General features: G+C 61.6%; 94 protein-coding genes and 1 pseudogene (2 of these 95 cut by a window edge). 55 read left to right on the top strand and 40 right to left on the bottom strand.

What is annotated here, in order from left to right; translation table 11 throughout:
- The 3 genes from ACI2KA_RS05840 to ACI2KA_RS05830 form a co-directional block, all read left to right on the top strand.
- A protein-coding gene (locus ACI2KA_RS05840; RefSeq protein WP_404500085.1) for a hypothetical protein crosses the window boundary here: on the top strand, window positions 1-298 show its final stretch. 1,211 nt of this gene lie to the left of the window's left edge; only the last 298 of its 1,509 coding nucleotides appear in the window; its start codon lies beyond the left edge, outside the window; the stop codon is at window positions 296-298.
- The gene (locus ACI2KA_RS05835) at window positions 295-2,652 is read left to right on the top strand and encodes a hypothetical protein (protein ID WP_404500083.1); all 2,358 of its coding nucleotides are present in this window, start codon (window positions 295-297) and stop codon (window positions 2,650-2,652) included. The genes ACI2KA_RS05840 and ACI2KA_RS05835 overlap by 4 nt, the downstream gene beginning before the upstream one ends.
- A 130-nt stretch (window positions 2,653-2,782) precedes the next feature.
- The gene (locus ACI2KA_RS05830) at window positions 2,783-3,556 is read left to right on the top strand and encodes an RES family NAD+ phosphorylase (RefSeq protein ID WP_404500081.1); all 774 of its coding nucleotides are present in this window, start codon (window positions 2,783-2,785) and stop codon (window positions 3,554-3,556) included.
- 503 nt (window positions 3,557-4,059) lie between these two features.
- Here ACI2KA_RS05830 and ACI2KA_RS05825 read toward each other — a convergent pair.
- Genes ACI2KA_RS05825 through bioB form a run of 5 tightly spaced genes read right to left on the bottom strand, consistent with a single transcriptional unit; the run spans window position 4,060 to window position 9,191 of the window.
- Window positions 4,060-5,046 carry a beta-ketoacyl-ACP synthase III gene (locus ACI2KA_RS05825; protein ID WP_404500079.1) on the bottom strand — a complete coding sequence of 329 codons (987 nt, stop codon included), beginning with the start codon at window positions 5,044-5,046 and terminating at the stop codon, window positions 4,060-4,062.
- Window positions 5,047-5,102: 56 nt separating this feature from the next.
- The gene (locus ACI2KA_RS05820) at window positions 5,103-6,398 is read right to left on the bottom strand and encodes an adenosylmethionine--8-amino-7-oxononanoate transaminase (RefSeq protein WP_404500077.1); all 1,296 of its coding nucleotides are present in this window, start codon (window positions 6,396-6,398) and stop codon (window positions 5,103-5,105) included.
- Window positions 6,395-7,033, bottom strand: a complete 639-nt coding sequence (gene bioD, locus ACI2KA_RS05815) for a dethiobiotin synthase (RefSeq protein WP_404500075.1) — start codon at window positions 7,031-7,033, stop codon at window positions 6,395-6,397. Before bioD ends, ACI2KA_RS05820 begins: the two co-directional genes overlap by 4 nt.
- Window positions 7,030-8,175, bottom strand: coding sequence for an 8-amino-7-oxononanoate synthase (locus ACI2KA_RS05810; protein WP_404500073.1), 1,146 nt, complete (start codon window positions 8,173-8,175; stop codon window positions 7,030-7,032). Before ACI2KA_RS05810 ends, bioD begins: the two co-directional genes overlap by 4 nt.
- Window positions 8,172-9,191, bottom strand: a complete 1,020-nt coding sequence (gene bioB, locus ACI2KA_RS05805; protein WP_404500071.1) for a biotin synthase BioB — start codon at window positions 9,189-9,191, stop codon at window positions 8,172-8,174. Before bioB ends, ACI2KA_RS05810 begins: the two co-directional genes overlap by 4 nt.
- A 235-nt stretch (window positions 9,192-9,426) precedes the next feature.
- Between bioB and ACI2KA_RS05800 the strand changes: the two genes are divergently transcribed.
- The 26 genes from ACI2KA_RS05800 (at window position 9,427) to ACI2KA_RS05675 (ending at window position 36,569) form a co-directional block, all read left to right on the top strand.
- Window positions 9,427-9,873 carry an acetyltransferase gene (locus tag ACI2KA_RS05800; RefSeq protein WP_404500069.1) on the top strand — a complete coding sequence of 149 codons (447 nt, stop codon included), beginning with the start codon at window positions 9,427-9,429 and terminating at the stop codon, window positions 9,871-9,873.
- A gap of 99 nt (window positions 9,874-9,972) precedes the next feature.
- Window positions 9,973-10,872, top strand: coding sequence for an AraC family transcriptional regulator (locus tag ACI2KA_RS05795; protein WP_404500067.1), 900 nt, complete (start codon window positions 9,973-9,975; stop codon window positions 10,870-10,872).
- Between the two features lie 85 nt (window positions 10,873-10,957).
- Window positions 10,958-11,881: a hypothetical protein gene (locus ACI2KA_RS05790; RefSeq protein WP_404500065.1), complete on the top strand. Its 924-nt coding sequence runs from the start codon at window positions 10,958-10,960 to the stop codon at window positions 11,879-11,881.
- A 133-nt stretch (window positions 11,882-12,014) separates the two neighbouring features.
- Window positions 12,015-12,425, top strand: coding sequence for a hypothetical protein (locus ACI2KA_RS05785; RefSeq protein ID WP_404500063.1), 411 nt, complete (start codon window positions 12,015-12,017; stop codon window positions 12,423-12,425).
- A gap of 86 nt (window positions 12,426-12,511) precedes the next feature.
- Window positions 12,512-12,742 carry a hypothetical protein gene (locus tag ACI2KA_RS05780; protein WP_404500062.1) on the top strand — a complete coding sequence of 77 codons (231 nt, stop codon included), beginning with the start codon at window positions 12,512-12,514 and terminating at the stop codon, window positions 12,740-12,742.
- Window positions 12,739-14,202, top strand: coding sequence for a TolC family protein (locus tag ACI2KA_RS05775; protein ID WP_404500060.1), 1,464 nt, complete (start codon window positions 12,739-12,741; stop codon window positions 14,200-14,202). Before ACI2KA_RS05780 ends, ACI2KA_RS05775 begins: the two co-directional genes overlap by 4 nt.
- A 14-nt stretch (window positions 14,203-14,216) precedes the next feature.
- Window positions 14,217-15,566: a multicopper oxidase family protein gene (locus tag ACI2KA_RS05770; RefSeq protein ID WP_404500058.1), complete on the top strand. Its 1,350-nt coding sequence runs from the start codon at window positions 14,217-14,219 to the stop codon at window positions 15,564-15,566.
- 39 nt (window positions 15,567-15,605) lie between these two features.
- Window positions 15,606-16,082 (top strand): plastocyanin/azurin family copper-binding protein, encoded by a 477-nt coding sequence (locus tag ACI2KA_RS05765; RefSeq protein ID WP_404500057.1) that lies wholly within the window; start codon window positions 15,606-15,608, stop codon window positions 16,080-16,082.
- Window positions 16,083-16,110: 28 nt separating this feature from the next.
- Window positions 16,111-16,395, top strand: a complete 285-nt coding sequence (locus ACI2KA_RS05760; protein WP_404500055.1) for a copper-binding protein — start codon at window positions 16,111-16,113, stop codon at window positions 16,393-16,395.
- Window positions 16,396-16,624: 229 nt separating this feature from the next.
- Window positions 16,625-17,143: an RNA polymerase sigma factor gene (locus ACI2KA_RS05755; RefSeq protein WP_404500054.1), complete on the top strand. Its 519-nt coding sequence runs from the start codon at window positions 16,625-16,627 to the stop codon at window positions 17,141-17,143.
- Window positions 17,144-17,145: 2 nt separating this feature from the next.
- The gene (locus ACI2KA_RS05750; protein ID WP_404500053.1) at window positions 17,146-18,111 is read left to right on the top strand and encodes a FecR family protein; all 966 of its coding nucleotides are present in this window, start codon (window positions 17,146-17,148) and stop codon (window positions 18,109-18,111) included.
- 139 nt (window positions 18,112-18,250) lie between these two features.
- Window positions 18,251-20,653: a TonB-dependent siderophore receptor gene (locus tag ACI2KA_RS05745; protein WP_404500051.1), complete on the top strand. Its 2,403-nt coding sequence runs from the start codon at window positions 18,251-18,253 to the stop codon at window positions 20,651-20,653.
- A 50-nt stretch (window positions 20,654-20,703) separates the two neighbouring features.
- A complete protein-coding gene (fhuF, locus tag ACI2KA_RS05740; protein WP_404500049.1) occupies window positions 20,704-21,444 on the top strand; it encodes a siderophore-iron reductase FhuF in 741 nt (246 codons plus the stop codon).
- Window positions 21,437-22,321 (top strand): iron-siderophore ABC transporter substrate-binding protein, encoded by an 885-nt coding sequence (locus ACI2KA_RS05735; protein WP_404500048.1) that lies wholly within the window; start codon window positions 21,437-21,439, stop codon window positions 22,319-22,321. The genes fhuF and ACI2KA_RS05735 overlap by 8 nt, the downstream gene beginning before the upstream one ends.
- A complete protein-coding gene (fhuB, locus tag ACI2KA_RS05730; protein WP_404500046.1) occupies window positions 22,321-24,300 on the top strand; it encodes a Fe(3+)-hydroxamate ABC transporter permease FhuB in 1,980 nt (659 codons plus the stop codon). The genes ACI2KA_RS05735 and fhuB overlap by 1 nt, the downstream gene beginning before the upstream one ends.
- Before the next feature lie 298 nt (window positions 24,301-24,598).
- Window positions 24,599-25,627: a ketopantoate reductase family protein gene (locus ACI2KA_RS05725; protein ID WP_404500431.1), complete on the top strand. Its 1,029-nt coding sequence runs from the start codon at window positions 24,599-24,601 to the stop codon at window positions 25,625-25,627.
- Between the two features lie 49 nt (window positions 25,628-25,676).
- Window positions 25,677-26,255 (top strand): TetR/AcrR family transcriptional regulator, encoded by a 579-nt coding sequence (locus tag ACI2KA_RS05720; protein ID WP_404500044.1) that lies wholly within the window; start codon window positions 25,677-25,679, stop codon window positions 26,253-26,255.
- A complete protein-coding gene (locus tag ACI2KA_RS05715) occupies window positions 26,252-26,854 on the top strand; it encodes a 2-hydroxychromene-2-carboxylate isomerase (protein WP_404500042.1) in 603 nt (200 codons plus the stop codon). Before ACI2KA_RS05720 ends, ACI2KA_RS05715 begins: the two co-directional genes overlap by 4 nt.
- 96 nt (window positions 26,855-26,950) lie before the next feature.
- Window positions 26,951-27,274 (top strand): hypothetical protein, encoded by a 324-nt coding sequence (locus ACI2KA_RS05710; RefSeq protein ID WP_404500041.1) that lies wholly within the window; start codon window positions 26,951-26,953, stop codon window positions 27,272-27,274.
- Window positions 27,275-27,664: 390 nt separating this feature from the next.
- Window positions 27,665-29,314 carry an ABC transporter substrate-binding protein gene (locus ACI2KA_RS05705; RefSeq protein ID WP_404500039.1) on the top strand — a complete coding sequence of 550 codons (1,650 nt, stop codon included), beginning with the start codon at window positions 27,665-27,667 and terminating at the stop codon, window positions 29,312-29,314.
- Window positions 29,315-29,349: 35 nt separating this feature from the next.
- Window positions 29,350-30,354: an ABC transporter permease gene (locus tag ACI2KA_RS05700; protein WP_404500038.1), complete on the top strand. Its 1,005-nt coding sequence runs from the start codon at window positions 29,350-29,352 to the stop codon at window positions 30,352-30,354.
- Window positions 30,351-31,199: an ABC transporter permease gene (locus ACI2KA_RS05695; protein ID WP_404500036.1), complete on the top strand. Its 849-nt coding sequence runs from the start codon at window positions 30,351-30,353 to the stop codon at window positions 31,197-31,199. Before ACI2KA_RS05700 ends, ACI2KA_RS05695 begins: the two co-directional genes overlap by 4 nt.
- A complete protein-coding gene (locus tag ACI2KA_RS05690) occupies window positions 31,178-32,911 on the top strand; it encodes a dipeptide ABC transporter ATP-binding protein (RefSeq protein ID WP_404500034.1) in 1,734 nt (577 codons plus the stop codon). Before ACI2KA_RS05695 ends, ACI2KA_RS05690 begins: the two co-directional genes overlap by 22 nt.
- Complete coding sequence (locus ACI2KA_RS05685; RefSeq protein WP_404500032.1) at window positions 32,908-33,987, top strand: LLM class flavin-dependent oxidoreductase; 1,080 nt, start codon at window positions 32,908-32,910, stop codon at window positions 33,985-33,987. The genes ACI2KA_RS05690 and ACI2KA_RS05685 overlap by 4 nt, the downstream gene beginning before the upstream one ends.
- A 187-nt stretch (window positions 33,988-34,174) precedes the next feature.
- Window positions 34,175-35,278 (top strand): LLM class flavin-dependent oxidoreductase, encoded by a 1,104-nt coding sequence (locus ACI2KA_RS05680; RefSeq protein ID WP_404500030.1) that lies wholly within the window; start codon window positions 34,175-34,177, stop codon window positions 35,276-35,278.
- Window positions 35,279-35,390: 112 nt separating this feature from the next.
- Window positions 35,391-36,569 carry an acyl-CoA dehydrogenase family protein gene (locus tag ACI2KA_RS05675; RefSeq protein ID WP_404500028.1) on the top strand — a complete coding sequence of 393 codons (1,179 nt, stop codon included), beginning with the start codon at window positions 35,391-35,393 and terminating at the stop codon, window positions 36,567-36,569.
- 20 nt (window positions 36,570-36,589) lie between these two features.
- Here ACI2KA_RS05675 and ACI2KA_RS05670 read toward each other — a convergent pair whose 3' ends face one another.
- A complete protein-coding gene (locus tag ACI2KA_RS05670; protein WP_404500026.1) occupies window positions 36,590-38,110 on the bottom strand; it encodes an MFS transporter in 1,521 nt (506 codons plus the stop codon).
- Window positions 38,111-38,241: 131 nt separating this feature from the next.
- On the opposite strand from ACI2KA_RS05670, the gene ACI2KA_RS05665 reads away from it, so the two are divergent.
- Window positions 38,242-39,090, top strand: a complete 849-nt coding sequence (locus ACI2KA_RS05665; RefSeq protein ID WP_404500024.1) for a LysR family transcriptional regulator — start codon at window positions 38,242-38,244, stop codon at window positions 39,088-39,090.
- Window positions 39,091-39,117: 27 nt separating this feature from the next.
- Here the strand turns inward: ACI2KA_RS05665 and ACI2KA_RS05660 are convergent, their stop codons facing one another.
- Window positions 39,118-39,735: a 3'-5' exonuclease gene (locus ACI2KA_RS05660; protein ID WP_404500022.1), complete on the bottom strand. Its 618-nt coding sequence runs from the start codon at window positions 39,733-39,735 to the stop codon at window positions 39,118-39,120.
- A gap of 119 nt (window positions 39,736-39,854) precedes the next feature.
- Window positions 39,855-40,406 carry a TetR/AcrR family transcriptional regulator gene (locus ACI2KA_RS05655; RefSeq protein WP_404500020.1) on the bottom strand — a complete coding sequence of 184 codons (552 nt, stop codon included), beginning with the start codon at window positions 40,404-40,406 and terminating at the stop codon, window positions 39,855-39,857.
- Between the two features lie 77 nt (window positions 40,407-40,483).
- Between ACI2KA_RS05655 and ACI2KA_RS05650 the strand changes: the two genes are divergently transcribed.
- Window positions 40,484-41,353, top strand: coding sequence for an alpha/beta fold hydrolase (locus tag ACI2KA_RS05650; RefSeq protein WP_404500018.1), 870 nt, complete (start codon window positions 40,484-40,486; stop codon window positions 41,351-41,353).
- 214 nt (window positions 41,354-41,567) lie between these two features.
- Here the strand turns inward: ACI2KA_RS05650 and acnA are convergent, their stop codons facing one another.
- On the bottom strand, window positions 41,568-44,219 hold the full coding sequence (gene acnA, locus ACI2KA_RS05645) for an aconitate hydratase AcnA (protein ID WP_404500016.1): 2,652 nt from the start codon (window positions 44,217-44,219) through the stop codon (window positions 41,568-41,570).
- Between the two features lie 14 nt (window positions 44,220-44,233).
- Window positions 44,234-45,580: an MFS transporter gene (locus ACI2KA_RS05640; RefSeq protein ID WP_404500014.1), complete on the bottom strand. Its 1,347-nt coding sequence runs from the start codon at window positions 45,578-45,580 to the stop codon at window positions 44,234-44,236.
- A 139-nt stretch (window positions 45,581-45,719) separates the two neighbouring features.
- On the opposite strand from ACI2KA_RS05640, the gene ACI2KA_RS05635 reads away from it, so the two are divergent.
- On the top strand, window positions 45,720-46,784 hold the full coding sequence (locus tag ACI2KA_RS05635) for a lactonase family protein (RefSeq protein WP_404500012.1): 1,065 nt from the start codon (window positions 45,720-45,722) through the stop codon (window positions 46,782-46,784).
- On the opposite strand, the gene ACI2KA_RS05630 is transcribed toward ACI2KA_RS05635, so the two are convergent.
- The 4 genes from ACI2KA_RS05630 to ACI2KA_RS05615 all read right to left on the bottom strand — a co-directional run bounded on the left by ACI2KA_RS05630 (window position 46,781) and on the right by ACI2KA_RS05615 (window position 50,692).
- The gene (locus ACI2KA_RS05630) at window positions 46,781-47,665 is read right to left on the bottom strand and encodes a GntR family transcriptional regulator (RefSeq protein ID WP_404500010.1); all 885 of its coding nucleotides are present in this window, start codon (window positions 47,663-47,665) and stop codon (window positions 46,781-46,783) included. The genes ACI2KA_RS05635 and ACI2KA_RS05630 overlap by 4 nt on opposite strands.
- 89 nt (window positions 47,666-47,754) lie before the next feature.
- Window positions 47,755-49,254 carry a tripartite tricarboxylate transporter permease gene (locus tag ACI2KA_RS05625; protein WP_404500008.1) on the bottom strand — a complete coding sequence of 500 codons (1,500 nt, stop codon included), beginning with the start codon at window positions 49,252-49,254 and terminating at the stop codon, window positions 47,755-47,757.
- A gap of 7 nt (window positions 49,255-49,261) precedes the next feature.
- Window positions 49,262-49,735, bottom strand: coding sequence for a tripartite tricarboxylate transporter TctB family protein (locus ACI2KA_RS05620; protein WP_404500006.1), 474 nt, complete (start codon window positions 49,733-49,735; stop codon window positions 49,262-49,264).
- A 51-nt stretch (window positions 49,736-49,786) separates the two neighbouring features.
- A complete protein-coding gene (locus ACI2KA_RS05615; protein ID WP_404500429.1) occupies window positions 49,787-50,692 on the bottom strand; it encodes a Bug family tripartite tricarboxylate transporter substrate binding protein in 906 nt (301 codons plus the stop codon).
- 136 nt (window positions 50,693-50,828) lie between these two features.
- On the opposite strand from ACI2KA_RS05615, the gene ACI2KA_RS05610 reads away from it, so the two are divergent.
- Window positions 50,829-51,041, top strand: a complete 213-nt coding sequence (locus ACI2KA_RS05610) for a hypothetical protein (protein WP_404500004.1) — start codon at window positions 50,829-50,831, stop codon at window positions 51,039-51,041.
- Between the two features lie 23 nt (window positions 51,042-51,064).
- Window positions 51,065-51,964: a LysR family transcriptional regulator gene (locus ACI2KA_RS05605; protein ID WP_404500002.1), complete on the top strand. Its 900-nt coding sequence runs from the start codon at window positions 51,065-51,067 to the stop codon at window positions 51,962-51,964.
- Window positions 51,965-52,126: 162 nt separating this feature from the next.
- Here ACI2KA_RS05605 and ACI2KA_RS05600 read toward each other — a convergent pair whose 3' ends face one another.
- The 11 genes from ACI2KA_RS05600 to tssH form a co-directional block, all read right to left on the bottom strand.
- The gene (locus ACI2KA_RS05600) at window positions 52,127-52,579 is read right to left on the bottom strand and encodes a hypothetical protein (RefSeq protein ID WP_404500000.1); all 453 of its coding nucleotides are present in this window, start codon (window positions 52,577-52,579) and stop codon (window positions 52,127-52,129) included.
- Window positions 52,580-53,128, bottom strand: coding sequence for a hypothetical protein (locus ACI2KA_RS05595; protein WP_404499998.1), 549 nt, complete (start codon window positions 53,126-53,128; stop codon window positions 52,580-52,582).
- Window positions 53,125-54,342, bottom strand: coding sequence for a hypothetical protein (locus ACI2KA_RS05590; protein ID WP_404499996.1), 1,218 nt, complete (start codon window positions 54,340-54,342; stop codon window positions 53,125-53,127). The genes ACI2KA_RS05595 and ACI2KA_RS05590 overlap by 4 nt, the downstream gene beginning before the upstream one ends.
- Before the next feature lie 2 nt (window positions 54,343-54,344).
- Window positions 54,345-54,722 (bottom strand): PAAR domain-containing protein, encoded by a 378-nt coding sequence (locus ACI2KA_RS05585; protein WP_404499994.1) that lies wholly within the window; start codon window positions 54,720-54,722, stop codon window positions 54,345-54,347.
- Between the two features lie 3 nt (window positions 54,723-54,725).
- Window positions 54,726-55,844 (bottom strand): hypothetical protein, encoded by a 1,119-nt coding sequence (locus tag ACI2KA_RS05580; protein ID WP_404499992.1) that lies wholly within the window; start codon window positions 55,842-55,844, stop codon window positions 54,726-54,728.
- An 8-nt stretch (window positions 55,845-55,852) separates the two neighbouring features.
- Window positions 55,853-56,494 (bottom strand): hypothetical protein, encoded by a 642-nt coding sequence (locus tag ACI2KA_RS05575; RefSeq protein ID WP_404499990.1) that lies wholly within the window; start codon window positions 56,492-56,494, stop codon window positions 55,853-55,855.
- A gap of 2 nt (window positions 56,495-56,496) precedes the next feature.
- Window positions 56,497-58,632, bottom strand: a complete 2,136-nt coding sequence (tssI, locus tag ACI2KA_RS05570; RefSeq protein WP_404499988.1) for a type VI secretion system tip protein TssI/VgrG — start codon at window positions 58,630-58,632, stop codon at window positions 56,497-56,499.
- A gap of 14 nt (window positions 58,633-58,646) precedes the next feature.
- Window positions 58,647-59,147 (bottom strand): type VI secretion system amidase effector protein Tae4, encoded by a 501-nt coding sequence (locus ACI2KA_RS05565; RefSeq protein ID WP_404499986.1) that lies wholly within the window; start codon window positions 59,145-59,147, stop codon window positions 58,647-58,649.
- Between the two features lie 11 nt (window positions 59,148-59,158).
- Window positions 59,159-59,548, bottom strand: a complete 390-nt coding sequence (locus tag ACI2KA_RS05560) for a Rap1a/Tai family immunity protein (RefSeq protein WP_404499984.1) — start codon at window positions 59,546-59,548, stop codon at window positions 59,159-59,161.
- A gap of 109 nt (window positions 59,549-59,657) precedes the next feature.
- Entirely contained in the window at window positions 59,658-60,134 is a 477-nt protein-coding gene (locus ACI2KA_RS05555; RefSeq protein ID WP_065117846.1) for an Hcp family type VI secretion system effector, read from the bottom strand.
- 57 nt (window positions 60,135-60,191) lie between these two features.
- Window positions 60,192-62,852, bottom strand: coding sequence for a type VI secretion system ATPase TssH (gene tssH / locus ACI2KA_RS05550; RefSeq protein WP_404499982.1), 2,661 nt, complete (start codon window positions 62,850-62,852; stop codon window positions 60,192-60,194).
- A gap of 221 nt (window positions 62,853-63,073) precedes the next feature.
- Here tssH and tssA point away from each other — a divergent pair, with 221 nt between their 5' ends.
- The 14 genes from tssA to ACI2KA_RS05480 all read left to right on the top strand — a co-directional run bounded on the left by tssA (window position 63,074) and on the right by ACI2KA_RS05480 (window position 81,756).
- Entirely contained in the window at window positions 63,074-64,126 is a 1,053-nt protein-coding gene (tssA, locus tag ACI2KA_RS05545) for a type VI secretion system protein TssA (RefSeq protein WP_404499980.1), read from the top strand.
- Window positions 64,127-64,191: 65 nt separating this feature from the next.
- The gene (gene tssB, locus ACI2KA_RS05540) at window positions 64,192-64,701 is read left to right on the top strand and encodes a type VI secretion system contractile sheath small subunit (RefSeq protein WP_404499978.1); all 510 of its coding nucleotides are present in this window, start codon (window positions 64,192-64,194) and stop codon (window positions 64,699-64,701) included.
- A gap of 97 nt (window positions 64,702-64,798) precedes the next feature.
- Window positions 64,799-66,280, top strand: coding sequence for a type VI secretion system contractile sheath large subunit (gene tssC, locus ACI2KA_RS05535; protein WP_110758770.1), 1,482 nt, complete (start codon window positions 64,799-64,801; stop codon window positions 66,278-66,280).
- A gap of 55 nt (window positions 66,281-66,335) precedes the next feature.
- On the top strand, window positions 66,336-67,730 hold the full coding sequence (gene tssC, locus ACI2KA_RS05530) for a type VI secretion system contractile sheath large subunit (protein ID WP_404499976.1): 1,395 nt from the start codon (window positions 66,336-66,338) through the stop codon (window positions 67,728-67,730).
- Window positions 67,727-68,551, top strand: coding sequence for a type VI secretion system accessory protein TagJ (locus tag ACI2KA_RS05525; protein ID WP_404499974.1), 825 nt, complete (start codon window positions 67,727-67,729; stop codon window positions 68,549-68,551). The genes tssC (ACI2KA_RS05530) and ACI2KA_RS05525 overlap by 4 nt, the downstream gene beginning before the upstream one ends.
- The gene (gene tssE / locus ACI2KA_RS05520) at window positions 68,544-69,053 is read left to right on the top strand and encodes a type VI secretion system baseplate subunit TssE (RefSeq protein WP_404499972.1); all 510 of its coding nucleotides are present in this window, start codon (window positions 68,544-68,546) and stop codon (window positions 69,051-69,053) included. The genes ACI2KA_RS05525 and tssE overlap by 8 nt, the downstream gene beginning before the upstream one ends.
- Window positions 69,046-70,827: a type VI secretion system baseplate subunit TssF gene (tssF, locus tag ACI2KA_RS05515; protein WP_404499970.1), complete on the top strand. Its 1,782-nt coding sequence runs from the start codon at window positions 69,046-69,048 to the stop codon at window positions 70,825-70,827. Before tssE ends, tssF begins: the two co-directional genes overlap by 8 nt.
- 9 nt (window positions 70,828-70,836) lie before the next feature.
- The gene (gene tssG, locus ACI2KA_RS05510) at window positions 70,837-71,838 is read left to right on the top strand and encodes a type VI secretion system baseplate subunit TssG (RefSeq protein WP_404499968.1); all 1,002 of its coding nucleotides are present in this window, start codon (window positions 70,837-70,839) and stop codon (window positions 71,836-71,838) included.
- Window positions 71,839-71,847: 9 nt separating this feature from the next.
- Window positions 71,848-73,050: a type VI secretion system-associated FHA domain protein gene (locus ACI2KA_RS05505; protein WP_404499966.1), complete on the top strand. Its 1,203-nt coding sequence runs from the start codon at window positions 71,848-71,850 to the stop codon at window positions 73,048-73,050.
- Window positions 73,040-74,380 carry a type VI secretion system baseplate subunit TssK gene (gene tssK, locus ACI2KA_RS05500; RefSeq protein ID WP_404499964.1) on the top strand — a complete coding sequence of 447 codons (1,341 nt, stop codon included), beginning with the start codon at window positions 73,040-73,042 and terminating at the stop codon, window positions 74,378-74,380. The genes ACI2KA_RS05505 and tssK overlap by 11 nt, the downstream gene beginning before the upstream one ends.
- Window positions 74,377-75,885 (top strand): type VI secretion system protein TssL, long form, encoded by a 1,509-nt coding sequence (tssL, locus tag ACI2KA_RS05495; protein ID WP_404499962.1) that lies wholly within the window; start codon window positions 74,377-74,379, stop codon window positions 75,883-75,885. Before tssK ends, tssL begins: the two co-directional genes overlap by 4 nt.
- A complete protein-coding gene (tssM, locus tag ACI2KA_RS05490; RefSeq protein ID WP_404499960.1) occupies window positions 75,882-79,370 on the top strand; it encodes a type VI secretion system membrane subunit TssM in 3,489 nt (1,162 codons plus the stop codon). Before tssL ends, tssM begins: the two co-directional genes overlap by 4 nt.
- A gap of 81 nt (window positions 79,371-79,451) precedes the next feature.
- Window positions 79,452-80,864: a type VI secretion system-associated protein TagF gene (gene tagF / locus ACI2KA_RS05485; RefSeq protein ID WP_404499958.1), complete on the top strand. Its 1,413-nt coding sequence runs from the start codon at window positions 79,452-79,454 to the stop codon at window positions 80,862-80,864.
- On the top strand, window positions 80,851-81,756 hold the full coding sequence (locus tag ACI2KA_RS05480) for a protein kinase (RefSeq protein ID WP_404499956.1): 906 nt from the start codon (window positions 80,851-80,853) through the stop codon (window positions 81,754-81,756). Before tagF ends, ACI2KA_RS05480 begins: the two co-directional genes overlap by 14 nt.
- An 8-nt stretch (window positions 81,757-81,764) precedes the next feature.
- Here ACI2KA_RS05480 and ACI2KA_RS05475 read toward each other — a convergent pair whose 3' ends face one another.
- On the bottom strand, window positions 81,765-82,901 hold the full coding sequence (locus ACI2KA_RS05475; protein WP_404499955.1) for a polysaccharide biosynthesis/export family protein: 1,137 nt from the start codon (window positions 82,899-82,901) through the stop codon (window positions 81,765-81,767).
- 328 nt (window positions 82,902-83,229) lie between these two features.
- On the opposite strand from ACI2KA_RS05475, the gene ACI2KA_RS05470 reads away from it, so the two are divergent.
- Window positions 83,230-84,276: an alpha/beta hydrolase family protein gene (locus ACI2KA_RS05470; protein WP_404499953.1), complete on the top strand. Its 1,047-nt coding sequence runs from the start codon at window positions 83,230-83,232 to the stop codon at window positions 84,274-84,276.
- Between the two features lie 28 nt (window positions 84,277-84,304).
- Here ACI2KA_RS05470 and ACI2KA_RS05465 read toward each other — a convergent pair whose 3' ends face one another.
- From ACI2KA_RS05465 to ACI2KA_RS05415, 11 genes and pseudogenes are all read right to left on the bottom strand, one after another.
- Window positions 84,305-87,451: a Mur ligase family protein gene (locus tag ACI2KA_RS05465; RefSeq protein ID WP_404499951.1), complete on the bottom strand. Its 3,147-nt coding sequence runs from the start codon at window positions 87,449-87,451 to the stop codon at window positions 84,305-84,307.
- A gap of 16 nt (window positions 87,452-87,467) precedes the next feature.
- On the bottom strand, window positions 87,468-88,670 hold the full coding sequence (locus tag ACI2KA_RS05460) for an HlyD family efflux transporter periplasmic adaptor subunit (protein ID WP_404499949.1): 1,203 nt from the start codon (window positions 88,668-88,670) through the stop codon (window positions 87,468-87,470).
- Window positions 88,670-90,922, bottom strand: a complete 2,253-nt coding sequence (locus ACI2KA_RS05455; RefSeq protein WP_404499947.1) for a type I secretion system permease/ATPase — start codon at window positions 90,920-90,922, stop codon at window positions 88,670-88,672. The genes ACI2KA_RS05460 and ACI2KA_RS05455 overlap by 1 nt, the downstream gene beginning before the upstream one ends.
- A gap of 58 nt (window positions 90,923-90,980) precedes the next feature.
- Complete coding sequence (locus tag ACI2KA_RS05450) at window positions 90,981-92,828, bottom strand: BapA/Bap/LapF family large adhesin (RefSeq protein WP_404500427.1); 1,848 nt, start codon at window positions 92,826-92,828, stop codon at window positions 90,981-90,983.
- Window positions 92,792-95,602, bottom strand: coding sequence for a hypothetical protein (locus tag ACI2KA_RS05445; protein WP_404500447.1), 2,811 nt, complete (start codon window positions 95,600-95,602; stop codon window positions 92,792-92,794). Before ACI2KA_RS05445 ends, ACI2KA_RS05450 begins: the two co-directional genes overlap by 37 nt.
- Before the next feature lie 64 nt (window positions 95,603-95,666).
- A pseudogene (locus ACI2KA_RS05440) lies at window positions 95,667-95,936 on the bottom strand (BapA prefix-like domain-containing protein); the annotation flags it as partial.
- A gap of 579 nt (window positions 95,937-96,515) precedes the next feature.
- A complete protein-coding gene (locus ACI2KA_RS05435) occupies window positions 96,516-97,790 on the bottom strand; it encodes a TolC family outer membrane protein (protein WP_404499945.1) in 1,275 nt (424 codons plus the stop codon).
- A 489-nt stretch (window positions 97,791-98,279) separates the two neighbouring features.
- A complete protein-coding gene (hutH, locus tag ACI2KA_RS05430) occupies window positions 98,280-99,785 on the bottom strand; it encodes a histidine ammonia-lyase (RefSeq protein ID WP_404499944.1) in 1,506 nt (501 codons plus the stop codon).
- Complete coding sequence (locus ACI2KA_RS05425) at window positions 99,778-100,608, bottom strand: glycine betaine/L-proline ABC transporter ATP-binding protein (protein WP_404499942.1); 831 nt, start codon at window positions 100,606-100,608, stop codon at window positions 99,778-99,780. The genes hutH and ACI2KA_RS05425 overlap by 8 nt, the downstream gene beginning before the upstream one ends.
- On the bottom strand, window positions 100,601-101,458 hold the full coding sequence (locus ACI2KA_RS05420; protein ID WP_404499940.1) for an ABC transporter permease: 858 nt from the start codon (window positions 101,456-101,458) through the stop codon (window positions 100,601-100,603). The genes ACI2KA_RS05425 and ACI2KA_RS05420 overlap by 8 nt, the downstream gene beginning before the upstream one ends.
- Before the next feature lie 98 nt (window positions 101,459-101,556).
- Window positions 101,557-102,594 carry an ABC transporter substrate-binding protein gene (locus ACI2KA_RS05415; RefSeq protein WP_404499938.1) on the bottom strand — a complete coding sequence of 346 codons (1,038 nt, stop codon included), beginning with the start codon at window positions 102,592-102,594 and terminating at the stop codon, window positions 101,557-101,559.
- A gap of 554 nt (window positions 102,595-103,148) precedes the next feature.
- Between ACI2KA_RS05415 and hutC the strand changes: the two genes are divergently transcribed.
- Window positions 103,149-103,889 carry a histidine utilization repressor gene (gene hutC, locus ACI2KA_RS05410; protein WP_404499936.1) on the top strand — a complete coding sequence of 247 codons (741 nt, stop codon included), beginning with the start codon at window positions 103,149-103,151 and terminating at the stop codon, window positions 103,887-103,889.
- Between the two features lie 63 nt (window positions 103,890-103,952).
- Here hutC and ACI2KA_RS05405 read toward each other — a convergent pair whose 3' ends face one another.
- From ACI2KA_RS05405 to ACI2KA_RS05395, 3 genes are all read right to left on the bottom strand, one after another.
- Complete coding sequence (locus ACI2KA_RS05405; RefSeq protein WP_404499934.1) at window positions 103,953-104,696, bottom strand: IclR family transcriptional regulator; 744 nt, start codon at window positions 104,694-104,696, stop codon at window positions 103,953-103,955.
- Between the two features lie 94 nt (window positions 104,697-104,790).
- On the bottom strand, window positions 104,791-106,473 hold the full coding sequence (locus ACI2KA_RS05400) for a hydantoinase B/oxoprolinase family protein (protein WP_404499932.1): 1,683 nt from the start codon (window positions 106,471-106,473) through the stop codon (window positions 104,791-104,793).
- On the bottom strand, window positions 106,473-108,524 hold the full coding sequence (locus ACI2KA_RS05395; protein ID WP_404499930.1) for a hydantoinase/oxoprolinase family protein: 2,052 nt from the start codon (window positions 108,522-108,524) through the stop codon (window positions 106,473-106,475). Before ACI2KA_RS05395 ends, ACI2KA_RS05400 begins: the two co-directional genes overlap by 1 nt.
- A gap of 447 nt (window positions 108,525-108,971) precedes the next feature.
- Here ACI2KA_RS05395 and ACI2KA_RS05390 point away from each other — a divergent pair, with 447 nt between their 5' ends.
- From ACI2KA_RS05390 to ACI2KA_RS05370, 5 genes are all read left to right on the top strand, one after another.
- Window positions 108,972-110,501 carry an ABC transporter substrate-binding protein gene (locus tag ACI2KA_RS05390; RefSeq protein WP_404499928.1) on the top strand — a complete coding sequence of 510 codons (1,530 nt, stop codon included), beginning with the start codon at window positions 108,972-108,974 and terminating at the stop codon, window positions 110,499-110,501.
- A gap of 120 nt (window positions 110,502-110,621) precedes the next feature.
- Window positions 110,622-111,569: an ABC transporter permease gene (locus ACI2KA_RS05385; protein WP_404499926.1), complete on the top strand. Its 948-nt coding sequence runs from the start codon at window positions 110,622-110,624 to the stop codon at window positions 111,567-111,569.
- Window positions 111,566-112,399 carry an ABC transporter permease gene (locus ACI2KA_RS05380; RefSeq protein WP_404499924.1) on the top strand — a complete coding sequence of 278 codons (834 nt, stop codon included), beginning with the start codon at window positions 111,566-111,568 and terminating at the stop codon, window positions 112,397-112,399. The genes ACI2KA_RS05385 and ACI2KA_RS05380 overlap by 4 nt, the downstream gene beginning before the upstream one ends.
- On the top strand, window positions 112,399-114,237 hold the full coding sequence (locus ACI2KA_RS05375) for a dipeptide ABC transporter ATP-binding protein (protein WP_404499922.1): 1,839 nt from the start codon (window positions 112,399-112,401) through the stop codon (window positions 114,235-114,237). The genes ACI2KA_RS05380 and ACI2KA_RS05375 overlap by 1 nt, the downstream gene beginning before the upstream one ends.
- A 33-nt stretch (window positions 114,238-114,270) precedes the next feature.
- Window positions 114,271-115,343, top strand: the 5' portion of a protein-coding gene (locus ACI2KA_RS05370) for an NAD(P)/FAD-dependent oxidoreductase (protein ID WP_404499920.1). It continues 250 nt past the right edge of the window; only the first 1,073 of its 1,323 coding nucleotides appear in the window; it begins with the start codon at window positions 114,271-114,273; the stop codon falls past the right edge of the window.

Raw genomic sequence — 115,343 nt, 5'->3', positions numbered from 1 at the left:
GATGAACTGGTTCTCACGCCGGGCGGATGAGCCCGTTCGCGACCTGATTTCGGCATATGTCATCGAGCGGGTGGTCCTTAGACATAGCTGGGTCGCGATGCAGAAGCTCCGGAGACAGAAGGACTACACGTTTCTGTTCGAAGTTCGCGACGGACGGCTCCTTCGCCGCAATGGATACGCGCCGGTCGCCACGACTCCACGGCTCAACCCCGCCATCCAGTTCCTCGTGGACGTCGGACTGGTCGATGACGACGGCCTCACTGAACGTGCCGCAAAACTGCTCGGAGGGGCGGCGTGAAGTACCTCGAGCGAATGGCGCGTCGGAGCGGAGGACGCCCGTATCATTCAGCCGTCGCGACGACATTCGCCGTCGAGTTCTCGGCCTTGGAAGAGGTTATGCTCCCCCAGCTCGTGGCGAGTGGTGCGACGAACATCCTCGTCGTCGCGGACGAGCGCATGGCCTCCATGTCGCTGTCGGACGGTTCCCGCCTTCCGTCGCAGTTGGGTCGTGACTACGCGCTAACTTCACCACCAGTTGCCGACGGTCTCTTCCACCCGAAGGTCGTTCTGCAGCTCGGTCGCAAAGGCGGTCGCCTTTTCGTCGGATCGGCGAACATCACCGCTGCCGGCCTTGCAGGCAACGCCGAAGCCGTCATCGAAATCGAATGCGGCGACGAACCCGGTCCCGAACGTGACATCTTACGAGCTGCCTGGGCCTACCTGGAAGGCCTGGTCAAGGAGAGATCTCGCTCTGCGGTCGACGCCATAGACTGGATCAAGGACAGAACGCCCTGGCTGCGCGGCGGAGGCGAGGCGGGGATGGCGACGCTCGATGATGGGACGCTCATCGCGTTCCTGACCAACGGCGCCGACGACGGGATCGGGCGGCGATTCCTCGACCTCGTCGGTGATGTCGCAGTCGAGAGCCTCGTCGTCGTCAGCCCCTACTGGGACGAAAACTTGTCTGCGCTCGAGTTCCTCCAGCAGCAGCTCCGGGCGGACAGAATCTCCGTTTTGCTGGATGCCGAGAACGTAGGGTTTCCTGTCGAAGCGGAACGACCGGCAGAGGTGGAGTTCAGAAATCTGCCCCGCAAGCTCGCCGGCCGGTTTACCCATGCGAAGGTCTGCGTTGCGAGCACCGCGGAACATGATCATGTGCTAGTCGGAAGCGCCAACTGCACGACGGCCGCGCTCGGCTTACTCGGACCTTCGAAAAGAAATGCTGAGGCCTGCATCTATCGAAGGCTCCCAGCGGGAGCGGCGGCGAAGGCCCTTGGTCTGGAGGAGATACTAGAACAAGATCCGCTCGACCCTGATGATCTGATCGAGGCCGGGCGGTCTCCACCCATTCCGCTCGAAGATATATCTTCTCGGCGGCCCGGCTTCTTCGAAATGGAAGGCGACGTGCTCACATGGATGGTTCCGAGCGAGGTGCCGAGCGAGGGAGTCATTCGCCTCCTGGACGGAAACACCCAATTGATCGACACTATCGCCTACGCGCTCGGATCCGAACGCCCCAACGTGACGTTCCGGATCACGGCCGAACGCAGGAGCGCGATAAGCTTCGTGACTGTCGAATCCGGCCAGTTCGTCTCCAGCAGAGCCTACGTCATCCAGCGGTCGTTGCTAAGAAGCCGGCGCCGAGAGATAGCGACCGGATCCGTTGCGAAGGCGATTGAGATCTTCGATGCGCACGCTGACTTCGAGCTCTGGATGCATCAGGCGGCCGACGAGCTCGCACGGGCAGACCTCAACGAGATTTCGACCGCATCGGTCGCGTCGTCCCGCGCCTCCCACGGTCCCCGCACCGAGGCGAAGCAGCAGGAGACGCGCTTTCTGAGCTACGACGAGTTCATGAGGACGCGTGTTCCGGACGCTCGTTCCGACGAGCGCCAGAACGCGTTGTCGGGCAAACATTCCGACCGTATCCGCCAGTTCATGAACGAACTCGTCGGCCAGTCGCGCGTCCTTGTTCACGAAGATGAGGCCGAGGACGACGAAGACTGGATGGATCTTGGGGACGAGAACGAGGTGGCCCTGACGGAAGCCGCCACGCGGCGGGCCGAAATGAAGGAAGAAGAAGAGGAAGAAGAAGAGGAAGATAGCCCCGCTCATGAGATCCGGGTTGACGCCAAGCAGTACGAGAAGATGGTCGGCCTTTATGTCGAGCGAGTGACGGCAGGGGACGAGCCGCTTGGTGCGCCCGACGTTCTTCGTGTCCGCTTCTGGTTGATGATGCTCCTTCACAAAGCTAGGACGACCCATCTGCCGAACGGTCTTGAGCCTTCCACGGACGACCGCGGCTGGCCTCGTATGGCATTCAGAGTGATCTCGTCGTTCTTCTGCGGAAAAAGGCCTCCCGTCCGACGTCTCATGATCGCCCGCGAATACAATTCGATGCCTGCGGACTTCCTGGAATGCTGGGCGACGGTTCTGTGGTCGTTGGACACCATCGAGGCTGTTCTACCCAAGTCGCCGAGGACAGAGAAATTTTTGCCATTTGTCGCGCGGGTGCGGGCCGAAGTTAAGAAGATACTCGGATTGACCCCGTCAGAGCTCGACAGCGACGTCGTGGTCGACCTCTGGAGAGCGATGGATGATTCGCTTGGCGCGAGACTTCTCAAAGAGAGAGAACCGGTTGCGGCCGGCTGATGCCATAGCCTTCGAAAGAAATGTCGGCATAGGAAGCGAGCGTTGTCAGGCAAACCTTCTTGAGCATGTTCCCGGACCAGTTGAGCATATAGTACTGACGTAGTGGTTGACGATTGTGGGGAGTGGAGTCGTGACTGAAGAGCGTTTGGCTCGAACTTTCAAGTCGCATCGTGATTACCATCATTTCCGACGCGAAGTCGTGAAGTCGCGTCGTTTCATTCGCTCTCCGGAGACGGAAGAATTTCTGCAAGCTGTCGCTGCGACGTGTCATACCCGAGAGAATATCGTTAACGTGGGCACGAGGTTAAGGCGCGCTCAAGTGGCACATGGCCTGAGGCCGATATATCAAACCGGTGACGACGGTGAAGACATCTACATCGACGACATCGAGTGCGCGGCCAACAAGACCCGCATGATGCCTTTGCGTGATCGCGCCAGCGACGGGCGCGTGAACACCCGTGGCATACCCTGTCTCTATATGGCGACAGACGATGCCACGGCAGTATCGGAAGTCAGACCTGCGATCGGTGCTTACGTGACTGTTGCCGTTTTGAAATGTATGCGCGAACTGAAGCTGATCGACTGCAGCATTCTCGCCGAAAAGCAGTTCATATACTTCAAAGAGCCAGAACGGGCGGAGTTGGAGAAAGCAGTTTGGTCGGATATCGACAGGGCATTTTCAACGCCGGCAGATCGGTCCGACGACGCAGCGGAGTACGCTCCCACGCAGATCCTCGCTGAGTTGTTCCGCTCCCTCGGTTACGACGGCGTGGCGTACAAAAGCGCGTTTGGTGAGGACGGCTACAATGTGGCGGTTTTCAATATAGACGATTTTGAAGTCGAGTGGTGTCGACTATTTCGAGTGGAAGACATCACGCACAAAATCAAGCAGCAAGCCGACTAAGCTGCGTTAAAGGGGCGCACAACTCGCACCTCTCTGAGGACGAAGCGGCTTTCACGAATACACGAACCCAGCTCTGGAGGACCTAAATAAACCGTGCTGAAACGAGTCCTTCAGTAGGCGTAGCGGCACGTCTTCAATCTTCTGCGCATGGCAGACGCGCGGTCGGAAAGTCTGCTTTCAGGCGCGCTTCCCCAAGGCGTGTATGACCGACATCAAGGCGCAAAGCTGCCGGGCGAATAATGGCCGCCTCACCGCAAACTTCAGGTTTGAAAGCGGAAATTATTGCCGCTTGACCGCCTAGTTGACTGATGCCCAAAGCCAGGGCACAAAGGTGGCATCCACGGTCGCTCGCGGCGGGAAAATAGAGGGAATTTCAAGGCCTTTCCGCTAAGCCATTGAAATGATGCGAGAATCCAGGTTCCCCAGCCAAATTTCTCCAAGTGAAATCAGCTTCTTGACTGCCGCACACGCAACGTCGCCGCGACGTTCGTCACGCACGGCGCTTAGGCACGGTAAATGACCGCGCCGCCCGTCATTCCTGCACCCGCAGCGGTCAAAAGCAGGGTTTCTCCCTCCGCGATGGGCCGTCCCATATGGGTGATGGAGAGTGAAAGCGGAATGGTCGCTGCGGAGGAGTTGCCGAAGGTCTCGATGGTGCGGACCGTCCTTTGCCGGTCGATGCCGAGATTGCCGCAGACGGCGTCGAACATGCGGGCATTGGCCTGATGCGGCACAAAACGGTCGATATCGGCCGCCATTCTTCCCGCTTCGGACAGTACCCGGCGCGAGGTCTCGGTCATCAGCGTCACTGCGCGGGAAAACACCTCGCGGCCGTCGCGCATCGTCATCAGGGCATCTTCGGCGGACATGGCGGCGGAAAAAGGCCGGCTGCTGCCGCCGGCCGCGATCTGGATGAGGTCGTAACCACCGCCATCCGCAACGAGATCGGCCGACAGCAGGCCACGCCTCGCCTCCGGGCAGGGGGCAAGCACAACGGCACCGGCGGCATCGGCAAACAGCACCGCGCTTGCCCTTTCCCCGGGATTGATCCGACGGCTCAGGATATTGGCGGCGACGACGAGCACGGCGCGGCCATGGGTGCGGACAAAACCATCGGCAAGGGTGAGCGCATAGAGGAAACCGGAACAGGCCCCGGCAAGATCGATGGCGCCCGATCGCGCCAGGCCAAGCCGGTGCGCGAGCAGCGGCGCCGAAGGCGGCAGGAGATGATCCGGCGTCGAGGTCGCAAGCAGCGTCAGCGCCACGTCATCGGCGTTGATTTTCGCCTCTTCCAGCGCCATGCGGCCGGCTCTTTCGGCAAGGCCGCTCAGAGTATCGCCCTCTTGTGCCCAATAACGCGTGCGGATGCCCGTCCGCCGTTCGATCCAGCCGGTTTCCAGTCCAAGATTGGCCTCTATCTCGGCATTGTTCACGCATCGCGCCGGGACGGCATGGCCAAAGCCGGCCATGCGGGAAGAACGTGTCTGCATTGTCAGGACTTTCGGAGACGGTTCTGGAATATTCTGAACATGGCCGCTCCCCGCCTTCATACCGTTCCGGCCGCGCGCGCCTTCGGCGGCGCGGTTTCGGTCACGATCCCGGCCACCTCGTCGATGGCGTCAAAGGCGCGGGCCAGATCCTGTGCCGTCGAACAATAGGGCGGCATCAGATAAATCACATTGCCGAGCGGGCGGATAATGAACCCACGCTCACGGAACAATTGCCGCATGCGCGGGCCAGCATCGGCCAGATAACCGCCGGCCGGCACCACGAGATCGAGTGCGGCGATGGTTCCCGCCTGCCGGATGGAGACAAAACGCTGGTCGCCGGCAAAACGCCGGAGATTGTCGCGCAGCGCCTGTTGCACTTGCTCGATGCGCGCAAGAACCGGTTCATCACGCCAGACCTGAAGATTGGCGACGGCGGCGGCGCAGGCGATCGGATTGGCCGTGTAGGAACTGGAATGGAAAAAGGTCTTGCGGCGGTCGGTCGAAACATGCGCGTCGAAAATCTCGGCGCTGCACAGCGTTGCCGCCAGCGGCAGGGAACCGCCGGTCAACCCCTTGGAGGTGCACAGAATATCCGGCGCGATGCCGGCCCGCTCGCAGGCAAACAGGGTTCCCGTCCTGCCCCAGCCGGTCATCACCTCATCGGCGATGACAAGGCAGCCATGGCGTTCGGCGATCTGCTTCAGCCCGGCCAGGACATCCGCACCGTAAATTTTCATGCCGCCGGCGCCGAGTACCAAGGGTTCGATGAGCAGGGCGGCGACACGGCCCGACCGGCAACAGGCCTCGAACAGGTCCAGTGTCCGCTGTTCATTGCCGGCTTCGGGAAAAGCCAGCCGGTCAACGCCGAAAAGCAGCGGCTCGTAGGCGGCATTGAACACGCCGCGCTCGCCGGTCGACATGGTGCCGATCGTATCGCCGTGATAGCCATGTTCCATAACCACGATACGGTCGCGTTTTTCGCCGCGATTATGGCAATAGCCGAGCGCCATTTTCAGCGCTACCTCCACGGCCGTCGAACCGCTGTCGGAATAAAACACGTGTTCAAGCCCGGCAGGGGCAAGCGCGATCAACCCCCTGGCGAGCGTTTCGGCGGGTTCATGGGAAAATTCGGCGAAGATGATCTGGTCAAAAGTCTCGGTCGCGGCGCGGATGGCCGCCATGATGGCCGGGTGCCGGTGACCATGGGTGATGACCCACCAGGACGAAATGGCATCGAACAGGTGACTTCCCTCCTCGTCGACCAGAAACGCGCCTTTGGCCGAAACGACACGTTTCATCGGCGGCTCCAGCCCGTGTTGGGTAAAGGGGTGCCAGACGGGTGAACGGTTCATGCCGGCGTCTCCAGAAAATCGGCGAGATTGAAATGCCGGGCAAATGCCTGCTGAAGCGCCTCGGCGCTCATTTCCGGCAGGCGGGGCAAACGGCCGAGCGGGCGAACGCCACCGAGGTTGGCGATGATGTGCTGGTTTTCGCGGTTCTCGTCGCCGATGAAGACAACGCCCTGCACCGGAATCCGTCGCTGCCGCAGCGCTTCAAGCGACAGCAGCGTGTGATTGATGGTGCCGAGCGCGGTTCTGGCGCACAGGACCAGTGGAATTTGCCAGCGGGCGAAAATATCGGCGAACAACACTCTGTCTGTCAGCGGCACCAGAAGACCACCGGCCCCTTCGATCACCAGGGGTTCATCGGTGTGTGGCGGCATGAGAAGCGCGGGATCGATCGTAATATTGTCAAGACGGGCTGAAAGATGCGGAGAGGCCGGCATGTTCAGGCGATAGGCTTCCGGCAGGATGCGCATCCGCGGCACGCCGCCCAGCCGTTCCACCGTCTCGCTGTCGGTCTCTTCCGCAAGACCGGATTGCACGGGCTTCCAATAATGGGCTTTAAGGGCGTGGGTAAGGGCCGCGGCAAAAACGGTCTTGCCGATGCCGGTATCGGTGCCGGAAATAACGAAACGGGGGCTCATCGCCGCTCCTCTTCCAGCAAAAGGGCGAGCAGCCCGACCATGCCGGCGATCTGGCCCTCATCCACATTAAGGGTGACGGCGACACGCAGCCGCGCCGTGCCTTCCGGCACCGTCGGCGGGCGGATCGCCCGGACATCAAAACCGCCGTCCCGCAGCCGTGCGGCAACCTTGAGCGAACGGGCATTGTCACCGATCATCACCGGCATGATCTGCGAACCGCTGGGCGTGACGCCCAGCCGATGGCGAAACTCTTCGCCGGCGAAGTTTACCAGCGCCATCAGCCGCGCCTGGCGCCAGGGTTCGTCGGCGATGATGCGCAAGGCTTCCCGTATCGCCGCCGCCATCAGCGGCGAGGGTGCGGTCGAATAGATGAAACCGCGGGCGCGGTTGACGAGATAATCGGCCAGAACCGCCGGCAGGGTCAAAAGCGCGCCGGAAAGCCCGAGCGCCTTGCCGCAGGTATGCAAGGCCACGACATGGCCCGGACCTTTCAGCGCCGCGGCGAGGCCGCGCCCGCCGGCGCCGAACACGCCGGTGGCGTGCGCCTCGTCGACAACGAGAAAACCGCCATGTCTGCCGGCAAGGTCGGCGAGCGCCGCAAGCGGCGCATAATCGCCATCCATGGAGTAGAGGCTTTCCACCGCAATCCACGGACGCCCGCTGCCGCCCGCCTGCCGCCAGCGGACGATTTCCCGCTCGAATGCCTCGACCTGATTATGCGGCACGGCAATCGCCTTTGCCTTGCCGGCCGCAATGCCGTCATGCACGCTGGCGTGGATCAGGGCGTCATGAAGGACAAGATCGTCCCGCAGCGGCAGGGTGGAAAAAAGCGCGACGTTGGCGGCAAAACCGCTGCCGAAATAGATCGCTCTTTCCGCCCCGAAAAACGCCGCCGCCTCCGTTTCCAGCGCCTCATGTTCGGGATGGTTGCCACGCAGCAGCCGCGACCCGCCGGCGCCGGTCGGCACACTCCTGTCCATGGCCTCGGCAATTGCCGCTTTCAGCCGCGCCGCGCCGGCAAGCCCGAGATAATCATTGGAGGTAAAGTCGATACCCTCCCGGGGTGCGAGCGTACGCAGCCGCGATTTGCGGCCGAGACCGGCAAGCTTCATCGCGTAGGGAGAGAGCGCGGCGACGTTCACCGGCACCCTCCCGCCTCGACAGGCGGCAGTTCCATCGGTTTCAGGCCCAGCCGCCGGAAGAGCGCGGTATCGTGATCCTCGCCCGGATTATCCGCCGTCAGCAGCGTTTCGCCGATGAAGATGGAATTGGCGCCCGCCAGGAAACAGAGCGCCTGCGTCTCGTCGCTCATCTCCGTCCGTCCGGCCGAAAGCCGCACATGCGAATGCGGCATCAGGATGCGTGCAAGCGCGATGGTGCGGACGAAATCGATCGGATCGACGGGGTCCGCCTTGGCGAGCCTGGCCCCCGGGATCGGGATCAGCATGTTGATCGGCACGCTTTCCGGCGGAACCGGCAGATTGGCGAGCGTCACCAGCATTGAAATACGGTCCTCGACCGTCTCCCCCATGCCGAGAATGCCGCCGGCACAGACCTTGATGCCGGCATCGCGGACATTGGCAAGCGTTTCCAGCCGGTCCTCGAAGGTGCGAGTGGTGATGATCTCGGAATAAAACCGTTCGGACGTGTCGACGTTATGATTATAGTAATCCAGACCGGCATCGGCGAGCCGTTCGGATTGTTCCGGCGTCAGCATGCCGAGCGTCATGCAGGTTTCCATACCGAGCGCCTTGACGCCCTCCACCATGGCGACCACCGCCTCCATGTCGCGCTCCTTGGGACTGCGCCAGGCAGCGCCCATGCAATAACGCGTCGCCCCGCCTTCCTTCGCCTTGCGCGCCTCGGCCAGCACCCGTTCCACCTCCATAAGCTTGGAAGCCTTCAGGCCGGTCGGATTGCGCGCGGACTGGCTGCAATAACCGCAATCCTCAGGGCAGCCGCCGGTCTTGATGGATAGGAGCCGGCTCATCTGGATGGCATTGGCATCGAAATGACGGCGATGCACCTGCTGGGCACGGAAGAGGAGATCGTTAAATGGCAAATTATAGATAATTTTAGCCTCATCGAGTGGGGAATTTGTCCCTGCCAGTGGAACTGGCTGTGGATTTTTCTCGATTTGCACGGCGAATTGGTCCATCAGACTGCCTCTCCCTCAAAATAAATAGATAGAACTCTCTTTTATCTATTTTTTTCGCCTTGCTTTTTGCAAGCACTTTTTTCGAGAAAATTTTCCGCCACCGGAGAACGTGCGGACTTGCGGCGGCGGAACCGAGGGGTTTCGAAACGGAAATTCAGCGGATACGCGCAAGGCCCACGGAAAAGACCGGGCCGGCCCCATGGCGCGAAAAGGCCGCACTTGCTAAGTGTTGCGCATGATCACACTTCGCCCCTCCACCGGCCGCGACGCTTCCCGCATCCTCGACATATGGAGCAGGGCGGTCGACGCCACCCACGATTTCCTTCTGCCGGCGGATCGCACCGCCATCGGGCAGGAGGTCGAAACCTTCCTGCCCGGGGCGCCGCTGACACTGGCGGTCGATGCCTCGGACCAGGCCCTCGGCTTCATGTTTCTGCACGACGGGCATATGGAGGCGCTTTTCATCGATCCGGATCACCATGGCAAAGGCATCGGCAGAGCCCTGGTCCTGAGAGCGCTTGCGCTTCACCCCGCATTGACCACCGACGTCAACGAACAGAACGTCAAGGCGATGGCTTTTTATCGCCGGCTGGGCTTCGAGCCGACGGGACGCTCCGACCTCGACGGTCAGGGACGGCCCTATCCGCTCGTGCATCTGCGATTTCATGCAACGGGACAATAGGCCTTCGGAAGCGGCAGGGAGGACAAAACCACGAGCACCATCATCCGTTTCGCAACCGATGATTTTTTACCCGAGCACCGCTTCGACCAATGGCGCGAAGTGCGCGGCAAAAGCCTGTTCGGCGTCACCATCGAACTGGCGCGGGACCGCCGCCACAGCTTCAAGGGTTCCTTCCAGGCACGCGCCGTTGCCGGCGCCGTCGTCAGCGAGATGCGCGCCTCGTCCTACCGGGTAAACCGCACGGAGGCCGACATAGCCCGCATTGCCGGCGACAGCCTGTGCATCGGCCTGCAGGTGACGGGCTCGGGGCTTTTGCATGCCGGCAGGGATCGGGTTCATGCCGTCAGCGGCGGCGATATCACCATCAACTATTCGGACTTGCCCTATAATGCGATACCGGGCGGCGAGGCGGATTTTCAGTACAGGATGCTGAAGATCCCCGTCGGCTACGAACTCATGCTCGGCCAGACCGCCGATGACCTTTTTGCGACGCGTTATGCCGAGAATACCGCCTTCTCCAGGCCATTCCGGGCGCTCTTCGACGCGCTGAACGCCAGCCACGGCAGGCTCATCGATCCGGCGCGCGACGTGACTCATATAGCCCGGCTCGCCATGACCGTTCGCGGTCGGCTCTCGCCCGCCATGCCGGAGGTGCGCGCCGCCCTCAGAACCGGGCTCTGTTACGCGGCCCAGGACATCATGATGCGGAAAAAATCCCGGCAGGAGCTGACGCCTGCCGCGGTTGCGAGAGAACTCGGCATCTCGCTGCGGCAATTGCACGTGGTTTTCGAAGGCGCGGAGCTTTCTTTTTCCCGCACGCTGTCCGCCATGCGCATCGAGGAAGCAAGGCGACTGCTGCTGGCATCCCCGGCTTTGCCGGTCACGCAGATCGCCTATGGCTGCGGGTTCGACAGCCTTGCGACATTTTACCGTGTGTTCGCCAGCGCCTATGGCATGACGCCGGGTGAAGCGCGCGCCGCGGATCGGTCGCCGGCTTAAAAATCCCGCCTCTGCGCGCAATGAGAAGACGCGCCACTTCAGCTGCTGTAAGGCCCGTGGATCACCCGATGCCGGAGCGCGGCCTATGACCAATTTTTTCGACTTTGCGATTTCCCGCCTGCCGGCCGCCCCCGCGGATGGCCGTGGACCTGCGCCCGGGGAAATAGACCGGCTGCTGCAAAACGGTTCCTTCCCGGCCGCGCTGCGCCTGCTGGCGGGCGGTTTCATCGCCCTCTATGAAGGCTCTCCCAACATGACCGCGCTTTTCGCGACACGACAGAGCCGGCTTCTGTGTCACGCCCTGCTGGCGCTCTATTTTCAAAAACGCAGCGGCGGCGCGGGCGAGCCGGCGCTTACCCGGGAAGATTTCGGTCATCTGGCGCTGCGGCACGGCCTTGCAAGCCATGACGTTGCTTATGCCTTCTTCAGGGAGGCCTTAAAACGGGGCCTTGTGAGGCCGGTGAACCGGTCCGACGAAACACAGCCCGGCGGAGTGGAACCCTCACCGCCGGTGCTCGCCATGCTGATCGAATGGTACGATGTACATTTCCAGGCGCTGGATCTGATCGATGAGGGGTTCAGGGCCGGACGGTTCATCGAGCGGTCCGAAATCATCCTGGCCGACATCCATCCCCGTGTGGTGCGGGCCTTCCTGTCCAATCCCGAGGTGCGGTGTCCCGGCCCGCTTTCCATCATCTTCAACTGGTTCAATGCGGGCGGCCTGCTGATGGACCGGCTGATCGCAGGGATCGACTGGGAGAGCCCTTCCGATCAGCACAGGTTTTCGACCGATGTGAGGACCGTCACGCAGCTGGCGGCTTCGCTTTCCCTGTCGCGCATCCATGTCGGCCGCAAGCTGGCGGCGGCCGAGCTGATCGGCGGCATCGGCTGGAGCGGACGGCGGGGTTCCTCGCCTCTCTGGATATCACAGGGCTTTTACGAGGAATATGCCCGCATGCAGGCGCGCAAGCTCCTCATTCTCGACGAGGCCTTCATCGACATCGCCTGAGGCCCGGCAATGCGGGGCTCTGAGCGCCTGGACGAGGGGAAAAGCCGGCGAAGCGGTGCGGCGGCGGGTTTTCGTCGATGGTTATGAGGGATATCCATTGACAAATCACGGGACTGCGGCTTTTCTACCGGCCATGCGTGAAGTATTGCGAGCACCGAAATTGCTGGCCCTGTTGTTTAGACTGGTGATGATACTGTCACTGGCAGGATACAGCGTTTCCACCGTCAGTGCCGCAATGCACGGTCCCGATGCGGGAGACATGCGGCATGGTCAATCGGCCGTGATGGATCATGGCATGATGATGGACCACGACGCTTCGGCCGCACCATCGGACAATCACCATCACGATGACATGGCCGGCCACGACGGCGGCGTCAAAAAGCCGGTCAAACAGGAATGCTGCGGCGATTTCTGTCTTAGCATGGCACTTCCGATCGGCCACGACGCCTTTGGCGGCCCCGTCGTTGCGAGCATCCGCGCCTTCCTCGACGACAGCAAGGCCGTGGGTCAGACCCCGCTCCTTCACCGTCCGCCGAATATCTGAACAGGCAAGGCCCGCCTTGGGCAATGACCGTGCGTGAACGGCTTTAGCGCCGCCGCGCCGTTGCATCTCCTGTTCGGAAAACACCCATGAACCCGATCCATATTGTGGTTGCGGCGCCCCTGCTTCTGGGCGGCTGCACAGCCACATCCATGATGAATGACGCCGCCTCTTATGACGACGCGGCAAACCCGACGCTTGGCGTCGCTCCAGTCCGCTACCAGACCCCGGTTGCGGGCTACACCGCCCGCATGCCGGTCGATCCTAAACCCTGGCGTGGCCAGAACGATGCGCAGGCTCCGAAAGGAGGCGCATCATGACGTTACGCCCCGTTAAACTCGCCGCCGCCCTTTGCATGCCGTTTTTTCTCGGCGGCTGCGTTACCGCCGCCCAATATACGGCGCGGGACGCAGGCTTCACCACTGTTTCGGCCAAGACATCCGAGGCGACCGGAAAGCAGGCGGTCTGGATCCAGAACCGGGCCGAGGCGCAGGCAACGCAGGCCCGTGTCAAGTCGCTGATGGCCGCCGGTAAAACCGTCGATGTCGAAACGGCGGTACAGGTCGCCCTGCTGAACAACAGGGGACTTCAGGCGGCCTATGCCGATCTCGGCGAATCGGCTGCAACCGCCTGGCAATCGACCATGCTGGTCAATCCGAGGGTCGGCATGGGGCTGACGGGAATCGGCACCCCCGGCCTCAGGGCCTATCAGGCGATCGAGGGTGTCGTCGTCACCAATATCCTGGCGCTGGCCACGCTCAAGAAAAATGTCGAGATCGCCGATACCGGCTTCCGCAAGGCGCAGCTCGCGGCTGCGCTGAAAACTTTGCAGCTGGCGGCAGATACCCGCCGCGCCTGGATCAGCGCCGTCGCGGCCTTCGAAAATGTCGGCCAGCTGGCGCAGGCGCAGACCGCAGCGGACGCCGCCGCGGAACTCGCCGTGAAGCTTGGCGAGGCAGGCTCGCTGAACAAGGAGGGCCAGGCGCGCGAACAGGTCTTCTACGCCGAACTGACGGGACAGATCGCCAAGGCGCGGCTTGAGGCCCGGCTTGCCAAGGAGGAGCTGACACGGCTGATGGGACTGTGGGGCACGGATATCGACTATGCCATCCCCAATCGCCTGCCCGCTCTTCCAAGGGCGCTGAGCAAACGTGACATGATCGAGGCCGAAGCGCTGCAACGCCGTGTGGATCTGCAGATGGCGAGGCTCGATCTGGAGGCGACCGCACGCTCGTTCAAGCTCACCGAAGCCACCCGATATGTGACCGATCTCGAAATCCGTTCCGGCTTCGAGACCGAACGCGAGCTTGAAGACGGCAGGATCCACAAACAGACGACCGGCAATGCCGAACTGGAATTCGTGATCCCGATCTTCGATTCCGGTCAGGCGCGCATGCGGGAGTCCGAACTCGCCTATATGCGCGCGGCAAACCTCCTGGCGGAAAAGGCGGTCAATATCCGCTCGGAAGCACGCTCGGCCTATCAGGCCTACCGTTCGAACTACGACATCGCCCGGCATTATCGCAACAGCGTGGTGCCGCTGCGCGCAAAGATCGAGGAAGACTCGCTGCTGACCTATAACGGCATGCTTACCAACACCTTCGAACTCCTGGCCGACAGCCGGGAAAAGGTCAATTCGAACCTGCTGGCCATCAATGCCAAACGCGACTTCTGGCTCGCCGAAGCCGGTCTCGCCCCCGCCATTTATGGCGGCGGCGGGAGCGCGGCCGGCGGGGAGACCGAGGTTGCCGCCGCTACCGGCGGCGGTGGCGGACATTAAGAAAGGGAACGACCATGTTCAATAGAAGACAACTTCTGGGCGTCAGCGCGGCTATGGTCTCCTCGGCGGCCTGGGCGAAAACATCCAATAGCAGCCTGCCGGAAGCGGCGGTGATGGAAACGGCGGCGACACAGGCCCCGGTGAAACCCGCCACCGGCCCCGACTACAACCCCGTCGTCACCCTCAACGGCTGGACCCTGCCCTTCCGGATGAACAACGGCGTCAAGGAATTCCACCTTGTCGCCGAGCCGGTGGAGCGTGAAATGGCGGAGGGCATGACCGCCCGCCTGTGGGGTTACAACGGCCAGTCGCCAGGCCCGACCATCGAGGCGGTTGAAGGCGACCGGGTGCGCATCTTCGTGACCAACAGGCTGCCGGAACATACGACGATCCACTGGCACGGCATGATCCTGCCCTCCGGCATGGATGGCGTGGGCGGCCTGTCGCAGCCGCATATCCCCGTCGGCAAGACCTTCGTCTACGAGTTCGACCTCGTGAAGTCGGGCACCTTCATGTACCACCCGCATTCCGACGAGATGGTGCAGATGGCGATGGGCATGATGGGCTTTTTCGTGATCCATCCGAAGGATCCGAAATTCATGCCGGTGGACCGCGATTTCGTGTTCCTGCTCAACGCCTTCGACATCAACCCCGGCTCCTCCGTGCCAAAGGTCATGACGATGACGGACTTCAACCTTTGGGCATGGAACAGCCGCGTTTTTCCCGGCATCGATCCGCTGGTTGTTTCCAAGGACGACCGAGTGCGCGTCCGGGTCGGCAACCTGACCATGACCAACCATCCGATCCATATGCACGGTTATGATTTCGAGGTGACCTGTACCGATGGCGGCTGGGTACGGCCCGAGGCGCGATGGCCGGAAGTGAGCATCGACATCCCCGTCGGCGCCATGCGGGCCTATGAATTCGACGCCAAATATCTCGGCGACTGGGCGATCCATTGCCACAAGTCGCACCATACGATGAATGCGATGGGACACGACGTCCCGACCTTCATCGGCGTCGACAAGAAAAGCGTCACCGAAAAGATCCGAAAGCTGCGGCCGGACTATATGCCGATGGGCACTGCCGGCATGGCCGATATGGGCGCGATGGAAATGGAAATCCCCGAAAACACCGTTCCCATGATGACCGGATGGGGTCCGCATGGCCCGATCGAAATGGGCGGCATGTTCTCGGTGGTGAAGGTCCGAGAAGGCATCTCCGCGGGCGATTACACCGATCCCGGCTGGTACGAAAACCCGCCCGGAACCCAGGCCTGGGAATGGACCGGCGAGGTGCCGGACACCCAGAAGACCAATGACCCCAAGACACAGATCACGCCGCGCCCGATGAAACACGGCTGAACACGCACGTAACCCCCACAAGAACCGAGGAACAATAAAATGACCGGACTGAAACTTGCACTGCTTCTCACCGCTTTCGCCACGCCTGCCCTTGCATCGGGCACCCACGGCGGCGGCCATGAAACGATGGCGATCGGCGAACCCGGCGACAAGGCCAAGGTGACCCAGACCATTCAGGTGACGATGAAGGAGACACCGGACGGCAAGATGGTGTTCACGCCTGCCAAATTCGAATTCAAGAAGGGCAAGACGGTTCGCTTTGCCATCAAGAATGTCGGCGAACTGGATCACGAGTTCATCATCGACGAACAGAAGGCCAATCTGGAGCACAAGGCCGCCATGGAGAAGGCTCCCGAAATGGAACATGACAACCCGAACGCCATCAGCCTCGCGCCCGGAGAAAGCGGCGAAATCATCTGGAAATTCACCAATGACGGCATGTTCGAATTCGCCTGCCTGAAACCCGGACATTACGAGGCCGGCATGCGCGGCGACCTCAAGGTCTCGGCAAAATAACTCAGCAACCCAAAGGAAACCCATAATCATGAAGACAATCGTTAAAATCACCGTCGCAGCGACGCTGCTGATTGCCGCTCCGTTCGGCGCATTCGCACAGGAATTCACCAAGGGAACGGTGAAGAAGGTGGATACGGCAGCCAAGAAGGTCACCATCATCCATGAGGAACTGAAAAACCTCGACATGCCGGCCATGACGATGGTGTTCCGCGTCAAGGACGATGCAATCCTCGCCAAGCTCAAGGAAGGCGCCAATATCGAATTTGTTGCCGAGCGCGCGGACGGCAAGCTGGTCGTCGCCCAAGTGAAATAAGCCATCGGCAGCCGCACACGCCCGTGAAGGGCCGGCACGGGCGTGTGCGATGCCATGATGGACAGGCCCGTGCCGGGTTGCGGTTTTCACGGCATAATAGCATTTGAGCGCCGGCTCCATTTCAGCGTGTTGCGGCCGGGAGGTTGCCGCCAAATAATATGATAAAAAAGATCATCTTTATTGGCTGACCGTCTTGCTGCGCGCGGACGGCCGATGTTATCCAGAAACCATGCAGCAAATTGACAGCCCGGATCTTCTGGACGCGTTTTTGAATGTGAGGACCAAGCTTGCCGCGGCGATCTATCACCGCGTGCGCTGTCATGCGACCACTTTCGATCTCGTGCAGGACACCTTCCTCCGGCTGTGGGAACGGCGGAAACTGCTTGGCCTTTCGGGCGATCTGTCGGGTTATGTCATCATCACCGGCAGAAACCTCGCCATAGACCACCAGCGACGCAAGCGGATCGCCCCGGTCTTTGCCGGCATCGACCACCTCGCCTTCATTGCCGATCCCTCGCCCACGCAGGAAACCCGCCTGATCGGACGGCAGGAGCTGGAACGTCTGCAAACGCTCATCGATACCCTGCCGCCCCGGTGCCGGGACGTGTTCCTGCTTTCGCGCATCGAAGGCCTGACCTTCGCCGAAATCGGGCAGCGACTGCATATCTCGCCCAAAACCGCTTTCGGTCATATGGTCACGGCTCTTGAAAAGCTGAAAACCGGCATGGCGCAGCCCGGCGAGACGTGAAAGTGACGCAAGGCAAGGGGACGTTTACGGAAATGCCGGCGGGCCGCGAAACCGACACCCCGAACGATGAGGCCGGGATCGGGCATGCGGCGGCGCGCTGGTTTGCGCATTTTCTGGAACCAGGCGCGACCGCAGCCGACGAAAGCGCCTTCCGGCGCTGGATCGAAGCGGATGAACGGCATGCACGCGCCTATGCCGATATCGAGCGCATATGGCTTGGTGCGGGCATGGCGCCAGAGCTTGCGCAACCGCTCGGCCGCCGCCGGCTGTTGAGGAACGGGGTAGCGGGCGTTCTGCTGATCGGGGCAGCGGGAAGCTGGGCCTGGCAGGCGGCAAGGCCGGCCGGTGACTACGAGACGGCGATCGGCGAAACCCGCAGCATCGTGCTTGCCGATGGCTCGACCGTCGAGCTTTCCACATCAAGCGCCATATCCGTCGACTTCACCCCGCAACGGCGGCAGATCACCCTTCTGTCGGGCGAGGCATTTTTCCAGGTCGCGCCGGACCCGAGCCGGCCATTCTCCGTCAACGCGGAAGAGCTCGTGACCACCGCGCTCGGCACGGCCTTTTCCGTCTGTCGCTCGGCGTCCTCCGTCTCGGTTTCGGTGGCCGAACATGCGGTCGAAGTGGCGGCCGACCGGTCGAGGACGGCAGTGGAGGCCGGCTACAGCATCTCTTACCGCGACGGCGTCCTGTCGCTGCCCGAAGCAACGGATATGGAAGCGCGGCTGGCCTGGCGGCAGGGCAAGCTGGTCTTCATCTCCACGCCGCTCAAAGACGTCGTCGCGCGGCTGGAACAGTGGCGGCGCGGCCGCATGATCGTCATCGGCGAGGCACTGGGCAAGCAGCCGGTGACCATGATCGTCGATGTCAGACGCCGGGAAAAGATCGGGCAGATCCTCGAGGAAGGGCTGCCCGTCACCGTCACCGATTATTCCCCCTGGCTGTCGGTGATCCGCCCGCGCTAAAGGCCGCTGCATCCACAAGGCCGCATCGGCGGACATATCAAAAAAATTTTGTCCGGGACCGAGGTTTTGCGCAAGCGGGATCGTACTCGTGTTTTGAGGCCGTCATTGCGGCAACAGGAGTAGGGGAAGGTATATTATCGTGTCTAAGCGTAAAGATCATTTCAGCCGCCGTCATTCAGCAACCGGATCATGCCGTATCCTGCTTCTCGCCACGGTCGCCGGCCTTGCCGTTGCCGGCCCCCTGCCGGCGGCGGCCCAGACGGCGACACAGGCGAACGCGCTGCAATTTTCAATCGCGCCGCAGCCGCTCTCAAGCGCGCTGGTGCGCTATTCCTCCGTCACCGGCTTCGATGTCGTGTTCAATGGCGAGATCCCCGCAACGGTGAGGACGGCGGGTGTCGCCGGCGCCTTCACCCGCAAGGACGCCCTGGCGCGCCTGCTAGCCGGAACCGGCCTCTCCTATACCTTCACCAGCGCCAACACCGTGCGGCTCAGCAATCCCGCGCCGGCCGGCGCGGCGGAAGCGGGTTCGACCCTGCTGCAGCCGATCGAGCTGAGCGGCAACAGGGGCGGCGACAATGCCACCGTGGCGGCCAAAAACAGTTCCGGAGCCACCAAGCTCGATACGCCTCTCATCGAAACGGCCCGCTCGGTTGCAGTCGTCACGAAAAAGGAGATGGAACAGCGCGGCGCGCAGGACATCATCGAGGCTGTGCGTTATTCCGCAGGCGTCACCACCGGCACTGCCGCCGGCTTCGATCCGCGTTTCGACCAGATCTATATCCGCGGCTACGACGCCACGACGATGGGCGATTACAAGGACGGGCTGCGCCAGCCCTATCTCAACTATGGCATGTTCCGCACCGATCCCTATTCGCTGGAGCGTGTGGAAATCATCCGTGGTCCGATCTCCGTGCTTTACGGCGCCGGCACGCCCGCCGGCATCGTCAACAAGACGTCGAAACTGGCAAACGGCACGCGTATCCGCGAGGTCGAGGCGCTTTACGGGACGGAAACCCGCAGGCAGGCCGCCTTCGATATCGGTGACACCATCGACAGGGACGGCACATTGTCCTATCGCCTCGTCGGGCTGGCGAGAGCCGGCGACACCAATTTCGACATTGCCGACGACCGTTATTTCCTTCAGCCATCCTTTACCTGGAAACCGTCCGACGCGACCAGCCTCACCGTCTATGGATTGGTCCAGTCCACCGAAACCGACGGTTCGGTCGGCGCATTGACCGATCCCGCCGGCAATGTTCTGCCGCTGCGCGGAAGCGACCCCGACTACGACTATCAGAAGGTCCGTCAGCAGCAGGTGGGCTATAATTTCTCCCACGAATTTAACGACACGCTGACCTTCAGGCAGAATCTGCGGTATTCGCATATGGACCTGCGCAGCCGTTATCTCGGCATATCGGGCTGGACCGGTACGGTCGCCCATCGCGATCCCTGGGCGATCCGCGACGACATGAAGGCCTTCCAGGCCGACAACCAGCTTGAATGGCACTTCGATACCGGCCCTGTTTCCCATACGCTGCTCACCGGCCTCGATTATACCAATGTGAAATCCTCCTTTGCATATGGCTATGCATCCGGCGGCTCCGCCTACGACTTCGATATCGCCAATCCGCGTTACGGCTTCTCCGGCCCGACGCCGGACTATAACGCCTATCAGTCGGAAGCCGATCTGCGGCAGGTCGGGCTTTATGCCCTCGACCAGATGGAGGTGGACAAATGGCGCTTCACCCTCGGCGGACGGCAGACCTGGGTCGACCAGACCCGCCAGGGTTCGGCGACCGAAGACGTCCAGAAAGACGCCTTCACCGTTCAGGCCGGGGCGCTATATGCCTTTGACAACGGCGTTTCGCCCTTCTTCAGCTATGCCACCTCCTTCGATCCGGTCACCAAGCGTTCCGCCACCGGCGAGACGCTCAAGCCCACCGAAGGCGAGCAATTCGAACTGGGGATCAAATACCAGCCGCCCGGAACCGACATCATGCTGTCGGCGGTCGCCTATCATCTGGCGGAGACGAACAAGCCGGTGGCGGTCGATCCCGCCGGCCTGATATTCCGCTCGCTCGGAGAGGTGACCAACAAGGGGATCGAACTGGAGGCGAAAGCCAATATTGCCGTCGGCTGGGATGTGATCGCCGCCTATAGCTACACCCATTCCAGAATTACGGCGGGAGATGACGTCGGCAATGCGCCCTCCTCCGTGCCAAGCCATGTGGCCTCGCTCTGGGCAAACTATACATTCCAGGAAGATACGCCACTCCATGGCCTCTCGGCCGGGGCAGGCGTGCGTTATCTCGGCGAAAGCTACACCAGCACCAAAAACGTCGCGAAGAACGATGCCGCCATCTATCTAGACGCGGCTCTTTCTTACGATTTCGGCGCGGTCGACAAGGACTTCGACGGGCTTGTCGCCTCCTTCAACGTCCGCAACATCGCCGATGACCGCAATGTCGCCTGCACGGACGGCTATTGCTATCTCGGACAGGGCAGGAACATCACCGCCTCCCTGAAATATCGCTGGTAACCGTGGCGACCGCGGCCGGCAACCCGGTGGCAGGGAACGTGGCGACAGCCATGGCGCCCTGCCTTCGCACCACCCATGACCGGCTGCCGGACTTCGCCTCCATCGGCGCCTTCGGCTATTGCACGGACAAATTTGTGCTGACGCCGCCCGGCGGCGCGGAGATCCTGCCCTGCCGGCGGCTTGCCTGCGAGGATGTCTTCTGCGGCCTGATGGCCCGTCACGCCGCCGCCCATCCCGGGGCCGACCCGAGAGCCGCAGCCTCCCTCTGGACGCTTTATTATTTCAGCCTGCTGACCATTACCCCAACCGTCTGCCGCCTGGTGCACGGCCGTCACCTGCCGCTGGCGCTCGACGAGCTGAGCGTGATCGTCAATCCGGCAAATGCCCTGCCCATGGCGTTCCTGCTGCCCCATGCCGGCGGCGAAGCCGGCAAGGCCTGCGCATCCGCGGACATGCACTTGTTTCTGCGCGACCACCTCGCGGTCTTGATCCCCTGTATCGCCAAGGCCGCGCGGCTTGCCCCAAAACTGCTCTGGAACAATGCGGCCGTCTATCTGTCGTGGATCATCGGGGAAATCGAAACACAGATCGATCCGGCGCTCGCCCGCAGCTGCAGGCCCGTGATCGACGATCCCCTATGGCCGGACGGTAACCGCAACCCCATGTCCGGCATGGTGGTTGAGGGCAACAGGCGCGTCTGCTGCCTGCGATACATGATCCCCACCATTGGCGGATGCGGTGCGAGCTGTCCGCTGCCCTGCGGGCAAAACAGGGACAAGCCGGATGCCTGATCACTCCCCCACCCGCCGCCTGCTGATGGCGGCTGCGCTGACCCTGCCATGGCTGAACGGCGCGAAGGCGGCAATGTCGAAGGGCGGCATCGTTTCGCTCGACTACGGGCTTGCCTCCACCCTGCTTGCGCTTGGCACCACGCCTGCGGCGATCGCCGCACGCGCGGACTGGGACATCTGGATGGTTGAGCCCGCCATGCCCGAGGGCGTTGCCGATCTCGGGCTGACCGCCGAAATCAATTTCGAAGTGCTGGCGAGGCTGAAACCCGACATCATCCTCACCACACCTTTCCTCGCCCCGCTGACCCCGAAACTGCAGGCGATCGCACCGGCGGTGGAGTTTCCCATCTATACGCCGGACAGCGACGCGCTGACAGCGTCCTACAGTGCGACCCGCAAGCTTGCCGCCATCCTCGGCAAAGAGAGACAGGGAGAGGATTTCCTCCTGCGGGCCGAAGCCTGCTTTGCCGATTGCCGGCGCCGGCTGGAGAAGCTGCCCCCGCCACCGGTCGCCGTCATCAATTTCATGGATGAGCGCCATGCGCGCGTTTATGGCGGCCCCGGCCTCTATCAGGGCGCCATGGACAAGATCGGTCTTGCCAATGCCTGGCCGGGAAAGACCAATTATTGGGGCTTCGAAACCATTCCGCTGGAGCAACTGGCCATCCTTCCAACGGATGCGCGGCTCATCGCCTTCGAGCCGCTGACGCCGCCCGACATCCTCTCGCGCCTTGAACAGAGCCCCTTATGGAGCAACCTGCCCTTCGTCCGGGCCAAACGGGTCTCCACCCTGCCCGGCGTGCTGATGTTCGGCATGGTGCAGGAGGCCATGCGGTTTGCCCGACTGCTGACCGCTCATCTGGAAAGCGTTTCCTGATGCCGCCGGTCGTTTCGCGTCTCCTCCACCCCGGCAGCGTTGCCGCCGGCCTTTTTCTCCTCGGGACCGTTTTTGCGGCCGGCGATATCTGGCCGCATCTGCACCACCTGGGCGGCGACGGCGCGCAATATGACGTGCAACGGCTGATGCTCCTCCATTCCACCCTGCCGCGCATGGTAACCGCGCTTCTGGCAGGCGCCGCGCTGGCGCTGGCAGGCGCATTGTTGCAACAGGCCCTGCGCAACCCGCTCGCGTCGCCCTCGACGCTCGGCATTTCAGCGGGCGCCAATCTCGCCGTTGCCGCAACCCTGTTCGCCTTTCCCACCCTGGAAGGCATCAGCCGCGACGGGGTGGCGATTGCGGGCAGCGCCTTGGCCGCCCTTGCGGTCTTTTCCATCGGCGCCAGACGCGGCTTTTCACCGCTGTCGCTCATCCTTGCCGGCCTGATGATCGGCATCTGGTGCGCCGCCTTCGCCGCCATTCTCGTCCTTCTCAACGAACGTTATCTGAGCGGCCTGTTCATCTGGGGAGCGGGATCGCTGGCGCTGCAAAGCTGGGCCGTTCCCGCCGCCCTCCTGCCGAAAATTCTGGTCCTGACCGCTCTTGCCGGGCTGATCATGCGGCCATTATCGCTGATGGAACTGGGGGATGTCAGCGCCGGGGCGCTCGGCCTTTCCGTCGTGCGGCTGCGGATTCTTGCCGTATCGATCGCGGTCGCGCTCGCTGCCCTTATCACCAGCGCCGTTGGCGTCATCGGTTTCGTCGGCCTTGTCGCACCCGCCATCGCCCGGCTGGCGGGCGCCCGCCGCATCGTCCAACAAGTCCTCTGGTCGCCGCTCATCGGCGCGGGCCTTCTGCTTCTGACGGACGAAATCGTCAAACGCCTTTCCGATGTCACCGGCGGGCTGATACCGACCGGTGCGATGACGGCCCTGTTCGGCGCGCCGCTGGTGCTGTTTCTGCTGCCGCGCCTGCGAGCGACACAGCGGGAATTGCCGGCCGCCGCATCCGGCATCGTCAGACACCGTCGCCTCTCCGCCGGTGCGACCCTGTTTTTCGCCGGCCTGGTGATTGCCGGTGTGACGGCTGCCATTATTTTCGGCCGCGCGCCGGATGGAAGCTGGGGTCTGCTGCCCGTCGGCGAATGGGCCGACATTCTGCCCTATCGCTGGCCGCGGGTTCTCGCCGCCTTCGCAGCCGGCAGCCTGCTCGGCGCGGCCGGCGCCATTCTGCAGCGCCTGACCGGAAACGAGATAGCAAGCCCGGAAGTGCTCGGCGTTTCAGCCGGCGCGACACTCGGCATGGCGATCGCGCTTTTTGCTTTCACCGCATCGGGACCGGCAATGCAACTGGGCTTCGCCAGCGCCGGGGCCGCGGCGGTTCTTTTCGCCATCCTGTCGCTGGGTCTGCGCTCGGGATTCACACCGGAGCGGGTGCTGCTGACCGGCGTGGTGCTGACGGCCATGCTCGATGCCGTCATCGGCGTGCTGGCGGCCGGCGGAGACCCCCGCGCCATGATGATCATTCGCTGGATGGGCGGATCGACCTATCTCGTCGATGGATTTACCGCCGGGATCGCGACCGTCTGCGCCATCGTTTTTGCCGCCATGGCCCTGCTGGCACAGCGATGGCTCACCCTGCTGCCGCTCGGTGCTGGAGCAGGGCGCGAACTGGGCGTCCATGTTGCTTCGGCGCGCGCCGCTCTTTTCATCCTCTCGGCGGCCATGACGGCGGCGGCGACCCTTGTCATCGGCCCCTTGAGTTTCGCCGGGCTGATGGGGCCGCATCTTGCCCGCGAGATCGGATTTCGCCGCGCCGGCCCGCATCTCATCGCCGCCGCATCGACCGCCGGCTGCCTGATGGTGCTTGCCGACTGGGTGGGACGGATGGCGGCCTTTCCCTACCAGCTGCCTGCCGGCCTGGTGTCGGCTCTCGTCGGCGCGCCGCTTCTGATGGTGCTGCTGGGACGGCGCAAATAGGCATCCGCTTTTGGCCCCGCCGCCCGTTTCCCCATGACGAATCCCATCGATTCGCAACAGCGGAGCGGTTAAAACCGCAACCGGGAACAGGGTGGCCGCAAAGCCTGCATATGCCAAATGATTTTCTACAAAATAAATAGAAAAAGAACGACCTGTCTTTCTTGACGCGCTTCGCCTGCCTAGGCTAGCTGTCATCATCATCTGCCCTTGCGGTGGAAGCGTGATGATATCGATCCAGCAAATCTGCACGGCCACGTCGATGCTGGGCAATATCGGCCCGGTTGAATTGGGGGAAAAGGTGACACGATACGTTATCATCGGGGCGGGCGCCGTCGGCGCGAGCCTTGCCGCGCAATTCGAGCTTTCCGGCATCGAATACGCCCTGATCGGACGCGGCGCACAAATCGCCGCCATCATCGAGCATGGCTTGAGTTATCAGCGCCCTTCGGGGACACGCCAGATAAGGCTGAATGCCTTCGACATATCCGCCCCGCCGGAACTGAACCGCTCCGACATCCTGCTGCTGACCGTCAAGACCCAGGATGCGGCAAGCGCCCTGGCGGACTGGTCATGGCGTGAGGTTGCGAGGGCGGACGGCGTGACGGCCGCGCAACTGCCGGTCGTGACCTTTCAGAACGGGCTGGCAACCGAGGCGCTGGCGCTCAGGACCTTCGCCAATGTTTATGGCGCCAGTATACTGACCCCTGCCCGATATACGCAAACGGGCGCCGTTGCAGCGGCCGGCAATCCGCAGGTTGGCGTCGTCACTCTTGGACGCTTCCCCTCCGGTTCCGATGAAACAGCGGATAAGATCGCGGCGGATCTGACCCGCGCCAATTACATCGCCGAAACCACCGCCGATATCCGCCGCTGGAAATCGGCGAAACTCCTTCACAATGTGCGCAATGCGCTGGATCTGTTCGAAGGAGAGGACGATCTGCGGGTTTCGATCGCCGAGGCGCTGGTGGACGAGGCCCGGCGCGTGCTTGAGACGGCCGGCTACACCATCGCCTCGGCCGCGGAACGCAAGATCGATATTTCGGGCTGGAGCATTGCGCAGGGCAGCGGCATCGAGCCCGGCCAGCAATCGACCTGGCAGAGCTTTGCGCGAGGCGCCTCAAGCGAGGTGGATTTTCTCAACGGGGAAATCGTATTGCTGGGCCGCCTGCACGCTGTCGCGACACCTTATAACGAAGCTATTCAGGCCCTTGCCGGCAGGTTGGCGCATCGGAGCGGCGTCGCGAAAGCGGTGCCGCTTGAAGCGATCCGGTCTCTTGTCGGGCAGCGTTTCGGCCAGGAAAAAACCGGCCTCGCCGCCGCGCAATGATGCGCGCGGCCCAGTCTTCAAACGAAACTCATCCAATTGAAGCGATAAAATGAGAGAAGCCATTCCAGATCAGATCCTTACCGCAGCCGGTGCGCTGTTTTATAATGAAGGCATCCGGGCAGTCGGGATCGATCGCATCATCGAGGAAGCGAAAGTCGCCAAGGCGACCCTATACCGGCATTTCCCGTCCAAGGACCACCTCGTCGCCGCCTATCTTCAGGATCGCCATGACCGCGTCATCCACTCGCTGCAGGATGTCCTGACCGCGACGACCGATCCACGGGAACAGATCCGCGCCATTTTCGAACGTCTCTACGAAAAGGCCGACAGCCCGGAATTCAGGGGCTGCGCCTTTGCGCTCGCGGTTGCCGAACATGGCGATTCCGAACGGGTCATCACCGTGGCGCGAACCCACAAGAGAATGGTGCGGGATATTTTCCAGGCCGTCATGTCAAAGGCCGAGGTTCGGCCGGACCAGGCCGCCTCCCATCTTTCCCTTCTTTACGAAGGTGCGCTCGCGACCGTCGCCGTCGGACGTGATCCGCATGCCGTTCTCATTGCCCGCGACTGCGCGCTTTCGGTCTTCGATCTCGCCACCGGCCGGACAGCTCCAGGAGACAGGGCATGACAAAGACCATCGACTATTTCTTTGGCATCGGCTCTCCCTGGGCCTTTCTCGGTCTCGAACCCTTCGCCGCCCTTGCCGAGGCACACGATGCCGCCATCCGCCCCCATGTCATCCCCCTGATCGAAGACAATGGCGCGATCTATTCCCGCAACCGGCCGGAGGCGCGCCGCGCCTACTGGACGAAGGATCTGAAGCGCTGGGCGGCGCTGCGCGGCAAGTCACTGAACTTCGAAAATCGCGCCGCGCTTTCCGACCCCACGCCCGCCGGCTTCATGGTCATTGCCGCCATCGAGGCGGGTGCGGATTGGCTGACGCTGACCAAGGCGCTCCAGCAGGCCTTCTGGGAAGGCGGCGACGATATCGGCAAGGCCGAAATCCGCCGCGCCATCGCGGACAGCGCCGGTTTCGACGGCAGGGTTCTGGACAAGCGCGGCGGAAGCGAGGCTGTCGCGGCCATCTGGAAAGCCAGTTACGAGGCCGCGAAAACCGCCGGCGTGTTCGGCCTTCCGACCTTTCGCTATGACGGCGAGCTTTATTGGGGGCAGGACAGCCTGCCCTTCCTCGAGCGTCATCTCAAGGGCGAAAAACTGGTCGCCTGATCCGGGCCGAAACCGGGCACCGTCGCCTTGTGGCACCGACCCGGTTTTCCGCATTCCCCGGACCGTTCCGGGAGCTTCCGCCCGCCGATCCCGATCGTGAACCTCAGCATCGCCGATGACCCTCTGCCCCGGCTGTTCGAAAGCCGCGGCAGCTGCCATGCCGCAACCCTTCTGAGCATGGATATGCGCCAGGACGTGGTGCAGCCGGCAATTGGTGCGGGGCTCGGCCGGGCAGACCAACCGGGTAAAGGCCGCGCGTTTACCGGAGACGCGCCGCCGGCACGGATTTTCGACAAGATGACATCTGCAGAGGGCGGAACGGGTCGCTGGTCGTCATCACCTTGCTTCGCCGCCAACCGGGACGTTCCGACGCCGGCGGAAAAGGCCGCCGCAGAGCATGGCGAGCCTCGGAAAAGCTGATCCTACCGCCTTCCAAAACCGCGACAAAATAATCCATAATTTCGATAGAAAAAGAATAACTAGTCTTTCTCCTTCTGGCCACCCTGTTAGGCTGTGCGTCATGATCGGATTGCCAAACAGAGGGACCGCGCCATGACCGCACGATGTATCAGCAAGCACGGCCTGCTGCCGGTTGAGCCGTCCACCGCTGAACGCTAACAGCGACGCGGCAACACCGGTCTGACAGTCCACAGGGATAAGGCAGGCAGATTTCCCGATTTTCCGGGCATTTGAACCATGCGGCAGGCCGCCGCGTGAAAGCCTTCCCGTGCGCGTGATCGGCAGGCGTGAAACGGCTGCGGCCGCTGAAATCGACATACAAGACACAACGCTATCAATCAGGATTTTTTAATGACCATACCTTCCTCCTTTTTCTCTTTGTCCCGACGCGGGCTGTTGGCGACGTCGTTTGCGGGCGCAGTCTCGCTTTTGACGGCGATCGGTCCGGCGCCGGTTCAGGCCGCGGACGGCCCGCGCAATGGCGGTGACATTACCTTCCTCATCGATTCGCTCGGCGACAGCTGGATTCCAAACAACAGCGCCATTTCCAGCTTTCAGGGCCATGTATGGGGTCACGTCACCGACAAGCTTCTGTATGTCGACGCCGAGGGCAAGGTCAGTCCCTGGCTTGCCGAGCGATGGGAGCAGAACGACAATGCGACCGAATTCACGCTTCACCTCAAAAGCGGCGTGACCTTCTCCGATGGCGCGCCTCTCGATGCAGCCGCCGTCGTCGCCAATCTCGATATCTGGTATGCCGGCCGCAAGAACGAAGGCATCAACCCGATCGGGCTCTTCCCCAAGACCTACGACCACGCCGAAGCGGTTGACGCAACCACGGTGAAGGTCTTCTTCAAGAAGCCGACGCTCGGCTTCATTCCGACGCTCGGCTATCACGGTTCGATCCTGATTTCCCCGAAGACCATCGCGCTGCCCGCCAACGCGCAGGCGGACCTCAGCAAGACCGCCGGCAGCGGCCCCTATGTGGTCGAATCCTGGAAGGAGGGCGATTACGTCAAGCTGGTGAAGCGCAAGGACTACAATTGGGGTCCGGCGGCTGTCGGCCATACCGGCCCGGCCTTCCTCGATTCCATCACCTACAAGCTGGTGTCGGAACCGTCCCTGCGTGTGGCCTCCGTCCAGTCCGGCCAGGCGGACATCGCCTATAACGCCTCGCCTCAGGAGCTGAAATCGCTGCACGAGGAAGGCTTCACGGTGGCGACACCGCGTTATCTCGGCTTCGTCAACGGCTGGGCCGTCAACACCAAGCTGCCGCCTTATGATGACGTCAAGGTCCGCCAGGCGCTTCAGGCCGGCGTCAACCGCCAGGAAATCATCGACACGGTCTATACACCCGACTGGAAACTGGCCACGTCCTTCATTCAGAGCAACGTGCCGGGCGCGACCGACCACGGCGATCTCCTCGTCCACGATCCCGCCAAGGCAGAAAAGCTGCTGGACGAGGCGGGCTGGATCAAGGGCGCCGACGGTATCCGCACGAAGGACGGCAAACCGCTTACGCTGACGATCCATTCCAATCCCTATCTCGCCACATCGAAATCGGTCGATGAGCTCATCGCCCAGCAGCTCGGCAAGCTCGGCTGGAAAGTCGTCATCCGCGCCTATGACGTCGTGACCTATGGCGAAAAGGTCAAGTTCGGCGGTGCGGCCGTGCCGACCTATGAGGTAACCCGCAGCTTCATCGACGCGGGCACCGTCGCCGGCATTCTCACCAACGCCAATAATGGCGAGAACTGGTTCGCCCTCGACGACCGCGACGCGACACTCAACGGCCTGCGCGACAGGATCGCCGGCGCCGGCTCCTTCGACGAGCGCGCGCCGCTTCTCGACGAGTTGCAGAAATACGTGCTCGAACAGGGCTATTTCATTCCGAGAACCCAGATCGTGCAGCGGATTTACGTGCAGTCGCCGAAGCTGAAGGGCGAGGTCTATAACGGCGTCGCTTATGCCAGCTACTACACGGCCTCCCTCGGCGACTGACGCGCAACCGAGCAACGGGCAAGGAGATCATCGGCATGAGCAATGCCTACCTAACCTACGCCGCAAAGCGGCTCGGCCAGGCGGTCATCGTCATATTGCTGGCCTATGTCTTCACCTTCGTGGTCGTCAGCATCCTGCCTGGCGACCCGATCACCAGCGTTCTGCGCAATCCGCAGAACGGCTTTACCGAGGAAGAAATCGCGGAGATCATCGCCGCGCAGGGGCTGGACCGGCCCGTCATCGTGCAGCTCTGGTCGGCGCTTTCCGGCTTCCTCACCGGCGACCTGGGAATCTCGATGCGGTCCAACCGGCCGGTGGCGACCTTGATCGCGGAGGTCATGCCCTCCACCTTGGTCCTTGCATCCACGGGACTTGCCGTTGCCCTGTTTTTGGCGATTGCGGTCGCTTATGGAACCCAGGTCGTTCCAAAACGCTACGGCCAGGGGTTGCTGCGCGGGTTCCCCTCGCTGTTTTTATCGACGCCGAATTTCGTGATCGGCCTGATCCTCATACATCTGTTTGGCTTCCAACTTCGCCTTTTCCGCGTCATCGAGCCTGACAGTTTCTGGGCAACCCTGTTTGCGGCAATCACCATCGGAATTCCGTTTTCCGCGCAGATCGCCGAGGTTCTCATCGCCAATCTCGACAGGGAAGCGGAACAGGAATATGCGGCGGTCGCCCGAAGCCGCGGCATCGGGCAGGCGCGACTATTCGCCCAACATCTGCTCAAACCGGCCTCCCTGCCCGTCGTCACCGTTATCGCCATCACCGTCGGCGAACTGATCGGCAACTCGCTGATCACCGAAACGGTGTTTGGACGGACCGGACTGGGAAGTCTGGTGCAGCGTTCCGTGAGCACGCAGGACCTGCCTGTCCTGCAAGCGATCGTTTCGCTCGGAGCCGTGGTCTTCGTTCTCGTCAACCTGATCGCCGATCTCCTCTATCCCCTGCTCGATCCGCGCGTGAACATCCTCAGGGGGCAAAAGCGTCGTCCCGGCAGCGCCGACGACATATCCAGCGCCAAGGCGGTGACCCCATGACGTTCTCGTATAACCCCTCCCTGCGGGGCGCTGATCTCGCAGGTCGGCTGGCGGGCTTTCGTTTACCGGTAACCGTCGCGCTGTCCTTCGCTGTCGTCGCGCTCGTGGTCGCCTGGTCGCTGGCGCCCGGTCTCTTCACCAGCCATAGCCCGATCAACGGGGTTCCCACGGACAAGTTGCTCGGACCAAGCCTCCAGCACTGGTTCGGCACCGACCACCTTGGCCGCGACCTTTATGCCCGCGTCGTCTACGGCACCGCCTCCTCCGTATCGAGCGCGCTCGTCGCGGTCGTCATCGGCGTTTTCGCCGGCGGTCTGATCGGGCTTCTGGCGGGTTTTCTCGGCGGCTGGGTCGATATCGTCCTTGCCCGGCTGGTTGACGTGTTGCTGGCAATTCCAAAATTCCTGCTGGCCGTGATCGTGGTCACCGCCATCGGTTTCGAAACCATCAATGCAGCAATCGCCACCGGCGTCTCGGCCGTCGCCGTCTTCGCCCGCGTTACCCGTGCGGAGGTCATCAAGACCAGACAGGCGACATTCGTGGAGGCGTCGTTCCTGCTTGGCGGCTCGCGCTGGTACATTCTTCTGCGCCATGTCCTGCCCAATGCATCGCGCTCCATACTGCCGCTTGCCGTGCTGCAGTTCGGCGAGTCGATCCTGGTGATCGCCAGCCTCGCCTTTCTCGGCTACGGCGATCCGCCTCCCGCTTCCGACTGGGGCCTGCTGATCTCGATCGGCAAGGACTACCTGAAATGGCCGTGGCTGGTATACGCCCCCGCCTTCGTCACAATCGCGACCGTCCTCTCTGTAAACAGGATCAGCCGATGGCTACGCAAGACAGACTGACCGCCACTGCCCCGCGCGCCCTCTCCGTTGCGCCCATATCCCAGCCGGCCGCGGCCCCTCTCCTGCGGGTCGATGACCTTTCGGTCGCCTATGGCCGGCAGGGGGTCGTCAGCAATGTCACCTTCCAGCTCGGCCGCGGCAGGAGCCTTGCCCTCATCGGCGAATCCGGTTCCGGCAAGTCGACCATCGCGCGGGCGGTGTTGCGGCTTTTGCCGAACGGAGGACACGCCACCGGCCGCATCACCTTCGGCGGCCAGGAGATATTGGCGTTGCCGGAACGGAGCTTCCGGCCCCTGCGCGGCCGCGCCATCGGCTTCGTGCCGCAGGATCCCGGCAATTCCCTCAACCCGGTGCGGACGATCGGCGCGCAAGCGATGGAAGCGGCGGCGCTGCTTGACGAGCCGAACAAGGCAATCCGCAAGGCTCTCATTCTGGAAACATTCGCGCAGGTCGGGCTCGACAATCCGCAGGTCGTCTACGATTCCTATCCGCATCAATTGTCCGGCGGCATGCTGCAGCGGGTGCTCATTGGCCTTGCGGTTCTGCCGCGCCCTTCGCTGCTGGTCGCCGATGAGCCGACCTCGGCGCTGGACGTCACGATCCAGAAGCGCATTCTCGATCTGCTCTCACGCTTGCAGCACGACCTGGACATCAGCCTGCTGCTCATCACCCACGATCTTGCCATTGCCGCCGAGCGGGCGGATTCGCTGGTGGTTCTGAAGGGTGGCCAGGTGCAGGAAGCCGGAAACACCGCGTCGGTCTTTTCCGCGCCCGCATCCGCTTATGCGCGGAAGCTGCACGCCGATGTTCCCGCCCTCAATCCGGACCGTTACGTGCGGCTGCGCGACCCCGGTTTGCGCCGGCTGAAAGAAGAGACCGCCGTAACGCCGAAGATCGCGGTCGATGCCGTCACCAAGAATTTCAGGGTCGGCGACCGGGTGCTGACGGCGGTCAACAACGTTTCCTTCAAGGTGCCCGCCGGCACCACCCACGCGCTGGTGGGCGAGTCGGGTTCCGGCAAGACCACCACCATCCGGCTGCTGCTCGGTCTCGATGCGCCCGACACCGGCACCATCACCGTCGCCGGAGAGCCGCTGGCCGGCCGTTCCCAAGCATCCCTGCGGGCGGTGTGGCGCCACCTGCAATTCGTCTACCAAAATCCCTTCACCTCGCTCGACCCAAGCTGGAACGTCGAGCAGCTGGTGCGCGAGCCGCTCGACCGCTTCAAGATCGGCACCCGTGCGGAGCGACTGGAAAATGTGCGCGAGGCGCTCACCAATGTCGGTCTCGGCGAACATCTGCTTCACCGCAAACCGGCGGCCCTTTCCGGCGGCCAGCGTCAGCGTGTGGCCATCGCAAGGGCGCTGGTCCTCAAGCCGGATGTGATCGTGCTCGATGAGCCCACCTCCGCGCTCGATGTCAGCGTGCAGGCCGATATCGTCGAGGTGCTGCTTTCGCTGCAGGCGAGGCTCGGCCTGACCTATGTGTTCGTCTCCCACGACCTCGCGCTGGTGCGCCAGCTTGCCCACACCGTTTCCGTCATGCAGCGCGGCCGTATCGTCGAGCATGGAACGGTGCTCGACATCTTCGACAATCCGCAGCACCCCTACACCGCGTCACTGCTGGAATCGATCCCCTCCGGCGCCGCAGCGATCGCCCGCGCGCCGCAGGCCTTGCCCCGGCGGGTTCTCGACAAGGAAAAGATCGCATGACCATCGCCGCGCCCGCCGCCACTCTGCCCGCATCGTTTCGCCCCAAGCGACGGCTGGGCTTCAACACCCGCGTTTCCTTCAACGACGATGCCGGGCCGGCACAGGGGCTGCGCGAAGGCATCGAGCTCTTCCAGGCCGCCGAACATCTGGGTTACCAGTCCGGCTGGGCCTATCAGCGGCATTTCGATCACTATCTGTCATCGCCGCTGCCCTTCTTCGCCGCCGCCGGCCAGCATACGCGCCACATAACATTGGGATCGGCCGTCATTCCCATGCGGTATCAGGATCCCATCCTGCTTGCGGAAGCGGCGGGGACGACCGATCTGCTGATCGGCGGGCGGCTGGAACTCGCCATCTCGACCGGCGCGAATGCCGCTTTCGACGCCGTGTTCGGAACGGTAGACACCGACGCCCGCACGGAGGCAAGACGTCGCCAGGCCCGTTTTCTCTCGGCGATAGCGGGCGATGTCCTGCATAAGGCCGCAGGCGGGCAGCCTGTTGCCGAGGGTACGGAACTGCGGGTGACACCGCATAGCCCGACACTCCGCTCCCGCATCCGCCAGGGTGCTGCAAGCCTCGGTTCGGCGATACAGGCGGCGGAACTCGGCATCGGACTTATCTCGGGAACCGTCCAGCACGGTCAGGCCGAGGGCGAGTCCTTCGGAGATTATCAGGCCCGGATCATCGAGGCATACCGTTTCACCTGGCGCAAGACATGGTCGACGGAACCGCCGCCGGTCGCCGTGGCCGCTTCCATACTGGTTGGCACCAGCGCCGAGCTTCGCGAAAAATACGCGGCCTATGATCTGGAACGCCGCACCAAGGGCATTGCCGCCTCCCGTCCCAAGGGCGCCCTCGAACCGGTGACCCAGCCCGCGGGTTTTCAGATTTCGCCGGTCTTTCAGGGCACGCCGGATCAGGTTCTGGAGGCGGTGTTCAACGATCCCGGCCTCGCCGCCGCCGACGAAGTCGTGCTGTTCCTGCCCCCGGCCTTCGGCCTTGACGAAAACATCAGGTTGCTGGGTGACCTTGCCGACACCGTTGCGCCGCGCCTCGGCTGGTCGGCCGCCTCCTAGCCAGATCGGCAAGGCATGACCGCCGCGGCAAGACCGGCGGAAGACGCGGCGGTCGATGGTCCTATCTCCAGCGCCGTCATCGGCAATATTTTCTACTTATTCAATAGAAAAAGAAAGACCTGTCTTCCTCGCCAATCCGCCACATCCTAACATGCCCCCAACTGGTCGTTAATCTGAAGGAGCTCCCATGGCCGCGGAATTTATCAGCGTAAGCTTTCCCAATGCGTCGAACGACCTCACCCCCCTGCCCGACGCACCGGTGGATCCGCTTTTTCTGGAGCGTTATGCCCGTGCTCTCGATGATTACGGTTTCAACTATACGCTGATCCCCTACTCCTCGTCCTCGTTCGATCCTTTCACACTGGGCGCCACCGTTCTGGCGCATACGAAAAACATCAAGATCATCGTCGCCCTGCGTCCGAACACGGTCTATCCCACCGTCGCGGCCAAGTCGCTTGCAACACTCGACCAGTTGAGCGGCGGCCGTGTCGTGGTGCATTTCATCGCCGGCGGCAGCGACGAAGAACAGGCGCGGGAAGGCGACTTCCTGAACAAGGAGGAGCGCTACGAGCGGCAGGAGGAATATATCCGCATCCTGCGTCTCGCCTGGACCTCCACAGAGCCCTTCGACTTCGACGGAAAATATTATCAGTTCAAACAGTTCCGCAGCGCGGTGCGCCCGACCAACGGGCTTATCCCGATTTCGCTCGGCGGCTCTTCCGATGCCGCCTATCGCATTGGCGGCTCGCTTTGCGACATTTTCGGCCTCTGGGGGGAACCGCTTGCCGAAACCAAACAGCAGATCGAGCGCGTCCATGCGGAAGCCGCGAAAGCCGGCCGCACGGATCGTCCCCGTATCTGGGTCACCTTCCGGCCGATCGTGGCCGAAACCGATGACCTTGCCTGGCAGAAGGCCCACAGGGTGCTGGACCGGTTGAACGAGAACCGCCAGAAGGGCGTCAGCCGTGCGCCGCTCAATGCATCGCGCCCGGCCAATGTCGGTTCGCAGCGGCTGCTTGACATCGCCGCCCGCGGCGACGTGCACGACCGCGCCTTGTGGTATCCGACCGTGACCGCCACCAATGCCAGCGGCGCCACCACGGCGCTGGTCGGCTCACCGCGCACCATCGCCGATTCCATCCTCGATTACATCGATCTCGGCGCCGATCTGATCTCGATCCGCGGTTATGACAATTACAACGATGCCGTCGATTATGGCCGGTACATTCTGCCGCTTGTCCGGGAGGGCATTCGCGAACGGGAAGATGCGAAGAAAAGGACCGCGGCCTGATGCTGCCGTCCGGCCCGGCCACCTGGCCGGGCATCCTTTTCCAGTGCAGACGGAGCCATGTCCCCAGGCCGTGGGATAAAGCGCCCGCAACAGCCAGAGAGCCTCGATCCGCATGGTCCATGATACAGCCGCCCTTGACGAAACCGTGCGCGTGCTTGCGCAGGCCGCACCGGCTGCGGATCAGACCGGCCAGTTTCCCTGGACGGGCATTCGCGCCGTTCACGAAAGCGGGCTCCTCGAAAGCACCGTCGCGACCCGCTATGGCGGCCAGGGCGCAACGCTTGCCGATACCGCGCATGTTCTGGCGGCGCTGGGCCGGGGTGATCCGTCCGTCGCCCTGATCAGCGCCATGACGATCTTCACCCATCTTGCCCAGGCGGCCAAAAGCCATTGGCCCGATGCCCTTTACCGGCGTCTCCTGGCGGAGGCGAAACAACGGCCGCTGCTGCTCAATGCGGCGCGTGTCGAGCCGGAACTGGGGTCGCCGGCGCGTGGCGGCCTGCCCGCAACGCTCGCCCGCCGCACGAAAACGGGCTGGTCGATTACCGGTCGCAAGCGTTTCGTCACGGGCGCATATGGCCTCACGCATTTTCTTGTCTGGGCGCATACCGATGAAACGCCAGCGCGTGTCGGCACATTCGTGGTGCCGAACGGATTGCCGGGTATCAAGGTGATCGAAAACTGGCAAAGCCTCGGCATGCGCGCCACGGGATCGCACGATGTCGAATATGCCGATGTCGAAATTCCGGCGGAGAACGTGCTTGATCTCGTCGATCCATCGGTGGCCCAGCAAGACAACCGCGCCCATGCGGCAATCACGCTGGCCCTGACGGCGCTTTACCTGGGTGTGGCCGAAGCTGCGCAGGCCACCTTCATCCGCTTTGCGCATGAGCGTGTTCCGGCCAATCTCGGCCATGCCATTGCCCGCACGGACCGTTTCGTCACGCTTTCCGGCGAAATCGACCTCCTCATCTCCGGCGCGCGGCAGATCATCTTCGGCACGCTCGACAACAAGAACGGCGATGCGGAAAGCTTCGTCAGGGCAAGGCTGCTTGCCGGCCGGCAGCTGCGCGACGCCGTGCAGATCGCAGTCCGCGGCATCGGCAATCCCGGCCTTGGATCCGACCTCGGGTTGGAACGGCATTTTCGCGACATTCAGACCGTGCTCGTCCATGCGCCACAGGAAGACACATCGATCTCCCTTTTGGGCCGGGCCGCGTTTGACAGGTGGAACCGGCAGGAGGCCGCCATTCCCCCGGCCGCGGGTCTGCAAATCGTCAAAACCGCCTGACCGACCTTTATGCCGCCACCCTAGTCAAGGACGGCCTTTCGCGCCGGGCCGAAGACCACGAAGCTGAAGACGGCGAGCAGCCACACACTGACGCCGGCATAAAGCATGACCAGACCAAAACCGTCCGCAAGCGCCTGGTGGATGAGGATGTCCGAAACGCCCTGCGGCGGGACGACCGCCGCTCCCGCCGCGATCTTTTCCGCAAGCGGCTGCAATTCCCGCATATCCGTACCGGGCGGCAGGCTTGCCCCAAGCGAAGACCGGACGCCTTCCACCAGAAGGAAGCCCATGATCGGGATATTGATGGCGAGCGAAATCATGCGCGCGCTCATGTCGATGCCCGAGGCCATGCCGGAACGGGCGGGCGCAACCGCACCCGTGGTGGTGTTGGTGACCGGCGTATTGGTCAGCCCAAGCCCGATGCCGGCAATGATGCAGCCGGGCAGCATGGTGAGCCAGCTTGCATTTTCGATGCCGCTTCCGAATTTCATCAGCATGAAGCCGAGACCGATGACGAATAGCCCGGCCGGAATGACGAGGCGAGGCTGATAGCGCAACGACAGGCGTTCCGCCAGGGGCGGCACCACCAACGCCGGCAGCGTATAGGCAAGCAGGCCGAGGCCGGCGGCGACACTGTCATAACCGAGGCCCGCCTGAAACCAGATCGGCAGATAGATCATGAACGGCCAGAAGCTGATATTCATCGCCGCCGAACCGATGATCGCCCCGGAAAAAGGCCGGATGCGGAATACGGAAAAGTCGAACATCGGTCTTGCGGCATGTCTTTCAACGATGACGAAGGCCAGGGAGCTTGCGGCCGAGACCACGAGGATAAAAAGCGCCGGCGGGCTGGTAAAACCGAGCTCAGGCCCCTGCGTGATGAAAAAGGCGAGGCAAAAGACGGCGGCTGAAAGCGTGAGCATGCCGGCAAGATCGAGACGCGCCGCATCCGGATCACGCGATTCTCCGACGCCGCCTGCGGCAAGCAGCCATGTCACGACGCCGAGCACCACATGGACGAGAAACACCCATTCCCAGCTCCACAGCGCAACGATGGCGCCGCCAATGATCGGGCCGAAACCAAGCCCTACACCCGATATGATGCCCCACCAGCCGAAGGCCATGCCGCGCTCACGGGCCGTGCGGAACTGATGCGACAGGATGGCGATCTGGCACACCAGCATCGCCCCGCCGCTCAGCCCCTGCAAGAAGCGGGCGCCGATCAGCACGGACACATTTTCCGTCATGCCGCAGGCCAGGGACGATAGTGTAAAAGCGACGATGCTGGCAATGAAGACGCGTTTGCGCCCGAAACGGTCCGCCAGCGCGCCCGTCGCCATCAATACCATCGTCACACCGATCGTATAGGCATTCATGATCCATTGAAGCTGCCGGAAATCCGCATGCAGAACCTGCTCCAGTGTGGGCAGGATGGCCGGAACGCTGGAGATTTCCAATCCAAACATCAGGGCGGAAAGACAAATGGCGGCAAGCGCCATGGCGCTTCTGCTGCCCGCTGGTGCGGTAACGGCAAGGGTCATTCTTCAGCCTTTCATGGGTCGTGTCGCAAAATGCGAAATCCGCAATGTCGAGCAGGCAAACTAGACAAAACTTGACCATAACTGAATTGGATGATTGTCTATTTCAGAGACAACAAATTGGAATAATGAGTATGAGCACGCTGGATGTGGATGCCGTCGAGGCCTTCGTCACCATCGCCGATCTGCAGAGCTTCACGCGCGCGGCAGAAGCGCTCGGCACCACCCAGGGCGCCATCAGCGTCAAGCTGAAACGGCTGGAAGACCGGCTCGGCCAGCGGCTGCTCGAACGGACACCGCGTTCCGTGCGGCTGTCGGCGCAAGGGGCGGTATTTCTTGCGCCCGCCCGCGAATTTCTCGCCGCGCATGATCGCGCCCTGGCGGGCCTCTCGTCTCCGCGCCGCCGTTTCGGCCTCGGCATAGCCGCGCATGTGGCGGGGCCGGAAGTTCCGAGCCTGCTGGCGCGGCTCAACGCGCATGACCCGGGGCTGACGATTGAAGTGCGGATGGACAATTCCCGCACGCTGCTGGACGCCTTCGACCGCGGTGAAATAGACGCCGCGATCATCCGGCGTGAGGACGACCGGCGCGACGGCGAGGTGCTGGGGCCGGAGCATTTCGGTTGGTACGCCACTCCGCAATTCGAACATCGCCAAGGCGAACCGCTGCGGCTGGCGGCGCTTTCCCCCGCCTGCGGCGTGCGCGACATTGCAGCCCGCGCCCTGGATGCGGCCGCCATAGCATGGACGGAGGTATTTCTCGGCGGCACCTCGTCCATGGTCACCGCAGCCGTTTCGGCCGGACTTGCAATCTCCGCCTTTTCCTGCCGTCTGGCGCCGCCGGGCACGGTCGAGGTCAGCCAGCGTTTCGGCCTGCCGCCGCTGCCCTCCACCGAAATCATCATGTTTTCGACCCTGACCGACGGCAGATCCCGGGAAGCCCTGCGCACGCTCGCCGCCGCCTTTCGGGAACACCGGCCATGATCGAAACGTAACCCGGGCCGGCATCGGCTAGACGGCAGGCGCCAACGTTTCCGGCCTCAGCTTCCCGGCCCGCAGGAGGTACTGCAGGGTGTAGGAGACCGAAAGCGCATCATCCAGCGCATCGTGACCCCGTAAAGGCGGATGCTCGACGCCGTAATAATCGGCAAGCTTGTTGCTGGGCGTCCTTGCCAGGTCTTCGACCGGCATTCCCGCCGCAAGCAGGAGCTTGACGGCATTGTCAAAACGATCGGCGGGGATGGGAGGCTGGATACCTGCGACGTAGCAGCTGATCGCCACCATGTTCAGTTCGTCCTTCCCCCACGACCAGCATTGCACACCCTCGGAAAAACGGTCGAAGCCTGAAAGCGCCTCCTGCAAAGGCACAGCCTCCGCGTCGATGGTATCCTGCGTGATGCCCGTCAGCGCGGTAAAGAAGGGATCGATCCCATATCGCCTGCCATGACGGTCGATTGGACATATATAATTCCTGTGGGTCGCGAGAAGCGGAAAATCCCCCTCCAGCCCAAGCCGGACAGCGCCAATCTGCGCGATAACCGGATCGGGATCATGGGCCGCGCACCAGAATCTGCGTTGCGAACCCTCCAGGCAGAGAAATTCGCAGTCGAATATGATTGCCGTCTTCATCGATCACTCTCCCACCCAGACGCTGACGACGAGAAGCGCGGTTGGCCGCAAAGTCGCCAATTCCCGTGAAAATCAGGCAGCAATGGCACCGGCCATGGGGCCAGCTGCCCCGGAAGGGCCTAGACGGGCTGCAGCATGCCGCGCTCCAGCGTCTCGAACGGCGTCACATCCTGGCGCGCCAGCGAAACGACCCATGCCCCCTGCAATCCGATCACCAGTCTTTCCGCATCGGCCTGCGGATCATCCCTCCCCAGCCGCGCGGCCTGTGCGGCGATCCGGCTCGTCCAGTCGTTGAGCACATCTGCGCCGATCCGGCGCAGATCAGGCTTTTCGTCTCCGGCCTGAATGATGCTGAGCACCGGGCAACCCATGATGCGGCCATCCTCCCGCGAGAGATTGGCGATGGCGCGGCACAGCGCAACGGAGCCTGCGGCAAAGCTCGCCGCGCCATCAAAACTCACATCGATCAGTTCGGCCACCTTGCGGCCGGCCCATCGCGTCGCCTCGGCGGCAAGCTGCTCCTTGCCACCGGGAAAGTGATAATAGAGCGAGCCTTTCGGCAGACCCGTCTCCGCGAGAATTTCAGACAGCCCGACACCCGCATAACCGCGCCGCCGAAACAGCGCAGAAGTGGCCCGGATCAGGGCATGGCGGTTCTTACTTTCATCCATCCGCCTGTTGTAAGGCCTCTAGACCATTTGGTCCAGAGATGTTATCAGACCGAACGGTCTAGCAAAATGGGGCACGGATGGCTGTGAATGCGGAGAGCCGGGAGATCAGCATTGTTTCGCAGGAGCATGAGCTCGTCGGGCGGTTCTTTCCTCCCAGCGGGCCAGCCCGCGCCCACCTCGTCCTTCACGGTGCGACCGGCGTTCCGGCACGTTATTACCGCGCCTTCGCCACATGGGCCGCCGGGCAGGGCATCGGCGTCCTGACCTATGACTACCGCGATTTCGGGGCATCGCGACAACGCCCGGTCCGCGAAAGCCGCGCCACCATGGCCGACTGGGGCATCGCCGACCAGATGGCGGCGGAGGCGGCACTCTGCAAGATTGCACCGGACGGTCCCCTCTGGCTGCTCGGCCATTCCCTCGGCGGGCTGACATTTCCCTTTCGGCGCCATGACGAGCGGCTGGAGCGCGTCATCACCGTCGGCTCGGGCTTTGCCCATGTCAACGATCATCCCTGGAGCTATCGGCCTGCGGTCATCGCCTTCTGGTATCTGCTCGGCCCGGTCGGCACCCTGCTCGCGGGCTATCTTCCCGGGCGCAGGCTGCTGCTGGGCGCGGATTTGCCCGCCGGGATCTACTGGCAATGGCGTCGCTGGTGCACAAGCCGGGACTTCTTCCGGGGCGATATCGGAAAATCACTGCCGGAACCGGATTTTTCCGCAACGCGCTTTGATCTGCGCATGATGACGATGGCCGACGATGTGGTGGTGCCGCCCGCCGCCGTGTGGCGTTATGCCGATTCTTTCCCACAGGGAAGCGTCAGCCGCAGAACCCTGCGCCCCGCAGAATTTGGCCTCGCTTCGCTGCGCCACATCGAGGTGATGTCGGAACGGGCGGCAGCGGCATGGCCGGCAATTCTGGGGCTGGAAGAAACCTCGCCGAGATAACGGCGAGTTCGTTCCTGCTGCTGGTAATCCAGCATCAAGCGGCTTTATGAATTCGTCGCTTGCCCCGCCGCTTGTCGTGACGGTCGCGATCATGGCACTGGAATTTCCGATGGCCGCCATTCAGGCCTGTGTCCTCACCATGCTGACCTGCATGTATCTTAAGGACGCCCGGCATCCGGGACACGAGCAGATTGCCCGCGCATCGATTGCAGCTTCAGCGCGTCCGGCGTTCCCCTTCCGTGCAAGGGACAACGGGCGCGCTCACGTTTTCCGAAGACCGATGCGAGCGTTCCAGAATGAGGGGAAGAACGCCGCCGGCGCGCAAAATGGCGATTTCCGCGCTGGTTTCGATTGCCGCCGATGTCTCGAGGGATATCGAAGCCCCGTCAGGCCTGTTGACCGTCACCGATACGGCGCAGCGGGGCGAGACAGCGGCGGGATCGGCACTGATTGTGATCACGTCACGAGCGGTCAAGGCGAGCTGTTCAATCTCGACATTTTGCGGCAACCGAAGCGGCAGGACACCCATGCCTATCAGGTTCCAGCGGTGAATGCGCTCGAAGCTTTTCGCCAACACGGCCCGCACGCCCAGCAGCGCGACACCCTTGGCGGCCCAGTCGCGGGATGACCCCATTCCGTATCGCTCGCCTGCCACGACCACCACCGACCTCTTCTCCGCCCCGTATCGCCGGGCCGCGTCCCACAGGGAAAGTACCTGGCCCGTTCCAGCATGCATGGTCGAGCCCGGCGGAATATCGGACGCCAGAAGGTTGCGCACGCTCCTGTTGGTGAAGAGGCCGCGGATCATGACTTCCCAATTGCCGCGACGCGACGAGAAGACATTCAGATCAAGCGGGTTCTCGCCGCGTTCGACAAGATATCTGCCCGCGTCACTCTGCGCGGGAATGGCGCCCGCCGGAGAGATATGGTCGGTCGTGATGTCGTCGCCAAGCACCAGAATGGGATGGGCGTCGTAGGTGCCCAGCCTCGTCCCATTGCCGAAGCCGGCGAAAGGCGGACGTCGGATATAGGTCGATTTTTCATCCCAGGGAAAAAGCATCGTCGTGGGGGCGGGCAGATCCTTCCAGGCCTTGCTTGCCTCGGCGGCATCGTAGGCGGGCGCAAAATCCTCGATCCGCGACGCCATTTCCGCGGCCGCATCGATCTCGGCGGCGGTCGGCCAGATCATCGAAAGCGTGACGGGGGCGCCGGCGGCTGAGACACCAAGGGGATCGTTCATGATATCGAGCTCAACCGTACCGGCCAGCGCGAATGCCACGACCATCGGCGGCGAGGCCAGGAACCCGGCTTCCAGCTGGGGATGAACCCGGCCGGGGAAATTGCGGTTGCCGGAAAGAACCGCGACGGGAAGAATGTCCCGTTCCGCCATGGCCTTCGCGACCGGGCTGGTGAGCGGACCGGAATTGCCGATGCAGGTCGTGCAGCCATAACCGACGATACCGAAACCGACCGCCTCCAGATCGGCCAGCAGCCCGGCGCGGGCAAGGTAACGCTCCGCCGTCGGCGAGCCGGGCGCCGTCGACGTTTTCACCCAGTGCGGCGGGCGCAGACCAAAGCCATTGGCCTTGCGGGCCAGCAGGCCGGCGGCGATGAGAAGCCGGGGATCGGACGTATTCGTGCAGCTCGTTATCGCGGCGATAGCGACGACGCCGTCATTCGGCTCGCCTTCGAGAGAAAGCGCGCCCTGCTTCTTCATGCCGGCAATCGCCTTGCGCGTCGCGCTCACGGCGATCCTGTCCTGGGGGCGGCGTGGTCCGGCAAGGCTCGGCTCGACACTGGAGAGATCAAGCGCAAGGGTCGCGGTATAGCGGGGATGGGCGTCGGGATCGAACCATATCCCGACCCGTCTGGCATAGGCCTCCACGAAGGCGGCGTGAGCCGGCGTCCGCCCGGTCTTGAGCAGATAATCGACCGACTGACGATCCACCGGGAAATAACCGCTATTCGCCCCGAATTCCGGGGTCATGTTGGCGATGACCGAACGGTCGCCCGCCGTCAGGCCGGAAACGCCGGGACCGTAAAACTCGACATATTTATCCTGCAGGTCGATCTGGCGCAGCAGATGCGTGACGACCAGCGCGAGATCCGTGGCAAGCACGCCGTCCTTCAACGCTCCCGTCAGCCGGACGCCGACGACATCCGGCACACGCAGGGCGACGGGCATGCCGAAAAAGACGCTCTCGGCCTCCAGCCCGCCGACACCCCAGGCAAGCACGCCGATGCCATTGATCATCGGGGTATGGCTGTCCGTGCCGATCAACGTATCCGGCATGGCCCACAACGTTCCGTCGCGCTGCTGCGAGGTCACCACGGTTGCCAGGCGCTCGAGATTGAGCGTGTGCATGATGCCGGTGCCGGGCGGATGGGCACGAAAGTCGGAAAGCGTCTTCGTTGCCCATTTCATGAAACTGTACCGCTCCGCGTTCCGCTCATATTCATGCGCGCGGTTGCGGATGAGTGCCGACGGTGTCGCAAAGACATCCACCGCAACGGAATGGTCGGTCGATACATCCACCGGGACAACCGGGTTAAGCAGCGCCGGATCACCGCCTGCTTCGGCCAGCGCCGAGCGCATGCCGGCAATATCGACCAGCGCCGGCCCGCAGGTGGTGTCATGCATCAGCACGCGATTTGGAAGAAACGGGATTTCGACCTCGCTCCGGCCGGTTTCAAGCCAGTCGATCATCGCTGCTTTTGCACGCCCGGCATCGTCTCCGCCGGTGCGAAGAACGTTTTCCAGCAATATGCGGTGAACATAGGGCATGCGCGCCAGACAGGCCCCCGCCGCGGCGGGAAGATCGATAATGTCGTAGCTGAGGCCGTTTATATCGAATTTGGTGCGCATGCTATTTGTTCCGTTCAGGCACTGCGGGAAGAAGACTGGCCGACCTTGAATTGCCCGGTTGGGCTGTCATCAGCATCGGAGGTGGGAAAACGCATGAACCATGTCATGAAGAACGCAACGACCAGCAGGATCGCAAGAAAGATGAGGCCACCCAGCGCGCTTCCTGTCGTGGTTTTTGCATATCCCATGGCATAAGGCCCGACAAAACCGCCGAGATTGCCGATGGAATTGATTGCCGCAATCGAGACGGCAGCGGTGGCGCGCGTCAGAAACAGGCCCGGAAGCGACCAGAATGGCGACTTGAAGGCATATATGCCGGCCAAGGCGATCGAAATCAGGCCGATGGCGACAAACGGATCATGCGTCAGGCCCGTCGCGGCCAAGGCGGCGCCGCCAATCAGCAGCGGTACGGCGCTATGCTTCTGCCTTTCACCCGTGCGATCCGAATTCTTCGACCACAGCACCATGGCGACGGTGGCGATGGCATAGGGCACCATAGCGACGAGACCGATCTGGAAATGGGTCAGATCCTGTCCGAGCCCCTGAATGATCTGCGGCATCCATAGACCGATCCCGAGGTTCCCGACCTGATAGATGAAATAGATGGCCGAAAGAAACAGAACCTTCGGATTGGAAATCGCCTGCCAGAGGCCGAGATGCTGGACATGGCTGCGTTTTGCGTGATCGGCCTCCAGTTCCTTGACCAGCCAACCGCGCTCTTCATCCGTCAGCCACTTCGCCTTTTCGGGCCGGTCGGTCATATAGAAATAGTTGAAGACACCGGCGGCAACGGCGGGAAGGCCTTCGAGGATCAGCATCCAGCGCCAGCCGGCCAGTCCGAAGCCGCTGACATTGTCCATGATCCAGGTGCTGAGCGGTGCGCCCATGAGATAGGAAACCGGAATGGCGGCGGTGAAGAATGCAACCGTCGTCGCCTGTTCCTTGGCCCGGAACCAATAGGTCAGATAGATGATGATGCCGGGAAAAAAGCCGGCTTCGGCGACGCCCAGCAGGAAGCGCAGCGTGTAAAGCTGCCAGGCCTCCTGGACAAAGCCCGTCAGCACGGCGACCGCGCCCCATGTCAACAGGATGCGCGAAATCCAGATACGCGAACCGTATTTCTGCAGAGCGACGTTGCTCGGCACTTCGAAGAGAAAATAACCGATGAAGAAGATGCCGCCGGCAAATCCGAAGGCTTCCGCGGACAAGGCCAGATCCTTGTTCATCTGAAGCGCGGCGTAACCGAGATTGGCGCGGTCAAGATAAGAGATGACATAAAGAATGAAGGTGTAAGGGACAATCCTCCAGAAGACCTTTCTTGTCGTGGTCTTCTCGAGTCTGCCGATATCTGTGAGCGTCATGGCTACCTCCCCCAACGCATCATTGTTCAACTGCCTCCCAAGGCATTCCGCTTTTACATAAAGTGATTATAAAATGCAATTGATATTTGTGGCGCTTCGATTTAATGGAAGATCGCAACACTGGAGGAGGAGCACCGGCATGACACGCGGAAGGGACCTATATGCCTATGTCGGCGCAAGAACGACGCAGAAGCGCAATGCCCGCGGCAACGGTCTGAACGTTTACCGGCTGACGCGGCAACTCCAGTGGGTTCACCTGCAATTGCTGGAACTCGAAAACCCATCGTTCCTGGCCTTCGACCGCACCGGGCAATGTCTCTATACCGTGCATGGTGATTCCGATCGGGTCTCCGCATTCGCAATTGACGAGGCCAAGGGCACGCTCACCTTCCTCAACGAACAATCGACGAGGGGGCACAATCCGGTTCACCTGGCCTTTGACCCTTCGAACCGGTACATGGTGGTGGCAAACCACATCACATCGTCGCTGGCGCTCCTGCCCCGGTTCGATGACGGAAGTCTGGGGCCGGTTTGCGATCTGGCACAGGTTACGGGGGCAATCGGCCCGCATCGCATCGAGCAGGCCGTGCCGAAACCGCACCAGGTCGAGTTCGACCCGAGCGGGAAATGGATTGCCGTTCCAGACAAGGGAACGGACAAGGTTCTTGTCTTTGCCATCGATGCGGCAGGCAGCGCCCTTAGGGAAATCAGCCACTGCGCGGCGCGTGAGACATCCGGGCCGCGGCATATCGCGTTCCATCCCCGGGGGCATCTGGCCTATGTCATCAATGAGCTCGATTCCACCGTCACCGGCTATCGCTTCGACCGGCACGCGGGAAAACTGCAACCGTTGCAAATCCTGTCCTCGCTTCCCGACGGCTTCACGGCCAATAGCCGCGCATCGGAGATAGGGATCACGGCTGACGGTCGTTTCGTCTATGCCTCCAATCGCGGCAGCGACACGATCGCGGGTTTCGCCGTCGGCGATGACGGCCGCCTCGAACTCATCGGCCATTGGCCGACAGCGGGCAGAACGCCCCGGTTTTTTTCGATCTTGCCCGGCGACAGGATGCTCGTGGCAAACGAGGATTCCGATACGGTCGTCGCCTTCGATATCGACCGGGATAGCGGCGCGTTGGTTCGCAGAGACGAGGTCCTGCATGTCGGCAGCCCGGTCTGCATCCTCACCAAAGCCGCGAACTAGACCTTCGGCGTCTTGATCCGGCTGGCGCCCATGATGTGGGTAAAAAGAAAGGCGGCCGCCTCGTTTCGACGGCCGTCCTCGATCAGATCGAGGATTTGCAGATGTTCAGCCGTCTGCCTGGGCAGGCGGCTGCGGTCTATGGTGATGTGATATTCGATGAGCCGGCGCAGCCGGTTGATACGTTTGATCGCATCCAGGAAAAACTCGTTCTGTGCGCAGGCGACGAGCATCTCGTGAAATTCGTTGTTGGCCTTGAAGATTTCGGCGCGGGACCATGTCTCATATCCGCCGTCACGCAACCGGGTCTGGATTTCGCGCGCACGCTTGAGACCCTCGGGATTGAGCTCGAATGTGGGAAGCAGCATGGCCTGCTGCTCGATCACGGCGCGGAAGGCATAACCGTCCTCATAGCTCTTTTTCGAGGTCAGCGCCTGCGTGAAGGCCCAGCCATTGCCCGGCAGGCGTTCGATCCAGCCCTCTTCGGCAATCCGCCGCAAGACCCGCAGAAGTTTGGTGCGCGGCAGATCGTAGAACCGCATGAGTTCGTTTTCGCTCAAGCGCTCGTCGAGCTTGCCGGCGAGGCGATCCTCGGCGATGCGGAAATAGATCGCCTCATCCCCCTCGGCATCCTCAACGCCCGCCGATTTCACATTCTCGAGACTATCGGGATCGGCAGCCAGAAAATAACCCCGATTGGGCTCCGCCCGCACGATGCCCTGGGTCTCCAGTTGCTTCAGTGCGCTCATGATGGGCGCGCGGGAGACGCGGAAGGCGTCCGCCAGCATTTGAAGAGGAAGATGCTCACCCTTGCCGATCCCGTTCGTCTGGATGAATTCGATGACGTTGCCGACGATCTGAGGCGTAAGACTTTTCCGTACCATGGGGCTCGCTCTGTGGTTTTACCCAGTTTTGTATGATCGCCCGCGTCAAAGCAACAGGCGGCGGCCCTGTGGAACCGCCGCCTGCCCGTTCAATCCTCGTCCTGCCGGAAGCGGGAAAGCCCCTTGAAAAGGAACGGAGCGATCAGCGCGACCAGCGCAAAGGCGATCATCGTCGCCGAACTCGGATGCTGCAACAGGATCATCGGATCGCCAAGGCTCATCTGCAGGGAACGCCGCAACGCGCTGTCGGCCAGAGGCCCCAGGATGAGGCCGACGACGGCGGGCGCCACCGGATAATCGAATTTCCGCATGAAGAAGCCGACCACGCCAAATCCGGCCAGCAACAGAAGTTCGACGACGGAGGGATTGGCGGCAATGGTTCCCATGGAGGCGAATACGAGGATGCCCGCATAAAGCCAGGGCAGCGGAATGGCGAGAAGACGCACCCACAGACCGACCAGCGGCAGATTGAGCACCAGCAACATGACATTGGCGATGAAGAGGCTGGCGACCAGCCCCCAGACCAGATCCGCATGCTGCGCAAACAGCAAGGGACCCGGCTGGATATTATATTGCTGGAAGCCCGCCAGCATCACGGCGGCGGTCGCGGACGTGGGAAGGCCAAGCGTCAGCAGGGGAACGAGCGTACCGGCGGCAGACGCATTGTTGGCGGCTTCGGGACCGGCGACGCCCTCGATTGCCCCGTGACCGAACTCTTCCGGTTTTTTCGCGAGTTTCCGCTCGATATTGTAGCTGAGAAACGTCGGGATCTCCGCGCCGCCGGCAGGCAATGCGCCGATCGGAAAACCGATGACCGTTCCGCGCAGCCACGGCTTCCACGAACGCTTCCAGTCCTCGAGCGTCATCCAGATCGATCCCTTCACGGGGATCGGCTTTTCCGGCTTGTGGAGATGGCGGGACGCGACGAGCAGGGCTTCGCCGATGGCAAAGAGGCCGACGGCCAGCGTCGTCACCTCGACGCCATCCAAAAGCTCCGGAACACCGAAGGTCAGGCGCGCCTGCCCGGTCAATTGATCAATGCCCATCAGGCCGAGCCAGAGACCGAAGGCGAGGCTGGTCAGTCCCCTGAGCGGCGATGAGCCGAATGTCGCCGAAACGGTGACGAAGGCGATCAGCATCAGCCCGAAATAGTCCCAGGGGCCGAAGCGGACGGCGACCTTCACCAGAATGGGGGCAAGAAATGCCAGGCCGAAAGTGGCGATCAGCGCCGCCACGAAGGAGCCGATCGCAGCCGTGGCCAGTGCCGGGCCGCCGCGACCGGAACGCGCCATCCTGTTGCCTTCGAGCGCGGTCACGACGGAGGCGCTTTCGCCCGGCGTGTTGAGCAGGATGGCGGTTGTCGACCCGCCATACATGCCGCCGTAATAAATGCCGGCGAACATGATGATCGAACCGCCGGGATCGAGCTTGAAGGTGACCGGCAGCAGAAGCGCGACGGTCAGCGCCGGGCCGATGCCGGGAAGCACGCCGACAGCCGTGCCGATGATGACGCCCACGGCGGCAAAGATCAGGTTTGCCGGTTCGATAGCGGTGGAAAACCCCTGGAAGAGGGCAAGAAGCGAATCCATGATCACCTCAAAAAAGACGTTCGAGCGGCCCCTGGGGCAGCGCAAGGGTCAAAAGCTTGTTGAACATGAGGAAGATCAGAACGGCGATGATCGCGCCGAGACAGAGATCAACCGGCAGCGCCCTGCGGCCGAAGGCCCGGGCGGTGAAGGCAAAAAGCAGCGTCGACCCCAGAATGAAACCGCCGCCGAGCCAGATTGCGCCGATCAACCCCGACAGGGCGACGGCAATCCAGCCCACCGCCTTCCAGTCGGTCGGCTCATCCTCCAGATCGCTTGGCCGGAAGGCGCTCACCAGATGCCCAAGCGCCAGAACGACAAATAATAGAGCGACGAAATATGAGGCGGCGTTCGCACTCATGCCATAGGTCGCACGCGCCGTCATCCGGCTCGCATCCCAATAGGTTATGACCGCTATGGCAAGAAGGATGACCGCGACGACGGCGGCAGCCGGATTGCGCGGCGAAGATGGTTTCGATGTCATGATATGCCTCGCAAGCGGGAAGCGGTATCGCCGCTTCCCGCGCTGGTAGGATCAATTGGCAAGACCGATGGAGGTCAGGATCGCGCGCACCCGCTCCGTTTCGGAGCCGATGAAGGTCTTGAACTCCTCCGACGGCGCATAATAGTCGGTCCAGCCGCGCGCTTTCAGAATGGTCTGCCATTCGCTCGACTTGACGGTCTTTTCGAGCGCCGCCTTCAGCGTATCGAGATCTTTGCCCTCAACCCCCGGCCCAGCGAAAATACCGCGCCAGTTCACCAGTTCGATGTCCAGACCCTGGGCCTTCAGCGGCTTGGCCTCGATACCCGGGATCGGCTCCGGATAGGAAATGGCGAGCGCCCGCAGGTCGCCGGACTTGATCTGGCCCTCCCACTCTCCGTAACCCGAGACGCCCGCGGTCGCCTGGCCGCCAAGCATGGCGGCGAGCGATTCACCGCCGCCGGAATAGGCGACGTAATTGACCTTGGCGGGATCCTGACCGGATGCCTTGGTTACAAGAGCCGCGAGAATATGATCGGCGCCACCGGCCGACCCGCCGACCCAGATGGTTTTCGCCACGTCCTTCCTGATCGTCTCCTGCAGATCGGCAAGCGACTTGATCGGCGAATCCTTCGGCACCACGATCACGAGCGGATCGCCGGTGAGACGGGCAAGCGGCGTCACCTGCGTCAGATCGACGGGCGACTTGTTGGAAATGCTGGCGCCCACCAGGGTGATGCCCGCAACGAGCAACTGGTTGGGACTGTCCTTGGCCTGCCCGACAAATTGCGCCAGGCCGACCGTGCCGCCGGCGCCGGGCACGTTTACAACCTGCACGCTTTTCGCCGCACCGGTCGCCATCATGGCCTCCTGAAGCGAGCGTGACGCCGAATCCCAGCCGCCGCCCGCCCCGGCCGGCGCGGTGATCGTCAGTTCAAGCTGCTGCGCCTTTGCAGGCATGACGGAAAAGCTGGCAGCGGCGAGCGCGGCCGCAAAGCCAAGTCCGATAAGTTTTTGCATGGGTTCCTCCGACAATTTCGTGCTCCCTCCGAGCAGCGCGACAAATCTGCATTATATAATTACAAAAGTAAATATCTTGCAGAACAAGATTTTCCGCCCCGGCTGGTACTGGCGCCGACCGGCTGAAATGGCGATGGTTATCGGGGCGTCCAAAAGAGGCCGAACCCTCCGACGGATCGCGAAACCGCGCGCTGTCGATGACCAGATTGGAAAGACGGTCTTCGACGATGAAAGCGATATGATCACCGGCTTGATTGCATCGCCGAATTACAATATTTCTTTTAAATGAATTGCGATTTTTGAAATAATACGATGAACGATCACAAGGCTCTGAAGATCTTTCTGCTGGCGGCCGAAAAGCGCAATTTCGCGCAGGTCGCCCGCGAGCTGGGCATGACGGCCGCTGCCGTGACCCGGGCGATTGCCGCGCTCGAAGACGATCTCGGCGTGCAATTATTTGTCCGCACGACACGTCAGGTATCCCTGACGACGGACGGCGCGGTCTTCGCCGCACAGATTCAGCCGGCTGTCGAGACGCTCGAGACTGCGCGCCGCGATGTCAGGAATGCACACAAGGCCGACGAGGGAAGACTAAGGATCAGCGCGCCGACATGGCTCGGCAAGAGGGTATTGCCGCCGATCCTGTCGGGGTTCCGGGAACTGTACCCGAAAATGTGCTTCGAGATTTCACTGTCCGACGGGCTGGTCGACATCGTCGACGACGATTACGACCTCGCTATCCGCATTTCATCGGCCCCGTCCGACAAGTTCACCATCTGGCGCAAGATCAGGGCCGTGCCGCGAATAATGGTGGCAGCGCCGGACAGCCGGTTCGTGCGCATGGCACATCCGGGCGAGCTTACGCCTGACGATTGCCTTGCCTATAGCGGCGAAAGCCGGCGGGAGAGCTGGGTCCTGTCGGATGGCGGATCGAACAGCACGATTGCGGCCGGGCGGGCATTCAGCGCCAATAATGGCGAGGTTCTGGCCGACATGGCGGCGCAGGGCGCAGGCGTGGCCCTGTTGCCGCGATTTCACATCGCCGAACATATCCGCAACGGCCGGCTCGTCCATGTTCTGCCCGGCTGGGCGCCGCCGGACCTCTGGCTGACGCTTTATTATCCGCCCTATCAGGCGCTGCCGCCCCGCATCGCGACCTTCTCGAAATTTTTCGAGGATCAGTTACCGGCCCATATGGCGGCGCTGGAGTGACATCACCGTCGGCATCATCCGGGCTCGCCCACATATCGCGCAGAGGCGGACCGCCGCCACCGGGCCGCTTGCCAAAAATGCCTCGAATGCCGCTGGAACAGAAATCCCTGTCCCCTCCACATCGATCGGATTACAGCCTCAAGCGATTTCGAGGCGGCAAATCTATCCGATCGTGTAGTGCGATGCCATTTCGCGAAGATGTGCGATGGTTGCTTGCGACAGCGCGCCGCTCGCCAGATAATCGGCAAAGCTGTAGGAGAATATGTCGCCAGCTTCTATCTTCTGGACTAGATCGGCCTCACCGAAGACAACGAGGTACTCATGATCCTCGGGTGCCCAAATCCACAGGTCATGGCCTGAAAAATGGATCAGAAGGCCATAGGGCGAGTTTTCAAACAGCGCATCGAGCATCAGCCCGACCGGCTGCGATGCAAAATGACGCGGTGGCCGACTGAATTCATAAGCCGAGAACGCGATTTCGCCGGCGCCGATCCGGCCGGCAACAAGAGCAATTTCCTCTTCGCTCGGAAACTCGGGAAAAATTCTCGCAACGAAATTCCGGCTGCGAATGACATCATCATCCAATGTGCAATGTTTGGTAATGAAGTCAGTCATTTAAACCCCCGGTCCATCGTTGTAGCGTATTTCGGTCTGACGACCGTTTGGCCTGCGGATCTGCAATGTCGGACGACCATCGGAGCTTCCCGGACGAACCGTGACCTTGCTGCCGTCTTCCAGCTCCCCGGTGCGACCCGGCCCATATTGTGTTTCGATACCCTTCTCCTTGCCCGGTTTCAAGGAATCGAAGTCACGTTCGGCCTCCACCATGCCGCCATTCTTTTCACCATGCTTGGTCTTGCCCTTGGTCTGCTGGCTGACGCCCGCCTCATTCTCCAGGTCCTCCTGGCGCTTTTTCTGTTCTTCGGCCTTGGCGGAGCCACAGTCCCCCGTACAGCCTCCCGCCTCCCCTTCGGCGGGTTCCGAATGGCTTTCATTGTACATCTTGTAGAGTTCGTAGCCCTCATAGGCGAGCATGGCCAGGCCGATCGCGGCCCCCACCGGCCCGAGAAAGCCAAGGGCGGCGCGCGCACCGAGCCTGGTTGCGACGCCTGCGGCCGCACGGCCGAGCAAAGCTTCTCCTCCGGCGGCGGCGACAGCGCTCATGCAAGCCCCCGTTCTTTCGCCGCATTCGCCATAAGCCGCATCATGTCATCCAGCCGAGCGTCAGGATTGCCGCCTTTGAGATTGTCGCGGATATGCGGCGACTCGATGAAGCCGCCGTTGCTTGCGCTCATAAGATAGGTCCACTGGAAGAAACCACGCTCGGTTTTCAGCCCCTGGGCACGTGCCTGCGCCTCATATCGTTCCATGAACAAGAGCGCTTCGCCCTCGTCCATGTTCTGCAGCAGATGCGGCGCGGAACGCCGAAAGGCTGCTACTCTCCTGCGGCGGGCGGCAAGCATGCGGGTCGCGCTGATCGCCTCGATGTTTTCCGGGGTCAGGCGCAACATGCCGCCCTGCGCCGCCACACCTGCCGGACGACGCCCGCGCTTGACGTTCCCGCCCCAATCCTTGCTCGGTGCGAAGTAGATTTCGTCCGCCGGCCCCATCAGGCGGACGACCTGTTCCGGCGAAAGCACCGGAAAAACCTGCATGATGACATTCGGATCGGCATGGCGAAAAACGACAAGTTCGCTGCGGTCCCGCCTCCCGGCGCCATCAGCGGCAGCCAATGCCTCTTCCTGCACATCCCCGGCCGCCAACGCCAGCGTTCCCTCCTCCACAGGCAGCGAAACGCCCGATCCCGCAAGCGCATCCCGTTCCACCGGCAACCATATGCGGTTGATGCCACGAAGATGCCTGTGGATTTTTTCCTCCGACAAGGATCGATCGCCGACCCAGAACACCACGGCCGGCTTGTCTGCGACAAGCTTGAGCAGGGCCTCAACCCTGGTCCTGACCCGCCTCGGAAGATCGATTTCATCGGCCGGCAGCATGCCGCCGCCGCTCTCGTCACCCCTGGCGACCGCATCCGCCATGGCGTCGGACAATTTGGCCGCCAGCGCCTGCAATTCCTCGTCGTTCGGTTCCGGCGTTTCGCCTGGATCATCCGGCACAGACGGGGCCGGAGGCGAGAGACTGAGAGAAACCAGCCACGGCCCACCCAGCATCACGGCGGCATCGGATGCCACGTGCCGGTAGAGCGGCCGATGGCTGAGGCCCGCCTTCGAAAGATGCGCGGTAAGGCCGCCGAAAAGGGCTCCGTCCAGCACGGCATAAATCCGCTTGTCACAGCTGTCCGCAATCTCCGAGAGGCGGGTCAGATAAGCCTGACTGACTGCAGACAGGCCCGCCTTGCCATCATGCTGATCTTGCATCCCTATCCTCGAACCGTCGGAATGGACCGGCCGGCCATATTGGCCTGGCACGAGGTGCCGTCACTGTCGCCATCCGCCTCCCTGTCGCCGATATAGACATTGGACGAACCGGTCTGCGCATTGCCGCCGCAGTCGATCGCATCTCCAATCCGGCCCGCTGGCTTGCCGTTGATGAAGACGGTGGATGATCCTGCTGCCAGAGACCGCGGATGCGACGGCTTCGGGCAAGACGGGCAGCCATGCGGCAGGTAAGCATCCCCGACACGCATCAAGGGTCGACCGTTCACATAGACATTGTCACTACCGCCCGTGGCCGGCGTGGGCGGAAAATGGCAGGAATGGGCGGAGCCGATATCGGCGCGGCGATGAGCTTTGGGCATGGGTTATTCCTCGGATCCCCACCATTGCCGGACCCGATCAAAGGCATCGATCACTTCGCTGCGAGCGCGGCGAACACCGTCCACGATCTCCGGATTATTGTTAATCGCGTCATCAACCCATTGATTTTGCGGCAAGGGCATATGGTCTCTTACACGCTGGCTGTAAGCACCATGTGGGTTGCGTTTAACATGAGCATTATTCCAGGCCTCTCGGCTCATGTTTCCCTTGGTGATCTCCGACGAAGCGCCGGCTCCAGTAAAATCAAGACATAACGTGACGCTTACATTCTGGCCCGCAACATCGCCGGGCTGCCAATCCGAGACAAATGCGGTGTTGCTCATCGGGATTTGTCTATTTCCAGGGAGCTGCGTTATCGGCGTGCCAGTTCTTACATGGCTAGCCAAGAAAACCAGCTGGTTTGCTCCATCGAGAATAAAGCTCTCGCAATTGGGAAACCCATCCCCCGTAATAACGCATGTGATATCGGCTTTTTTTGTATCCCGGTTTATTCGAATGGAGACATTATTTACCACGTCCAGATCGGGGACGGCGCCGCTCCATCTTTCATCCGTGCGTGCGATCGGACTGCGGACGTCGATGCCATCGTTGAACGTTATCGGACTTCTTAACTCGAAGGGTACAAAACTGCTTGGCCCCGAATAATTGCTTCCATCAGAGACTTCGCCGCCAAGGACGCGATGTGGCGTATCCTTCGGTAAACCCCAGTTTTCAAGCTCTTCCACACCATCTGCAAATGGAAAAGCAAAGTTCTTGCCGGCATATTGAACACGAAGATTGACGTTCTGATTTCCGTCTTCCCGATAAGGCGTTATGTTCTTGGGATCTTCAGCGTGCCGAGGTTTTTTTTCAGGTTGAGAGTAGTCATTGCTAAAATCCAGCCCGGTCTCTTTCGTCAGAAGCGGGTTGGAACTCGGATCAGAATCACAAATCACCGCTTCAAATCTGGCGGCTTTCAAATTAATCTTGATGATATGAAAAATCCGCGCCGTAGCCGATGGTGAGCCGCTAAAACCCCTATTGTCGCCATGGAAAAATAAGCCGCCAGTACGGAAATCTGCTCTGGGGTGAAACGAGCGCGTATATAATGTCAAAATAGACATAGCTGCTCCTATTTGGGCTCTTTGATCACGGCCCGGTCTACTTGATCATCGCTAAGTCGATATACGACAAACCCATCACCGGAGATTTTGTCAGGATCTATATTCATTATTTCGTTAGATGATATTCTGACCGACCGGCTGAAGCTCTCATCAACGTCGGTTCCATAGATGTGGATCGTGGAAACTTCGTCCCAGTCCACGCGTTTTCCTGTTTTCTGATCGGTGTAATATCCGCTTCCCACCAAAATCCGCTTCGTGCGCAGGGCAGACGGCCGGGAATTTTTATCGCCGGAAACGAAGTTAAATCCATAAGTTCCATCGGCCGGATAGTCGAATTCAACCACGGAAACCTTGCCGGATACCCTCACTTCAAGCAATTTATCCTCATCCCTGATCTCCCTAGACTTCGGATTGTCATGAATCATGGATTTTTCGGGTCGATTAGGCAGCTTATCCCAGATGTCCTGTGAGACCTTTTGAGGCACGACAAGAACTGTCCCGCCACCTTCAAGAAGAGGTTGATCGACGATTATTGTAATATGTGTTTTCATTGACTTTTTTACCTCAATATTCGCCGCCGCCGCAGATGTCGCGACAGATGACGCCAGAGCGCCCGCTAACAATACGGTTCTTAAAAAAGCGCCGACCATGCTTAGTTCAGCTCAATTTTTGCTGACGTCATCTTTATGTTCTCATCCTCTTCGACAAGAAGTTTCAGACCTTTAATTTTTATCGTTCCATCTGCGGTCATGGAAATTTCGGATTTCCCGCAACGCATGTGGATAGCCTCGAAAGCTTCCACCATTTTTGTGCCGTGAACAATTTCATCAAAGTTTTGTCCCGAAGAGACGCGTACACTGCCTCCGACATTCTGGATAAGATCGGAACCCGTTGTAATCACGCTGGATCCTCCAGTCGTATGAAACGATCCGGCAACCGAATTGAACATCAGGGCCGCGCCAGCATTGACCATGTAGTTGCCGCTTCCCGTCATCGTCGAAAACATGGCTTCCAGAAAATACCCAGCTCCACGAATTCCGGATGCATGTCTGGTCATAAGTCCGCGTATGATGTCGCCGGCAGGACCGGTTCCGACATTGACACTCATGTTCTGCCCTACGTTCAGAACGTCTGACATTTGTACTTCGCGGAGGGAAGCACCACCCACAGAAACTACGTTATTATTATCAACACGCTCTGTTTTGTGGTTCCTTATCTTAAAAGTCATGTCTTTCTGCGCGTGAAAGTACATTTCCTCACGACCGGCATCATCTTCGAAGCTTAATTCGTTGAAACCCTTTCCCTTGTGGGTATTGGTCCTGAACGTGCTCTTCGTCTTATTCGCCGGCAGGTCATACGGCACGGTCTGGCGCGCATTCGGCACCACCCCCGTCACCAGCGGCCGGTCCGGATCGCCGTCGACATAGGCGACCATCACCTCCATGCCGATGCGCGGAATGATCTGGCCGCCCCAGCTGGAGCCCGCCCAGTTCTGCGCCACCCGCACCCAGCACGTGTCCGTGCCATCCTTCTTCGCCTTGCGATCCCACGGGAACCACAGCTTGATGCGGCCATATTGGTCGGGATGGATCTCCTCGCCTTCCGGTCCGGCGACGATCGCCACCTGCGTCCCTTCGATGCGCGGCCGCTTCGTCGACCGGTGCGGCGTCAGCGGCACGCGCGCCGGGATCGCCTCGAAGCTGTTGCGATATTCCGGCTCGTCGCCATTGGTCTCATAGGAGCGGTCGACGATGCTGTGGCTTGCACGGATGATCACATGCTCCTCATAGGCATGATCGGGATGCGCAACCTCGTAGGGCGTGAACCGTCGGCCCGCCTCCAGAATCCGCGAGGTGGACGAACCGAACACACGGTCATGATCCGCCTCGATCGATTGCGTGCGCAGCTTCTGCGCCCGCTCGGCCTCTTCCACCGTGCTGATCCGGGCCGGATATTCGTAAAGCTCGCGCTTCGTCGCATCCGGCATCTGCACCAGCGACGGCGTCATCGTGCCCGGCACCATGCCAGGCGTCTCGAAGTTCCAGTCCGCACCCGCCCGCTGGCCGGGCACATAGGAAAAACGCCGCGCCCAGTCATTGATGTGGTTGCGGTCCGAAGATCCCTGCGCCAGGCGCACCCGGCCCTCGCCCTGCGCCGAAGCCGACGGCGAAAGCCAGCCGCTGGCGCTGTCGGCAACATGCAGCTTGTGGGAACCGTCCTCATGGCTGAACCAGAAGAACAGCCCGTCCTCCTCGAAACGGCGCAGAAGATAGGAAAGGTCATCTTCATTCCATTGCACGCTGTAATGCTGTGCCGGCGGCGGTGAGATGATGCCGGACGTATCGGGGGCGGGAATGCCATGTTCGGAAAACAGCGTCTCGACGATCTCGACCGCCGTCTTATCCATCCAAATGCGGCAATCGGACCGCCGCGACAGAAGCCACATCTGCGGGCGGATCGTCAGCGCATAGGAGCGCAGCCCGCGGGTGATAGGCGGGCCTTCATGCAGTTCCGTCACCAGGCCGTTGAAGGGGCGGCGCAGACCGCTGCCCTCTTCCCCGTCGCCCTGGCTTACCTCGACCGACACATCCACCAGCCGGCCGATCAGCTCCTCGGGTTTGACAGCTTCCTTCTTCGCCCGCAGCGTCAGGCGAAGGTCGAAGAGCTGCGATACGCCCTCCTCGACCAAAAGACGCTCCGGCAGAAGCACGTCCTCGCCAAGCGGAGAGGACAGTTTAAGAACACGGCTCGCCTGGAGAAAGTCCGAGGATGCGGGCTGGTCGGTCATGGCATGCTCCTGAATCAGGATCCGCGGCTGGACTGCAGGGGCCAGAACCAGATCGTTTCTGAATTATAGTAGCAGGCCGAGGCGCATTGGGCAGCTTCCGCGCCGCCGCGCACGAGATCGATGTGACCGCCGCCGCTGTAACCCGGAATGTTGTTGAACGCCACGACGCCGTTGCGCGCGCCAATCCCGGTACGGGCCGTCGCCGGCGTGAAAGGCTCATGCTCGCCGAGATAGCTCGTCCTTGTCAGGAGACCGGCGAGACGGCGCATGTTCACCTCGATGCCCTTTCCGGCATGAGGTCCTTTCTGGATGCGATGCGAAGCGGGCACGATGTTGATGCCCGATTTCACGAAGGCGATACTGACGCGGATCGCGCAGGTATTGTGATAGTTCGGATTGCCGATGAAATCTTCCCAGCCGATTTCGGTGAACAGGTCACGCTGGCTGATATAGTTGGAATGCGACGGCTCGCTGCTCGGATAATTGGCATAAAGAGTGTCAAAGTTAACACGCATGGCTTGTCCCACTAGTTACTTTTCGGCTCACAGGGAAAGGAGACCTTAAGCGCCTCCCGCACGAGATTGGCTGCCCGTTCATCCAGTTTTTCCACGGGAAGATCACCGAGATAGGTGTAGATCCGGTCGGTGAGTTCATGGGGTGGAACGGCACCCGCACCACACCAGTCCGCTCCGCTGGTCAGATCCGCCACACCGGCAATATAGGCGCTGGATTTCGCAACGGAGACCAGTCGCCGCATTTCCGGATCAGACACTTCCGGCGCGAGCTTTCCCTCGATGGCCTGCTTGAGTTCGGCCCCGGAAAATATCCATGTCCGCTCTTGCGCACCGGCCGAAGAGGCACCGGACAGCGCCACAACAAACGGCACGGAGACAAAAAACACATATAGGGAGCGCATGATAAACCCGCCTCGTCCAACGTGGATGAGAAACATCACGACGTGAGCTGCAAAACTGCAATGAAGACGTTCCGGTGCCGGCCGAGGCCGGCACCGGGTGACGTTACGATCAAGCGGCCTTGGTCGTCGCCAGATCGTAGGAGGCGATCATCGGAGACTGCGGCGAGTTGTTGTCGTCGAACGGCGTGTACTTCACTTCCAGTTTGGTGAAGTTAAGCTTGATGGTTTCCACCGGACGGTCGCCGCTGGAATCAACCGAGTAGCTGGCGATAAGCGTGTTCGTCAGCAGATACTCGATATAGGTGTTGCCGGGGTTGCCGGTCGTCACCAGATGGATCGTCGCAAGCTTGCCGGTACGGCCTGCGCAAGCTTCCTGGAAAAGCTTGGTGGAAGAAGAATCGCTCACCTTGGTCAGAATGACTTCCGAAATGGTCGGTTCGGATGCTTCGCGGTTTGCAGCAGAACCAGCAGACGTGTTCATGTTACGGGCCACGTTCCAGTGAATGGCTTCGATGTCCATCCACTTGCGGTGTTCTTCATGCGTGGCGTCGCCCTGGATACCGTCGATCTGCAGATAAATTGGCATGCTGTAAGCTCCTGTAGCTGAAATGACCTCTTGCTTCGAGGCCGCGTTACCCTTCGTTTAATGCCGCATGCGTCGGGTAGCCCCTTCCGACGCGGCAACTTTATCCACCCCAACCTCTTCGGTTAGGGCGAATTCATCCGTTTCCCCAGCCGCTCCGGCACGAATGCCGAACCTGTTTTCATCAAAATCGACAACGATCTTGCCCACGCGTTCTCCCGCGATAACCTTTTCGAGGAAAAAGCTGGAAAGAGGCGGGAGCAGGTCCTTGCCGATCATGATCTCGATGGCGCGAGCGCCAATGTCACTTGCACCGGCACGCGACACCAATGCGTCGCGCGCGGCATCGGACAAGCTCAGGTCGGCGCCGTATGTTGCGAGAACCCGTTCCCTGATCTTGCCGATCTGCATATCCACGATCCTTGAAAGCTCCTGCGTGCCCAGCGGCATGAAGGGCAGGATGATCGTGCGCCCGAGAAAAGCGGGCTTGAACTGTTTCGTCAGCTCCGGCATCAGAAGCGCTTCCAGCGCCTCGCCTTCCGGCATCGTATCGGGATCGGCCGAAAGCGCCGAAAGCAGTTCCGATCCGGTATTGGCCGTCATGAAGATCGTAGTGTTCTTGAAATCGACATCGCGGCCTTCGCCATCGCGCAGCACGCCCTTGTCGAACACCTGGTAGAAAATATCCTGAACGCCCGGATGCGCCTTGTCGATTTCATCGAGCAGGAGAACGCCGAACGGTCTGCGACGCACCGCTTCCGTCAACACACCGCCTTCGCCGAAGCCAACATAGCCCGGTGGCGAACCGAGAAGCAGCGAAACCTTATGCTCCTCCTTGAACTCCGACATGTTGATCGTCGTCAGGTGGCTGTTGCCGCCATAAAGCAGATCCGCCAGCGACAGCGCTGTCTCGGTCTTCCCCGTCCCGGACATGCCGACGAGGAAAAATACGGCGGGCGGGCGGCGCGGATCGGACAGTCCGGCCCTTGCGGTGCGCATGGCATCGGCGATCCGGGCAATTGCCGCATCCTGCCCGACAACACGCTGACGCATGCGATCGTCCAGCGTGCGCGCGCTCTCGATCTGGTCGGCGAGGAGTTTGCCAAGCGGAATACCGGTCCAACGCGAAACGACTGATGCAATCGCATCCCGGTCCACCACCGTCGGCACAAGCCTTTCGATATTTGCCGGCTGCGCCTCACCGGCGGGCCGCAGGCGCGAGACGTTGGATGCGCCGGTTTCCGACTGCTCCTGGCTCAGCGCCGCCAGTTCGGCCATTTCCGCATCGTAACGGCCACGCAGCTCATCGATCCCGCTTACGAGCTTCTCAAGCTCGTCGCGGATCGACTGGATGCGGTTTTGCATGTCCTCATCCTGCGGCTCACGCAGAAGCCAGTCCAGCTCGTCGGACAGAAGGCGGCGTTCGCTTTCCATGGCGCGCAGCCGTTCCGGCAGCGTCTGCCGCGCCAGCGACACGGCGGCGGCGGCCGTGTCGAGCAGGCTGACGGCCTTGTCCGGCAATTGCCTTGCCGGCATGTAACGCGCGGACAGTTGCACCGCCGCCACGATCGCCTCGTCACGAACGGTGACGTTGTGATGTCTGACGAAGGTGTCAGCCACGCCGCGCAGCATGCGTATGGCGGTCGCCTCGTCGGGCTCGCGCACGTGCACGGGCTGGAAACGACGCGTCAAGGCCGCGTCCTTTTCGAAATATTTCTTGTATTCGCTCCACGTCGTTGCCGCGACGGTCCGCACCTCGCCTCTTGCGAGTGCGGGCTTGAGAATATTGGCCGCATCGCCCTGGCCCGCGGCGCCACCCGCACCAACGAGACCATGGGCTTCGTCGATGAACAGGATGATCGGTTCGGCAGAACGCTTCACCGCATCGATCACCCCGTGAAGACGGCGTTCGAACTCGCCCTTCACGCCGGCGCCGGCCTGAAGCAGTGAAATATCGAGGTTCAGCAGGCGCACGTTGCGCAGTTTTTCCGGAACGTTTCCGGAGACGATCTCCAGCGCCAGCGCTTCCGCGACAGCCGTCTTGCCGACACCCGCCTCCCCCACAAGAATGGGATTGTTCTGGCGGCGGCGTGTCAGAATATCGACAAGTTGGCGCAGTTCGTCATCGCGGCCGATCACCGGGTCGACCTTGCCGTTGCGGGCATCGGCGGTCATATCCTGGGTGTAAAGGCGCAGAAAATCGTTCTGGCCGGCGGCGGGTGCCGAACTTGCCGGCGCGGAAGAAACATCCGCGTCGGCGCCGTCTTCAACCGTACCGCGCAGCCGCTCGAGCGCCGCCCTATCCATCGCCTTCAGCGAGGGGAATGCCGAGCGGACGAAGGAGCGAAGCGAGGTTTCTTCATCCATCGCCAGCAAAAGATCGCACAGCGTCACACGGTTGCGTCCGGCCTCCAGCGAAGCGAGAACCCATGCCTCGCGGCCCGCCGTCAGGACGTTCTGGGAGAGCGACAGCGCCTCGCCGTCTCCGATAATGGCCTCTCCAAGGCTGCGGCCGATTTCAGCCTGCAACACCGGAAGTGGAATTTTTAATTCCTCGAATGTTTCCGCATAGATACCGGCATCTACAACCGCCAGCAGCCAGTGCGGGATATCCACGTACCTGTGACCCATGCGCACCGCAATGGAAGCCGCAGCTTCCAGCGCAACGCGCAGGTCAGGCTCAAGCGCTTCAACGAGGCGATTGAGATCGATATGCGACATGCAAATGAGCCTCCTGCCCGGGTTCATTCCACAACGTGACGTGGAATAACTATGATGATGAAACCGAGTTGTCCACCCCGTAGTTTATTTTTTGTCAGGTGAGATTAGGCAATAGACGCCACAATTTAGACACATTTAGAATAAGTCTGTCTGAGGAATAGCCTTACGTAAGGGAAGTAACTACAAAAAATCCATTACTATTTTCTGGAGATAGACTGCTCTTGAACGCGCCGCATGTTAAAAGAGATATAGAATTTTTCGGGGATTGCGGAGATAATATCCGCAACGATGCAAGAACGCGTGAAATATACTATAGAATTAAGGATGAAAGAAACCAGGCCCGTACAGAAGAGCGCGCTGCATCCCCCCAGGATAACTTGAAGATCTCCAGTAGCTGGGACAGTGTCAGCAATCTTGGATTGCAGATTATATATTCCGAAAGCAAGGATATCGAAATATTGGCATGGCTCGCGGAAGCAAGCCTCAGGCTGCGGGGATTTCACGGACTACGGGAAATCTACGAGCTTTGCCTCGATCTTTTTTGCAACCACTGGGACTCATTGCGCTCGATCAGCGATGATAATGACGAAGAAAAATTTGCACCTTTTGCGGGACTGAACGGCATTGGCAGCGAAGGCACACTTGTTCAGCCGCTGCGGCTGGCGGCCCTGATCCCGGGAGGAAAATTCGCGGAGCACAGCCTGTGGGATTTCCAGCTGGCGCAGCGGCCGAACGAGGGCAAACGCCGCGAAGAGCTTTATCGCGCAGCCTCCGAAGCGGGTGTCGCCGCCATGTCTTCCCATCTGACGGAAGTGAATGCCTGTCTCTCCTCGTTCGACGCCATCATGGCCGTTCTGACCGAGCGCTGCGGCCAGTCCGCTCCGGCAAGTTCCAACATACGCAACACGCTTATCGAGGCGGCTGCCGCCATTCGCACGCTGGGCGGGCGGGACCAGGAACCGGCATCGGTCGAACAGGCGCCGGCCGCCGTTACGGGCACGGATGACGGCGGCCAGCCCCCACGCACCGCCATGGTCTCACCGGAAGGCATATCCTCGCGCGACGAGGCATTTGAAACTCTTCTTTCGGTTGCGCGTTATTTTCGCCGTACCGAGCCGCATTCACCGATCTCGCTCTCCATCGAAACGCTGGTTCGCAGGGGGCGCATGGATTTCTCGGAACTGCTGGCGGAGCTTCTGCCCGAAGCGCAGGCCCGCAACGCCGTTCTGACGGCCGCCGGCATCAAACCCGGTGGAGAAAACAACGGAAAATAACAAACGCGGGGCGAGACGACGCCCCATAACAGTCATCTATGCCAAGGGGCATCAAGGAGGTTGAAATGGCAAGTGTACATGAAAAGCTGGAGCGGGTTCGCAAGCCCCGCGTCCACATCAAATACGAAGTCGAGACAGAAGGCGCGATGGTGGTCAAGGAACTGCCTTTCGTCGTTGGCGTATTGGGTGATTTCTCCGGCAATCCCACCCAGCCCCTGAAGCCGTTCGGCGAGCGCAAATTCGTTCAGATCGACCGCGACAATTTCGACGAAGTGATGCGCCGCATGACGCCGGGCCTTAATATTTCCGTTGCCAATACGCTTCAGAAAGACGGGACGGACCTGCAGGTCAACCTGAAGTTCGAGAGCATGGACGATTTCGAACCCGGCGCCGTCGTGCAGCAGGTTCCGGCGCTCAAGGCGCTTCTGGACGCCCGCAACGAGCTGCGCGACCTGCTCTCCAAGGCCGACCGTTCGGAAGATCTGGAGCGGATGCTCGAAGATATCCTCCAGAACAAGACGGACCTCGCGACGCTCGTTTCCGAACTGAAGGAAAAGAACGGCGCAAGCGAATAATCGCCTGTGCGGAGGAAAACCTCCCCGAACGGCCCCCGCCAAGGGGGCTTCACCTGTTCAAGCGGCATCTTAAAGCCGCATGTGGAAGGACTGAAACATGAGCGCTGAAAGCCTGCTGAAAAACGAAGCACAGGCAACGACCGCCGAAGACCAGGGACTCTTGTCCAAGGTGGTTGCCGCAACCCGCCAGACCGAACCGGACCGCGCGCAAAATCTGCTGCGCACGCTGACCGATCAGGCCCTGAAGGGAACGGTCAAATATGACCGCAACCTCACCGTCACCCTCAATCACGCGATCGCCGAGCTGGACCGGACGATTTCCGAGCAGCTTGCCGCCATCATGCAGGCGCCGGAATTCGCCAAGCTGGAGGGCACCTGGCGCGGGCTGAACTACCTCGTCAAGAATTCCGAGACGAGCGTCAATCTCAAGATCCGCGTCATGAACGCCGGCAAACGGGAACTCGCAAGGGATCTGGAAAAGGCCGTCGAATTCGATCAGTCGCGGCTTTTCAAGGCGATCTACGAAGACGAATTCGGCACCCCCGGCGGCGAACCGCTTGGCGCCATCATCGGCGATTACGAATTCGACAATTCCTTCGATGACGTGCAGTTGCTTCAGGGCGTCTCGTCGATCGCCGCGGCCGCCTTCGCACCCTTCATTTCCGCGGCCAGCCCGCGCATGTTCGGTTTCGAGGACTATCGCGATCTCGCCCGTCCGCGCGATCTGGAAAAGATCTTCGACACGGTCGAATATGCCAAGTGGCGCAGCTTCCGCGAAAGCGACGATTCCCGGTTCGTGACGCTCGCTCTGCCGCGCGTTCTGGCGCGCATGCCCTATGGCCCGAAAACCAACCCCATCGACGATTTCGCCTATGACGAAACCAAGGGTGCGGTCAACGGCGATCTGCAGCATGACGAATATTGCTGGATGAACGCCGCCTACGTCATGGGCACCAAGCTGACAGACGCTTTTGCGAAGAGCGGCTGGTGCACGGCCATCCGTGGCGCGGAAAACGGCGGCCGGGTGGAAAATCTGCCAATGCACGTCTTCTCCAGCGATGACGGCGACCTCGACCTGAAATGCCCGACGGAAGTGGGCATCACCGACCGCCGCGATGCCGAACTCGGCAAGCTCGGCTTCCTGCCGCTCTGCCACTACAAGAACACGGATTATGCGGTGTTCTTCGGCGCCCAGACCGCGCACAAGCCGAAGCTTTACGACAAGCCGGAAGCAACGGCCAACGCCGCCGTTTCGGCCCGTCTGCCCTACATCATGGCCACGTCGCGCTTCGCGCATTATCTCAAGGTCATGGGCCGCGACAAGATCGGCTCCTTCATGGAGGCGTCCGATTGCGAGGTCTGGCTCAATCGCTGGATCGCCAACTACGTCAACGCCAATGACGAGGCCGGCGAGGAAAGCCGCGCGAAATATCCGCTGCGCGACGCCAAGGTGACCGTGCAGGAAGTGCCGGGCAAACCCGGCGCCTACAATGCGGTCGCATGGATGCGGCCCTGGTTGCAGATGGAAGAACTGACGACCTCGCTGCGTATGGTCGCCCGTATCCCGTCCAAGAACTGAGCCCGGACCGGGGTGGTCCGCCACCCCGGCCCCGTTCGTCACCCGGAGCCCGCTCATGGCGCATCAGTCCTTGCCGGACGCCCGTCTATTCGCCGACCAGCTCATCGCTCTCATCGACGATGCGCTGACCGGCCAGGTGAACGCCATTCTCCACCATCCCGATTTTCAGGCGATGGAGGCGAGATGGCGCGGGCTTGCCATGGTCGTGCGCGAGGCGGGCCGCAGCACCGACGTCAAGGTGAAGCTGCTGAACGCCAGCTGGCGCGACCTTGCCCGCAATACGGAGCGCGCCACCGACTTCGACCAGAGCCATCTTTTCGAGGTCGTCTATAACCGCGAATTCGGCATGCCGGGCGGCGAACCGGTCGGCCTCATGATTGGCGACTACGCCTTTTCCCCCGACGATGTCGAGGGCGCCGATTCCATCACCACGCTGTCGCAGATCGGCATGGTGGCAGCGGCCGCCTTCTGCCCCTTTGTGGCGGCGGCGGCCCCTTCCGCCGTCGGCCTGCAGGATTTTGCCGAACTCAGCCGGGTTCACGACTTTTCCTCGCTGAAGCAGGATAAATCGCGGCTGCGCTGGAATGCGCTTCGCACACGCGACGATTCCCGCTTCGTTGGCCTTGTCGCACCGCGCGTGTTGCTGCGCTCTCCCTACAGGCCCTATGCACGGGAACGGGATGACGGATTTCCATTCCGCGAACACGTGGCGGAAAGCGGCGAGACACTGCTGTGGGGCAACGCCGCCTTTGCCTTTGCGACCGTGGTGGTGCGCAATTTCGTCGATTCCGGCTGGTTTGCGGATTTGCGCGGCGTGACGCAGGACGCCGTGGATGGCGGCATGCTCTCGTCCCGGCAATTGCCGCCGCTCGATCTCGGCATCGAAAGCAATGGCCTGTCCGCCCAGCCGCCCGTCGAGGTGCAACTGACGACCGGGCAGGAACAGCAATTTTCCGATCTCGGCATCGTGCCCGTCTCCACCACCTATCTTTCCGGCATGGCGATCTTCAATGCCAACCAGTCCCTGCATGCCCCTGGCCATTATTCCAGCGAGGCAGCGAGACAGAACGCCCGCCTTGCGGCCATGCTGCAATATGTGCTGTGCGCCTCCCGGTTCTCGCATTACCTCAAGGTCATCATGCGCGACGACATCGGCCAGCTCAGCGATGCCACCACCATCGAGCGCAAGCTGGAAAGCTGGCTTTCCTCCTACACGCTCGGCAACGACGATGCGGAAGCCGCGCTACGCACGCGCTACCCGCTGCGTTCTGCCGGGATCAATGTCTTCGAGGTGCCCGGCAAGCCCGGAACATTCTCCTGCACCGTGCGCCTTCAGCCGCATTTCCAGCTCGATGACGTCTCCACGAGCTTCCACCTCATCGCCGAAACCATGATGCAGCCCGCCGCCGCATCCCGGTCTCCGGCCGAGCCGCAAAGGATACCCGCATGACGCTGCGCGACGATATTTCCCGCCTTCTCGACGACGACCGGCTGCAGGAGGCGATCGGGCTGGCGCGCGAACACGTCAAAATCAAGCCCACCGACAAGGACGGCCGGCATTTCTATATCGACCTGCTTGTGCTTGCCGGCGACTATGAGAAGGCCGATGCGCAATGCAATCTCGCCGCAACATTCTCGCCGCAGGACAGTGTCGGCTTCTCCCTCTTTCGTCATCAGCTGCGCGCCATGGCCGCGCGCAATGCGTGGTTCGAAAACGGCGCGGTGCCGGATTTTCCCGGCGGCCCGTCCGAACTCGACCAGCTGGCCATCCGGGCGAATATTGCCGCACGCGCCGGTGACGCCGACAGTGCCAGGAACGCATTGAATGAACTCGACGAAAAGCGCGGCAATGTGCCGATCGGCCATGATGGCGCGACCGCCGGCGACATTCGCGATCTGGACGACCGCATTCCCCATGCGCTGGAAGTATTGACCAATGGGGGGCGCTACCTGTGGATCGACTATGGCCGCATCGAGAGCCTGAAGATCGATCCCATGAGCCGCCCGCGTGACCTTGCGTTCCGCGGGGCCGAACTGACGCTGCGCGACGGCGCGGTCGCATCCGTGCTGCTTCCGGCGATCTATCACGGCGCGGAGGAGGATGTCGGCCTTCTCCTTGGCCGGGAAACGCGCTGGAGCGATGAGGGCCAGCCGCTGGCGACCGGGCAAGGCCAGCGCTGCCTGCTGATCGGCGACGATGTGGTGCCGTTCCACGAAATCGGCACCCTTTCCGCCCTCTCCGACGATGAAAGGCAGATCGCGCGTGGTTGATCCGCTGGAGCAATATCGCACGCGGCAGAGAACGCTGTCGCGTTCCGTTCTGGACCGGCTGCTCGATGACGCGCCGGATGCGGAAACGGACGCGCTCGTCAGCCTGAAGGATCAGGCGCGCGAGATGCGCGAGGTGATCCGCCGCGATCTGGAGGCATTGCTCAATACCCGCCGCAACCCCGCCGGCCCGCCGGCGGCGCTGAAGGAACTGTCCGATGCGCTGGTCAGCTACGGCGTCGACGGCATTCTTTCGGCCAATCTGGTAACGGACGCCTCCAAGGTGCGGCTGGCACGCAGCATCGAACGGCGGATTTCCCTGTTCGAAACCCGTCTTGCCGACGTGCATGTGACGATTCTGAAGAACCGCACGGATGGCGACCGGGCGCTGCGCATGCGCATACAGGCAAGCTTCCGCCTCCAGGAAGGCATGCCGCCGATCAACTTCGAATCCCGGATCGATCCGTCCACCCAGCGGTTCCTGGTGGAGGCGACGAATGGCTGACGGCTTTCTCGAAAAATACAATGACGAACTTTTCGCGCTGAGAAAACGCGCATCGCGTTTCGCAGCGGCGTTTCCGAAAATCGCCGGCAGGCTGCGGATGACGGGCGATGTCGCCGACGATCCGCATGTCGAGCGGCTGATCCAGAGCTTCGCCTATTCCGCCGCCCGTGTACGGCAGAAGCTGGATGACGAATTTCCCGAGCTGTCGGACAGCCTGCTCGAAACGCTCTACCCGCATTATCTTGCGCCGATCCCTTCGATGAGCGTCGTTCAGTTTGCGCCGAGTCCCGCGCTCGCAACCGTGCAGAGCCTGCCGCGCCACAGCGAAATCCTCGCCGAACCGGTAGGCGGCGAGAGCTGCCGTTTCCGCACGACGCAGGAGGTGGAAATCGCGCCGCTGCAGATTGCCTCGGCGACGCTTTCCGGCCAGCCGATCGATGCGCCTTTTTCGGCATCCTCCGCCGGCGCAGCGAGCTGCCTGCGGCTTTCGCTCCGCAGCACGGCGCCGCGCGGCAGCAGCTTCCCGGAAATGGGGCTGACGAAACTCCAGATCTTCCTGTCCTCCGCCTGGCAGCAGGCGACGGCGCTTTACGAGCTTTTGACCAACCATTGCGTTGGCATGGCGCTGGCACGTCATTCCGAAGACAAGGACGCCGTTTTTCTGCCCGCCGCCAATCTCAGGCCGTCGGGTTATGGGCGCGATCAGGCCATGTTGCCCTATCCGGCAAACAGTTTTGACGGATATCGGCTTCTTACCGAATTCTTCGCGCTGCCGCAGAAGTTTCTCTTTCTCGATATTGACGGGCTGCACAGGTGGAGCGGCGGCGACTGTGAGCTTTATATCTATCTGGATGCGGCGGACACGCGGCTGGAACGCATGGTCTCCGTCAAGGATTTCGTGCTCAACGCCTCCCCCGTCATCAACCTCTTCAAGCAGAACTGCGAACCCTTGAGCCTGGATGGTACGCGCACGGAATATCGCCTTCTGCCGGATGCAAGGCGGCAGCGGACCCGTGAAATCTACGCCGTCGAAAATGTCGAGCTGACCAGCCGCTCCGGACAGACCGAAAAGACGTCACCGTTCTTCGGGCGCACCCAGCGCAACAACGGCTCGAATGTGTTCTGGCAGATCCAGCGCCGCTTTGACGACGATGGCTCTTCCGATACCGATATCGCCTTTGTGGACCAGAAACGCGGACCGCTCGGACCACTCGACATGGTGGCGAGCGTCGACACGCTCTGCATCAACCGCGAATTGCCGAACCAGCTTCCCTTTGGCGGCGGACACCCCTTCCTCCAGCTTTCGGCCGGCAATGAGGCCGTGAAGTCGATCCATGCCCTGATGCCGCCGACGGCGGCCATCCGCGTCAACGAACGCTCGGCGCGCGAATGGCGGCTCATCTCGCATCTGCTGCTCAATCATCTTTCGCTTTCAGACAATGGCGGCGCTCCCCTCAAAGATATTCTGTCGCTCTATTCCTTCAGGGACAGCCCGGAAACCCGGCAGCTGGTTGAAGCGATCAGCAATGTCGAGGCGCAGAATTCCCATGCCCGGATCGGATCGGCGATGGTGCCGGGAACGGACATCACCGTGGAATTCGACCCGGCGCTCATCGCGCGCCCCGCCGCCTTCATTTTTGCCGGTGTGCTCAACCACTTCTTCGGCCTTTATACCTCGATCAACAGTTTCACCCGGCTGACGGCGACGATGCGCGGCCATTCCAAACCGATTGCCCGCTGGCCAGCCCGCGCGGCGGACCGGCCTTTGCTCTAGGAGACCGGGATGGAACAGCAAATGCCGACACTGAAAGACCAGCAGGCCGCTCTTCTCAGCGCCGATCCCGGCCGTTTCGATCCGGCCACCGCCTTTCGGGTTGCCCAGCACGTCTCGGATGACGGTCTGACGATTTCCGCGCATGGTGGCGTGCAGCCCACGGCGCTGGCGATCAGCGGGTTCGGCCGCAAACACGGCGCGTCGCAGCTGAAATCCGCCTTCGCGCCGATTGTCGGCCCGCTTGGTTCGCTGCCGCCGGCCTATGGCGAACTTCTTCAGCGGGAAGAACGCAACCGTTCCGGTGCGCTGGCTGGCTTCTTCAATCTGTTCGCCGCCCGCTTCAGCGAGCTCTTTGTTTCCGCTTCGGAGAAATATCGCCTCGCCAGGGGATTGCGCTGGTCCGATCAGGCGAAAGGCACCGCTTTCCGCAAGACGCTGCTTGCACTCACCGGGTTTCGGACGGTGGGCCTGACGCGGAAGGCCGGAGTGAGCGAAGATACGTTGCTGCGCTTCAGCGGGCTTTTCGCTAATCGCAACCGCAACGTCTCGGCCCTGACCTCGGTGCTCGGCGAATTTACCGGGCTTCCGATCGTCATCGAACAGTTCCGCAGGCGATGGGTGCCCTTGCCGCTTCACGAACAGAGCCAGCTCGGGCAGGCATCCGGGCTGCGGCTGGGGAAGAATACCACGGCAGGAAGCGCCGTGGAGGATATGAGCGGCGGCTTCCGGGTCGTCATCGGTCCGGTCGCCTATGCGGATTATCTGGCGCTGACGCCCGGATCGAAACGGCTTGCCGAGATATTTTCGCTGACACGGCTTTTCGTCGGAAGCGCGCTCGATTTCGATGTGCAGGTGATCCTGAAAAAGGAGGATATTCCCTTCTGCCGGCTTGGCCAGCCCGATGCTCCCGCCCGTCTCGGCTGGAACAGCTGGGCGCGCGTGGCGCCGGCACAAAAAGACAGTACCGACGCCATCGTGACCGAGCGGGAAGGCTCGGCAATCTCTGCGTGAGGGCATGACATGAAACTGGCGCTCAGGCACACACAGAATATCGCAACGGCAAAACCCGGCCAATGGAGCTTCGAGCGCGGCCGCCGGGTGATCGGCCGGTCGCGGGATTGTGACTGGCAGATCGACGACAATGAGCGGCGCGTTTCCAAATTGCACTGCACGCTCAGCCGCGACGCTGACGGTTTTACTATTATGGACCAGAGCGCGAACGGCACGCTGGTCGATGGCCGGCTGCTGCTCGAAGGGGAAAGCGCGCGCCTGCGGGACGGCTCGCAAATCAACATTGGCGGGCAGATTTTCGCCGTCGCCATCAGCGGCGACGCCGAACTGGACTTTTCCGATCCCGATGCGTCCCTGCGGATGAGCGACGAGCCGCTGACCATTTCCGCCATCCTCGCCGACATCGCCCCGAACGGCCGCGCCGCCGGCGGCGTGCTGGGCGGCACGCTGCCGCAGGATGACTGGATGGAAAAGGGCGGCGGGGCGGCTGGCCAGAAAACCAAATCCATTTCGCGCAATGTCGAGATCGGCTGGAGCGCTCCGCCCAAGGCCGGCGGCATGGGTGCAGTACTCCCGGAAGATTGGGACGAAGAGCCGGTTGCAAGCAGCAGGCACGAGCACACCGATGCGCTGAACACGCCGGTCATGATCGCCCGTCCGGCATCGCCATCCCAGGGCGAGGATTTCGACAGCGTGTTTCCCGATGCAAACGATGACCCTGCCGCGGCAGAGACATGGCCGGCGGAAACATCCGGCGCGCAGGCAGAGATCGGTGATCTTCTGACTGCTCTTGAAAGGGAAAATGCCGAGTGCCTGGCCGTTCTCGATATCGAGGGCGATCATGCCGCCGCCGGGCCACAGGCGGCGGCGAGCGAGCGTCTGGAAAACCTCATTCATCAGCAGCGTCGCCTTACCGCAGCGCTCGAAACGCTCATTCACACATGCACGCAGAAGCTCGAGCCGCGGCTTCTCGAAGCCTCGGTCGATGCCGGAAACGATATTCGCTCGAAGATCGAGCGCAGGGACTGGCAGGCGCTGATCACCAAGACCGACTACTGGTCCGCCTATAAAAAGCAATTTGAAGAAAACGGCCGTCAATTGCCGGTCAGGCAGTTTCTGCAACGGGCAGCGCGCGGTGAGGCCGCACCCCTTGCAGAGCCTGACGCGATGACGACCGATGACAAGGGGGTAAACAACCACGATGAGACATGAAAACCGTGTTGCCTGGAGCGAAGGCATGTTTCTTCGCGTCCAGCATTTCCAGCAATCCGACCGCTGGACGGAGCGCCTCGTGCGCAACACGACGCGCAATCTTTCCCCCTATCCATGGGGTATTGCCGAGATCGGCATGGACCGCAGCGCGCTGTCGATCGGGCAGTTCGCCCTGTCGAACCTGCGCGGCGTTCTTCCCGACGGCACCCCTTTCGAGGCGCCGGAGGATTCCGATCTGCCGCCGCCGCTCGATCTCGACGACAGCGTCAAGGACGCCATCATCTATCTCGCTTTGCCCGCCCGCCAGCCCGGCAAGGCGGACATGTCCGCATCGGGTCGCAACGACACCAACAATGTGCGCTTCACCGCGTCGACCTATGAGGTCTCCGACACCAATATCGAGACGGATTTCATCGCGCCCATCGATGTCGGCCGTCTCAGCCTGAGATTCCTCAAGACCGGCGACGATCTTTCCGGCTACGATCTTATCGGGCTTGCGCGGGTGATCGAAGTCCGCTCCGACCGGGCGGTCATCCTCGATCCGGATTTCATTCCGCCCAGCCTCACCTGCGCCGCAGCACCGCGTCTCAACGAATTGTTGACGGAGCTTCTGGGGATCGTTCGCCACCGCGCCCAGGCGATCGCCGAGCGCATCGGCGACCCGACGATCCGGGGAACCGCGGAAGTGGGCGACTATTTCCTGCTGCAGATCCTCAACCGCGCCGATCCGCTGCTTTCGCATCGCGGCGCCAACGCCACGCGTTTTCACCCCATCCGTTTTTACGAAGACTGCATCCAGCTTGCCGGCGAACTCGCCACCTTCACCACCGACAAAAAACGGGCGACCAGTTTCCCGCCCTATCTGCATGATGATCTGAAAGCCACCTTCGGTGCGGTTTTCGATGATCTGCGCACCTCGCTCTCGGCGGTTCTGGAACAGGCGGCCGTTGCCATCGAACTGGTGGAGCGCCGCCATGGCGTGCGTGTCGGCACCATCCACGACCGCACCCTGCTGCGCGATGCCGGCTTCGTGCTTGCCGTACGTGCGGATATGGCCGCCGAGGATATTCGCCGCCGGCTGCCGGCACAGATCAAGGTCGGGCCGGTGGAACGGATTTCGGAACTGGTCAATGTCGCACTGCCCGGCATTCCCGTGCGCTCCCTGCCCGTTCTGCCGCGGCAACTGCCCTATCGGTCCGGCACCGTCTATTTCGAAATCGACACGACATCACCGCTTTGGAAGCAACTCGAGACCTCCGGCGCCATCGCCCTGCATCTGGCAGGTGAATTTCCCGGACTTGAGATGGAAATGTGGGCGTTACGCGAATGAGCAACGAAAAGCCCTCCTCCTGGCAGGATTTGCCGACGGTGGTCGAAATCACCGAGGAAAGCCGCCGCCGCAACCAGAACGCCCGCAACATGGCGACGATCCTCGAAGACATCATCGAGACCGACGAGCCGGCCGCACGGCCGAAAGGCGATACGGCCGCCCTGCCGGTCGAGCAGCTGCTTTCCGGTTTCCGTTTCGGTGGCGACGACGTGCCGACGCTCGTGCAATCGGCTGCGCCTCTGCTCAATCTCGCGCATCTGTTGCGCTTCAGCGACGCCCAGCCGGACCCCGACCAGCTGCGTCGCGCCTGCCTGGAGGCGATCACCCGCTATGAGCGCGATCTCGCCTCCGCCCGCATCAGCGCCGAGCGGGCGCGGGCGGCGCATTATGTCGTCTGCGCGACGGTGGACGATGTCGTTCTCAGCAAGCCCTGGGGCGTGCGCGCAGGCTGGGCACGCTCCGGCCTTGTGTCCACCTTCCACAATGATGTCACCGGCGGCGACCGGGTTTTCGACATTCTCGATCATTTCCACCAGTCGCCCGGGGCCAACAAGGATCTGCTGCTGCTGATCTATCTGTGCCTGTCGCTGGCCTTTGAAGGACGAACCCGCGTTTCACCGAAAGGCGCGCTGGAGCTTTCGCGCATCCGCGACAGTCTCTACAAGACGCTGATCGGCCAATATGGCGCCTTTGAGCGAGAACTCTCGCCGCACTGGAAAGGCGTCGAGGCCCGGCATACGCCGTTGCGGACGATGGCGGCGCTCTGGACGCTGTTGTCCCTGATGGCGCTCGCCTTCGCGCTGGGCTATCTTTTCTTCACACTGTCGCTCAACAACGCATCCGACGTCACCTTCGAGAGGCTTGCCCACCTGCCTCCGAACGAGACGCCGAGCGTGCTGATTGCGAGCCCGCCGCAGCCGCAGCCGCCGGTGAAAGTCGATATTCCGAGGGTGGTGGAACCACCGAAGATCGTGGAGCCGCGGCAACCGTCCCGGCTTGAAAAACTGATGGCCTTCCTTCAGCCTGAAGTGGAAAAAAAGCTGGTCACGCTGGCGGATGTCAACGGGCGGCTGCGTGTGCGCATCAACAATTCCGGCCTTTTCGCCACCGGCAGCGCCGAGGTCAGCCCGCAGTTCCGCGATCTGATCCAGCGCATCGGCGGTGCGCTCGCGGCGGAAAAATTCCGCGCGGTCGTCATCGGCTATACCGACAACGTGCCGATCAAAACCGTGGAATTCCCATCGAACTGGCATCTTTCCGAAGCCCGCGCCAAGGCTGTCGGAGACATTCTTTCACAATTCGCCGGCCCGGAAGCGATCCTGACGGAAGGCCGCGCCGACAGCGACCCGATTGCCGACAACAAGACGGAGGAAGGCCGCGAGATTAACCGCAGAACGGAAATCATGGTCCTGACCAACCCCGATGAAAAACTGAGCGACGCCGGCATTCTCTCGCCGACCATAGAAAACAGTTCGGGACAGCAGCCGGGAGACGCGAAGCCATGAATCCCTTGAGTTATTTTTATACGATCCGTTCCTATGTCGAGAGCTATGCGGCCCTCGTCGGACGCCGCTTCCTGTCGCTTTTATGGGTCATCGCGCTTTGCGTCGTCATCTGGTTTTACGGCTATCTGATCGCGCTCGGCGATTTCAAGCCGCTTGGAACGACACAGGGCCGGCTCATCGCCATCGGCATTATTCTGGCCATCTGGCTGGTCTACATCATCGTCACGATTTACCGCGGCCGCAAGCAGGACAAGGAACTCGTCGACAGCATCGAGCGCGAAGCCCTGGCCAACCGTCAGGCAGAGATCGGCGAAATCCAGACACGCCTGAAGGAAGCCTTGGCGCTGTTGCGGCGCGTCACGAAAAAGCGGTTCGGTTATATATACGATCTGCCCTGGTATGTGATCTTCGGCGCACCGGGCTCCGGCAAGACGACGGCGCTGACCAATTCCGGCCTGCAATTTCCGCTTGGCGACGCGCTCGGCGAAAACGCGGTGAAAGGTATCGGCGGCACGCGCAACTGCAACTGGTGGTTCGCCGACGAGGCGATACTGATCGATACGGCAGGGCGTTACACCACGCAGGATGATCTCGATGGCTCATCGAAAGCCGGGTGGGAAGGTTTCCTCGGCCTTCTGAGACGATATCGCCGTTCGCAGCCGATCAACGGCGCATTGGTGACATTGTCCATCCCCGATCTTCTCACCCGCGATCCCGAGGAACAGCGGCAGGAGCTGCGCTCCATCCGTCAGCGCCTTTCGGAACTGGATGAATATCTGCACGCCCGCGTGCCGGTCTATATCGTGCTGACAAAAGCAGATCTCCTGCATGGCTTTGTGGAATTCTTCGACGGTTTCAACAAGACCGATCGCCAGCAGGTCTGGGGCACGACCTTCAAGCTGGACGAGAGCTATTCCGCCAAGGACCTGCCGCAACGGCTGACGGAAGAGTTCGAACTGCTGCAGCAGCGGGTCGATGCGATGCTGATCGAACGCCTGCAACAGGAACAGAATGCGGAGATACGCGGACGCATCTTCCGGTTCCCGGCCGAACTCGCACGGCTGAAGGACCGGCTTCACGAAGCTCTGAGCGAACTTTGTGCAAGCTCCCCCCTGATCGAGGCACCGCTTCTGCGCGGCGTCTATCTGGCTTCGGGAACGCAGCCGGAAACGGAACGGCCCGTCAGCGCGCCGAGGGCACGCCGGAGCTATTTCCTTGCGCGGCTGTTCAAGGATGTCATCTTCCCGGAAGCCGCGCTGGTGATGCGCGACAAGCGCCTTTCGGGGCGGCAGCTGCTTGTCCGGCGCATTGCCTATACGGCCTGCGCCGTCGCGGTTGCGGTCGTCTTCACGGGCTGGATTTTCACCTATTTCGCCAATACCCAGGCGCTGGCGGAAGCCGACCGCAAACTTGGCGCCTATGAGCAGCTGGTCCAGGGCATTCCCGTGCGCGACGTCGCGGATGCCGATTTCCTGCGCATCCTTCCCGCACTCGATAATCTGCGCGACGTCAATGCCGGCTTTGCCCGGGAGCGCGTGTGGAATGTCAGTTTCGGCCTCGATCAGGAAGACAAGATCGCCGGGCGGCAACGCGATGCCTATCAGCGCGCGCTCAACGCCCTTCTGCTCCCGCGCATGATCGTGCAGCTGCAGAAACAGCTGAAGGACGAAAAGGATGTCACCCGCACGTTCAATTCGCTGAAACTCTATGGAATGCTTGGCGGCATGGGCGCATTGGACCGGGATTTCCTGACCATGCAGACGCATCAGATGTTCGCGTCCCTTTATCCCGGCGACGGAAGGGCGGCCGCCCGGGAGGCGCTGGACCAGCACGCAAGGGCGCTGGCGGATGGCGTGCTTGCCCCGATCGAGCTTGATGCCCGCCTCATCGCCACCGCCCGCGAAACCATCCGCGACCAGGCGATCGGCACCCGCGCCTATGATATTCTCGCCGGCCTTCCGCAGGCGCAGGAGCTGATGGAATGGACGCCCGCCACGGCCTTCGGCCCGCTTGGAGAACGCGCTTTCGAACGCCGCAGCAAGGCGCCGATGGCGGAGGGCATAGAAGGCCTCTTCACGGCGGAAGGATATCGCAGCGTCGTCATTCCGCAGATTGCCCACGCGGCGCGTATCGCGCTTTCGGAAGGATGGGTGCGCGGTTCCGACGACGCGATCCGCGGCGCGACGGTCGAACAGGTGGCGCAGGCCGCCCTGCAAATCTATTTCGACCGTTTCGAGAAAAGATGGGCCGATACGCTGGCCGATCTGCGGGTCAAGCCCTCCCAGACCCTGGGCGACGCGGTGGAAACAACCCGCGCCCTTGCCAATGAGCGCAACATTCTGGTGGAAGCGGCAAAATCCATCGCCGAAGCGACCGATCTGCGCCCGAGCGTGGGAATAAATCCGACGAGCCTCGCTTCCGCCGCCGAAAGCGACGCAACGGCGGCGGTTGTTGCCGCCACCGTGAATGCGGCGGACCCCTATGCGCGGTTGCGGGATATGCTGGCGGCCAAGGGAGCAGCCCCGGCAGCGGGCACGGAAACCAATGGCGGCAAGACAGCGGGATCTCCCGCCGAGCAGCTGCTGTCCAATTTCAAGATGCTGAACGAACAGCTCGCCCGTTCTGCAACCACCTCCGACGAGGTCGCCAAGGTATTCGATGTGGACAGCCAGCTGACCAAGGCCAATCAGGACCTGCTGCAGCAGGCACGCCAGCTGCCGGCGCCGCTCGACGTCTGGGTGGCGGGGGTGGCGGCCGATGTCGGCTCGCTTGCGGTCAAATCCGCACGCAGCCGTATCGCCGAACTCTGGGCTGCCGATTCGGCCTCGCTGTGCTCTTCGATCGTGACCGGACGTTATCCTTTCGACCGGTCCTCCGCCCGCGATGTCGCCATTGCGGATTTCACGCGTCTGTTCGGTCCGACCGGTGTTTTCCAGAGCTTCTTCAAGCAGCGCATGGAGCCTTTCGTCGACAAGACGACAACCCCCTGGAGCTGGAAAGGCACCTTCGGCGCGGCCGGCATTCCAAGCAGCGCCATCGCCCAGTTCGAAAACGCCGACAAGATTTCGCGTGCCTTCTTCCCGAATGGCAGCGAGACGCCGGCGGTTTCGATCAATGTCAAACCCGTTTCGCTCACCAATGCCTCCAGCGCCGTGATGCTGGAAATCGAGGGTGAACGGGTGGTTTATTATCATGGCCCGATCCAGGCGAAGTCGATCACCTGGCCCTCCCGCGAAAATACGGCGAGCCTGTCGCGCATCGCCTTCCAGCCGGGCGGCTGGCAGCAGGCGAAGACCGAAAACGGCGACTGGTCACCATTCCGCCTGTTCGACGGGGCGGACATCGAAAACCAATCCGGTGATCTTTTGCGGGTACGGTTTGAGAATGGCGGGCAGACAGCCGAATTCGATATTCAGTTCGGGTCGGTTCTCAACCCATTCAGACTGGAGGCGATGTCGAGCTTCGCCTGCCCTCAACAGTTTTGACGGCAGGCGGCATATGGATTTGCAACGGAGGGGAGTAAGGATGGTAGTGATGACGACAACGGCAACGGTCGTTTCCGGCTGATGGTCAATCCGGCATCGAGACCCGCGGAAACCGCAGCGGAAAGCGACCGCATCGGTTTCTTCGGCAAGGTACCCAGCCACGGCGATTTCATCTCCGACGGCCTTGAACGGGAATTGATCGGCACCTTCGACGACTGGATGCGATCCGGCCTGCACGCCTGCGCGGATATGTTCTCCGGCCGCTGGCCGGCCATATTCTCGTCATCCCCGCCCATACGCTTCATCATTGAAAGGGGCATCTGGGGAAACTGCGCCTATGTGGGCGTGCTATTGCCCAGCGCGGACCGGGTGGGGCGAAAATATCCGCTCGCCATCATCGCCCAGCTCAACAGCTTTCGGAAACATCCAAGGACGCTCTATCTGGACGATACCTGGTTTATGGCGGCCGAGGCCCTGGCCGAGACCTCCATGACCGGCGATTTCGAAATTGCGCGCTTCAACGCTGCGGTCAAAAAACTGCGCCTGCCCAAACCACGGGAAGACGATGACGAGCCGGAGATGGCGCGCGGCCGCACGCCGACGAGCCTCTGGTGGCATATCGATCCCCTCAGCCGCCGCCCGCGAGGGCTCAAATTCGACGGCAAGCCGAAGGCTTCCGATTTCATGCGCCTGTTCAGCGAAATGGCGGGCAAGGGCGACGAGGAAGGCGCAGGTTCCGCACGCGCCCATGCGCCGACGCAGGACAGTGCGCCGGCCCAGGCACCTCCGCCAAAACGGCCACCACGCCCTGCCGAACAGCCGTCGCCGGTCATCTACAGCTACGCGACACATGCGGGAACGCGGCTTTCCCTGAATGCGGATTCGCTGTTCGTTTCCAGAAACCCCGCCCTTTTCGCCATCGCCGACGGACAGGGGGATACGCACGGCGCCGTTGAAGCCGCCCGCCTGGTCACCAACATTCTGGCCGAGACCCCGGATGCCGACAATCCGGAAATGATGACGCAGCAGATCCGGGGAAAGCTCGGCACCGTCAACAGCCTTCTTTTATCACGGCAGGCCGCGGCCGCAGAAAACAGGCCGGCCGCCAGTGTGGTCATCGCCCATATCAGCGGCGACAGGCTGAGCATCGTATGGTCCGGCGACGCCCGCGCCTACCTCTTGAAAAACGGAACGATGCATCCGCTTTCCCGCGACCATGTCATTGTCGGCATGAAAAAGCGGCTGTCCCAATGCGTCGGTCTTTCCCAGCAGTTCCGGCCGGATATCATTCATGAGGACTGGGGGCCGCAGGACAGGCTGCTTCTGTGCAGCGCCCCGCTGGTGCAGATCCTGAAAGAGCGGACAATTGCCGAGGTTGTCGGCGGCACCCCGCTGAAAGGTTGCGCCGGCGCCCTGATACAGGAAGCGCTGATCGAAAACGCCCGCGACAACATCAGCGCCATCGTGATTGGAAACGAGCGTGAGCAAGGATGAGCGGCAAGGCCTAAATTTCGCTATTCCGCAGGTCAGTGCGCGGTTTTCGGAACTGTGGCGGAGCATTCGCCATGACGGCGCGCGGGAAAGGCCCGCCGAAGAACAGAACGACCTGATCGATCAGCTGCGAAATGCGCTGGATCGAAAAGTCTCGGATTTTTCCGCAGTAAAACCCGCCTGGATTGCCGACAGTTTTGCCGTCGAGGGGATTGCCCATGAGAGCGAGACGACGCTGCTTTTGAAATTGCGGCACCGCGATCTCGGCTCCCTTCACGCCCTGAAAACCGTGCCGCCGGCACTGAGAGACGAGGCGGCGCTGCTGCAAAGGCTGCGGGAAGAGGCGCGGATCGGGCTTGCCCTGCGCCACCCGTGTCTGGTGGAAACATCCGCACTGTTGCGATTGCCCGATGGACGGCCGGGGCTTCTGCAGCCATGGCTGCCGTTATCGCTGGCGTCGCGGGCCGCCGTCCAGCCGGTCACGGTAGCGAACGCAATTGTTCTGCTTTGTCGCGTGCTGGAAGGCCTGAACGCCCTGCATGCGCAGGGATATGTTCATTGCGATGTGACGCCTGCCAATATTCTGCTGCAGGATGACGATATAGCCACCGGCAGGCTCGGCGATTTCGGCATTGCGCTGGAAATTGGCCAAAAACACGCGGAACGGGGCTTGGCATTTGCCGCCTCGGCCGGGTTTGCCGCCCCGGAACAGAGCCGGGGCGCCGCCGCAAACCCAAATCAGGATATATTCTCAGTCGGGCGGCTTGCCTTGCGGCTCATGGCGGCAAGCGAAACGCAGCCGAGGGAAAAACTTTCGCATTTCGCCGCTGCCTGCTGTCACGACGATCCCGCCTTGCGTCCACAATCGGCGATGGATGCGCTACGGCTCCTCTAGCGCGCCCGTCAGTTGCCGCTGCCGGGCAGAGGAGCAGCGGCCGTCGGCACGCTCTTCTGGAACACGGTCAGCAGCTTCGCCGAATCCACCAGCGGTGCGTTGCTGGCGTAAAGCACATCGCCCTTCTGCATCTGGAAGAGCTGCATCAGCGCTATGCTGGAGGCATCGCGCATATTGACGTGATAGATCACCGGCCGCATGCTCGTTGCCGTCGCAACCGGACCCTTCGTACCCGAAACAGTCGCGGCCGGAACCTGAATGACCTCGTTGCGGAAGACATAGACATTGCGGGCGTCGGCACGGTCATCCAGCAAGCCGCCGGCGCGGCCGACGGCCTGCGCCAATGTCAGCTTTCCGGCTTCGAACTGGAATTCACCGGCGCTCTTGAAAGCGCCAAGCGCCGTGTAGCTGGCGGCATCGCCGTCGATCATGACCTGATCATCGGGCGAAAGGCGGATATTCTGGCGATCTTCCCGCATGACGCGGTCAAGCGGTGCGCTGGCCCTTTGCGAGCCGCGAACGACGGTGACCGTGGCCGCGCCCGGGGCAACCGTCGGGCCGCCGGCCTGGTTGAGCGCGTCGAGCACGCGCTCCTGGCGGGCGGTGAGCACGATCTTTCCGGGGTTCTTGACCGCACCGCTGAGCATGACGGCGCTGGTCGGCTTGTCAACGACGGTCACGACCGCCTGCGGGTTGACGGCAGAGCCCTTGAGCCCGGCGACGACCTGCGACTGCAGCCCCTCTGGCGTCGAATCCACCACCCTCTGCTTGCCGACGAAAGGAATATTGACCGATCCGCTCTGATCCACGGTAAAGCGGCCGAGATTGAGGGTCTTGCTTTGCGTCGGAGAGAAAAGACCGTCTTCGCCGGTATCCAGCACCGTGATGTCGATCACATCGCCGCGCCGCAATCTCTGGGCATTGTAGCCGGTATTGCGAAGCGCTGCGAGGCCGGGGCCGGAGGCACCCTGCAGGCTTACGCCGGAAACGCTGGCCGCCGGCGCGTTCGCCAGTTCGATGACGGGTATTTTCTCATTGGTTCGAGGGAAGGTCGCAGAGCGGATATTGCCTGCCGTCGGTCCGTCAGATGGTTTTGCACATGCGCTCAAAAGAGCCACCAGCAGAACCGCCCCCAACTTTTTCATCCCTCGTCTCCTAGATGATTCAACCTAACGCAGAGATAGCATCAAGCCACGTCATCGCAACAACTTTGGCGCTTGTAAATCTGTTAAAACTGCCCCTCACATATGGTAGTGTGACCATTCGGCAACCTTTTGGCGGTTCCGGATTGTGTTGACGACATGACCGGACCGTCGCGACCCTGAAAGATGCGACATGCCGTGCCTGGACATTTGCGGCGACATTACATTTTTTTTACTCAAAACGGCTTCAATAGGGGACTTTTGCTGCCGTCGCCCGCAGGCAACAGCCTGTCATAGGGCAAGAGTGAGATAGTCTGCGGAGGAGTATCCCATGCGCAAGGAAGAACCGAGGCTGGCCTGGTGGATCGTGCGTTGGGCCTTGCTTGCGCTGGCCATTCCCGGGGCATCGCAATCCGCGCTGGCCGATGCGCCGCGGCTGGGGCCTTTCGAACTTCCAAAGCCGCGTGAACTGACGGTTTTTCGCGACGACCAGGCCTTCAGCCCGTTCGAGGCGCTGAATGGTTCCTTCACCTCCCCGGAGGCTTGCGCCGGCATTCCCAACAGCCTGTGGATCGATGCCGAAGGAAAGGGGGATTGTATCCGTTATTACCCGCAGGCGCTGGCCGATGGCAAAAACCCCGTTGTTCTCGTTTATTTCGGCGGCGACGTGATGTTGCGCAATGCCAAAGGCGTGCGCTTCATAACCGATTCCTACATCCGCCAATCGCCCGCAACGATTGCCGCGGAAATGACGGAATGGGCGCAGAAAGCGGGGCATCCGGTCATCTTCATGGCGCGGCCGGGCATTTACGGCTCTTCGGGTGACCACAACAGGCGCCGCCATCCGCGCGAAATCGCGCTCATGGACCGCGCGCTCGACCTGATCAAACAAAGATACGACGTGTCGTCCTTCATTTTGACCGGCCATTCCGCAGGCGGGCAGATCGTGGCAGGTCTTCTCAACAGGCGCGAGGATGTTGCCGCGGCCGTCATCACCTCCGGCCTGGTCTCGGTCAAGCAGGTTTCCGCGTTCTGGGAGCGCCGGCGCCGGCTTCCCGGCAAGCTTCTGTACAATGCCGCCGATTTCTATGATCCGATCACCGAAATCGATCGGATTCCGACTGAACCCCGGCCGGGCATCTACCTTCTTTCTGACCCGGAGGATCGGGTCGTGCCGTTCTTCAGCCAGCTTTTTTACGTGAGACGCCTGCGGGCCGCCGGCTTCGAACCACACCACATCTATCTCCAGGCAACGGATCGTCAGCGCCACCTTCTGGCCTATCACGGCCGTCTTGCCGCCGCCCTGATCGCCCGCGGCCAAACGCCGGTCGAAATCCGTCGCGCCGTGCACGAGATGGAACTCGAGCAGTTCAAATAACAGTCAACCCATCCGACGGCTGTTCTCATCAGGCGGCGGCGCTGCCGTCCGCGCTTTTTTTCAACCAGGCCACCAGCTCATGCATTCCGGCGCTGTGCGAGCCCTTGAACAGAACGACGTCTCCATCCTCCAGCCGCTCCCGGAGAATGTCCTTCAGAGCCTGGCGGGAGCCGACATGCGCACCCCTGAGCGGCGGGGAAAGCGCGCTCCAGAAATCGGCATAAAGGTCGCCGACGGCATAGACCCGGTCGATCGAACTTGCCCGCAGCAATGCGGCAAGCTCGGTATGATAGGCCGCCGAGCCCGGTCCAAGCTCCGCCATCTCACCCAGAACCGCGATCCGACGGCCGCCGCCGCCATGATCGTTGAGGCGGTCGAGAGCGGCGCGCATCGAACCGGGATTGGCGTTGTAAGCGTCGTCGATCACCGTCAGCCACCGGCCATCGAGCGACAGGCGGATTTCTTCGCCGCGCCCGGGGAGTGCCGAGAAGCTTTCCAGAAGCGCAATCGCCGGATCGAGAGGGTGGCCAAGCGCCGACACCGCGGCAAGGACGGCAAGGCCGTTCAGGGCCATGTGCCGGCCGGCGGCGCCGACGCAATAACTCATCTCCCTGCCCTTGATCCGGGCATATGCTCTCCCGTTCACCGCATCGTATCGCAGCAGCCGGAACGCACAGTCATCCGAGGCTCCATAGGTGAGAATGTCGAGCCCACGCCGGCGGGCCGCATCATGCACCGTGTCCCATTCCAGCATATCGCGGTTGAGAACCGCCGTGTCGCCGGCCGCCATGCCGAGAAAGATGGCGCTTTTCGTTCTCGCTATGTCCAGGACCGTGCTGGTCTCACCCAGATGCGCCGGCAGGATATTGGTGAAGACGGCCACCTTCGGACGTGCCATCCGTGCACTTATCGCCATCTTGCCGATCGCCAGCTCCAGAACGACATGCGGCGTATCCCAGGGGATGGAGGCCAGGTTCCAGGCAACCCCGGCGGGCAGGTTTGCATTGTGATGGCTTTTGCCGACAGGCCCCCAGGCGGAAAGCGCGTGGGCGAGCATGGCGACGACGGTGGTCTTGCCGGCGCTGCCCGTTACACCCAGCACGTTGCCAGCCATGTGGTCGCGCGCATACTCCCCCAGCGAAAGCACGGCTCGCATGCCATCGGCCACCTGAAGGACAGGCCCCTCATAGGCTCCGGTCAGCGCCGGCTCCGTCGTGATGAGCCCGGCTGGCCTCTGCAATCCGCCAACGGCGTGGATGGGGATACCGGTATCGCCGTCGGCGGTGCGCACAACCACGAGGGCTTCCGGTTGCATGGCCGGAGCAAAAATGCAGACCCCGTTTGCCGTCCAGCCCTCGGGCGGGCGGCGCATCCAGCGTCCGCCAGTCGCAGCCTCGACATGCGCCGCCGTCCACGTCGTCTCCGGCGGGAGCGCCTTCGGCCCGGATGGAGCCTGGTTCGACGGGCGGCGCGGCGCGGCATATCGGCGGACGAGATCGCGGAACGCCGCACGTTCGCGCAGATAACTGCGATAGGCGACAAAACCCGACAGATAATGCTCGACATCGTCGATCCGCACGCGGAACGCATGATGGCGAATGAAAAAGGACCCGGCAATACGGTCGGGCCTGCGGCAATACATGGCCATTTCCGGCCAGAAGTGGCCGTTGAGCAGATGATGCGCGCGCCTTTCAAGCGCCCGCTCGAAATGCACCAGATCAATCTCGTCCAGAAGCCGATGCAGCCGGGGATCGGCGGCAATCCGCGACAGGGTCTGCCGCACCGCCATCATCAGTTCGAGCAATGTCGGAAAAGTGGTGATCCGGTTTTCGACGAAGTCGAGATAATCTGCGATATTGCGGATGGCAAAGCGGAAATAGCGTTCTTCCGGCTTGTGCCGCGTCAATTCGTTGACGCAATAACCGAGCCAGTGATCGTGATGTTTCCAGTGATCCTTGGCGATGAAATGGTCGAAAGCCTTCTCGACGGTCGAAAGCCACAGCGCCTCACCGGTAAGATCGTAGAGGCGCATCAGCCCGAAGGCCGCCTCGCCGTCATAATAGATGGTGCGATAGTTTTGTTTGACCGTCAGATCCGGGAAATGCAGGACATGGACGAAAGCGCCCGTCTGCCGGTCCTGCATGTGCCGGATGCCGAAAGCGAGCCTGTCGGCCAACGCGCGCCAGGCGTCTTGACCCGTCACCTTCATGTATTTCACGAGCGCCAGTATCGCGACGGCGTTGCCGCCCAGCTTGATTTCATTGTCGGCCTCGACCAGAAAGGCGGCCTCGGTGCCGTCCGGCAGGATTGCGGGCTTTATCAGCGTCTCCGCAAGATATCCCAGGGCACGCTCGATCGCCGCCTTCAGCCGCGTGTCGTGGGTCACCTCCCAGGCCTCGATCATGGCATAGGTCGTGCTGGCATGGCGCAGCGCATTATAGGCCTCGATGCGCCGGTCGAAACAGGCATGATAACCGTAAATGAACGCGCCATCGTCATTGACCTGCCGGGCGAGATAGACGGATGAATCCCGCAGCAGCGACAGGACGATGCCGCCGTCGAGCCTTTCGATCGTCCGCCTGCCGGCATCGAGACCTGTTCCGTCAAGCGGGTAAAGCCTGCCCGCCTCATCGCAGAAAACACCCTTCGTCTGGAAGAGGTGGATCCGTTCTTCGTCAGAAAATCGCAACGGCGGCAGATCGTCGTGGCGCGCCTGGGCATAAAGACTGAAATTCTTCTCGTTGAGCACGGCGTGACTGATGGTGTTGCCGCCATAGAGCATGGCATTGGCGTTCAATTCCTGCTCGGTGAAGGCAAAGCGGAATTCCGGGTCGAGCGCGATGCCGAAGCGGAAATAGTTGCGTTTTACCTTCTCAAGCAGCGCGCGCAGACGCGGCCATGTCGTGGCTTCCGCAACCTCGATCCAGTCCACCCGGATCCAGCGCCCCTCGATGCCGTCCGCCTTCATCGCCGCGAGGAGCAGAGGCATGCCCTTTTGCCATGCCGCCTCCAGCGACAAGCCCGACACATTGACGACACGCGCCCGCCTGTCGCCGTCTGAAACCGAAAAGAACAGCGTCACGGCCGGGGATGGCGTTTTCAACGGCTTGATCCTGCCGCGCAGGAAGGCCCTTATGCCGGAAAGGCGTTCCTTGACCCCCTGTGGTTTCGCCATCGCAGTCGCTCCCGCCTCAACGTTCACGCAGTGCCTCCCGGGCCTTGTTGAAGGGTTTGATGAGATATTCCAGCACGGTCTTTTCACCGGTGTGGATATCGACCGTCGCCACCATGCCCGGCACGATCGGAAATTCCCGGCCGGCGGCATTGACCAGAGCGTCCTTCTCCGTCTTGATGAAGACGCGATAATAATAGATTTCCCGGTCGACCTCGTCCTGGATCGTGTCGGGCGAAATGGTCGTCACCTGGCCGTCCAGGCTGCCGTAAACCGCATAGTCGTAAGCGCTGATCTTCACGCTCGCACGCTGTCCCGGATGGATATAGGCGATGTCGCGCGGCGATATGCGCGCCTCGATCAGCAGCTCCTCGCCAAGCGGAATAATATCCATCAGCTTGCCGTTCGGCGGCACGACCCCGCCAATCGTGGAGACCTCGATATTCTTGACGATGCCGCGCACCGGCGAGCGATGAGTGAGCCGGGCAAGACTGTCCGCCCGGCCGGTAACCACGGGCGACAGCGAATTCACCTCGGCATTCACCTTCGTCAGTTCCTCCCTGGCCCGCACGATATATTCGGATCGAATTTCGACCTTCTTGAGTTCCAGCTCCACCATCTGCCTGCGCAGGCGGATGACTTCGACATTGCTCGCCGCGCCAACGGCCCTGAGCTCCTCGTTCAGCTTCAGTTCACTGCGAACGAGCGCAAGCGATTCCTCCACCCAGTGCAGGGATTCCTCGAGTGCACGCCGCCGTGCCGTATAAAGCTCGGTCTCGGCTGCGATGAGCACGGGATAAAGGTCGAGCGTCGGCGAGAAGGCGAGGGGTGTCCCCTTGACTTCGGCTTCGAGCCGCGCGGAAGCCGCAAGCGCGGCGCGATATTTGGCCGCGCTCTCCTCGACATCGGATTCGCTCCTCGTGGGATCGAGCTGCGCGAGAATCTGTCCCGGCTCGACGACCTGGTCCTCGCGGACATGGAGCGTGGCGACAATGCCGCCTTCCAGCGACTGGATGACCTGTTCGCGGCGGGTCGGAACCACCCGGCCGTCGCCGGTGGAAACCTCATCGAGGGTAGCGAAATAGGCCCAGACCAAAAGAGCCACCAGCAGGGCGACAAAAAGTTGCACCACACGCGCCGAACGGGTCAGATTTCGTCCGTCGTCGTCGCCGAAGGCCCATCCTCCCCGACCGGAGAAATCGCGGTCACCGATTGCCGCCATCAGACCTCCTCCGTCGTCTTGAATGGAAAGCCTGCCACCGCGGCGGCGGGTTTCCTTTGCGGCGCCTTGCCGCGAATGCCATTTGGCGGCACGACTTTATTGACACCGCGCAGCGTGTTGAGGACCTCTTCCTTGCTGCCGTCGAGCACCACCTGTCCGCTTTCGACCACGACGATGCGCTGAACCAGTTCCAGAACACGCATGCGATGCGTGGCGACGACGACCGTCCGCTCCGCGCTCCAGGACTGGAAACGCGCTATGAACTGGCGCTCGGTGGCCTCGTCCATCGCAGCGGTTGGCTCGTCCAGAAGTATGACGGACGGATCGCGGATGAGAAGGCGCGCCAGCAGCAAAGCCTGCTTCTGCCCGCCGGACAGTCCCCTGCCGCCTTCGAGAATCGGATGGTCGAGACCGCGTGGAAGCTTGCGCACGAAATCGTCCGCGCCCGTCATCGCCAGCGCCTCGAGCAACAGCTGTTCCGGGGCATGCAGCGCGCCGAGGGTGACATTCTCGCGGATCGTCCCATGGAAGAGCCGCGTATCCTGCGTCAGCAGGCCGACATTGCGGCGGACATCGGCAGGGTCGATCTGGGACAATGCGAGGTCGTCAAGCAGGACTTCGCCGGCGGCGGGCTCCACCATGCCGGCCATTGCCAGAAGCAAGGTGGATTTCCCCGCGCCGTTCTTGCCCAATATGGCAACTTTTTCCCCGGCGCCAACGGCGAGGTCGCCGATCGCGAGCGCCGGTTTTCCCGCCGCGTTGCCATAATGAAAGGCGGCGCCCTTGATCCTGTAGGCGCCGCGCAGGGTCGCCGCGCTGACCCGCGTTTCGCTTTCCGGGTGGTCGGAAGGCATGCGCAATATGGCATCGATGCTTTTAAGTCCGACCCGCGCCTGCTGGAACCGGCCGAGGATCTGCGTCAGCTGCGCCATGGGCGCCATCATGCGCGAACCAAGGATGGAGCAGGCAACGAGCGAACCCGTCGTCATGTCACCTTCCATCACGATCGGCGCGCCGACAAAAACGACGGCAGCGAAAGTCCCGGTCTGGACGGTGTGGCTCCACGCCGCAAGGCCGTTGGTGATGGCGCGCAGGCGAAGCTGGCCGTCGGCCGAGACAGCATTGTAGTGGTTCCAGCGCTGCTGGAAATGATCTTCGGCCTGCAGGGTCTTGATATCCTCTATTCCCTGCACCGCCTCCACCAGCATGGCGTTGCGCAGGGAGGATTCGCGCATCGCTTCGCTGGCTGCCGCCCGCAGCCTGCGCTGCGCGAGGAGGCCCGGCAGGATCAGCAGCAACAGGGCAACCACCGGAATGATCACCAGCGGTCCGCCGATCATCCAGAAAATGAAGAGAAACAGAACGAAGAACGGCAGATCGGCGACCGCGGCCACCGTCGTGGATGTCAGAAGCTCGCGCACCTGCTCCAGATCGCGCAGCTGGGCGATGAAAGTGCCGGTGGATGTCGGCCGCTCCTGGTTCTTCACCCGCAGTGCATGACCGAAGACGAGATCGGATATGCGCATGTCGGTCCGCTTGCCGACGATGTCGATGATGCGCGTGCGCAGGCGTCGCATGACAAAATCGAAGAAAGCGGCAAGAAGCACGCCGATGAAAAGCACATAGAGCGTGTTGAAGGACTTTGCCGGCACCACCCGGTCATAGACCTGCATGGAGAACATCACGCCGGCAAGCGCCAGGACATTCGCGACCAGCGAGGCCAGCATGACATGACCGTAGGAGCCGATGTCACGCAATGCAATGGCGCGGAACCAGTGCTCCCGATAGGGGGCGATGTAGCTGTCGACGCGCTCGTCGACAGCCCCGCGCCGGGGCCGCGCCACGATGACGAAATCGGTTTGCGACAACAGCCTGTCCAACGGCAGCGTCGTGGCGCATCCGCCCTCACCGCTCAAAACGACCGAAGCGTCCCGATTGGCGGCAAGCGCGGTGACGACACCCACCGCGCCATCGGCAAGCTGCAGGATTACCGGCAATCGCCAGCTGGTGAGCAGGCGCGGCGAGGGAGAGGCGCGCTTGATCTGCAGCCCCAGCTTGTCCGCCATGCGGACAAGGCAGTCCTCGGCAGCGGCGGCCTGCAGGGCATCGGCAAGCTGCTGCGCCCCGCCGGGCGAAAAAGGCACGCCATAATGACGCGCCACATATTGAAGGGCCTCGCTCCAGCCCGTTATATCGAGGCTGGTGACAGGTGCATCAGGCCAAAGTTCCGTCGTCATGTCGGAAAGGGGCATGGATATTCCTCTGCGACGGCATGAGGGCATTGATGCCCACATGCCGTCCTTCAATCGTTCAGACTACATGCGAAGGGTTGGAGTTCCATTCATCCTCTATCGCGAGATGACCCAACGGGTCGACCGGCAATTCCACCGGTTCTGGCAGGCCTGTCGTATCCACACGGTCCTGGTCCTCGGCGGCGGTCAGATCCGCATCGGCGTCGTCCGGATCGGAGAGCACGGCGAGACCCTCGAGGGAAACGGTCAGCGCTTCGGTATCCTCCTCTATCAGGCTGGACAGGTCGTCATTCCCGTCCGGATCCGAGTTCGGCTGATCGTCGCCCGCCGCGACATCGATGCTGTCAAGCCCGGCGATGTCATCGGCGACGAACATCATCGCCTGGTCCGGCACGCCGGCGCCGGATGGATCGACCGTCACGACCAGGGACGATTGTTCCACCGCGCCGGACGGATGCACCAGCTGATAAGTGAAAGTATCCGTCTGCGGGTCGGTGAAATGCGCCAATGTTGAATCCGGCACATAGCTGTAATTGCCGTCTGCATCGACAGTCAGCGTTCCATATGCGCCCTGGATCGTCATGGCGCCGGTCACCTTCACGAAACTCGTGCCGTCAAATATCTGGAACGCCGTGAAGGTGGATCCCACGTCGTCATTGGCGAGCAGGTTGCCGCTGTCGCCGGCCACGCTTCCAACCTCATACTGGTCGGTATAGGTGACGTCGACATTCGTCGTGATGGTGGCCGAGACATTGACGAGCGTGCCGCTCAATGTCGATCGTATGCGATAGGTCCCCGCAGTAAAATCAATGGCGGAGAGGTCGAGCGACGCCACGACACCGAGACCGCCAAGGAGAATATTGAAGGAATCGCTCGCCACCACCTGCCAGCTGCCAGGTGTCGTCTCCCTTTCGAGATAAAGGACGCCATTGGACAGGGCCGCAAGCAGCACCGATACGCTGACGCTGCCGGAGACCTCCATGCTGTCGGTAATGACGAAACTATTGCTGGTATAGGTGCTCGTCTGGCCGAGACCGCCCGAAAGCAGGGTGGAGCCGCTGGCATTGAAGAATTCATTATTGGTGACATTGTCCCAGACGACGGACGCGCTCGCACTGTCTCCCGTCGCGGCGAATTCGAATGTCGCGGGAAGGCCCGGATCGGTATCGCTCCAGGTCATGGCCACATTGTCGCTGCCGATCTGGACGTAAAGCGTTGCGGTCCCCGTATTGCCGGCGGTATCCACCACCGTATACTCGAACCGATCGACCTGGCCGATACCCGCGCCATTCTCGAAAGGCGTGTAGGTATAGGAACCGTCAGCGAAGATCACCAGCTCGCCGAAGTCGCCCTGGATGGTTGTTCCGCCGGGCTCGACCGTCTGGCCATCCACACTCTGAACCGTCGTGCCCGCCGGCACGACATCATTGTCGATGACGTTGCCGCTCACCTCGACGGCTTCATATCCGCCCACTTCGGTGAAATCATAATCGGTGCCGCTCAGGGTCAATGTGCCGCCGACCCCGACGCCAAGCAGGCCGGTGAACCCCATGAAGGCGCGGTATTCTCCAGCCTCAAGCCCCTGAACGGTCCCGCTGGTGCCGCCAAAGAGCGACAGAGACAGGATCGTCGCGTTGCTCTGACCATCGATACTGGTCCATTGCTGGGTCGCCGCATCCCATTTCTGCACGACAAGACTGTAGTCGCCGAGAACCCCGGCTCCCAGAATTGCACTGAAATTAAATCCCAGATCCTGCTTGTGACCGGTCTCGACATCAAACTCGATCGTATCCGCAAATAGCTGCAGATCGAGGCCGGCAAGACTGACCACGGCCAGATAGGTATCCGCGCCAAGCGGCACATCTTCGGTCACGGTGGGAAGAATATTGACCTGAGCCGAGACCACATCATCCGTGGGCTCGAGATCGGCGTCTGCATCAGCATCAGCATCAGCATCCGCATCGGCGTCAGCATCTGCATCTGCATCTGCATCTGCATCAGCGTCTGCGTCAGCATCTGCATCCGCATCAGCGTCAGCATCCGCATCTGCGTCGGCATCTGCATCCGCATCAGCGTCGGCATCCGCATCGGCATCTGCGTCTGCGTCGGCATCCGCATCCGCATCTGCATCGGCATCGGCATCAGCATCCGCATCAGCATCAGCGTCTGCGTCAGCATCCGCGTCAGCATCTGCATCCGCATCAGCGTCAGCATCCGCATCAGCATCTGCGTCGGCGTCAGCATCCGCGTCAGCATCTGCATCCGCGTCGGCATCTGCGTCAGCATCCGCATCTGCGTCGGCATCCGCGTCTGCGTCGGCATCTGCATCCGCATCAGCGTCAGCATCCGCATCTGCGTCAGCATCCGCGTCTGCATCCGCATCAGCATCTGCATCTGCATCAGCGTCAGCATCCGCGTCTGCGTCAGCATCCGCATCAGCGTCAGCATCTGCATCAGCGTCGGCATCTGCATCCGCGTCTGCATCTGCATCCGCATCAGCGTCAGCATCTGCATCCGCGTCGGCGTCAGCATCTGCATCCGCATCGGCATCAGCATCTGCGTCAGCATCTGCATCAGCATCAGCATCAGCATCAGCATCAGCGTCGGCATCTGCATCCGCGTCTGCGTCTGCATCTGCATCAGCATCCGCATCAGCGTCAGCATCTGCATCTGCATCCGCGTCTGCGTCAGCATCCGCATCGGCGTCAGCATCAGCGTCGGCATCTGCATCCGCATCTGCATCAGCATCCGCATCGGCATCAGCATCAGCATCAGCGTCGGCATCTGCATCCGCATCAGCATCTGCATCCGCGTCAGCATCCGCATCAGCGTCGGCATCTGCATCAGCATCTGCGTCAGCATCTGCATCTGCATCTGCATCTGCGTCAGCATCCGCATCGGCGTCAGCATCTGCGTCGGCATCTGCATCCGCGTCAGCATCCGCATCCGCATCTGCGTCGGCATCCGCATCTGCGTCAGCATCCGCATCCGCATCCGCATCTGCATCAGCGTCAGCATCTGCATCTGCATCTGCATCAGCGTCTGCGTCCGCATCGGCGTCAGCATCTGCATCCGCATCAGCGTCAGCATCTGCATCCGCGTCGGCGTCAGCATCTGCATCCGCATCGGCATCAGCATCGGCATCAGCATCTGCGTCAGCATCTGCATCAGCATCAGCATCAGCGTCGGCATCTGCATCCGCGTCTGCGTCTGCATCTGCATCAGCATCCGCATCAGCGTCAGCATCTGCATCTGCATCCGCGTCTGCGTCAGCATCCGCATCGGCGTCAGCATCAGCGTCGGCATCTGCATCCGCATCTGCATCTGCATCAGCATCCGCATCGGCATCAGCATCAGCGTCGGCATCTGCATCCGCATCTGCATCCGCATCAGCATCTGCATCCGCGTCAGCATCCGCATCAGCGTCGGCATCTGCATCAGCATCTGCGTCAGCATCTGCATCTGCATCTGCATCTGCGTCAGCATCCGCATCGGCGTCAGCATCTGCATCCGCGTCAGCATCCGCATCCGCATCTGCGTCGGCATCCGCATCTGCGTCAGCATCCGCATCCGCATCCGCATCTGCATCTGCATCAGCGTCAGCATCTGCATCTGCATCTGCATCTGCATCTGCATCAGCGTCTGCGTCTGCGTCCGCATCGGCGTCAGCATCCGCGTCGGCATCTGCATCTGCATCTGCATCAGCGTCTGCGTCCGCATCTGCATCTGCGTCGGCGTCAGCATCTGCATCCGCATCAGCGTCGGCATCTGCGTCAGCATCCGCGTCTGCATCCGCATCAGCATCTGCATCTGCATCTGCATCAGCGTCAGCATCCGCATCTGCGTCAGCATCTGCATCCGCATCAGCGTCGGCATCTGCATCCGCGTCTGCATCTGCATCTGCATCTGCATCCGCATCAGCGTCAGCATCTGCATCAGCATCAGCATCAGCGTCGGCATCTGCATCCGCGTCTGCGTCTGCATCTGCATCAGCGTCGGCATCTGCATCCGCATCAGCATCAGCATCAGCATCTGCATCCGCGTCAGCATCAGCATCAGCATCCGCATCAGCGTCGGCATCTGCATCTGCGTCAGCATCTGCATCCGCGTCAGCATCCGCATCCGCATCTGCGTCGGCATCCGCATCTGCGTCAGCATCCGCATCCGCATCTGCGTCGGCATCAGCATCTGCATCCGCGTCAGCATCAGCATCGGCGTCGGCATCTGCATCCGCGTCTGCATCTGCATCAGCGTCTGCGTCTGCGTCTGCGTCTGCGTCCGCATCGGCGTCAGCATCCGCGTCGGCATCTGCATCTGCATCAGCGTCTGCGTCCGCATCTGCGTCGGCGTCAGCATCCGCATCCGCATCCGCATCGGCATCAGCATCTGCATCCGCGTCAGCATCTGCATCCGCATCGGCATCCGCGTCAGCATCAGCATCAGCATCTGCATCTGCATCAGCGTCAGCATCCGCGTCTGCGTCTGCGTCAGCATCTGCGTCGGCATCAGCATCCGCGTCAGCATCTGCATCCGCATCGGCATCTGCGTCGGCGTCAGCATCCGCATCAGCATCTGCATCCGCGTCGGCGTCAGCATCATCACGGGAAGAGCCGCCAAGCGCCACGGCGGCACCGCCGGCCAGAAGGCCCAAGACAGCAAGGCCGAGAATGGAGCCGTCATGCGGTGAAGCACCGACCAGCTGGTCTACGCCCTCTATCTGCGAAAAACGGAAATCCGCCAGACCGTCGCTGTGCTCACCTAGCCAGAGATTGCCATCTTCGTCTTCCAGCACAAGCTGGCTGTGTTCGCCATCGATCTCGCGGTAGAAATTTCCGACCCGGATCGTCTCGCCGGAGCGCATGCGCAGGAGGAGATCGTCACCCTCGCGCACGAAGTCGGCGACCTCGTTGCGACCGGCGCGGATCTGTACGATACTCGGTTTGTCGATGTTCAAATTATCGAGCGACACGGTCCGAGAACTTCCGGCGGCCTTGTCGGTTATTATCGCAACCATGAAACTGTCCTCCTGCAACACGGCAACATCGGCGACAGAAATTCACTGCCGCCCGGGACACCAAGCAACATTCAAGAAACTGGATTTTTGCGAACGGCTGACCGCCGCGACGTACAGAGCCCGAAATCAGCCGGCTCTGCTCTTTTGCCTAAAGGGGAATTTCCCTCTCAAGGACCTCTCCCATCCTCATAATTGCATAAAAAACAGACATCGCAAGGAAAAAACAACCGGGGAGAGCATTAGCGTGTTCTTTTATATCGCCGCCGCTCGAAATCCGGCGACAAGCGGCCCCTCAAAAATCAGGGGAAATTGAAGCCGGCGCGGATGGCGCAGCCGTCTCGAAAATACCGGGTGCAAACCGGTTTTTCGACCGGCAGATAAGGCGCTATTTTAGCGTGACGCGCTTTGTCCCGGCCAAAGGCGGCACCCTCACAGGCGGCGCGGAAAAGGCCTGCCGCAGCATCGTGACGCAGCGCGACCGCGCATTTTCCAATCCGGGCAGCAGCGCCCATCGGTTTCATAAAATTGATAAAAATCAAAAAGATAAATTACCGATGGCTGGCTTGCCCATGCTGCATGTCAAAGGGATATGCCCTGGACCGTCTGGCCTTCCAGTGAAAATGCCTCACGCATCCGACCGGCATTGAAGGTGCAGTCGATGTTCAACCTATGCAGGTCATATTGGATGTTGCTGATATCGAACCTTGCGGCATGCAGTTCCTGGTCGGCATTGAGCAAATCGAGCAGGCTTCGTGTGCCGAGTTCAACATATTGTGTACGGTAGAGATCGCGGGTCTGTCTCATGGTCGATTGCCGCGTCGAAAGCGAGCGGCGCAGGCTTTCCTTGCTTGCAATCTGGCTGCTGGCCTCGGTGAGGTTTCGCAGAATATCGACCCGCGCGCGCGCTTCCGCGGCCTGGGAGGCGCCGAGCGCCTGCACCGCCATGTTCCGCCGGGCGCTCGTCGCGCCGCCATTATAGAGGCTGCCCGTTACCTTCAGCCCGACACTATAGTCCGGATCGAAAGAGCCGATTTCCGTCACATCGACCCCAATTCCCGCATCGAGCGAGAGGGTTGGCAGCCCTTCGGCCCTGGCAAGATCGATCTGCGCAGCCGCGGCTTCACGATCCGCCTCCGCCTGCATGACCGCCGGCACGCGCGACCAGTCCATCTCCCGGGCAGCGCAGGCCTTTGACAGCCAGGCCGGTATCGCATCCGATACATCGATCCGTCCGGCAATGCCGCTCAAATTCGCAAGCACCGCTTCCCAACGGGACAATTGTCCTTCGATTTCCAGCAATGTGGCCTCGGCCGCCTGAACGCGCGCTTCCGCCTGCAGCAGGTCGGAACGGGTGCTGGCGCCCTTGTCGGTCCGCGATTTGACCAGTTCCAGAATGGCTTTCGTATCCTTGATCTGGTCACGTGCGACACCGCGCAGGGAACGGTTGCGCTGAATCTCGATGACCGAATAGGCCGCCTCGCGTGCAAGATCGTCCACCGCCATCAGTATCTGCGACTTCCGGCCCGCAATACCGGCCGTGGCAATCTTGACCCGGTTGTCGACCTTGCCGAAATCATAGAGCATCTGTGAGACGTTGAAGTTCAGGTCCGGGCTGTAGCGATCCGATCTATTGGTATTATACGAGGAATCCAGCCCCCAGCTGAGATTTGGCAGATAGCCGGCACGGGCTTCGTTGACGGACTCGGTCTGCTGACGCAGCCGACCGATCGTCTCCGTGACGGCAGGATGCCAATCAACCGTCTTTCTGACTGCGGCCTCAAGCGACAGCGGCCCCTTGTGTTCAACCCTTTCGCGCCTCTGGGATGTGACCGGACCGGCTATGGACCCTGTCACACCCGGCAATTCCACGCCGTTCGTCCCGGTTGCATGGCTGCCGGGCGCTGTCGCGCCTGCAGCATCTGCCTGCTGTTTTCGAGCGTTTGAACCATTCGCGCACCCTGTTGCAAGGGCGCTGGCGGCAATGGTGCAAAGAAGGGCTGGAAGCCAATGAGACCGCATTCAACGTTCCACCTTCAAACGAGAAGAATGAGCAACTTGCCAGTACGCGAAACGGGAATCGTGGCCTTTAATACGCCGATACAAATCCGGCGTTAAAAGGCAGAACTAGGCCAACATGGTTAATGATGGGTTAATTGTGTACAGTGAGTATTCGTCAACGCAGGATAGAATACCGGGGCGTCGCGGTATTCGCTGGCCGGTTGTCCGCGCCTCAGAATTCCGGCCCTTGCAGCGTGGTTTTCCCGCAGGAAAGCACTGTTTCAGGCAAGCATTTTCCTTGTCCTACGGCGGTCCATGTCTGCTGCGACAGCGCGCCACCCAAACTTATGGCACAGGCCGGATCCCCGCATCCGTCGTACGCAACAGCCTCTCCACCACGGCAAGCAGGGCGTTGAGCGGACGATCATCCCGGTAAAAGGGAACGGCGGCCCTGACGCGCCGGTAGATTGCACGGGTGCCGGGCGCCATGCCGGCGTCTCCCGGCTGCATGTCATAGGCCTGCGCCGCGCACAGGACCTCGATCGAAACGATGGTTTCCAGATTGGCGATGATGGAAAGCGCCTTGTCGGCCGCGGGCGTGGCGTGGGTGAGAATGTCTTCCTGCAAGGCAGACGTAATGCCGCCATCCAGACTTGCGGGCGCGGCCAGCCGCCGGTTTTCCGCCGCCAGCGCCGCCGCCGTATATTGAATGATCATGAAGCCGGAACAGACGCCGCTGCCTTCCGCCAGAAAAGCCGGCAATCCGCTGACCAGCGGATTGACGAGACGGTCGATGCGGCGCTCCGCAATGCTCGCCAGCTCCGCAGCCGCCACGGCAAGGCCATCCATGGCAAGCCCCAATGCCGCACCGACCGCATGCGCCTGCGAATGCACCTGCGGCACATCCGGCGAGCCGGTGACGACCGGATTGTCGGTCACGCTTGCCAATTCACGATTCACCACCTCGCCGATCTGCGCGACGCTGTCGCGAATGGCGCCGTGGATTTGCGGCACGGCGCGAAGGCTGAGCGGATCCTGCGTGCGCGACCCGGCCGCCCGCGCCAGCAACGGACTGTCCGCAAGCAGCCCGCGAAGATTGTTTCCGACAATCCGGAGACCCGGGGATGTGCGCAGGGCAAGCGGCACCGCCGAGAAGGGATCGGACTGCGCTCCGAGATTTTCATAACTCATTGCGGCGGCCGCATCCGCCCAGTCCAGCAGGCTTTCCATATGCGAAAGCGCCAGACAGGCTAGTCCGGTGGCGCAGGGCGTTCCGTTGACGAGGCTCAATCCTTCCTTGGCAAGCGGCACGAGCGGCGCGAGACCAGCCGCCGCCAGCGCCTGCCGGCCGGACAGCCTTTCGCCGCCATGCATCGCCTCACCTTCGCCGATCAATACCAGCCCGATCGCCGCAGCATGGGTGATATATCCGACCGAACCGCGCGAGGGAATGACAGGCAGAATATCCGCATTCAGAAGGATCAGCAGCGCCTCGACGGTTTCCACCCGGATGCCGGAAAAGCCATGGGCGAAATTGATGATCTGCGCGGCCATGACGGCCCGCGTCTTCTCCCGCCCCAGCGGTTCTCCCACCCCGCAGGAATGGCTGAGCAGGATGTTTCGCGACAGGGCCTGTTGTCGATCCCTGTCGACGATTACATCGCACAGGGCGCCGACCCCGGTATTGATGCCGTAGCCACGCACGCCTTTCGACACCAGCGCCTCGACAATGGCACGCGCGTCGGCAATGCGCGTCCACGCCGCATCCGCAAGCTGGAGCCGCGCGCCTTTCGCCACCATGGCGACATCCCGCCACGATGCGCCCTGATCGATAACGACGGTCTCAATCATGATGGGCCGCCCCTGCGCCGGTGCGCCGCTGCACGAAGCGGGCGACATAATCATTGGCGGGGCGGTTGAGAATATCGTCCGGCGTTCCGACCTGCACCAGTTTCCCGTCCTTCAGAATTGCGATCTGCGCCCCGATGCGCAACGCCTCATCCAGATCGTGCGTGATGAAGACGATGGTCTTCGAGAGGTTCTTTTCCAGCTGCAGAAGCTGATCCTGCATATCCGCGCGGATCAGCGGATCGAGGGCGGAAAATGCCTCATCCATCAGGATGACGTCGGTATCGGCAGCCAGCGCCCGCGCAAGGCCGACACGCTGTTTCATGCCGCCGGAAAGCTGGTGCGGCATCTTGTTTTCGTAACCGGCAAGCCCGACGGTCTCGATCCACTGCATGCCGATCGGGTTCGCTTCCGCCTTGGACAGGCCGCGTACGCGCTGGCCATAAACGACATTCTGCAACACGCTGCGGTGCGGCATCAACCCGAAATTCTGGAACACCATGCTGACGCGGCGATTGCGGAAATCGCGCAGGTCCTTGGCGTTCAGATCGAGCACATTGCTGCCGCCAACCAGAATTTCACCGCTTGTCGGCTCGATCAGGCGGTTGATATGGCGCACGAGCGTCGATTTTCCCGAACCCGACAGTCCCATGATGACGAAGATGCGGCTGCCGGCAATATCAAGGCTGACATTGTCGAGGCCGACGCTGCATCCCGTCCTGGCCAATATTTCGGCCTTGTCGGCGCCGTCCCGCGTCATGGCGAGCGCAGCCTTCCAGTTACCGCCGAAAATCTTGGAAACGTTACGGATTGCGATATCAGTCATCGCCGCGCTCCTTCCGGCTGGATTGGCCGAAGCCCTGCGTAATACGGTCGAGGACGATGGCGAGAATGACGATGCCCAGGCCCGCCTCAAGGCCTTTGCCGACATCCAGCGTCTGAATTCCATTCAGGACCTGTTCGCCCAGACCACGCGCGCCGATCATCGAGGCGACAACCACCATGGAGAGAGCCATCATGATCGTCTGGTTCAGACCGGCCATGATGGTGGGCGTGGCGAGCGGCAACTCCACTCCGAACAGGATCTGCGACGGGCTGCCACCGAAAGCGGTTGCCGCCTCCACCACTTCGCGATCGACCTGACGGATGCCGAGATCGGTCAGGCGGATCAGCGGCGGTACGGCATAGATGATGGTCGCCAGCACCGCCGGCACCTTGCCGAGACCAAAAAGCATGATTGCCGGGATGAGGTACACGAAGCTTGGCATCGTCTGCATGACGTCGAGAACGGGCAGCGTGATGCGCCGCATGATCTGGCTCTTGGCGAGCCAGATGCCGACCGGAACACCGATGATGACGGAGATCAGGCTGGCGATGAGCATGAGCGCCAGCGTCTGCATCGTCAGGTCCCACAGACCGAGAGCGCCGACGACCAGCAGCATGATACCGACCATGATGACGAGCGAGATCTTGCGCGCGGCAAACCATGCAAGCACGAGGAAGGCGAGCAGCACCAGCCACCACGGCAGGCCGCGCAATATCCACTCCATGAACAGGATAACCTGCAGGATGGTCTGCGAAATCGCCTTGAACACGAAGCCGTAATTGACGACCAGCGACTGAACGAAGTCGTTGATCGGGCCGCGAATGGAAATATGAAAAGTTTCAGGAAACATCGGGTGACGTCCTCGCAGCTTGCCGTCTTCCGTCCCCGACGGTCACGGCTCTGACGGGAAAAAGCCGCATGCCGATCCGGCATGCGGCTCCGTGATTGCTACTTGATCGCGGCTTCGATCCGGGTCTTGGCCTCCGGCGACACCCATGCGCCCCAGATATCGCCCTTGGTCTTCAGGAAACGTGTCGCGGCGGCAACCGCGTCAGCCTTTTCGTCGACCATGTAAGCGAGGCTGGCATTGACCTCTTCAAGTGGGAAAGTGGCCTTGCCGAGGATGTCCATGATATCCGGCGCGGCCTTGGCGAAGTCACTGTTGACGCCATAGGCAACCTCGACCGCCGGGAAAGCGCAACCCGCATCACGCTTGCCATCGGCGCTCGTCAGCTCCTTCCAGCAGGCTTCGGTATAGGCCGGTTCGGAAAGCTGCACGAGCTTGTATTTGCCCATGATCGCAGTCGGGCTCCAATAATAGAACAGCAGCGGCTCACCCTGCAGATAAGCGGCGCTGATCGCAGCATCCAGCGCCGTGCCCGTACCGGGGCGGAAGTTCACATAAGTCTGGTCGAGCTTGTAGGCCTGAAGCTTGGCGGTATTGACGCCCTCGCAGGTCCAGCCCGACGGGCAATTCAGGAAACGTCCCTTGGACGGCTCTTCGGGGTCCTGGAAGAGGGCGACGACCTTCGGATCGGAAAGCTGTTCGACGCTTTTCAGGTCGGGGGCTTTTGCCTCGATGCCCTTTGCCGCATCGCCCTTGATCAGATATTCGGGCACGAACCAGCCCTCGGAGGCGCCGACGAAGGTCTTGCCGACAGACGTGACCTGTCCTGCGGCAGCGGCCTTGTTCCAGACGTCGGAGCGGCCGATCCATTCCTCGGCGAAAATCTGGACGTCGTTATTGGCCGTCGCCTGTTCCAGCGTCACGGAGTTGCCGGGAATGGAATCGACCTTGCAGTCATAGCCCTTCGACAGAATGGCCTTCATGACCTCGGTAACAAAGGCGCCGCTCTCCCAGTCGATACCGGCGAAAGTAACGGTCTTTCCCTCTCCGCAATAGCTGGCGGCATGGGCCGAGCCCATCGGCAGCACCGCGAACAGGGCGCCGGCGGCCAGCGCGAATTTAAATTTTGCATTCGGCATTTTATTCCCCTTTTTGATTGATGGTTGGCATGGTGTCGGCGCAGATTCACGCGGCGCCGGCGCGGGATATTCCTGATGACATGGCGAGAGAATAGCGACCCTGCTCATGGGCGGCGGAACCGGTCGTCATGGCGACACACCATGAAAGACGTGCCGCCGGCCGCACAATTCGGAACCACAAAGACAATCACTCCTCTCAAGTTCACTATACAACTTAGATAAAATAGCATTGGTCTTGAACCGCCCCATAACGACGGCAAGAGTCATGATCGGGCGACAAGCGGACATGAAAGAGGATTATCAATATGCATTCACAGACCCTGCTCCCATTGCCGCAAACACCAACCTGAATTCCATTGTCATCCTCACCTTGGCCAGCTGCGGAAGATGCAATCGCAAAAGATCGGCACCCCACCTCTGCTATCGGCGTTTCGCAAGTTGTATATGTAACTTTGCACGGTTTTAGGAGACAAGCAAGGGCAAAGATGATATTTTGCATATGCTGGCGATGCTGGTTATATTTTAGGCAATCCGCCGATTTTTAGGGAGTTTAAATGCCGTCCGTGATCGAAAGCGACCTTGCCGTATCCAGCGAGTACCCCTCTCTGCCGCTCTATGAGCGTGTCAAAACGCAAATCAAGGCAAAGATCGCGAGCGGCGAATGGCCCCTCCATCACCGGGTCCCTTCCGAAAACGAGATGGTGGAGATGCTGGGGGTGAGCCGAATGACGGCCAACCGCGCCCTGCGGGAACTGGCGACCGAAGGTGTCATCGTGCGCGTGCAGGGGCGTGGCTCGTTCGTCGCATCGAAAAAGAGAAGCGCCGGCATGATGGGTGTGCGCAACATCGCGGACGAGATCAAGGAGAGGGGCTCTTCCCATCAGCCGCACCTTATCCTGGCGCAAACGGAAGTCTGCGGTCCCGACCTTGCTTCCGCACTGGAAATCGACGTCGGCGCGAAGATCTTTCATTCGATCATTGTCCATCACGAGGACGATGTGCCCATCCAGCTGGAAGACCGCTTCGTGAACGCCAAGGTCGCGCCGGACTATCTGCGGCAGGATTTCAGTTCCATGACGCCAAATGCCTATCTGACGGCAGTGGCGCCTATTTCCCGCACCGAACAATTCATCGAAGCGGCAGCACCCCAGCCATGGGAATGCAAACTCTTGGCGATCGGGCGAAATGAGCCCTGCCTGCAGGTTCGGCGACGGACCTGGTCTTCGAGCCATGCCGTCACCTCGGTGCGGCTTTTATATCCCGGCAGCCGCTACCGGCTGGAAAGTCAGGAGTAAGCAAACCGCGGTCATGCCATGGCCACGCTTTGTGATGGATGGTGACGGCGCCCGGTCGCGGCACTATTTCAGGTAATTGCGCACCTTGCCAACGATGGCGGCCGTCTCGGCCGGATCGATCTCGTTGGGCACCAGAAGCGATATGCCCGCCTGGCTGTTATAGGCGCCGGCCTTTTCCGCCGGGAAAGCAATGGTCTTGAGGTCGCCATTGCTGTTTTTTCGCGAACCGACAACATAACCGTCCCTTTTCAGCATCGCGATTTCCGCAACGATGGTTTCAGCGGTGACATGCCACTGCCGATAACGGTCGGCATTGATTTCCAGAATCTTGTCGCGCGCGCCGGCATCCATCTGCGCCAGCACGCAAACCCCGCCAAGGCCGACACCAAGCGGCAGACGACCGCCGATGCCCTCGAACAGCGCCTGTATCGGCGATGTGCCGAGTGCGAAATCGAGACAGACGGAATCGAGACCGGAACGAACCATCAGATAGCTGGAGAGCCCCGTTTCCGCACTGATGGCGATGAGCGAGGGGCGAAAGAAATTCACCATGTCGTTGATGCTGTGCGACTTGTTCGCCAATGCATAAATGCCGGGTCCGAGGCGGTACGCCCCTCGCCGCCCGGTCTGCTCGACTAGGCCAAATTGCGAAAGCGCCACCAGCGCACGATGAACCGCCGACTTGGCATCATCAAGCCGCGTCGCCAGATCGGACAGCGTCAGCCCAGGAGGATTGGCATCGCCAAGCGCCATCAGGATTTCCGCGGCACGCATGACGTTGCTCGACGATTTTTTCTCCAGGTCCAATAAAGCCTCCTTGAGCAATGGAGCGGCCTGCCCCGTCTTTCGACAGGGCAGGCCGCTCACGCATTCAAGCTGTGAAACGTTTTCACATTGCTTGTCAATTCCGTCCGGCGTCGGCCGATTTCGAAGACGAACGGCATTCATTATAAAGCCGCGCCGCGTCCTCAGCCGTTATCCTGCCTTCGCGCACATCCCGCGCCACCTGCTGGCTTTGCCGGCCGGCGGCAGCCCCATAACCGCCGGCGCCCGGGGTGACGATCTCCAGAATATCCCCGGCCTTCAGATCCGTCGAACCATCGACGAAACCGTCGCGGCTGCCGTTCAGGGTGAAATAACCGCGCGCACCTTCCAGGCCGCCATCGATGCCCCATGGCGCCGAAACGAGGCGGGACCCCATGACCTGCACGCGGCAATCCGCCTCGGCGCGATACACCCGGCGAAGGCCCATGCCGCCACGATACATGCCCGCACCGCCGGAACCGTCCACCAGCTCGTAGCGGAGCAGGGTGATCGGATATTCATTCTCCAGCGCTTCGACCGGCAGGTTCGACGTATTGGTCATGTGAACATGGACGCCATCCAGCCCGTCCTTGTTCCAGCGCGCGCCGGAACCGCCGCCAATCGTCTCGAGATAGACCCAGAGGCTCTTGTCGGTCCGCGTACCGTTGAAGCTTGCCACGCCGACGGAGCCGTTGGATGCGGCCGTCACCCGCTGTGGCACGATCTGCGCCAGCGCACCGTGGATCAGATCGACGACCCGCTGGCACGCCGTGATGCGCCCGTCGACGGCAGCCGGATGGCCGCAACGCAACAGCGTGCCCTCTTCGGCCGTGACGTGGATCGGCCGGGCAAGACCGGCATTGGGCAGGATCGTCGGGTCGACGATCGATTTCACCGCATAATAGACCGTGGCCAGAAGCGCGGTATAGACGACATTGAGACCGGCCCGCACCTGCGGCGGGCTGACGAAATCGAGATGCATCTCATCGCCCTTCACCTCGATCGTCACGCCGAATTCCAGCTCGCCGACGAGCGCCTCGCTGTCGAAGCGGTCCCTGAAGGAATAAATGCCGTCGGGAATCGAGGCAATGCCAAGCCGCATCTTGCGCTCTGCATAGTTCATCAGCTCGGCACCGGCGGCCATTACCGTGTCCAGCCCGTATTTTTGGCACAATTCGTTGACGCGGGTAATGCCCAGACGGTTCGCCGCCATCTGCGCGCGCAGGTCAGAAATACGCTCATGGGGAACCTGGCAATTCAGCAGGAAAAGCCGCTGAATATCCTCCTGAAGCACGCCTTCGCGATAAAGCCGCACCGGCGGTATGCGCAAACCCTCCTGATAGATGTGGGCGTGGCCCCGGTCCGCAAAGTCGGAATGGTGGGCGGTATTGATCGCCCATGCCACCAGTCTGGCCTCAACGAAGATCGGCGATGCCATGACGATATCGGGCAGATGCGTGCCGCCACCCTCATAGGCATCGTTGCCGATGAAAATGTCGCCCGGCTTGATGTTGTCGATACCAGGCGAGCGCATCAGATAGGGGATGAAGCCAATGAAGCTGCCGAGATGCATGGGAATATGCTCGGCCTGGCACAACATCGCGCCATGGGCATCGAAAAGCGCGGTGGAGCAATCGCGCCGTTCCTTGATATTGGTTGAATAGCTCGCTCTCACCAGGGCCTCGCCCATTTCCTCGACGGTGGAGGCAAAGGCGCTGGCGATCACCTCGACCGTGATGGGATTGAGAGCGGCTGTGAGTTCCTGACCGACGTTAAGCATCACTTGGCCTCAAGAATAAGATTGAGATAGGCATCGACCGTCGCCGTCATGTGCATCGGCACAACTGTGGTCGTGTCCATCTGGTCGATGATGGCCGGACCGGTCACGACATTGCCGGCCTTCAGCTTGGCCCTGTCATAGAGCGTTGCGGTGACGAAGCCGCCGGCCTCCATCATCCAGACCTCCCGCGACCCCGTGATCGCCGCCGAAGAATCCGGGCCTTCGATCGGCGCCGGCTGGAACTCGGCCTTCTCCACCAGGCCGCTTGCCGCGACACGGAACGTCACCATCTGGATCGGCTCCCCTTCCGCGACGAAACCGTAAAGCTGCCGATGGGCATTCAGGAATGCCGCTTCGATGGCGGCAAGCGTCTCGGCCGTGACCGGTCCTTGCGGGACTGCAACCGAAATCTCGTAATTCTGCCCGGCATAACGCACATCCACGCTGCGGGTGACCTGTCGCGCCGCCTCTGCGATCTCCTCACTGCCGAACCAGGCAAGCGCCTTGTCCTCCAGCGCCGAATAGATCGCGCCGATATCCTCGGTCCGCGCCTCGTCCAGCCGCGTCAGCTGGGTCGATGAAAAATCGGTACGCAGATCCGTCATCAGAAGTCCCAGCGCACAAAGAACGCCGGGGGTGCGCGGCACGAGAATGCGCTTCATGCCCAGTTCCTTCGCCAGACGGGCGGCATGAACCGGCCCTGCGCCTCCGAAGGCAACAAGCGTATATTCGCGCGGATCGTATCCGCGCTGGACGCTGATGACGCGGATCGCCTTGGCCATGTTGGCGGCGACAATGTCGAGAATGCCGTTTGCGGTTTCCAGCACGCCCATGCCGAGCCTGTCGGCAAGCGTCTGAACGGCGGCACGGGAAAGCTCCTGGTCGATCTTCATGCGGCCGTTCAGCAGATATTTCGGGTTCTGCGTCTGCAAAAGCACATTCGCGTCCGTCACCGTCGGCTCCGGATTGCCGAGCCCGTAGCAGGACGGACCGGGATTGGCACCGGCGCTGCGTGGCCCGACCTTCAGAAAGCCGCCATTGTCGACATAGGCGATGGAACCGCCGCCGGCGCCGACCGTGTGAATATCGAGCATCGGCGCCTTGATCGGGTAACCGTGCACGACGGCCTCATTGACCACCTGGCATTTCCCGCCGGTCAGAAGCGCAACATCGCTGGATGTCCCCCCCATATCGAAGGTGATGAGGTTTTCAATACCCGTCATGCGGCCGATGGCCTGGGCGGCGACGACGCCGGTGCTGGGGCCTGACAAAACGGTGCGCACCGGCAGGTCGGCGGCCGTATCGAAACCGATGACGCCGCCATTGGATTGCGTCAGCTGCGGCGATACGGCAATGCCGAGATTTTTCAGCTTGCCGCTCAGCGCCTGCACGTAACCTTTCATGACCGGGCCGAGATAGGCATTGACCACCGTGGTGGAGAGCCGTTCAAATTCACGGAACTCCGGCGCGATCCTGTGGGAAAGAGCCGCAAAGGCTTCGGGAAACTCCTCCGCCAAGATGCGGCCGGCAACCGCTTCATGGTCTGAATTCAGGAAGCTGTAAAGGAAGCACACGGCAATGGATTTCACGCCGGCCTGTTTCAGCTGGCGCACCGCGGCGCGAAACTCTTCCTCGTCGAGGGAAAGCTCGGTCTCGCCATTGGCCAGCACACGTTCCTTCACCCCGATGCGCAGATCACGGCTGACCAGCGTATCGGGCTTGTCGGCCTGGATATCGTAAAGGTCCGGCCGCTTCTGGCGGCCGATTTCCAGAAGATCGCGAAAACCATCCGTGGTGATCAGCCCCGTCTCGACGCCGCGCCCCTGAATGAGGGCGTTGGTGGCAACCGTCGTGCCATGCCCCAGAAAGGCGACATCGGCCGCGGACGCACCGACTTCGCCGATCCCCTCTTCCACGCCCTGCGTAATACCACGCGACGGGTCATCCGGCGTGGACGACACTTTCCAGATTTTCACCTCTCCGGTCTTTTCCTCAAACAGACATACGTCCGTGAACGTACCGCCGGAATCAACGCCGATGCGCCAGGCCATGAAGCTCCCCTTCCTGTTTTGGGGCAGGTTCGCCCCGAGGTCGCCCCATGTAAGGACCGATCCGAAAATGTGTCAATCTAATTCCAATAAAAGGATCATAATTTTATTATTAAACCTACTATCGGATTATAAGGTGAAATTTCGCATGTCTGAGTGCGTAAAAATCCAAATATAAACCGATTATAGGATTATATAAAATTAATTGGCCCTTTTATTGGAATTTGCTTGACGATTTTTGTTTCCGGTTCTTAGCTTGAGGCCATGGAGACCGCCGGAACACCGTTGCGGACATCCAACGACCGGCAGATCCGTCATCGGGTGGAAGAGATGATTAAGTGACGGCGAAAACGCGGGTCGGCGCTCGATAAGGTGGCATGACGAAAGCACGAATACGTGCGCGCCGTGCCTGAACGCCATACATACGAGTCAAAACAAGAGGGAACTGCAATGATTCTGAATCGTCGAGATCTCCTGAAATATCTCGCAATATCCGGTGCCGTCGCATCCATGCCGGGGCAGCTTTTCGCCGCACCGGAACAAAAAACGCTGCGGGTCGGCCTCTCGACATATCCGGCGCATTTTCGCCCATGGATCAATGTCGGTTATGCCGGACAGCTCGTGTCAGCGCTGATAAACCGTAATCTCGTCAGTTACGACGCCAAGGGTCAGCTGGTGGGCGAACTGGCGGAAAGCTGGACACGCGAAAACGACCTCACCTGGGCGTTCAAGCTCAGGCAAGCGAAGTTCTCCAACGGAGAGCCGGTCACCGCCGCCGACGTCAAATGGACGCTCGAAAAGATCGCGGCGGAAGGTTCCGGCGCCTATATGCGCGACCCCGTTACCCAGATCGCCTCCGTCGAGGTGGTCGACGACCGAAACTTCAAGCTCGTCACCAAAGCGCCGGACGTGACGATCCCCTCGGTCATGGCCTATCCCTTCCTCGGCATCATCGCGGCCAACTCCACCGATGGACAGGAACAGGGCATCGGCGCCGGTCCCTTCACGATCACCTCCGCCGAAAAAGGCGTCGGCATTACCCTTGCCGCCTCGGAACATTACTTCAAGGAAGGGCTGCCGGCGTTTCAGACTGTCCAGATCACGCCTTATGCCGATGAAAATCTGCGGGTTGCCGCGCTGAGCGCCGGTGACGTCGACATCATCGACTATGTGCCCTGGAGCGCGATGGACACCATCGAGGAAGACAAGAACCTCAAGCTCGACGCCATGGCCTCAGGCGCCTTCATGTATCTGAGCTTCAACGGCTCCGGCGTTTTCAAGGACCCGAAGCTGCGTCAGGCCGTCGCCTTCGGCATTCGCCGCGAGGAAATCGTGAATACCGTGTTTTACGGGCGTGGCGCGACGCTTTCCGGCGTCCCGAGACCGTCCGTTTCACCCTATTACAACAAGGATCTGGCCAATTACTGGTCCTACGATCCCGACAAGGCGAAAGCGCTGCTGAAGGAGGCCGGGCATGAAAACGGTCTTGAGGTGACGCTGCTCGCAACCTCGCAATACACCATGCATTCGGGCATTGCCGTGCTGGTGCAATCCCACCTTGCCGAAATTGGCATCAAGGTGAACCTGACCATGCCGGACTGGGCGACACGCGTCACCATGGGCAATCGCGGCATCGGCGATTTCGCGGTTCAGGGCATCGGCATCGATACGCTCGATCCGGACGCGGCCACGACGGTGATCGATCCGTCGCTCACCCAGACCTTCCTCAGGAGCCGCAATTTCGAAGTGCCGGGGCTGAGCGAACTCCTTCAACGGGGCCGGCAGGAAGGCGACGAAGCCAAGCGTGTGGCGCTCTACGCCGAAATCGACCGGCTCGTCTGCGACAATGCCAGCTTCTGCGGCCTGGCCTATCGCGCCACCGGTTTTGCCCGAAATGCACATGTGCAGAACCTGGAGCTGCTGCCCGACCAGATGTCCCCCTTCTCTGCCACTTTGTTCGACAAGCTCGCGCTTGCCTGACATCATCTCCACCCGTCTTCGCCAGCCATCCGCGTGGCGGCGAAGACGGAGTGTGGCGCAAGCGCCGCGCCGTTTTCGCACGCGGCAAGACCCGCCACGGCATCGGGAAAGTAGGGTTTCATGAGCTGGTTTTTCAAACGCGTGATGGTCAGCCTGGTCATGCTGTGGGTGATCGTGACGCTGGTTTTCATGTCCATCCATTTCGTGCCGGGCGATCCGGTGGAACTGCTTCTGTCGCAGGATGGCGGATCGGCCGATCCGGCGACCGTTGCGATGATCCGCGAGGATCTTGGGCTGAACCGCCCCGTCTTCGAGCAATATGTCGAAAAGATCAAAGGACTTGCCGCCTTCGATCTCGGCCGCTCCATGGTGGACGAAACGTCCATATCGGCGGAGATCGCAAGACGCCTGCCGCGCACGCTGGAACTCATCGGCATGGCAGCCCTCATCAGTCTGGCAATCGGCCTGCCCGCCGGCATTTTCGCAGCCCTGCGCAACGGTGGCGTTTTTGACCGTGTCGCCTCCTATATTGCCGGTTTTGCCCAGGGCATTCCGGTCTTCGTGCTGGGAACGCTGATGATCCTCGTTTTCTCGCAGATGCTGAAACTGACGCCGGCGGGCGGTTTCGTCGCCTTCTCCCAGCAGCCCGGACGGCATATGCTGCTTCTGCTCATGCCAGCCCTGTCGATCGGCATCGGTCTTGCCGCCATCGTCTTTCGCATCACCCGCGCGTCCACGCTTGAGGTGCTGCCACTCGATTACATCCGGACCGCCCGCGCCAAGGGTCTCGGCAAACGCCGCATCGTGCTGCATCACATTCTGCGCAACGCCTTGATCCCCGTCATCACCATCTTCGCCTTGCAGATCGGCACCCTGCTCGGCGGCACGGTTCTCGTCGAATATGTCTTCAACTGGCCCGGGCTTTCGGGAATGCTGGTCAGCGGCGTCAATGCCCGTGACTATCCCACCGTGACTGGCGTTATTCTCGTCATTTCCGCCCTGTTCATCGGCCTCAATCTCATGGTCGACATTCTCTACGGCCTGACCGATCCGCGGATACGCAAATGACCACACGCCCGATTTCCCTTCAGGCCCGCGACATTCCGGCCATTTTTCTGGTCCTTCTCGTCACCGTCAGCGTTCTGGCGCCGGTGTTGCCGTTACAGGATCCGCTGCTCATGGACACCGCCGCCAGATTTGCCGGCCCGTCGGGCGCCCATCTGCTGGGTCAGGACGAATACGGGCGCGATATTCTCGTGCGGCTTGTCTTCGCCATCCGCAACTCGCTGCTCGTCGCCTTTGCCGCCGCTATTCTCGCCGGCGTCATCGGCACCTCACTGGGCATTCTCGCCGGCTATTCCCGCGGCCTCACCGAATTGCTGGCCATGCGTTTCATCGACATCGTCCTGTGTTTCCCGCCGCTCCTTCTCGCCATGCTGGCGGTCACGCTTTATGGCCCAGGCCCGGCCACCCTCATTCCCGTTCTCGCCATCGTTTTTGTGCCGAGCTTCACCCGCGTCGCCCATGCGAGCGTGCTGTCCGTCCGCTCGCAGGATTACGTCGAGGCCGTGCGCAGCATGGGCGCCAGCAATGCGCGGGTGATGCTGACCACCATCCTGCCGAACATTGCGGGGCCGGTCATCGTGCAGTTCAGCTTCACGGTCGCCGTCACCGTCGTTCTGGAATCGGGGCTCTCCTTCCTCGGTCTCGGTGTCCTGCCGCCCGCACCTTCGCTCGGACTGATGATCGGCACCGGGCGCGCAACCCTTTCTCAGGCGCCGATGCTGCTTGTCTGGCCATGCCTGGCCCTGACGGCGATGATCCTCGTTCTCAATGCCTTCTGTGACGAGCTGCGCGACAGGCTGGACCCGCGAAGCAGCAAAATCAGGGGGCAATGATGACTGACACACATTCTGAAAAACGCCTGAAGCCCGGCCTTTCCGTATCCAATCTGTCGATCTCGTTCCGCACCAAGGACGGCTGGACCTCGGTGGTGCGCAATATCGGCTTCGAGATCGCACCGGGCGAAACGCTGGCGATCGTCGGCGAATCCGGCTCCGGCAAGAGCGTCACCGCGCTTTCCGTGCTCGGCCTTCTGCCCGAAAACACGGCAAGGATCGAAGGTTCGATAAAACTCGGCGAAAAGGAAATCCTGTCGCTGCCGCCGCGGGAATTGAAAGCGCTGCGCGGCAATGACATCGCCATGATCTTCCAGGAGCCGATGACGTCGCTGAACCCGACCATGTGTATCGGCGACCAGATTGCGGAATCCATCATCGCCCATCGCGGCGTGTCGAAACGCGAGGCGCAGGCCGAGGCGGTCCGGTTGATGGAAAAGGTCCGCATCCCCTCCGCCAGCCGCCGTTATCGCGATTATCCGCACCAATTTTCCGGCGGCATGCGTCAACGCGTGATGATCGCCATTGCCCTTGCCTGCAAACCCGCCTTGCTGATCGCCGACGAGCCGACCACGGCGCTTGATGTCACGATACAGGCGCAGGTGCTGAACCTCATCAAGGAATTGCAGGAAGAGGAGGGTATGGCCGTCCTCTTCATCACCCACGACATGGGCGTGGTCGCCGAGGTCGCCGACCGCATGGTCGTCATGTATCGCGGCGACATGGTGGAACAAGGCGAGACGGCGGAGATTTTCGCCAATGCCCGCCATCCCTATACCAGGGCCTTGCTTTCGGCCGTGCCGCAGCTGGGATCGATGAACGGCATCGGCGAACCCCGACCCTTTCCGATCTACGACATCACGACCGGCGAGGCTTCGCCCGCCTGCGAACACGGCTCTACCGTCGATCCATCCGAAACGCTGATCGACGTCAGGAACCTTTCCATTCGCTTCGACGTCCAGCAATCGTTCCTCGGACGTGTGACGGCCAGGGTGCATGCGGTGGAAAACGTCAGCCTGAAACTCGCGCGTGGTGAAACTCTCTCGATCGTCGGCGAATCCGGCAGCGGCAAATCGACCACCGGAAAGCTGATCACCGGGTTGCTGGAACCGACCATCGGAAGCGTCGAGATTTGCGGCAAGCCGATGAAGCCCGGCACCCGGCCGTCGCTCAGCCGTTCGGTCCAGATGATCTTTCAGGACCCTTTCGCAAGCCTCAACCCGCGCCTGCCGGTCGGCCGCGCGATCACCGAACCGCTGCGCATCCACAAGCTTGCCACCGCCGCGGAACAGGAAGAAATCGCCGCCGCGCTGCTCAAACGTGTCGGCCTGTCGCCCGACATCGCCCATCGTTACCCGCATGAGTTTTCCGGCGGCCAACGGCAACGCATTTGTATTGCCCGCACGCTTGCACTGAAACCGAGCGTCATCATCGCCGATGAAGCGGTCTCCGCGCTCGATGTCTCGGTAAAGGCGCAGGTCGTCAATCTGCTGCTGGAATTACAGCAGGAAATGCAGCTCGGCTTCATCTTCATCTCGCACGATATGGCGGTGGTGGAACGCATCAGCCACCGGGTGGCGGTGATGTATCTCGGCGAGATCGTCGAAATCGGACCGCGCGCCGCCATCTTCTCCAATCCCGCCCACCCCTATACGCGCCGCCTGATGGACGCCGTTCCGGTGCCGGATCCGGCAAGGCGACGCAGCCGCCGCAGCGGGATCGAAGGCGAAATCCGCAGCCCCGTGCGGCCGGGCGACTATGACGCTCCCGCCCGCAGCTACCGTGAAATATCGCCCGGCCATCTCGTACTTGAAACCGGCCCCGAATGGGCGGCCTGATCGCCCCCGCCACCGACGCCAGAGGTTAGAACCATGCCCCTCTCCATTCCCCTTTCACCCTTCGAAGGCGATAGGGACCTTCCCGAAAAAGTCGATGTCGTCGTCATCGGCGGCGGTATCATCGGCATCAACACCGCCTTGACGCTGGCCGAACGCGGCGTTTCGGTCGCCGTGGTCGAAAAAGGCGTGATTGCGGGCGAGCAGTCGGCGCGCAACTGGGGCTGGACACGGCAGATGGGCCGCGACCCGGCCGAAATCCCCCTCACCATGGCAAGCCTCCGGCTCTGGTCGGAGATGAATGCCAGGACGGGGGAGGAAACCGGCTGGCGCAGGACCGGCATCACCTATCTCTGCTACAACAGACATGATCTCGACCTGTGGGGCGGGTGGTACGACAAGGGCAAGGCCTTTGGCCTTCAGTCGGAAATGCTGACGGGCGCGCAGGTCGATGCATTGCTGCCCGGATCGTCCGGCGGCGTGATCGGCGGCCTTCACACGCCCTCCGACGGACGGGCGGAACCGACCATCGCAACCGTTGCCATGGCCAAGGCGGCACGGCGCGCCGGCGCGCATATTCTCACCCAATGCGCCGCGCGCGGCATCGAGCGCAGCAGCGGCCGGATTTCCGGGGTTGTCACCGAACGCGGCGGCATCGCCTGCTCATCGGTGGTGCTGGCCGGCGGCGTCTGGTCGCGGCTTTTCGCCGGCAATATGGGGCTCGACTTCCCGCAGCTGAAAGTGATGGGCACGGTGGCCCGCGTCACCGGTATCGAGGGCATATCCGACATGCCCGTAGGTGCCGGCGATTTCGCCTATAGAAAAAGGCTCGATGGCGACTACACCGTCGCGCTTCGCAACGCCAATATCGCCAACATCGTGCCAGACAGCTTCCGGCTTTTCACGGAATACATGCCCGCTTTCGTGCAGACGTGGCGCGAACTGAAGCTGAGGATCGGCAAGGCTTTCATCGATGAGCTGGTGATGCCCAAAAGCTGGCAGCTCGATCAGAAAACCGCATTCGAAACCATCCGCACGCTCGACCCGGTGCCGACGCGGTCGTTCAACCGCACCGTGCTTGCCAATCTCGCCCGCGCCTATCCCGCCTT

Origin of the sequence: Agrobacterium sp. NPDC089420 (assembly GCF_044900305.1) — a bacterium.
Lineage (GTDB): Bacteria > Pseudomonadota > Alphaproteobacteria > Rhizobiales > Rhizobiaceae > Agrobacterium.
The sequence above is the reverse complement of the archived record's forward strand: the minus strand, read 5'-3'. Positions and strand labels throughout refer to the sequence as shown.

Excerpts from the sequence above, each read along its gene's own strand:
- ACI2KA_RS05825 (WP_404500079.1), bottom strand. The coding sequence starts at position 5,046 with ATGCAGACACGTTCTTCCCGCATGGCCGGCTTTGGCCATGCCGTCCCG.
- ACI2KA_RS05820 (WP_404500077.1), bottom strand. The coding sequence starts at position 6,398 with ATGAACCGTTCACCCGTCTGGCACCCCTTTACCCAACACGGGCTGGAG.
- bioD (WP_404500075.1), bottom strand. The coding sequence starts at position 7,033 with ATGAGCCCCCGTTTCGTTATTTCCGGCACCGATACCGGCATCGGCAAG.
- bioB (WP_404500071.1), bottom strand. The coding sequence starts at position 9,191 with ATGGACCAATTCGCCGTGCAAATCGAGAAAAATCCACAGCCAGTTCCA.
- ACI2KA_RS05800 (WP_404500069.1), top strand. The coding sequence starts at position 9,427 with ATGATCACACTTCGCCCCTCCACCGGCCGCGACGCTTCCCGCATCCTC.
- ACI2KA_RS05790 (WP_404500065.1), top strand. The coding sequence starts at position 10,958 with ATGACCAATTTTTTCGACTTTGCGATTTCCCGCCTGCCGGCCGCCCCC.
- ACI2KA_RS05785 (WP_404500063.1), top strand. The coding sequence starts at position 12,015 with ATGCGTGAAGTATTGCGAGCACCGAAATTGCTGGCCCTGTTGTTTAGA.
- ACI2KA_RS05780 (WP_404500062.1), top strand. The coding sequence starts at position 12,512 with ATGAACCCGATCCATATTGTGGTTGCGGCGCCCCTGCTTCTGGGCGGC.
- ACI2KA_RS05775 (WP_404500060.1), top strand. The coding sequence starts at position 12,739 with ATGACGTTACGCCCCGTTAAACTCGCCGCCGCCCTTTGCATGCCGTTT.
- ACI2KA_RS05770 (WP_404500058.1), top strand. The coding sequence starts at position 14,217 with ATGTTCAATAGAAGACAACTTCTGGGCGTCAGCGCGGCTATGGTCTCC.
- ACI2KA_RS05765 (WP_404500057.1), top strand. The coding sequence starts at position 15,606 with ATGACCGGACTGAAACTTGCACTGCTTCTCACCGCTTTCGCCACGCCT.
- ACI2KA_RS05760 (WP_404500055.1), top strand. The coding sequence starts at position 16,111 with ATGAAGACAATCGTTAAAATCACCGTCGCAGCGACGCTGCTGATTGCC.
- ACI2KA_RS05755 (WP_404500054.1), top strand. The coding sequence starts at position 16,625 with ATGCAGCAAATTGACAGCCCGGATCTTCTGGACGCGTTTTTGAATGTG.
- fhuF (WP_404500049.1), top strand. The coding sequence starts at position 20,704 with ATGGCGCCCTGCCTTCGCACCACCCATGACCGGCTGCCGGACTTCGCC.
- ACI2KA_RS05735 (WP_404500048.1), top strand. The coding sequence starts at position 21,437 with ATGCCTGATCACTCCCCCACCCGCCGCCTGCTGATGGCGGCTGCGCTG.
- fhuB (WP_404500046.1), top strand. The coding sequence starts at position 22,321 with ATGCCGCCGGTCGTTTCGCGTCTCCTCCACCCCGGCAGCGTTGCCGCC.
- ACI2KA_RS05720 (WP_404500044.1), top strand. The coding sequence starts at position 25,677 with ATGAGAGAAGCCATTCCAGATCAGATCCTTACCGCAGCCGGTGCGCTG.
- ACI2KA_RS05715 (WP_404500042.1), top strand. The coding sequence starts at position 26,252 with ATGACAAAGACCATCGACTATTTCTTTGGCATCGGCTCTCCCTGGGCC.
- ACI2KA_RS05705 (WP_404500039.1), top strand. The coding sequence starts at position 27,665 with ATGACCATACCTTCCTCCTTTTTCTCTTTGTCCCGACGCGGGCTGTTG.
- ACI2KA_RS05700 (WP_404500038.1), top strand. The coding sequence starts at position 29,350 with ATGAGCAATGCCTACCTAACCTACGCCGCAAAGCGGCTCGGCCAGGCG.
- ACI2KA_RS05695 (WP_404500036.1), top strand. The coding sequence starts at position 30,351 with ATGACGTTCTCGTATAACCCCTCCCTGCGGGGCGCTGATCTCGCAGGT.
- ACI2KA_RS05690 (WP_404500034.1), top strand. The coding sequence starts at position 31,178 with ATGGCTACGCAAGACAGACTGACCGCCACTGCCCCGCGCGCCCTCTCC.
- ACI2KA_RS05685 (WP_404500032.1), top strand. The coding sequence starts at position 32,908 with ATGACCATCGCCGCGCCCGCCGCCACTCTGCCCGCATCGTTTCGCCCC.
- ACI2KA_RS05680 (WP_404500030.1), top strand. The coding sequence starts at position 34,175 with ATGGCCGCGGAATTTATCAGCGTAAGCTTTCCCAATGCGTCGAACGAC.
- ACI2KA_RS05675 (WP_404500028.1), top strand. The coding sequence starts at position 35,391 with ATGGTCCATGATACAGCCGCCCTTGACGAAACCGTGCGCGTGCTTGCG.
- ACI2KA_RS05670 (WP_404500026.1), bottom strand. The coding sequence starts at position 38,110 with ATGACCCTTGCCGTTACCGCACCAGCGGGCAGCAGAAGCGCCATGGCG.
- ACI2KA_RS05665 (WP_404500024.1), top strand. The coding sequence starts at position 38,242 with ATGAGCACGCTGGATGTGGATGCCGTCGAGGCCTTCGTCACCATCGCC.
- ACI2KA_RS05660 (WP_404500022.1), bottom strand. The coding sequence starts at position 39,735 with ATGAAGACGGCAATCATATTCGACTGCGAATTTCTCTGCCTGGAGGGT.
- ACI2KA_RS05655 (WP_404500020.1), bottom strand. The coding sequence starts at position 40,406 with ATGGATGAAAGTAAGAACCGCCATGCCCTGATCCGGGCCACTTCTGCG.
- ACI2KA_RS05650 (WP_404500018.1), top strand. The coding sequence starts at position 40,484 with ATGGCTGTGAATGCGGAGAGCCGGGAGATCAGCATTGTTTCGCAGGAG.
- acnA (WP_404500016.1), bottom strand. The coding sequence starts at position 44,219 with ATGCGCACCAAATTCGATATAAACGGCCTCAGCTACGACATTATCGAT.
- ACI2KA_RS05640 (WP_404500014.1), bottom strand. The coding sequence starts at position 45,580 with ATGACGCTCACAGATATCGGCAGACTCGAGAAGACCACGACAAGAAAG.
- ACI2KA_RS05635 (WP_404500012.1), top strand. The coding sequence starts at position 45,720 with ATGACACGCGGAAGGGACCTATATGCCTATGTCGGCGCAAGAACGACG.
- ACI2KA_RS05630 (WP_404500010.1), bottom strand. The coding sequence starts at position 47,665 with ATGGTACGGAAAAGTCTTACGCCTCAGATCGTCGGCAACGTCATCGAA.
- ACI2KA_RS05625 (WP_404500008.1), bottom strand. The coding sequence starts at position 49,254 with ATGGATTCGCTTCTTGCCCTCTTCCAGGGGTTTTCCACCGCTATCGAA.
- ACI2KA_RS05620 (WP_404500006.1), bottom strand. The coding sequence starts at position 49,735 with ATGACATCGAAACCATCTTCGCCGCGCAATCCGGCTGCCGCCGTCGTC.
- ACI2KA_RS05615 (WP_404500429.1), bottom strand. The coding sequence starts at position 50,692 with ATGCCTGCAAAGGCGCAGCAGCTTGAACTGACGATCACCGCGCCGGCC.
- ACI2KA_RS05605 (WP_404500002.1), top strand. The coding sequence starts at position 51,065 with ATGAACGATCACAAGGCTCTGAAGATCTTTCTGCTGGCGGCCGAAAAG.
- ACI2KA_RS05600 (WP_404500000.1), bottom strand. The coding sequence starts at position 52,579 with ATGACTGACTTCATTACCAAACATTGCACATTGGATGATGATGTCATT.
- ACI2KA_RS05595 (WP_404499998.1), bottom strand. The coding sequence starts at position 53,128 with ATGAGCGCTGTCGCCGCCGCCGGAGGAGAAGCTTTGCTCGGCCGTGCG.
- ACI2KA_RS05590 (WP_404499996.1), bottom strand. The coding sequence starts at position 54,342 with ATGCAAGATCAGCATGATGGCAAGGCGGGCCTGTCTGCAGTCAGTCAG.
- ACI2KA_RS05585 (WP_404499994.1), bottom strand. The coding sequence starts at position 54,722 with ATGCCCAAAGCTCATCGCCGCGCCGATATCGGCTCCGCCCATTCCTGC.
- ACI2KA_RS05580 (WP_404499992.1), bottom strand. The coding sequence starts at position 55,844 with ATGTCTATTTTGACATTATATACGCGCTCGTTTCACCCCAGAGCAGAT.
- ACI2KA_RS05575 (WP_404499990.1), bottom strand. The coding sequence starts at position 56,494 with ATGGTCGGCGCTTTTTTAAGAACCGTATTGTTAGCGGGCGCTCTGGCG.
- tssI (WP_404499988.1), bottom strand. The coding sequence starts at position 58,632 with ATGACCGACCAGCCCGCATCCTCGGACTTTCTCCAGGCGAGCCGTGTT.
- ACI2KA_RS05565 (WP_404499986.1), bottom strand. The coding sequence starts at position 59,147 with ATGCGTGTTAACTTTGACACTCTTTATGCCAATTATCCGAGCAGCGAG.
- ACI2KA_RS05560 (WP_404499984.1), bottom strand. The coding sequence starts at position 59,548 with ATGCGCTCCCTATATGTGTTTTTTGTCTCCGTGCCGTTTGTTGTGGCG.
- ACI2KA_RS05555 (WP_065117846.1), bottom strand. The coding sequence starts at position 60,134 with ATGCCAATTTATCTGCAGATCGACGGTATCCAGGGCGACGCCACGCAT.
- tssH (WP_404499982.1), bottom strand. The coding sequence starts at position 62,852 with ATGTCGCATATCGATCTCAATCGCCTCGTTGAAGCGCTTGAGCCTGAC.
- tssB (WP_404499978.1), top strand. The coding sequence starts at position 64,192 with ATGGCAAGTGTACATGAAAAGCTGGAGCGGGTTCGCAAGCCCCGCGTC.
- tssC (WP_110758770.1), top strand. The coding sequence starts at position 64,799 with ATGAGCGCTGAAAGCCTGCTGAAAAACGAAGCACAGGCAACGACCGCC.
- tssC (WP_404499976.1), top strand. The coding sequence starts at position 66,336 with ATGGCGCATCAGTCCTTGCCGGACGCCCGTCTATTCGCCGACCAGCTC.
- ACI2KA_RS05525 (WP_404499974.1), top strand. The coding sequence starts at position 67,727 with ATGACGCTGCGCGACGATATTTCCCGCCTTCTCGACGACGACCGGCTG.
- tssF (WP_404499970.1), top strand. The coding sequence starts at position 69,046 with ATGGCTGACGGCTTTCTCGAAAAATACAATGACGAACTTTTCGCGCTG.
- tssG (WP_404499968.1), top strand. The coding sequence starts at position 70,837 with ATGGAACAGCAAATGCCGACACTGAAAGACCAGCAGGCCGCTCTTCTC.
- ACI2KA_RS05505 (WP_404499966.1), top strand. The coding sequence starts at position 71,848 with ATGAAACTGGCGCTCAGGCACACACAGAATATCGCAACGGCAAAACCC.
- tssK (WP_404499964.1), top strand. The coding sequence starts at position 73,040 with ATGAGACATGAAAACCGTGTTGCCTGGAGCGAAGGCATGTTTCTTCGC.
- tssL (WP_404499962.1), top strand. The coding sequence starts at position 74,377 with ATGAGCAACGAAAAGCCCTCCTCCTGGCAGGATTTGCCGACGGTGGTC.
- tssM (WP_404499960.1), top strand. The coding sequence starts at position 75,882 with ATGAATCCCTTGAGTTATTTTTATACGATCCGTTCCTATGTCGAGAGC.
- tagF (WP_404499958.1), top strand. The coding sequence starts at position 79,452 with ATGGTCAATCCGGCATCGAGACCCGCGGAAACCGCAGCGGAAAGCGAC.
- ACI2KA_RS05475 (WP_404499955.1), bottom strand. The coding sequence starts at position 82,901 with ATGAAAAAGTTGGGGGCGGTTCTGCTGGTGGCTCTTTTGAGCGCATGT.
- ACI2KA_RS05470 (WP_404499953.1), top strand. The coding sequence starts at position 83,230 with ATGCGCAAGGAAGAACCGAGGCTGGCCTGGTGGATCGTGCGTTGGGCC.
- ACI2KA_RS05465 (WP_404499951.1), bottom strand. The coding sequence starts at position 87,451 with ATGGCGAAACCACAGGGGGTCAAGGAACGCCTTTCCGGCATAAGGGCC.
- ACI2KA_RS05460 (WP_404499949.1), bottom strand. The coding sequence starts at position 88,670 with ATGGCGGCAATCGGTGACCGCGATTTCTCCGGTCGGGGAGGATGGGCC.
- ACI2KA_RS05455 (WP_404499947.1), bottom strand. The coding sequence starts at position 90,922 with ATGCCCCTTTCCGACATGACGACGGAACTTTGGCCTGATGCACCTGTC.
- ACI2KA_RS05445 (WP_404500447.1), bottom strand. The coding sequence starts at position 95,602 with ATGACGGCTCCATTCTCGGCCTTGCTGTCTTGGGCCTTCTGGCCGGCG.
- hutH (WP_404499944.1), bottom strand. The coding sequence starts at position 99,785 with ATGATTGAGACCGTCGTTATCGATCAGGGCGCATCGTGGCGGGATGTC.
- ACI2KA_RS05425 (WP_404499942.1), bottom strand. The coding sequence starts at position 100,608 with ATGACTGATATCGCAATCCGTAACGTTTCCAAGATTTTCGGCGGTAAC.
- ACI2KA_RS05420 (WP_404499940.1), bottom strand. The coding sequence starts at position 101,458 with ATGTTTCCTGAAACTTTTCATATTTCCATTCGCGGCCCGATCAACGAC.
- ACI2KA_RS05415 (WP_404499938.1), bottom strand. The coding sequence starts at position 102,594 with ATGCCGAATGCAAAATTTAAATTCGCGCTGGCCGCCGGCGCCCTGTTC.
- hutC (WP_404499936.1), top strand. The coding sequence starts at position 103,149 with ATGCCGTCCGTGATCGAAAGCGACCTTGCCGTATCCAGCGAGTACCCC.
- ACI2KA_RS05400 (WP_404499932.1), bottom strand. The coding sequence starts at position 106,473 with ATGCTTAACGTCGGTCAGGAACTCACAGCCGCTCTCAATCCCATCACG.
- ACI2KA_RS05395 (WP_404499930.1), bottom strand. The coding sequence starts at position 108,524 with ATGGCCTGGCGCATCGGCGTTGATTCCGGCGGTACGTTCACGGACGTA.
- ACI2KA_RS05390 (WP_404499928.1), top strand. The coding sequence starts at position 108,972 with ATGATTCTGAATCGTCGAGATCTCCTGAAATATCTCGCAATATCCGGT.
- ACI2KA_RS05385 (WP_404499926.1), top strand. The coding sequence starts at position 110,622 with ATGAGCTGGTTTTTCAAACGCGTGATGGTCAGCCTGGTCATGCTGTGG.
- ACI2KA_RS05380 (WP_404499924.1), top strand. The coding sequence starts at position 111,566 with ATGACCACACGCCCGATTTCCCTTCAGGCCCGCGACATTCCGGCCATT.
- ACI2KA_RS05375 (WP_404499922.1), top strand. The coding sequence starts at position 112,399 with ATGACTGACACACATTCTGAAAAACGCCTGAAGCCCGGCCTTTCCGTA.